The 115,343-nt window shown below is 41.3% G+C and carries 107 protein-coding genes; 41 read left to right on the forward strand and 66 right to left on the reverse strand.

Going from position 1 to position 115,343, the window contains the following annotated elements; genetic code table 11:
• Window positions 1-298: 298 nt before the first annotated feature.
• The 5 genes from HCZ11_RS13870 to HCZ11_RS13890 form a co-directional block, all read right to left on the reverse strand.
• Entirely contained in the window at window positions 299-1,120 is an 822-nt protein-coding gene (locus HCZ11_RS13870) for a hypothetical protein (protein WP_167658696.1), read from the reverse strand.
• Window positions 1,121-1,471: 351 nt separating this feature from the next.
• Window positions 1,472-1,819, reverse strand: coding sequence for a hypothetical protein (locus tag HCZ11_RS13875; RefSeq protein WP_055021399.1), 348 nt, complete (start codon window positions 1,817-1,819; stop codon window positions 1,472-1,474).
• Between the two features lie 198 nt (window positions 1,820-2,017).
• Entirely contained in the window at window positions 2,018-2,665 is a 648-nt protein-coding gene (locus HCZ11_RS13880; RefSeq protein ID WP_167658697.1) for a hypothetical protein, read from the reverse strand.
• Window positions 2,666-2,962: 297 nt separating this feature from the next.
• Complete coding sequence (locus HCZ11_RS13885; protein ID WP_167658698.1) at window positions 2,963-3,649, reverse strand: hypothetical protein; 687 nt, start codon at window positions 3,647-3,649, stop codon at window positions 2,963-2,965.
• 212 nt (window positions 3,650-3,861) lie between these two features.
• A complete protein-coding gene (locus tag HCZ11_RS13890; protein ID WP_167658699.1) occupies window positions 3,862-5,046 on the reverse strand; it encodes an NAD(P)/FAD-dependent oxidoreductase in 1,185 nt (394 codons plus the stop codon).
• 323 nt (window positions 5,047-5,369) lie between these two features.
• Between HCZ11_RS13890 and HCZ11_RS13895 the strand changes: the two genes are divergently transcribed.
• Window positions 5,370-7,505: a S8 family peptidase gene (locus tag HCZ11_RS13895; RefSeq protein WP_167658700.1), complete on the forward strand. Its 2,136-nt coding sequence runs from the start codon at window positions 5,370-5,372 to the stop codon at window positions 7,503-7,505.
• 88 nt (window positions 7,506-7,593) lie between these two features.
• On the opposite strand, the gene HCZ11_RS13900 is transcribed toward HCZ11_RS13895, so the two are convergent.
• The 5 genes from HCZ11_RS13900 to prlC all read right to left on the reverse strand — a co-directional run bounded on the left by HCZ11_RS13900 (window position 7,594) and on the right by prlC (window position 14,521).
• On the reverse strand, window positions 7,594-8,067 hold the full coding sequence (locus HCZ11_RS13900; RefSeq protein WP_167658701.1) for a peroxiredoxin: 474 nt from the start codon (window positions 8,065-8,067) through the stop codon (window positions 7,594-7,596).
• 106 nt (window positions 8,068-8,173) lie between these two features.
• Entirely contained in the window at window positions 8,174-10,099 is a 1,926-nt protein-coding gene (locus HCZ11_RS13905) for a methyl-accepting chemotaxis protein (protein ID WP_167658702.1), read from the reverse strand.
• A 283-nt stretch (window positions 10,100-10,382) separates the two neighbouring features.
• On the reverse strand, window positions 10,383-11,138 hold the full coding sequence (locus HCZ11_RS13910; protein WP_167658703.1) for a class I SAM-dependent methyltransferase: 756 nt from the start codon (window positions 11,136-11,138) through the stop codon (window positions 10,383-10,385).
• A gap of 43 nt (window positions 11,139-11,181) precedes the next feature.
• Window positions 11,182-12,360 carry a two-component system response regulator gene (locus HCZ11_RS13915; RefSeq protein WP_167658704.1) on the reverse strand — a complete coding sequence of 393 codons (1,179 nt, stop codon included), beginning with the start codon at window positions 12,358-12,360 and terminating at the stop codon, window positions 11,182-11,184.
• A gap of 109 nt (window positions 12,361-12,469) precedes the next feature.
• Window positions 12,470-14,521 carry an oligopeptidase A gene (gene prlC, locus HCZ11_RS13920; protein WP_167658705.1) on the reverse strand — a complete coding sequence of 684 codons (2,052 nt, stop codon included), beginning with the start codon at window positions 14,519-14,521 and terminating at the stop codon, window positions 12,470-12,472.
• Window positions 14,522-14,672: 151 nt separating this feature from the next.
• On the opposite strand from prlC, the gene gorA reads away from it, so the two are divergent.
• The 4 genes from gorA to HCZ11_RS13940 all read left to right on the forward strand — a co-directional run bounded on the left by gorA (window position 14,673) and on the right by HCZ11_RS13940 (window position 19,929).
• Window positions 14,673-16,034 carry a glutathione-disulfide reductase gene (gene gorA, locus HCZ11_RS13925; RefSeq protein ID WP_167658706.1) on the forward strand — a complete coding sequence of 454 codons (1,362 nt, stop codon included), beginning with the start codon at window positions 14,673-14,675 and terminating at the stop codon, window positions 16,032-16,034.
• 119 nt (window positions 16,035-16,153) lie between these two features.
• Entirely contained in the window at window positions 16,154-17,200 is a 1,047-nt protein-coding gene (locus tag HCZ11_RS13930; protein ID WP_167658707.1) for an AraC family transcriptional regulator, read from the forward strand.
• A gap of 198 nt (window positions 17,201-17,398) precedes the next feature.
• The gene (locus tag HCZ11_RS13935; protein WP_167658708.1) at window positions 17,399-19,072 is read left to right on the forward strand and encodes a hypothetical protein; all 1,674 of its coding nucleotides are present in this window, start codon (window positions 17,399-17,401) and stop codon (window positions 19,070-19,072) included.
• A gap of 125 nt (window positions 19,073-19,197) precedes the next feature.
• Window positions 19,198-19,929, forward strand: a complete 732-nt coding sequence (locus tag HCZ11_RS13940) for a glutaredoxin family protein (protein ID WP_167658709.1) — start codon at window positions 19,198-19,200, stop codon at window positions 19,927-19,929.
• Between the two features lie 54 nt (window positions 19,930-19,983).
• On the opposite strand, the gene tldD is transcribed toward HCZ11_RS13940, so the two are convergent.
• The 9 genes from tldD to HCZ11_RS13985 form a co-directional block, all read right to left on the reverse strand.
• Window positions 19,984-21,423, reverse strand: coding sequence for a metalloprotease TldD (tldD, locus tag HCZ11_RS13945; protein ID WP_167658710.1), 1,440 nt, complete (start codon window positions 21,421-21,423; stop codon window positions 19,984-19,986).
• A complete protein-coding gene (locus tag HCZ11_RS13950; RefSeq protein WP_130049771.1) occupies window positions 21,420-22,250 on the reverse strand; it encodes a carbon-nitrogen hydrolase family protein in 831 nt (276 codons plus the stop codon). The genes tldD and HCZ11_RS13950 overlap by 4 nt, the downstream gene beginning before the upstream one ends.
• The gene (locus HCZ11_RS13955; protein WP_167658711.1) at window positions 22,240-26,097 is read right to left on the reverse strand and encodes a YhdP family protein; all 3,858 of its coding nucleotides are present in this window, start codon (window positions 26,095-26,097) and stop codon (window positions 22,240-22,242) included. Before HCZ11_RS13955 ends, HCZ11_RS13950 begins: the two co-directional genes overlap by 11 nt.
• The gene (gene rng / locus HCZ11_RS13960) at window positions 26,097-27,569 is read right to left on the reverse strand and encodes a ribonuclease G (protein WP_130049773.1); all 1,473 of its coding nucleotides are present in this window, start codon (window positions 27,567-27,569) and stop codon (window positions 26,097-26,099) included. Before rng ends, HCZ11_RS13955 begins: the two co-directional genes overlap by 1 nt.
• Window position 27,570: 1 nt before the next feature.
• The gene (locus HCZ11_RS13965) at window positions 27,571-28,140 is read right to left on the reverse strand and encodes a nucleoside triphosphate pyrophosphatase (RefSeq protein ID WP_167658712.1); all 570 of its coding nucleotides are present in this window, start codon (window positions 28,138-28,140) and stop codon (window positions 27,571-27,573) included.
• Complete coding sequence (gene mreD / locus HCZ11_RS13970; protein WP_054552785.1) at window positions 28,140-28,619, reverse strand: rod shape-determining protein MreD; 480 nt, start codon at window positions 28,617-28,619, stop codon at window positions 28,140-28,142. The genes HCZ11_RS13965 and mreD overlap by 1 nt, the downstream gene beginning before the upstream one ends.
• On the reverse strand, window positions 28,612-29,454 hold the full coding sequence (gene mreC / locus HCZ11_RS13975; RefSeq protein WP_130049775.1) for a rod shape-determining protein MreC: 843 nt from the start codon (window positions 29,452-29,454) through the stop codon (window positions 28,612-28,614). Before mreC ends, mreD begins: the two co-directional genes overlap by 8 nt.
• Complete coding sequence (locus HCZ11_RS13980; RefSeq protein WP_054552787.1) at window positions 29,454-30,497, reverse strand: rod shape-determining protein; 1,044 nt, start codon at window positions 30,495-30,497, stop codon at window positions 29,454-29,456. The genes mreC and HCZ11_RS13980 overlap by 1 nt, the downstream gene beginning before the upstream one ends.
• A gap of 133 nt (window positions 30,498-30,630) precedes the next feature.
• Window positions 30,631-32,658: a formylglycine-generating enzyme family protein gene (locus HCZ11_RS13985; protein WP_167658713.1), complete on the reverse strand. Its 2,028-nt coding sequence runs from the start codon at window positions 32,656-32,658 to the stop codon at window positions 30,631-30,633.
• A 236-nt stretch (window positions 32,659-32,894) separates the two neighbouring features.
• Here HCZ11_RS13985 and HCZ11_RS13990 point away from each other — a divergent pair, with 236 nt between their 5' ends.
• Window positions 32,895-33,794 carry a 1-aminocyclopropane-1-carboxylate deaminase/D-cysteine desulfhydrase gene (locus HCZ11_RS13990; protein WP_233786783.1) on the forward strand — a complete coding sequence of 300 codons (900 nt, stop codon included), beginning with the start codon at window positions 32,895-32,897 and terminating at the stop codon, window positions 33,792-33,794.
• Here HCZ11_RS13990 and HCZ11_RS13995 read toward each other — a convergent pair.
• From HCZ11_RS13995 to HCZ11_RS14005, 3 genes are all read right to left on the reverse strand, one after another.
• Window positions 33,791-35,518 (reverse strand): EAL domain-containing protein, encoded by a 1,728-nt coding sequence (locus tag HCZ11_RS13995; RefSeq protein ID WP_130049779.1) that lies wholly within the window; start codon window positions 35,516-35,518, stop codon window positions 33,791-33,793. The genes HCZ11_RS13990 and HCZ11_RS13995 overlap by 4 nt on opposite strands.
• Before the next feature lie 253 nt (window positions 35,519-35,771).
• Complete coding sequence (gene ssb / locus HCZ11_RS14000; RefSeq protein ID WP_167658714.1) at window positions 35,772-36,479, reverse strand: single-stranded DNA-binding protein; 708 nt, start codon at window positions 36,477-36,479, stop codon at window positions 35,772-35,774.
• Between the two features lie 20 nt (window positions 36,480-36,499).
• On the reverse strand, window positions 36,500-37,867 hold the full coding sequence (locus tag HCZ11_RS14005; RefSeq protein ID WP_130049780.1) for an MFS transporter: 1,368 nt from the start codon (window positions 37,865-37,867) through the stop codon (window positions 36,500-36,502).
• A 163-nt stretch (window positions 37,868-38,030) separates the two neighbouring features.
• Between HCZ11_RS14005 and uvrA the strand changes: the two genes are divergently transcribed.
• Together uvrA and HCZ11_RS14015 are read left to right on the forward strand one after the other, a co-directional pair.
• Entirely contained in the window at window positions 38,031-40,850 is a 2,820-nt protein-coding gene (gene uvrA / locus HCZ11_RS14010; RefSeq protein ID WP_167658715.1) for an excinuclease ABC subunit UvrA, read from the forward strand.
• Between the two features lie 12 nt (window positions 40,851-40,862).
• Window positions 40,863-41,921 (forward strand): hypothetical protein, encoded by a 1,059-nt coding sequence (locus HCZ11_RS14015; protein WP_167658716.1) that lies wholly within the window; start codon window positions 40,863-40,865, stop codon window positions 41,919-41,921.
• A gap of 14 nt (window positions 41,922-41,935) precedes the next feature.
• Here the strand turns inward: HCZ11_RS14015 and HCZ11_RS14020 are convergent, their stop codons facing one another.
• Window positions 41,936-42,181, reverse strand: a complete 246-nt coding sequence (locus HCZ11_RS14020) for a hypothetical protein (protein WP_130049783.1) — start codon at window positions 42,179-42,181, stop codon at window positions 41,936-41,938.
• Between the two features lie 278 nt (window positions 42,182-42,459).
• On the opposite strand from HCZ11_RS14020, the gene HCZ11_RS14025 reads away from it, so the two are divergent.
• Together HCZ11_RS14025 and HCZ11_RS14030 are read left to right on the forward strand one after the other, a co-directional pair.
• Window positions 42,460-42,651 carry a hypothetical protein gene (locus HCZ11_RS14025; RefSeq protein WP_130049784.1) on the forward strand — a complete coding sequence of 64 codons (192 nt, stop codon included), beginning with the start codon at window positions 42,460-42,462 and terminating at the stop codon, window positions 42,649-42,651.
• Between the two features lie 55 nt (window positions 42,652-42,706).
• Window positions 42,707-43,600 (forward strand): TraB/GumN family protein, encoded by an 894-nt coding sequence (locus tag HCZ11_RS14030; protein WP_167658717.1) that lies wholly within the window; start codon window positions 42,707-42,709, stop codon window positions 43,598-43,600.
• 127 nt (window positions 43,601-43,727) lie between these two features.
• Here HCZ11_RS14030 and trpS read toward each other — a convergent pair whose 3' ends face one another.
• Genes trpS through rpe form a run of 3 tightly spaced genes read right to left on the reverse strand, consistent with a single transcriptional unit; the run spans window position 43,728 to window position 46,131 of the window.
• Window positions 43,728-44,732 (reverse strand): tryptophan--tRNA ligase, encoded by a 1,005-nt coding sequence (gene trpS, locus HCZ11_RS14035; protein ID WP_130049786.1) that lies wholly within the window; start codon window positions 44,730-44,732, stop codon window positions 43,728-43,730.
• 50 nt (window positions 44,733-44,782) lie between these two features.
• Complete coding sequence (locus tag HCZ11_RS14040; protein ID WP_130049787.1) at window positions 44,783-45,448, reverse strand: phosphoglycolate phosphatase; 666 nt, start codon at window positions 45,446-45,448, stop codon at window positions 44,783-44,785.
• A complete protein-coding gene (rpe, locus tag HCZ11_RS14045) occupies window positions 45,445-46,131 on the reverse strand; it encodes a ribulose-phosphate 3-epimerase (protein ID WP_167658718.1) in 687 nt (228 codons plus the stop codon). Before rpe ends, HCZ11_RS14040 begins: the two co-directional genes overlap by 4 nt.
• A 333-nt stretch (window positions 46,132-46,464) precedes the next feature.
• On the opposite strand from rpe, the gene HCZ11_RS14050 reads away from it, so the two are divergent.
• Window positions 46,465-46,761, forward strand: coding sequence for a hypothetical protein (locus HCZ11_RS14050; RefSeq protein ID WP_130049789.1), 297 nt, complete (start codon window positions 46,465-46,467; stop codon window positions 46,759-46,761).
• A 5-nt stretch (window positions 46,762-46,766) separates the two neighbouring features.
• The gene (locus HCZ11_RS14055) at window positions 46,767-46,952 is read left to right on the forward strand and encodes a DUF2970 domain-containing protein (RefSeq protein ID WP_130049790.1); all 186 of its coding nucleotides are present in this window, start codon (window positions 46,767-46,769) and stop codon (window positions 46,950-46,952) included.
• Here the strand turns inward: HCZ11_RS14055 and HCZ11_RS14060 are convergent.
• The 9 genes from HCZ11_RS14060 to HCZ11_RS14100 all read right to left on the reverse strand — a co-directional run bounded on the left by HCZ11_RS14060 (window position 46,924) and on the right by HCZ11_RS14100 (window position 55,881).
• Window positions 46,924-47,766: a Dam family site-specific DNA-(adenine-N6)-methyltransferase gene (locus HCZ11_RS14060; RefSeq protein WP_130049791.1), complete on the reverse strand. Its 843-nt coding sequence runs from the start codon at window positions 47,764-47,766 to the stop codon at window positions 46,924-46,926. The genes HCZ11_RS14055 and HCZ11_RS14060 overlap by 29 nt on opposite strands.
• A 53-nt stretch (window positions 47,767-47,819) precedes the next feature.
• On the reverse strand, window positions 47,820-49,238 hold the full coding sequence (locus tag HCZ11_RS14065; protein WP_167658719.1) for an AAA family ATPase: 1,419 nt from the start codon (window positions 49,236-49,238) through the stop codon (window positions 47,820-47,822).
• Window positions 49,238-50,308: a 3-dehydroquinate synthase gene (gene aroB, locus HCZ11_RS14070; protein WP_167658720.1), complete on the reverse strand. Its 1,071-nt coding sequence runs from the start codon at window positions 50,306-50,308 to the stop codon at window positions 49,238-49,240. The genes HCZ11_RS14065 and aroB overlap by 1 nt, the downstream gene beginning before the upstream one ends.
• 27 nt (window positions 50,309-50,335) lie before the next feature.
• Window positions 50,336-50,854, reverse strand: coding sequence for a shikimate kinase AroK (gene aroK, locus HCZ11_RS14075; protein WP_036973192.1), 519 nt, complete (start codon window positions 50,852-50,854; stop codon window positions 50,336-50,338).
• Between the two features lie 179 nt (window positions 50,855-51,033).
• The gene (locus tag HCZ11_RS14080; protein ID WP_233786782.1) at window positions 51,034-53,091 is read right to left on the reverse strand and encodes a type IV pilus secretin PilQ; all 2,058 of its coding nucleotides are present in this window, start codon (window positions 53,089-53,091) and stop codon (window positions 51,034-51,036) included.
• Between the two features lie 22 nt (window positions 53,092-53,113).
• Window positions 53,114-53,650 (reverse strand): pilus assembly protein PilP, encoded by a 537-nt coding sequence (locus HCZ11_RS14085; RefSeq protein WP_130049795.1) that lies wholly within the window; start codon window positions 53,648-53,650, stop codon window positions 53,114-53,116.
• Complete coding sequence (locus tag HCZ11_RS14090) at window positions 53,647-54,252, reverse strand: type 4a pilus biogenesis protein PilO (protein ID WP_130049796.1); 606 nt, start codon at window positions 54,250-54,252, stop codon at window positions 53,647-53,649. The genes HCZ11_RS14085 and HCZ11_RS14090 overlap by 4 nt, the downstream gene beginning before the upstream one ends.
• The gene (locus HCZ11_RS14095; protein WP_167658721.1) at window positions 54,242-54,814 is read right to left on the reverse strand and encodes a PilN domain-containing protein; all 573 of its coding nucleotides are present in this window, start codon (window positions 54,812-54,814) and stop codon (window positions 54,242-54,244) included. The genes HCZ11_RS14090 and HCZ11_RS14095 overlap by 11 nt, the downstream gene beginning before the upstream one ends.
• Window positions 54,802-55,881, reverse strand: coding sequence for a pilus assembly protein PilM (locus HCZ11_RS14100; RefSeq protein ID WP_167658722.1), 1,080 nt, complete (start codon window positions 55,879-55,881; stop codon window positions 54,802-54,804). The genes HCZ11_RS14095 and HCZ11_RS14100 overlap by 13 nt, the downstream gene beginning before the upstream one ends.
• 132 nt (window positions 55,882-56,013) lie before the next feature.
• On the opposite strand from HCZ11_RS14100, the gene HCZ11_RS14105 reads away from it, so the two are divergent.
• Window positions 56,014-58,524, forward strand: a complete 2,511-nt coding sequence (locus HCZ11_RS14105; protein ID WP_167658723.1) for a PBP1A family penicillin-binding protein — start codon at window positions 56,014-56,016, stop codon at window positions 58,522-58,524.
• Between the two features lie 83 nt (window positions 58,525-58,607).
• Here HCZ11_RS14105 and metL read toward each other — a convergent pair whose 3' ends face one another.
• Window positions 58,608-60,953 carry a bifunctional aspartate kinase/homoserine dehydrogenase II gene (gene metL / locus HCZ11_RS14110; RefSeq protein ID WP_167658724.1) on the reverse strand — a complete coding sequence of 782 codons (2,346 nt, stop codon included), beginning with the start codon at window positions 60,951-60,953 and terminating at the stop codon, window positions 58,608-58,610.
• 5 nt (window positions 60,954-60,958) lie between these two features.
• The gene (gene metB, locus HCZ11_RS14115; RefSeq protein WP_167658725.1) at window positions 60,959-62,218 is read right to left on the reverse strand and encodes a cystathionine gamma-synthase; all 1,260 of its coding nucleotides are present in this window, start codon (window positions 62,216-62,218) and stop codon (window positions 60,959-60,961) included.
• A 224-nt stretch (window positions 62,219-62,442) separates the two neighbouring features.
• On the opposite strand from metB, the gene metJ reads away from it, so the two are divergent.
• A complete protein-coding gene (gene metJ, locus HCZ11_RS14120; RefSeq protein WP_036973203.1) occupies window positions 62,443-62,763 on the forward strand; it encodes a met regulon transcriptional regulator MetJ in 321 nt (106 codons plus the stop codon).
• Between the two features lie 99 nt (window positions 62,764-62,862).
• Here metJ and HCZ11_RS14125 read toward each other — a convergent pair whose 3' ends face one another.
• Together HCZ11_RS14125 and rpmE are read right to left on the reverse strand one after the other, a co-directional pair.
• Window positions 62,863-64,104, reverse strand: a complete 1,242-nt coding sequence (locus HCZ11_RS14125) for a malic enzyme-like NAD(P)-binding protein (protein WP_130049802.1) — start codon at window positions 64,102-64,104, stop codon at window positions 62,863-62,865.
• A 572-nt stretch (window positions 64,105-64,676) separates the two neighbouring features.
• A complete protein-coding gene (gene rpmE, locus HCZ11_RS14130) occupies window positions 64,677-64,892 on the reverse strand; it encodes a 50S ribosomal protein L31 (protein ID WP_036973208.1) in 216 nt (71 codons plus the stop codon).
• A gap of 233 nt (window positions 64,893-65,125) precedes the next feature.
• On the opposite strand from rpmE, the gene priA reads away from it, so the two are divergent.
• From priA to HCZ11_RS14155, 5 genes are all read left to right on the forward strand, one after another.
• A complete protein-coding gene (gene priA, locus HCZ11_RS14135; RefSeq protein ID WP_167658726.1) occupies window positions 65,126-67,306 on the forward strand; it encodes a primosomal protein N' in 2,181 nt (726 codons plus the stop codon).
• A gap of 15 nt (window positions 67,307-67,321) precedes the next feature.
• On the forward strand, window positions 67,322-67,849 hold the full coding sequence (locus tag HCZ11_RS14140; protein WP_130049804.1) for an SPOR domain-containing protein: 528 nt from the start codon (window positions 67,322-67,324) through the stop codon (window positions 67,847-67,849).
• An 80-nt stretch (window positions 67,850-67,929) separates the two neighbouring features.
• A complete protein-coding gene (hslV, locus tag HCZ11_RS14145; RefSeq protein WP_054552816.1) occupies window positions 67,930-68,448 on the forward strand; it encodes an ATP-dependent protease subunit HslV in 519 nt (172 codons plus the stop codon).
• An 11-nt stretch (window positions 68,449-68,459) separates the two neighbouring features.
• Window positions 68,460-69,788, forward strand: a complete 1,329-nt coding sequence (gene hslU, locus HCZ11_RS14150; RefSeq protein WP_130049805.1) for an HslU--HslV peptidase ATPase subunit — start codon at window positions 68,460-68,462, stop codon at window positions 69,786-69,788.
• A gap of 76 nt (window positions 69,789-69,864) precedes the next feature.
• Window positions 69,865-70,239: a gamma-butyrobetaine hydroxylase-like domain-containing protein gene (locus HCZ11_RS14155; RefSeq protein ID WP_130049806.1), complete on the forward strand. Its 375-nt coding sequence runs from the start codon at window positions 69,865-69,867 to the stop codon at window positions 70,237-70,239.
• Window positions 70,240-70,558: 319 nt separating this feature from the next.
• On the opposite strand, the gene HCZ11_RS14160 is transcribed toward HCZ11_RS14155, so the two are convergent.
• From HCZ11_RS14160 to HCZ11_RS14170, 3 genes are all read right to left on the reverse strand, one after another.
• Entirely contained in the window at window positions 70,559-72,439 is a 1,881-nt protein-coding gene (locus tag HCZ11_RS14160; RefSeq protein WP_167658727.1) for a methyl-accepting chemotaxis protein, read from the reverse strand.
• Between the two features lie 105 nt (window positions 72,440-72,544).
• Entirely contained in the window at window positions 72,545-73,594 is a 1,050-nt protein-coding gene (locus tag HCZ11_RS14165) for an MJ1255/VC2487 family glycosyltransferase (protein ID WP_130049808.1), read from the reverse strand.
• Entirely contained in the window at window positions 73,591-74,127 is a 537-nt protein-coding gene (locus HCZ11_RS14170; protein ID WP_130049809.1) for a phosphatase PAP2 family protein, read from the reverse strand. The genes HCZ11_RS14165 and HCZ11_RS14170 overlap by 4 nt, the downstream gene beginning before the upstream one ends.
• Window positions 74,128-74,339: 212 nt before the next feature.
• On the opposite strand from HCZ11_RS14170, the gene rraA reads away from it, so the two are divergent.
• Window positions 74,340-74,837: a ribonuclease E activity regulator RraA gene (rraA, locus tag HCZ11_RS14175; RefSeq protein WP_054552822.1), complete on the forward strand. Its 498-nt coding sequence runs from the start codon at window positions 74,340-74,342 to the stop codon at window positions 74,835-74,837.
• A gap of 5 nt (window positions 74,838-74,842) precedes the next feature.
• A complete protein-coding gene (locus HCZ11_RS14180) occupies window positions 74,843-75,892 on the forward strand; it encodes a formimidoylglutamase (protein ID WP_167658728.1) in 1,050 nt (349 codons plus the stop codon).
• A 134-nt stretch (window positions 75,893-76,026) separates the two neighbouring features.
• On the opposite strand, the gene HCZ11_RS14185 is transcribed toward HCZ11_RS14180, so the two are convergent.
• Both HCZ11_RS14185 and hutI read right to left on the reverse strand, forming a co-directional pair.
• The gene (locus tag HCZ11_RS14185; RefSeq protein WP_167658742.1) at window positions 76,027-77,703 is read right to left on the reverse strand and encodes a GGDEF domain-containing phosphodiesterase; all 1,677 of its coding nucleotides are present in this window, start codon (window positions 77,701-77,703) and stop codon (window positions 76,027-76,029) included.
• 118 nt (window positions 77,704-77,821) lie between these two features.
• A complete protein-coding gene (hutI, locus tag HCZ11_RS14190; protein ID WP_167658729.1) occupies window positions 77,822-79,063 on the reverse strand; it encodes an imidazolonepropionase in 1,242 nt (413 codons plus the stop codon).
• Window positions 79,064-79,205: 142 nt separating this feature from the next.
• On the opposite strand from hutI, the gene hutC reads away from it, so the two are divergent.
• Window positions 79,206-79,913, forward strand: coding sequence for a histidine utilization repressor (hutC, locus tag HCZ11_RS14195; protein WP_167658730.1), 708 nt, complete (start codon window positions 79,206-79,208; stop codon window positions 79,911-79,913).
• Here hutC and HCZ11_RS14200 read toward each other — a convergent pair whose 3' ends face one another.
• A complete protein-coding gene (locus tag HCZ11_RS14200) occupies window positions 79,914-80,684 on the reverse strand; it encodes an NADP-binding protein (protein WP_167658731.1) in 771 nt (256 codons plus the stop codon).
• A 113-nt stretch (window positions 80,685-80,797) separates the two neighbouring features.
• On the opposite strand from HCZ11_RS14200, the gene HCZ11_RS14205 reads away from it, so the two are divergent.
• Window positions 80,798-82,825 (forward strand): methyl-accepting chemotaxis protein, encoded by a 2,028-nt coding sequence (locus HCZ11_RS14205; protein ID WP_130049814.1) that lies wholly within the window; start codon window positions 80,798-80,800, stop codon window positions 82,823-82,825.
• Here HCZ11_RS14205 and HCZ11_RS14210 read toward each other — a convergent pair.
• The 3 genes from HCZ11_RS14210 to HCZ11_RS14220 all read right to left on the reverse strand — a co-directional run bounded on the left by HCZ11_RS14210 (window position 82,810) and on the right by HCZ11_RS14220 (window position 84,053).
• A complete protein-coding gene (locus tag HCZ11_RS14210) occupies window positions 82,810-83,019 on the reverse strand; it encodes a hypothetical protein (protein ID WP_130049815.1) in 210 nt (69 codons plus the stop codon). The two genes, HCZ11_RS14205 and HCZ11_RS14210, sit on opposite strands and share 16 nt — an antisense overlap.
• A 253-nt stretch (window positions 83,020-83,272) precedes the next feature.
• Window positions 83,273-83,431, reverse strand: coding sequence for a YqaE/Pmp3 family membrane protein (locus HCZ11_RS14215; protein WP_064971745.1), 159 nt, complete (start codon window positions 83,429-83,431; stop codon window positions 83,273-83,275).
• 55 nt (window positions 83,432-83,486) lie between these two features.
• Window positions 83,487-84,053, reverse strand: a complete 567-nt coding sequence (locus tag HCZ11_RS14220; protein ID WP_167658732.1) for a BON domain-containing protein — start codon at window positions 84,051-84,053, stop codon at window positions 83,487-83,489.
• Between the two features lie 317 nt (window positions 84,054-84,370).
• Here HCZ11_RS14220 and HCZ11_RS14225 point away from each other — a divergent pair, with 317 nt between their 5' ends.
• Complete coding sequence (locus tag HCZ11_RS14225) at window positions 84,371-85,030, forward strand: LiaF domain-containing protein (protein WP_130049817.1); 660 nt, start codon at window positions 84,371-84,373, stop codon at window positions 85,028-85,030.
• A 134-nt stretch (window positions 85,031-85,164) separates the two neighbouring features.
• On the opposite strand, the gene rpsI is transcribed toward HCZ11_RS14225, so the two are convergent.
• From rpsI to zapE, 3 genes are all read right to left on the reverse strand, one after another.
• The gene (gene rpsI, locus HCZ11_RS14230) at window positions 85,165-85,557 is read right to left on the reverse strand and encodes a 30S ribosomal protein S9 (RefSeq protein ID WP_095209788.1); all 393 of its coding nucleotides are present in this window, start codon (window positions 85,555-85,557) and stop codon (window positions 85,165-85,167) included.
• Between the two features lie 8 nt (window positions 85,558-85,565).
• Window positions 85,566-85,994, reverse strand: coding sequence for a 50S ribosomal protein L13 (gene rplM / locus HCZ11_RS14235; protein ID WP_130049818.1), 429 nt, complete (start codon window positions 85,992-85,994; stop codon window positions 85,566-85,568).
• A gap of 327 nt (window positions 85,995-86,321) precedes the next feature.
• The gene (gene zapE, locus HCZ11_RS14240) at window positions 86,322-87,410 is read right to left on the reverse strand and encodes a cell division protein ZapE (RefSeq protein ID WP_130049819.1); all 1,089 of its coding nucleotides are present in this window, start codon (window positions 87,408-87,410) and stop codon (window positions 86,322-86,324) included.
• Between the two features lie 219 nt (window positions 87,411-87,629).
• Between zapE and HCZ11_RS14245 the strand changes: the two genes are divergently transcribed.
• The 3 genes from HCZ11_RS14245 to HCZ11_RS14255 all read left to right on the forward strand — a co-directional run bounded on the left by HCZ11_RS14245 (window position 87,630) and on the right by HCZ11_RS14255 (window position 90,730).
• The gene (locus tag HCZ11_RS14245; RefSeq protein WP_130049820.1) at window positions 87,630-88,073 is read left to right on the forward strand and encodes a YhcB family protein; all 444 of its coding nucleotides are present in this window, start codon (window positions 87,630-87,632) and stop codon (window positions 88,071-88,073) included.
• A 123-nt stretch (window positions 88,074-88,196) separates the two neighbouring features.
• Entirely contained in the window at window positions 88,197-89,549 is a 1,353-nt protein-coding gene (locus HCZ11_RS14250; RefSeq protein ID WP_130049821.1) for a DegQ family serine endoprotease, read from the forward strand.
• A 98-nt stretch (window positions 89,550-89,647) separates the two neighbouring features.
• Window positions 89,648-90,730, forward strand: coding sequence for a trypsin-like peptidase domain-containing protein (locus HCZ11_RS14255; RefSeq protein ID WP_167658733.1), 1,083 nt, complete (start codon window positions 89,648-89,650; stop codon window positions 90,728-90,730).
• 230 nt (window positions 90,731-90,960) lie between these two features.
• Here HCZ11_RS14255 and murA read toward each other — a convergent pair whose 3' ends face one another.
• The 7 genes from murA to HCZ11_RS14290 are packed head-to-tail and all read right to left on the reverse strand — an operon-like array spanning window position 90,961 to window position 95,617.
• A complete protein-coding gene (murA, locus tag HCZ11_RS14260; RefSeq protein ID WP_167658734.1) occupies window positions 90,961-92,220 on the reverse strand; it encodes a UDP-N-acetylglucosamine 1-carboxyvinyltransferase in 1,260 nt (419 codons plus the stop codon).
• Between the two features lie 15 nt (window positions 92,221-92,235).
• The gene (locus HCZ11_RS14265) at window positions 92,236-92,493 is read right to left on the reverse strand and encodes a BolA family protein (protein WP_054554171.1); all 258 of its coding nucleotides are present in this window, start codon (window positions 92,491-92,493) and stop codon (window positions 92,236-92,238) included.
• A 5-nt stretch (window positions 92,494-92,498) separates the two neighbouring features.
• On the reverse strand, window positions 92,499-92,792 hold the full coding sequence (locus HCZ11_RS14270) for a lipid asymmetry maintenance protein MlaB (protein WP_130049824.1): 294 nt from the start codon (window positions 92,790-92,792) through the stop codon (window positions 92,499-92,501).
• Complete coding sequence (locus tag HCZ11_RS14275) at window positions 92,785-93,462, reverse strand: phospholipid-binding protein MlaC (RefSeq protein ID WP_130049825.1); 678 nt, start codon at window positions 93,460-93,462, stop codon at window positions 92,785-92,787. Before HCZ11_RS14275 ends, HCZ11_RS14270 begins: the two co-directional genes overlap by 8 nt.
• Window positions 93,463-93,464: 2 nt before the next feature.
• A complete protein-coding gene (gene mlaD / locus HCZ11_RS14280) occupies window positions 93,465-94,013 on the reverse strand; it encodes an outer membrane lipid asymmetry maintenance protein MlaD (RefSeq protein ID WP_130049826.1) in 549 nt (182 codons plus the stop codon).
• A 13-nt stretch (window positions 94,014-94,026) separates the two neighbouring features.
• Complete coding sequence (mlaE, locus tag HCZ11_RS14285) at window positions 94,027-94,806, reverse strand: lipid asymmetry maintenance ABC transporter permease subunit MlaE (RefSeq protein ID WP_130049827.1); 780 nt, start codon at window positions 94,804-94,806, stop codon at window positions 94,027-94,029.
• Window positions 94,799-95,617, reverse strand: coding sequence for an ATP-binding cassette domain-containing protein (locus HCZ11_RS14290; RefSeq protein ID WP_167658743.1), 819 nt, complete (start codon window positions 95,615-95,617; stop codon window positions 94,799-94,801). Before HCZ11_RS14290 ends, mlaE begins: the two co-directional genes overlap by 8 nt.
• A gap of 248 nt (window positions 95,618-95,865) precedes the next feature.
• On the opposite strand from HCZ11_RS14290, the gene HCZ11_RS14295 reads away from it, so the two are divergent.
• The 12 genes from HCZ11_RS14295 (at window position 95,866) to mgtE (ending at window position 105,237) form a co-directional block, all read left to right on the forward strand.
• Window positions 95,866-96,834 (forward strand): calcium/sodium antiporter, encoded by a 969-nt coding sequence (locus HCZ11_RS14295; protein ID WP_130049828.1) that lies wholly within the window; start codon window positions 95,866-95,868, stop codon window positions 96,832-96,834.
• A 3-nt stretch (window positions 96,835-96,837) separates the two neighbouring features.
• The gene (locus HCZ11_RS14300) at window positions 96,838-97,809 is read left to right on the forward strand and encodes a KpsF/GutQ family sugar-phosphate isomerase (protein WP_130049829.1); all 972 of its coding nucleotides are present in this window, start codon (window positions 96,838-96,840) and stop codon (window positions 97,807-97,809) included.
• 3 nt (window positions 97,810-97,812) lie between these two features.
• Entirely contained in the window at window positions 97,813-98,364 is a 552-nt protein-coding gene (kdsC, locus tag HCZ11_RS14305; RefSeq protein WP_054561100.1) for a 3-deoxy-manno-octulosonate-8-phosphatase KdsC, read from the forward strand.
• On the forward strand, window positions 98,361-98,915 hold the full coding sequence (gene lptC / locus HCZ11_RS14310) for an LPS export ABC transporter periplasmic protein LptC (RefSeq protein ID WP_130049830.1): 555 nt from the start codon (window positions 98,361-98,363) through the stop codon (window positions 98,913-98,915). Before kdsC ends, lptC begins: the two co-directional genes overlap by 4 nt.
• The gene (gene lptA, locus HCZ11_RS14315; protein WP_130049831.1) at window positions 98,905-99,426 is read left to right on the forward strand and encodes a lipopolysaccharide transport periplasmic protein LptA; all 522 of its coding nucleotides are present in this window, start codon (window positions 98,905-98,907) and stop codon (window positions 99,424-99,426) included. Before lptC ends, lptA begins: the two co-directional genes overlap by 11 nt.
• Complete coding sequence (gene lptB, locus HCZ11_RS14320; protein ID WP_062566533.1) at window positions 99,423-100,148, forward strand: LPS export ABC transporter ATP-binding protein; 726 nt, start codon at window positions 99,423-99,425, stop codon at window positions 100,146-100,148. Before lptA ends, lptB begins: the two co-directional genes overlap by 4 nt.
• Window positions 100,149-100,265: 117 nt before the next feature.
• Complete coding sequence (locus HCZ11_RS14325; RefSeq protein ID WP_130049832.1) at window positions 100,266-101,762, forward strand: RNA polymerase factor sigma-54; 1,497 nt, start codon at window positions 100,266-100,268, stop codon at window positions 101,760-101,762.
• 27 nt (window positions 101,763-101,789) lie between these two features.
• Window positions 101,790-102,077 (forward strand): ribosome hibernation promoting factor, encoded by a 288-nt coding sequence (gene hpf, locus HCZ11_RS14330; protein ID WP_036971325.1) that lies wholly within the window; start codon window positions 101,790-101,792, stop codon window positions 102,075-102,077.
• A 3-nt stretch (window positions 102,078-102,080) separates the two neighbouring features.
• Entirely contained in the window at window positions 102,081-102,533 is a 453-nt protein-coding gene (gene ptsN, locus HCZ11_RS14335) for a PTS IIA-like nitrogen regulatory protein PtsN (protein WP_130049833.1), read from the forward strand.
• The gene (rapZ, locus tag HCZ11_RS14340; protein WP_130049834.1) at window positions 102,534-103,379 is read left to right on the forward strand and encodes an RNase adapter RapZ; all 846 of its coding nucleotides are present in this window, start codon (window positions 102,534-102,536) and stop codon (window positions 103,377-103,379) included.
• 15 nt (window positions 103,380-103,394) lie between these two features.
• Window positions 103,395-103,667, forward strand: a complete 273-nt coding sequence (locus HCZ11_RS14345) for an HPr family phosphocarrier protein (protein ID WP_167658735.1) — start codon at window positions 103,395-103,397, stop codon at window positions 103,665-103,667.
• Window positions 103,668-103,878: 211 nt separating this feature from the next.
• Window positions 103,879-105,237 carry a magnesium transporter gene (gene mgtE, locus HCZ11_RS14350; RefSeq protein ID WP_130049836.1) on the forward strand — a complete coding sequence of 453 codons (1,359 nt, stop codon included), beginning with the start codon at window positions 103,879-103,881 and terminating at the stop codon, window positions 105,235-105,237.
• A gap of 34 nt (window positions 105,238-105,271) precedes the next feature.
• Here the strand turns inward: mgtE and HCZ11_RS14355 are convergent, their stop codons facing one another.
• Together HCZ11_RS14355 and HCZ11_RS14360 are read right to left on the reverse strand one after the other, a co-directional pair.
• Window positions 105,272-107,452, reverse strand: a complete 2,181-nt coding sequence (locus tag HCZ11_RS14355; protein WP_167658736.1) for a YgiQ family radical SAM protein — start codon at window positions 107,450-107,452, stop codon at window positions 105,272-105,274.
• Between the two features lie 284 nt (window positions 107,453-107,736).
• Window positions 107,737-109,932 carry an EAL domain-containing protein gene (locus HCZ11_RS14360; RefSeq protein ID WP_167658737.1) on the reverse strand — a complete coding sequence of 732 codons (2,196 nt, stop codon included), beginning with the start codon at window positions 109,930-109,932 and terminating at the stop codon, window positions 107,737-107,739.
• A gap of 259 nt (window positions 109,933-110,191) precedes the next feature.
• Between HCZ11_RS14360 and HCZ11_RS14365 the strand changes: the two genes are divergently transcribed.
• Window positions 110,192-110,698: an SRPBCC family protein gene (locus HCZ11_RS14365; protein WP_167658738.1), complete on the forward strand. Its 507-nt coding sequence runs from the start codon at window positions 110,192-110,194 to the stop codon at window positions 110,696-110,698.
• Window positions 110,667-111,554 carry a TIGR03899 family protein gene (locus HCZ11_RS14370; protein WP_167658739.1) on the forward strand — a complete coding sequence of 296 codons (888 nt, stop codon included), beginning with the start codon at window positions 110,667-110,669 and terminating at the stop codon, window positions 111,552-111,554. Before HCZ11_RS14365 ends, HCZ11_RS14370 begins: the two co-directional genes overlap by 32 nt.
• A 33-nt stretch (window positions 111,555-111,587) precedes the next feature.
• Here HCZ11_RS14370 and HCZ11_RS14375 read toward each other — a convergent pair whose 3' ends face one another.
• The 6 genes from HCZ11_RS14375 to HCZ11_RS14400 form a co-directional block, all read right to left on the reverse strand.
• Complete coding sequence (locus HCZ11_RS14375; RefSeq protein WP_167658740.1) at window positions 111,588-112,355, reverse strand: TIGR04219 family outer membrane beta-barrel protein; 768 nt, start codon at window positions 112,353-112,355, stop codon at window positions 111,588-111,590.
• A 4-nt stretch (window positions 112,356-112,359) separates the two neighbouring features.
• Entirely contained in the window at window positions 112,360-113,346 is a 987-nt protein-coding gene (locus HCZ11_RS14380) for a DUF2333 family protein (protein ID WP_130049841.1), read from the reverse strand.
• 8 nt (window positions 113,347-113,354) lie between these two features.
• Window positions 113,355-113,861 carry a copper chaperone PCu(A)C gene (locus HCZ11_RS14385; RefSeq protein ID WP_130049842.1) on the reverse strand — a complete coding sequence of 169 codons (507 nt, stop codon included), beginning with the start codon at window positions 113,859-113,861 and terminating at the stop codon, window positions 113,355-113,357.
• Window positions 113,862-113,941: 80 nt separating this feature from the next.
• Entirely contained in the window at window positions 113,942-114,268 is a 327-nt protein-coding gene (locus HCZ11_RS14390) for a hypothetical protein (RefSeq protein ID WP_130049843.1), read from the reverse strand.
• Between the two features lie 9 nt (window positions 114,269-114,277).
• On the reverse strand, window positions 114,278-114,484 hold the full coding sequence (locus HCZ11_RS14395) for a PspC domain-containing protein (protein WP_054554145.1): 207 nt from the start codon (window positions 114,482-114,484) through the stop codon (window positions 114,278-114,280).
• Window positions 114,485-114,494: 10 nt separating this feature from the next.
• Complete coding sequence (locus HCZ11_RS14400) at window positions 114,495-115,169, reverse strand: PspA/IM30 family protein (protein ID WP_167658741.1); 675 nt, start codon at window positions 115,167-115,169, stop codon at window positions 114,495-114,497.
• Window positions 115,170-115,343 lie beyond the last annotated feature (174 nt).

Raw genomic sequence — 115,343 nt, forward strand, 5'->3', positions numbered from 1 at the left:
GCTATCAGCTATCAGCTATCAGCTATCAGCTATCAGCTATCAGCTATCAGCTATCAGCTATCAGCTATCAGCTATCAAAATTATGTAGGGCGTCATTTATGGCGGCAAGTATTGATTTTAGGTGCTAGGTGCTAGGTGCTAGGCGTAAATATAAGATATCGAGTTTCTTCATTGAGTCACTGTTTATTAAGAATAAACCCCCCTTTGGCTTCAAAAGCAGCCAAAAATAAAACACCTTGCTGATTGATTTGAAAGTATCAAAAAGCCCCACGAGTGCGAGGCGTTTTTATTGTTTTGTCTAGAAAGCATACTTTGTTATTTTAACATTTTTAATTACCGCTTCATCACCGTATTTCTGAAATAGATGATACATTGCGAAAACTGTGCGTTGATGGCCGTGATTAGAAAAGTAATAGTCGCCATATTTTACAAAGCTCCATTCACCATCAGATCTTGTTTTACGATCATTACCAATTCTTTCAACTGGCATTCCTTCATGCCCCCTATTTTCATCCTCAAAGTAGCCTAGTGACTCTTGGTTTAAGTTTCCTCCATGAAGATAATTAAAAAGAGTTCCTCTATATGTAGTATTTGGTTCAAACACTTCTTCCGAGCCCGTAGCCATATTATTTGTTGTGCAGGCACCTAAAATTCTTTTTATAGGAACATCGCCATACTCGTCAACACCCGTAACATTATTATATTGACTGTATTGTACTGGGCATTCGTACTTGTTATCTGATGAGAAGCCCCACTCAATTAATGTTTTATTTGAAAAAGGCGCTGGCCTTAGTTCTTCCATATTTCGAAGCTCTGCAATGACAGTGTTTTCAGGCTCATCTCCATAAGTTTTTCTCTTATGAGTTTCCAAGAACCTATGCTCATGGGGAATCAATTTACTCTGCCTTTCTCGCTCTTCGAGTTCAGCTTTTTTCATTTCTTGCAGGGCTATCATTTCAGACTTTACATTTTCACAAAGAGTTTCCCCTACCATAATGAGAACCAACGCTGCAACGACTAACACCCATTGTTCAATTGCTAAGAAATAATCTAGTGCAAGCCCCAGAACGAATAGGCCAATTAGCAGCGAGCCTTGATGCTGATATATAAATTTTTTCATAATCACCTTTTGATTGTAAAATAAACGACACCAGTGGTGTCTCAGTTTCTGCTGTTTGACAAAGTGAGGAATAAGAGCACGGAAATGGGTTCCTTAAAATTATGCGCTATAAACATCATTTATGATGATTATGCCGTAAGTAATCAGCTCATCAAAAAATTATGTGCTTTTGAAAATTTTTAAATGAATGATGAGTAGAAATTTGGACAATTAAAAATAAACAATAAAAAGCTCACAAGTTTGAGGCTAATGTTGGCCCCTTTGGCTTCAAAAGCAGCCAAAAATAAAGCCCATTTATGCCCGACAAGAAAAAGCCCCGCGAGTGTGAAGCTTAGAATTCAAACTATGTCGTCAAATATTTAATAAAGACTCATCAAACCAAACATCAACATAATCTCCTGCGATTAAAAACCTATAACCCGGAGGTAGCGCAAGATACTTTTTGATATCAGGACACCACTCACCTAAATGAGCAACATGAAGAGGAACGAAAAAATCAGGTTCTTCAGAAAACTCTTCTCCACCCCAAATGTACCAACCTGTTGTATCTCCTTCAGGGGAGTGTCTTAGTCCATTAATAGGAATAACCCCTTGCTTGACGTTACGAGAAATCCCAACTTTCATATCTTCGGGAGATGATACAAAGTCAGCATTAAATTCATTACATACCAATCTTTGAGTTTTTGTAATTTCAGTCATTATAAATCATGCTCCTTTTACTGCGCTTCAAACACATGGGAGCAGGTTTTGCTTTTTGTCACTACCTCACCCATGCCAGCAAGCGGTTCTTTCCATTGAGCAGCTAAGCCAGTCTTGAAAACAAAATCCAAGCCACCACAGCTAGAAAAAACAAGGCCCCGCCAGAGCGAAGCTTTAGATTTAAATTGAAATCACTGATCAATCTAATGAATCTAAAAGTTCATCATATTTAAATAGTACAGATCTAAAATCATTAGGATTTACAATTTTATCTAGCTTCTCTTTTATCACAGGGATATCCTCTTCTCGGATTCCCTCTGCTAATAAGTTTAAAATAGCACACCTATCTCGATAATCTCTGGAGTCAGAATAGCAAACTAATAGGTTCCCAATTGAGTATGTTGGATCAAGTTTATATAACGCATAGTGAATTCTTAAAACAGTTCCACTCTGAAGATTCCCACCTTTTAACTTACTAATCAAAAGCTTAATAACTTTTTCATTTTTAGAATTTAGCTCAGCTAGACTAATTACACATGAATTAACGACATAATGGCTAGGGTCATCTAATAATTCGCAAATCTTTTCTAAATTATCAAGTAAATCAAATTCAGCAAGAAATTCTATACAATCAGAGCGAATAAGTTCATCGCTATATAATAATCCTCTGTTAAAAATATTTTTAATTTCTTCGGTATACTCAAAGCATGCCAATTTAGAAAATGATCTTTCTCTTATTTCACTATCATCAGATAATACACCTTTTTTAAGCTTATCAAATGATTGTGCGGTTTCATCACTAATAACTTCTATATCATCCATATAAACGTTCAGCATATTAGTCATATCATTTTACTCCAGAACTCATAGTGTCAGGTCTTGCTTTTTGCCACTACCTCGCCCATGGCATCAGAAAATAATTTAGCTTAACTCCAATGATTTTATTTAACTACTTATCGCCAATCATATGCATGAAAAATAAATGGGTAACATTATAGTTGCTAGTTTTAGGTGCTAGGTGCTAGTTTTAGGTGCTAGGTGCTAGGTGCTAGGTGCTAGGTGCTAGGTGCTAGGTACTAGGTGCTAGGTGCTAGGTGCTAGGTGCTACCAGCATAGTTTGACTTTTTATGAATGCGATAGATTTTATTCAGCGCACTTATCATCACTGACTCGTATGAAACTAAGCTCTTCCTTAATCTGCTGCTTTAGAGAATCATTGGAGACTTTTTGTATATTAGTCCTAAGCATTTCTAGCGCGTAATCACCTTCAACAAGCAAAAGAGAGCTTAATGCAGAAGATCCAACAAAGGTATTTTGATTGTTAATCAATAGCTCAATCAACATATCAACATCTTCACGTTCGCCTAATAACCCGAGCCCACTGATTGCAGAATCCTTTAAAACATTCTCATCCGAGTTAATCATTTTAATGATGTACTTACGAGCACGGCTTTTATTCACGTTAGCATCAAAGCATCTATTCTTAAGGTTTAACCTCCACGTTAGAGAAGATAAGCGAATTAAGTTGTCATTTAGTAAGTGCTTTTGACTAGTATTATTCCAAATATCATTCAAAACCGTGTTGTATATTTCTGGATTAAACCCTCGACTAGACCAACCGATTGATATTAAGTTTGCAACAGAAAATACAGCAGCCCTATAACGTGTATCCCAGTAAGAACCAAGCTCTATATTTTGCACTGAGGTATCGGCTTTCAATATCGCTTTTTCCAAATCTGATTGCCACTGCCAACTAACATCATCAGCATGCGAATGAGATGTAATCACCAGTAGAAAAGAAAGTACTAAGTAAGCTTTAAAGCTGTTCATAGAATAATAAACTCGTTTCTGAGGTATCAATCGGAGTAATAAATTCATCTTCATATTCTGGATAAAATTTATATACTTTATTCATCTATTACTCCATTAATAACAGCCTCGCGCTAAAGCACGACCTACAAGCAAGTGCTAACCTAGCTCCTATGCCATAACCACTAATACCTTTCCCCTAGTAACTTGCAACTCGCAACTAGCAACTCAAATCAACAATACTGCCCTGCTGCAAAGCCGCAGCTCCAAGCATATTGGAAGTTGTAGCCGCCTAACCAGCCGGTGACATCGGTTACTTCGCCGATGAAATAAAGGCCCGGTGACTTTTTCGCTTCGAAGGTTTTTGAGCTTAACTCGTCGGTGTCTATACCGCCAAGCGTTACTTCGGCTGTTCTATAACCCTCTGTGCCGTTAGGTTTAATTTGCCAATTATGAACGTAGTCATGTAACGCGTCGATTTGCGCATGGCTTAGCTGGTTTACATTGCAATCTGGAATAGCCTTGGTGTCGTGCAGCATTTCAACAAAACGCTTTGGTAAAATTGTCGCAAGAGTATTTTTTAGTGACTTTTGCCCTTGGCTTTGACGCCACTGCTCAAGCTGCTGTTTTAAATCAAGCTCGGGTAACAAGTTGATGTACACAGTTTGCCCTGCACGCCAAAAAGAGCTGATTTGCAAAATCGCTGGGCCCGAAAGGCCACGGTGAGTAAACAGGATGTTCTCTTTGAACTGGGTGCCATCTTCACTGCTAACCAGACAAGGAATACTGATCCCCGATAAACCTTCAAAGCGATCTTTATCGTGCTGATGCAAAGTAAATGGCACTAATGCCGCCATGGTTGGTAACACTGTTAAACCAAATTGATCTGCAATTTTATAACCAATTGGTGATGCACCGAGCTTAGGCATGGTTAACCCACCGGATGCAACAACTAACGACTCGCATTGATAGCTGTCTTGCTCGGTAATAACTTCATAACCAGCATCTGTTTTGGTCACACTGAGTACTTCGTTACGCAGCGCTATGTTAACTCCCGCCCACTCGCACTCAGTTAAAAGAATATCGACGATATCTTGTGCGCTGTTATCGCAGAATAACTGGCCCAGCGTTTTATGGTGATAAGCCAAACCGTGACGGTCCACCAGCTCAATAAAGTCATGTTGGGTATAACGGCTTAAACACGATTTTACAAAGTGAGGATTTCCACACAAGTAATTGTCTGGGCTTGCGTTTTCATTGGTGAAGTTACAACGACCACCGCCGCTGATTAATATTTTACGGCCCGGCTTTTTGCCCATATCAAGCACAGTAACATTGCGACCACGGTAGCCTGCTTGTGCAGCACACATCAAACCTGCGGCACCGGCGCCAATCACAATTACGTCTACTTGGGTCATTACTCATACTCACTAAAAAAATTTAGCTGATTATAACAAGTTATTTTCGCTGCTGTGTTAACAGTACGGTGTTTTTACAAAAAAGATAAAACCAAAAAACGAAATAAAGTAAAAACTCAAAACTAAAAATTTATAACTTTATTATGAGAAAAGTATTAAAAAACACCATAAAAAGACTGATTTAGACGTCTATACATTCGGTTATAACCAAAATAGAGACAACCATAATAAAACGATATTTTAACTAAATTTACATTTATTTTACCTTTGTCCCCCTTCGCGAGAAATACCGTGAAGATTTACATAACAATCTAGGGATCATTATGACAACTAACAACAACTTGAAGAAGTGCGCAATTGCACTGAGCTTGACTGCGTTGTTTGGAACAACAGCAGCAATGGCTACTCCAAACCAACTTATGTCGCCATCTATGCAGGAAACTGCAGCAAAATTACAAGGTCAAGAAGGCTTTGGTACGCAATTCATCATCAAATATAAAAATAACAATGATGAAATGATGACTATGTCGGCAGCAGAACAATCGCCAACTATGATGAACAAAAAAGCAAAAGGCTTTGTTAAAAACTTCACCAGTAAGAAAGGTAAAGTAAAAGCACAATATGTTCGTGCAATGGCGATGAATAATCACCACGTAATGCGTGCTGATAAAAAACTTTCTGCTCAAGAAGCACAAGAGTTCATGCAAGAGGTGCTTGCAACAGGTAATGTTGAATACATCGAAATTGACCAAATGTTAAAGCCATTTGCAACGCCTAACGACCCTCGTTATGACGACCAATGGCACTACTACGAGCAAGCAGGTGGTTTAAACCTTCCTACAGCTTGGGATACAGCAACAGGTAGCGGTGTGGTAGTTGCGGTACTTGATACAGGTTACCGTCCTCATATTGATCTAAACGCAAACATCCTTCAGGGCTATGACATGATCTCTAACGTGTCTGTAGCAAACGATGGGGGCGGTCGTGATAGCGATGCTCGCGATCCAGGTGATGCAATCAGTGCTAACGAGTGTGGTTACACACACGGTGCTCAAGACTCTAGCTGGCACGGTACGCACGTTGCCGGTACAGTTGCAGCTGTTACTAACAACGGTGAAGGTGTTGCAGGTGTTGCTTATGATGCGAAAGTAGTTCCTGTTCGTGTACTTGGTAAATGTGGTGGTTTAACATCTGATATCGCTGACGGTATTATCTGGGCTTCAGGTGGTTCAGTTTCTGGTGTACCAGCAAATGCTAACCCTGCTGATGTTATTAACATGAGTTTAGGCGGTAGCGGCTCATGTAGCTCTACAACACAAAATGCAATTAACCAAGCCCGTAACAACGGCACTGTAGTCGTTATCGCAGCAGGTAATGACAACGATAACTCTGCAAACTACAACCCAGGTAACTGTAATGGCGTAGTAAACGTTGCATCAGTAGGTCGTAACGGTGGTCGTGCATACTACTCAAACTACGGTAGCAACATTGATGTTGCAGCACCGGGTGGCGCGCAAAGCTTTGCTAATGATTCTGAAGGTGTGTTATCAACTCACAACTCAGGCTCAACAGGCCCAAGCAGCGATTCATACCACTACTCGCAAGGTACATCGATGGCAGCACCACATGTTGCGGGTGTCGCTGCGCTAATCAAGCAAGCTAAACCTTCAGCAACGCCTGATGAAATCGAAAACATTTTAAAATCAACAACCCGTTCTTTCCCAGCAACATGTACTAGCTGTGGGACAGGTATTGTGGATGCGGCAGCAGCAGTTGCAGCGGCATCAGGTACAACTCCGCCACCACCAACGGGGAATGTGTTAGAAGATGGTCAAGCACTAACAGGTTTAAGTGGCTCTGCTAGCAGCCAAACTTTCTACACAATGGAAGTACCTAGTGGAGCTACTAACGTAACTTTCACTATGAGTGGCGGTACAGGTGATGCTGACCTTTACGTTCGTGCAGGTAGCGCACCAACAACGTCAACCTATGATTGTCGTCCATACAAAGGCGGTAACAATGAAGTATGTTCTATCGATAACCCAACAGCAGGTACTTACCATGTAATGCTGAATGGTTATTCTGCCTACTCAGGTGTTAGCTTAGTGGGTGATTTAACTGTATCAGGCGGAGGTTCAGGCTCAGGTTCACCACAAGCAGGTGGCGGCACAGTGACTGATATCTCGGCAAGTGCAGGTCAGTGGAAACATTACACATTAGAAGTACCAGCAGGTATGGCAAGTTTCACAGTAACGACTTCTGGTGGCTCGGGTGATGCTGACTTATTCGTTAAGTTTGGTAGCCAACCAACGTCATCAAGCTATGACTGTCGTCCGTACAAAAACGGTAACGCAGAAACATGTACATTCAGTAACCCACAAGCAGGTACTTGGCACTTAAGCTTAAATGCATACAAGACTTTCTCTGGTGTGACATTGGATGCACAGTATCAACCTTAATAGTTGATCTCCCCAGTTCCCCCCTGGGACTTTCAGCCGGACTTACGTCCGGCTTTTTTGTATTTACTTAATTAAGCACGAATTACTATTAAAGTTTTTCTAGCACAGCTTCAGCGCGGCTCACAACAAACTCTTTATCTTGTTCAACAAAAAGCCCTGTTACTATTTGGTTTTCAACGATCATCGCGTAACGCTTTGAGCGCACACCACCAAAACCTGCCGTATCTTTATCTAAACCAAGTGCTTTAGTAAAGCTGGCATCACCATCAGCCAACATACGAATGTGCTCAGCATTGTGCGCTTCACCCCATGCTTTCATTACAAATGCATCGTTTACCGATACACAGTAAATTGCATCAACGCCTTTGGCTGTAATTTTATCAGCTAAGGTGATAAATTCAGGTAAGTGAGCATTAGAACAGGTTGGTGTAAATGCGCCAGGCACGGCAAATAACACCACTTTTTTATCTGCAAATAATGCCTCTGTTGATAAGGTTTGCATACCTTCACTAGTTAATTCGCTAAGGGTTGCTGCAGGTAAAGTTTGGCCTTGTTCGATCATCGTGATTCCTTGAAAGAAAATAAGAGTACAGAGTATATACCCAAAAAATTGAATACCGCATGATTTAAGGGCAAACAATGCAAAACATTGTTCGCCCTTTGAAGTGTTATAAACCTAAGCTGGATTTAATAGTGTGCATTTGCTCTTGTAGGCGCAGCTGAATATCACTAACCAGTGAGTTCGACTCGCTTACTTGCCCCTTCATGCTTTGCATTGATTGGCTAAAGTTTTCTAGTAAAGCATTTTGCTGCTTAGCAAGCTCCATAGCATCAAACGCTACTTTATTGGCATCTTGCGCGTTGTCAGCTACGCCTTCTGAGTTACGTTTAAGCTCTTGGGCATTTTGTGTTTGCAGCTCGGCATCATTAGCCAAAGCACTAATTTGCTCTGATACCATGGTTGAATTTTCACTTAAGCGGTTTAGCTGACTATTAATATCATCAAGTGAACCTTGTGTTTGTCTGGCAAGTTTTCGGACTTCGTCCGCTACAACCGCAAAACCTCGACCATGTTCACCGGCACGAGCCGACTCAATCGCTGCATTCAGTGCCAATAGATTTGTTTGTTCAGCAATGTTTTTGATCACCTCAATAACTTGGCCAACGTCATCAACCCCTTTTAATAGCTCTTTTAAGCTATCAAGACCTTGCTCAACGCGCTCTTCAGTGCGAGAGCTTGCGGTTAACATGCTGTCGGCAAAGCCTAGGCTCTGCTCCATCGCACCAAAAGTTTGTTTGGCGTTATCAGCAACTTGACCATTAATATTATTGACCTGCTCACCAATGTGTTGAATATCAGAAAGTAAACCTTGGTTTTGTTCAACCTGAGAATGACTGGCATCTGTTTGCTGAGCAATGGTATGTAAGTGCTCGCTCATCTCTAGCATAAAGTCATTAATAACCTTCAGCATTTGTGCTCGTTCTTCTGCCTCACCACGCTGACGCTCAATCAGTTGATTAAAGTAATGGGCAATTTCACCTATTTCGGTTTTCGGGTTTTTACTCTCGATGTTTTTAAGCTCATTACTTTCAATTAAGAAAGCAAAACCATCACGTAATTGGCGCAATGGGTTAAGCACTTGGTTACGCTGTACAAAGTAAACCCCCCCCGCTAAAACCACCAGCATGCTAATGGCCACACAGAACACGATAAACACTTGTTGCTTAAGATTACTTTGTTCATCTTTTAACTGTTGCTCAGCACCAAGCACCGTCGCAGATAGGGCTTCAATCTGTTCTCGAAGTGCTTGCATGCCAGTTTGACGTTGCTCAGCTTGCTCAAGAGTGGATGCTAAATCACGTGGGAAACGTTTAGGCCAGCTACTTAGTTCAGCTTTAATATCACCGGCTAAGTCTTCAGCTTCTTCACCAAAAAACAAAGCGTCTTCATCCACTTCGCTCATAACACCTAGGTTTTCAAGTCTATCGATTTTAGCAGCAAGGTCATTTAGGTTTTCAACACTTTGATTGAGGCTATTTTTAGTGTCTTGATCATAGTTAAGCACTAACTTGTATGTATACAAAGCGAGTGATGTAACTTCGCTGTAGTAGTCAGCAGCAAGTTGATAATACTCAAGTGCAAGCACTGTTTGCGGCTCGGCTTTGCTTGCATAGCCAATTAACGATGAGGCCGAACCTGCCATTTGCCTTAACGAGTTATCGAGCAGCGCCATTTCGTTACCCGATAGCTTACCTAAAGCACGATACTTACCATTAATGTCTTTATCGAGCGCCGTCAGTTGGCTATTTAGTTGGCCCGCCAAGTCATTAGGTAGCTCAGTTAAATGCTGCTTTTTAACATCGCTTATTAGCGTTGAGGCTTTATTTAAGTGTTGGCTGTCACCTTGCTCTAAATAATCATCAAGGTAACTTTTTAAATCAATAATGATGGTGTTTTTAAGCTTATTATAAGCGTTATCTTGCTGCTCTAAACCGAGTAAAGTTTGACTAGCCCAGAACAGGGTTGCTGCCAGTAAAATACTAGCGAGAGTGAGTAAAACGGCCAATAGCCGAGTAAATGATGACACGCGCATAAACGATATTCCCAAGTAGCGTTACGCGCGTAGAATATTAACCTTTTATGACAATTTGATGTAAACCGTAAAAAATAACAGGTAAAAACGAATCAAACTAAGCTAAAAGGGTTACATAAATACCAATTCGCTTAATTAAGGGGTCTATTTTGAGGCAATAAAACCTCGTCGATAACAAGGCAAAAATTTCGTTATTAAGTTGCTCTTAATGAAAAATTTTTAACGCTGGTAGCGGTAGGTTTAATCCCTCAAAATGATTAAGTATTATTGCGGATTAATGGTATTAAACCATTGCTGCCTTCACATACACATCAAAGCGGTTCTTTTTAGTTTTGATTTGCATACTCGGGGTTTTATCATTTAGAAATGGGGCGTAATCTGGGCGCTTTACGACTACTCGTTTACTAGCAAGCGGATAAGCAAAATCAAGAAGATCATCGGCATCGTTATCTCCGCCCACAAGCTCTTGGAATACTCGCATTTCTTTTTTAACAAGGGCTGACTTTTCACGATGAGGAAACATAGGATCTAAGTACACAACATCTGGTGTATCGCTGCACTGCGCCAGTAAAGTATGGCTTGAGCCAAACACTAGGCTCATGTTTTCTTTCATCCAAGGACCAATTTCAGCATCGTTATAGGCGCGTTCTAGACCATCAAATAAAAGCGCAGCAACAACAGGGTGGCGTTCATGCAAAATCACCTTACAACCTAGCGATGCCAGTACAAAGCCGTCGCGGCCAAGCCCCGCAGTGGCGTCAAGCACCACTGGCGTGGCACCTTTGTTTAACCCTACAGCCTTTGCAATTGCTTGCCCTTTACCACCACCAAACTTACGGCGATGGGCGGCAGCACCGGTTACAAAATCAACATGGATAGCACCAAGTTTTGGCTCGTCCTTTTTCTTTAAGCTGAGACCCTGATCGTCATAATGAAGCGAAAAGCCAACATTCTGCTCAGCCCACTTAGCCAAACCAAAACGCTGTTCGATGGCATCTAAATAAGGACGCATTTCTTTAAAAGGACAATGAATTACCACGCAAAACTCCGAGCTAAATTATTCGGCGCCAGTATAGCATGGCTTAAAATAGCTCGATATCCGTTTGTGAAGTGACATCTTCGGTCTCACTCGGTTCAGCCATTTTTTGTAAGCTAGCTAAAAGTTCACTACGCGATTCGATAATATGCTTTAGCTGATACTTTATAAACGCTAAGTCTTCATTGAGCGAGGTAAACTGCAATTGAGTTTGTTTTAATTGTTGTAGGTGAAATGCGACTTCTTCACTACTTGATAAACCACTTTGTTCAATTGACTTATTTAGCTCATCTAGTTGGGCGGCAAACTTTTCAACAGCACGTTCGCGCGAGTCACTGTTTTGGTACATTTGATCAGATAACTCATTAAACGAGTTACCTATTTGCTGCGCTTGAGTCAGTGCCCGCTCGTTGTTTTCCATGTCTTGTACTTTAGCGTTAGTAACTTCAAGAATATGCGGAAATAAATCTTTATAACGGCCATAAAGCTGGGCATCATCAAGTGGCATGTTTTTGACCAGCATCGACACTTTAGGGTAATTAATAATTGTGCGATGGCTAAAGTCAACAAAGCGATTTGCATCACGGTGTTTTTCGAGTAGCTCTTGCTCTAGTGGACACACTCCGCCCTCAGCGCTACAAAATACGCCAATATCTTGATACCAAAACGCCAGCACTACATCGAGCTCCATCGGATTAAAAAACTCAAACATATGCTCAGATAACGCTTTGATATCGTGTGCATGATAGCTCTGCCCAACGTAGCGCATTATACGACCCATATCGCCTGAATCTGTCATCGCGATTTCGGCAGTGATTTGCGCTCGCTCTACATCACTTTTAAGCTTTTTAGAGTGCTGACGATATTGATATAACACGCGAATACGTGCCATGAGCTCTTCAGCATTAAATGGTTTTACAATGTAATCAGCTGCACCTGCGTTATAACCTTTTACACGGTCAGGTAAATCAGCTTTACCCGACAAAAACATCACAGGCGTATCTTTTGTTTGCGGGTTGGCTTTTAATTCGTTACATACCTCAAAGCCCGTTTTACCCGGCATTTCGATATCAAGTAAGATGATGTCAGGGCTGTACTTTAACGCCTGTCTTAATCCTTCGTCGCCATTTTTAGCATGGATCAGTGTGCAAAAGCCCGATAGCGATTCCTCAATCACATGATGGATGTATTTATCATCATCAATGGCTAATACCAGTTTTGACATGCTTAATTCCTATAAACTCTTTTTTAAGAAGAATAGTACGAGAGCGTAATTTTGCGAAGAAATATTAATAAAAAAAGCGCCTTACGGCGCTTTAAATCAACAAAAATTATTATGCAGCAATGCCGCTATGTCTCAGTAGTGCATCGACTTGCGGTTCGCGTCCTCGGAACTTTTTAAATAACTCCATAGGCTCTTCACTACCCCCTTTCTCTAAAATGTTCTTTAAGAAAGCTTCGCCCGTTGCAGGGTTAAAGATACCTTCTTCTTCAAACTTAGAAAACGCATCAGCCGAGAGCACTTCAGCCCACTTATAAGAGTAATAACCTGCGCTATAACCACCCGCAAAAATATGGCTAAAGCCATGCTGAAAACGGTTAAACGCTGGCGCTTTAACAACAGCAGTTTTACTGCGCACCTCGTCAAGTGTTGCTTGAATATTACATGGCTCACCCGCTTTGTAAGTATGGTGAATAGTAAAGTCAAACAACGAGAACTCTAGCTGACGCAGCATTTGCATACCTGATTGGAAGTTCTTCGCCGCAAGGAGTTTATCTAATAACTCTTTTGGTAATGGCTCACCTGTTTCATAGTGACCCGAAATAAAGCTCAGCGCTTCTTCTTCGTAACACCAGTTTTCAAGGAACTGACTTGGTAACTCAACCGCATCCCATGCAACACCGTTAATACCTGCAACCGGCGCAGCATCAACTTGCGTCAACATATGGTGAATACCATGACCAAACTCATGGAATAGAGTTGTCACTTCATTATGAGTAAACAAGGCAGGCTTATCACCCACTGCTTTATTAAAGTTACACACTAAGTAGGCAACAGGGGTTTGTAATTCGCCGTTAGCACGTACTTTACGACCCATGCAGTCATCCATCCACGCACCTCCGCGTTTGCGATCGCGGGCGTATAAATCAAGATAAAAGCGACCACGTAAGGTATTGCTGCTATCGTAAATTTCGAAGAAACGTACATCAGGGTGATAAGTATCAAACTCTGTTACTTCTTTAACACTAATGCCAAATAAACGATTTACTGTAGTGAATAAGCCACTTAATACTTTATTGGCTGGGAAATATGGGCGCAGTACTTCATCAGAAATCGCATACTTCTCTTGCTTAAGTTTTTCGCCATAATAAGCGTAGTCCCATGCAGCAAGTTCCGTCACACCGTGCTTGTCTTTTGCATAAGCTGTTAGCTCAGCAAGCTCTTGCTCAGCTTGCGGTTTAGACTTAGCAGCTAAATCTTCTAAGAATGAGAAAACTTGCTCAGGCGTTTCTGCCATTTTAGTTGCCAGTGACATGTCAGCGTAGCTGCTAAAGCCAAGTAACTCGGCAAGCTCATGACGCAGTGCAAGCTCTTCGCTCATAATGGCAGAGTTATCAAATTCACCAGCATTAGGGCCTTGATCAGAGGCACGGGTCACAAACGCAGTGTAAAACTCTTCACGTAACTCGCGGTTATCTGCGTAGGTCATAATAGGTAAGTAAGATGGAAAGTCTAAAGTAAACACCCAACCTTCTAGCTCTTTACTTTGTGCGGTATCAGCACCAAGTGCTAAAGCAGACTCAGGTAAGCCAGCCAGTTCACTTTCATCAGTAATGTGTTTTTGCCAAGCAAGTGTAGCATCCATAACATTGTTACCAAACTTAGAAGCCAGCTCCGATAAACGCGCACTGATTTCGCCATAACGTTTTTGTTGTTCAGGTTTTAAAGCAATCCCTGACAGCTCAAAATCACGTAATGCATTAGTAATGGTTTTTTGTTGGGCAATCGTTAATGATTTAAATTCATCGCTATTATGAAGTGTGTTGTAAGCATCGTACAAACCTTGGTGCTGACCAACAAACGTTGAATACTCAGATAACAATGGCAAACATTGCTCATAGGCTTCACGTAACTCATCACTGTTAACGACTGAGTTCATGTGTGATACCGGTGAAAATAGGCGTGATAACTTGTCATCAGCTTCCTCAAGCGGAAGTACTAAATCATTCCATGTGTATGATTTGGTTGCCAGTACCTCATCGATTTTAGCGCGGCACTCAGCAATTGCCGCTTTTACTGCTGGCACTACGTGTACAGGTTCAATTTTAGAAAACGGCGGAAGCCCTTCTAAACCAATGAGTGGGTTATTTTCTGCAATTGTCATTTTTGTTCTCAAATTTTATGCGAAGATGATTTTGAAGTTGGGGCGAATTGATGAAATACAAGGGGCTTAACCTTGGTCTTTATTATGCTATTATCAAGTTATTACTAAATCGATTAATTAATAAAAAATTATCTATTTTTGAGGACAAACTATGGCTCAGCATTTTGATTACATTGCAATTGGTGGTGGTAGTGGCGGTATTGCCTCTGCAAACCGTGCAGCAATGCGTGGCGCAAAAGTCGCTCTTATTGAAGCAAAACACATGGGTGGCACTTGTGTAAATGTCGGTTGTGTTCCAAAGAAAGTTATGTGGCACGGCGCACAAATCGCTGAAGCTATTAACGCATATGCACCTGATTACGGCTTTGATGTTGAGTTAAAAGGTTTTAGCTGGGCTAAATTAGTTGAAAGCCGCGAAGCTTACATTGGTCGTATTCACCAAGGTTACAACAAGTACTTATCTAGCAATGGTGTGACTGTGATCAATGGCTTTGCTAAGTTTGTTGATAACAAAACAGTTGAAGTTGACGGTGAACTTTACACCGCAGATCATATCCTTGTTGCTGTTGGTGGTCGTCCTACTATTCCTAACATCCCTGGCGCTGAGCTTGGTATTGATTCAAACGGCTTCTTCGAGCTAGACGCACAACCTAAACGTGTTGCTGTGGTTGGTGCAGGTTACATTGCCGTTGAAATCGCTGGTGTACTTCATAGCCTTGGCACAGAAACCCACCTGTTTGTTCGTAAAAACAAACCGCTACGTACTTTTGACCCGTACATTATTGATACGCTTGTCGATATTATGGCTAAAGAAGGCCCTACGCTTCACACTGATTGCACTCCAAAAGAAGTAGTTAAAGAAAGCGATGGTAGCTTAACAATTCACTTTGAAAATGGTCACAGCCAAAACGTTGATGAAGTTATTTGGGCAATTGGCCGTACACCAACAACTGACAAGATCAACCTTGCGGCAGCAGGTGTTGAAGTGAACGAAAGCGGTTACGTAAAAGTAGACGAATTCCAAAACACCACCGCTGAAAACGTCTATGCAGTAGGTGATATCATCGAAAACGGTATTGAACTTACGCCAGTAGCCGTTAAAGCAGGTCGTATTTTATCAGAGCGCTTATTTAATAAAGAATTACCTGATGATTTAAAAATGGACTACGAGCTAGTACCGACTGTGGTATTCAGCCACCCGCCTATTGGCACGATTGGTTTAACAGAACAAGAAGCGATTTCGCAATATGGTGCTGAAAACGTAAAGGTTTATAAATCAAGCTTTGCAGCAATGTACACAGCGGTTACTCAGCACCGCCAAGCTTGTAACATGATGCTGGTGTGTGCTGGAGAAGACGAAAAAGTTGTTGGCTTACACGGCATTGGCTTCACAGTTGATGAAATGATCCAAGGTTTTGCGGTTGCCATGAAAATGGGCGCAACAAAAGCAGACTTTGATGCTGTTGTGGCTATTCACCCAACAGGCTCAGAAGAGTTTGTGACGATGAGATAAGATTAGCTTTAAGCTAAATTAAAACCTTGTGGTACTGCCACAAGGTTTTTTTATGCCTATGATTACAAAGTGATGATGAGTTGTTAAACTCAGTTAAAAGAATAAGAACGTAAACTACTTTGCAATCAATCACTTTATTCCCTGTACACCTTGTACAGAGTATCTTTCTGTTCCAAATGTTATTTGGTGCATTATTAATTAATAGCCAAAAACAAAGTCGTTCCTTGGTGCTGCTATTTGTATTTCAAGGCTGTGTATGCGCCTTTAACCTGTTAGAAGGGTTAGGCCTTTCTGATTACTTAATCACACCGGCATTTACATTACTGTATGGGCCTATGATTTACTTTTTTACCTTGTCGATTACAGGTAAGCAGCCCTTTATAACATCACACTACGCGGTTCACTTAATTCCTGCGGCTATTTCCTTGGCCTTTACCCACTACACGCAGGAGATCATTTTACTCGGTTCGCTCAGTCAACTTGGCTACTTCTACTTTGCTTATGGCACTTTAAAGGGCTACCACAAACAACTTATGCATGCGCGCTCAGATGCTGAGAGCCTTAAATTAAAGTGGCTGATCAAAGCATTATTTATTTTTGCCATTATTGTCGTATTCGATTTGCTGCGTATGAATGTGCAACCAATCACGCCGCTCGATTTAAAGATGCACTGGTATTTATTAAACGAAATACTGTTACTGCTAATGTTTAGCTTTTTGTTGTTTCACACCATCAAAAATAGCTTTCAATTCGAGCCAGTCACATTGCCTGAAGAACCCGAAGCTGAACAAGCTGATTCGTCTGACGAGCAACTTGCGCAGCAAATTTTCTCAACTATTGATAGCTTGATTATTAACGAATCGCTTTATCGACAACCTAGGTTGTCATTAAACGACTTAGCAAATCAAACTGGGCTCGGTAGTAAAGAAATATCTTGGGCTATTAACAGCACAACGGGGAACAACTTTTGTGAGTACATCAACCAGCATAGAGTGAATGATGTTAAACGCGAAATAGAGCAAGACTCATCTCAAAAACTCAGCCTGATAGAGCTGGCATTTCAAGCTGGCTTTAATTCTAAATCGACTTTTAATGCGGTGTTTAAAAAAGAAACGGGATTAACGCCGAGTCAATTTAAGAAGCAAGCACTAAAAACCTGCTCATAAAACAGACAAAAAACGTCCTAAATCCTGTTTTAGGACGCTTTTTTACAGCCCTAACGCTAATTTAAACAAAAAACAGCTTTGAGACTCCAGATGTACAAGTCCTATTTTTTACTACTAGTATTGTGCCTATTAATAAACTTTTCGGGTTCTGCGTTAGCAACGAATCATTCTTTAGAGGTAACAAATCAAGCCTTAAAAGTGCAACCAAGTCGCGTTGGTGCAAGCGACCCAATCGCTTACTTTCAATCGAAAACAGCAGCAATAGAATTTGCTAAACAACAAAACTGGGCTCTGGTGAATAAACTCACAAAAAAGCTCATTAATGAATATCAAAATGATGGCGATAATTGGTACTTACTTGGCCTCAGTTACTTTCAATTGGCCGATTATCAAAATGCCAGCGATGCTTTGCAACGCGCACTTGCAATTGGGACTAGCTTAAAAGGCATTCCTAATGGGGCCAGTAACCCTAACGATTTAATGGTGAAAATTGCAGAGGCATATGCAGAGCTTAACAACCAACAGCAAGCAGAATATTGGCTTAAAAAAGCACTGGCAGCAAGATGGGATGACCGCCCAACACTTGCTGGCACCAGCTTATTTAAATCTGGTACTAATCCTCACTTTGAACGCTTTGCGCAATCAGCCAGTTACAAATCACTTGCAGGTAATGATTTAGATACTGAGCTCAATCGAGATCAAAAATGGCGCGCCGATTTAGCATTTTTAGTTGCAGAGATTAAACGTTTACACGTGGCAATGTATCAAAACATGAGCTCACAACAGTTTGCAGAAAAAGTAGCTGAGATTGATAAATCGATTCCTGATCTGACTGATCAGCAAATTGTTTTTCAGTTTATGGAGCTAATTGCGTTACTTGGCAATGGTCATAATCTATTGATCCCAGCATGGGGTGAAAAAGGCAACTTTCAGCAACTACCATTTCAGTTTTATCAATTTAGTGACGGCTTATACATCACCAAAGCAAGTAGCGATTACCAGCAATATGTTGGCCATAAAGTTGAGGCATTTGCCGATACACCAGCCCAGCAAGCTCTTGAGTTAACTAAACGTGTTAATGCTCGCGATAATGAAATGCAAACCCTTTGGCTGGGACCATATTATTTAAGTTTGCTTGATGTACTAAACGGGCTTGGCATTAGCAAAGGTAACGAGGTAACGCTCACGCTCAGCTCGCCAAAAGGCGCTCTCACCACAGTTACACCAGCGCTCAAGCCAATGCAATTTGCAGGTTTTCCTAAGTTACCAAAACTTGCTGAACACCCTACGCTTAGATACTTAGCGAAAAACAACAAACCGTTTTGGAGCGAACAAATAAAAGCGAATAAATTACTGTATGTACAATTCAATGATGTACGTAATAGCAAAGATCTCACCCTTGCTGAATTTGCTATGCAGCTACAAGCACAAATCAAACACGATGACATTGAGCATATGGTGATAGACCTTCGCCATAACAGTGGTGGTAATGGCTCGCTCACCCCACCTTTGGTAGCAACGGCCGCATTTTTTAAAGTATTAAAGCCACAAGGAAAGTTATTTATATTAATTGGCCGAAATACATTTTCGGCAGGCCATGATCTAGCAGTTAAGATTACCAATATAGTGCCAGCAATTTTTGTAGGTGAACCATCAGGCACCCGCCCTAACGTGGCAGGTGAAGCAGGCTGGTTTAACCTACCATACAGTAAACAAACAGGCCTTATTTCGAGCCAGTTCCACCAGCAAAGCCGAGCTGAAGACCATCGTATTTGGTTAGCGCCCGATATGCCAATTACGCTTTCTGCAAAAGACTACTTTGCAGGTGTAGACCCAGTAATGGATGCTATTTTAACCATAACCAAGCAATAAACAGTGCTGGCACAAACCTTGTAACTGTTAATAAAGTAACCAGTTATAGCAACAATTTGCCCTTGTTTACTGTGTAATTAAGCAACTTTTACGCAGTACTCAAGGCATTTTTACAAGGAGGCACTGTGTCTAAGTCTGCAATTTTATACCGCATGGTGACCGATGAGCATATTTGCCCGTTCGGTTTAAAATCAAAAGATTTATTAGAGCGACATGGTTACGATGTTGACGATCGTCACTTAACCAGCCGTGAGCAAACTGACGCATTCAAACAGCAGCATGATGTAAAAACCACACCACAAACCTTTATCAATGATAAACGCATTGGTGGTTACGATGATTTGCGCGACTTTTTTAATCTACCTAAGGCTGGCCAACAGGGCACCAGTTACACGCCTGTATTAGCCATTTTTGCGGTCGCTATGCTACTCAGCTGCGGTTTTACTTATGCCAGCGGTGAGGCTTTATTCTCTTTGCAAAACCTGATGCTGTTCGTTGCAGTATCAATGGCGGTATTAGCGATACAAAAGCTACAAGACTTATACAGCTTTTCTAACTCATTTATTACCTATGACTTACTAGCGATGCGTATTGTGCCCTACGCTTATGTATACCCGTTTATTGAGGCGTATGTAGCGATAGGTATGGTAGCTGAATTACCTGCCTTAGCTGTTGCCCCATTTTCATTATTTATTGGTAGTATAGGTGCAGTATCGGTTATTAAGGCTGTGTATATCGATAAACGAGATCTGAAATGCGCCTGTGTTGGTGGCGACAGTAATGTGCCGCTCGGCTTTATCTCACTGAGTGAGAACTTATTTATGATAGCCGCAGGTATATGGATGCTAGTAAGCTAATACAAAAACGCGAGGGATTACCCTCGCGTTCATTATAACTATAATGTGGGAATATTAAGCCGTACCACCCACCGTTAAGTTATCAATTTTAAGGCTTGGTTGACCTACCCCAACAGGTACGCTTTGGCCATCTTTACCGCACACGCCAACGCCTTTATCAAGTGCTAGATCGTTCCCTACCATTGAGATCTGCTGCATCACTTCTGGGCCATTACCAATTAGTGTGGCACCTTTGATAGGTTGCGTGATTTTACCGTTTTCAATTAAGTAGGCTTCAGAGGCGCTAAATACAAATTTACCTGACGTGATATCCACTTGGCCGCCACCAAAATTAGGCGCGAAGATACCCTTTTTCACCGAGCTGATAATATCGGCTTGGCTGTGCTCTCCACCTAACATATAAGTGTTGGTCATACGTGGCATAGGTAAATGAGCGTACGATTCACGGCGCGCATTACCGGTAGGGTTAACCCCCATCAAACGCGCATTTAGCTTATCTTGCATGTAGCCTTTTAGAATACCGTTTTCAATAAGCACGTTATACGCAGCAGGAGTGCCTTCGTCATCTACGTTCAATGAGCCTCGGCGATCAGTAATGGTGCCATCATCCACGACTGTACACAGCTCAGATGCAACCTTTTGACCTACCTTACCGCTAAAAGCTGATGCGCCTTTACGGTTAAAGTCACCTTCTAGGCCATGACCTACCGCTTCGTGTAGTAACACGCCCGGCCAACCTGCACCTAGTACTACTTCCATGCTACCTGCAGGTGCATCGATTGCTTCTAGGTTTACTTTCGCTTGGCGAACAGCTTCTTCCGCGTATTCCATCCAACGCGGTTTGCCATCGACTAACTCTTTAAAATAACCATAATCTAAACGAGCACCGCCCCCTGCACCACCGCGCTCACGACGACCATTTTTCTCAAGTAACACTGAACAATTTAAACGAATAAGCGGGCGAATATCGGTTGCAAAGGTGCCATCACTTGCAGCAATTAACACTTCTTCATAAACCGCCGACATTGAACTGATCACTTGCTCAGCATCAGGTGCTAATTGACGAATATAGCTTTCAAGCTCACGTAGCAGACTTACTTTGTCATCATTGCTCATGCTTTGAATAGGTTGATGCGGCGCATACTGCTCTTTAGCAGCAACATCACTGAATACCTGAATCGTTTTGTTTTCGCCTGCATTGGCAATACTACGCGCTGCGGTTGCGGCTTTATTTAACGCTTCAAGATTAATCGCATCTGAGTATGAAAAACCGGTTTTTTCACCACTAACAGCACGCACACCCACACCGCGTTCAACGTTGTAAGAACCTTCTTTCACTAAGCCATCTTCAAGCACCCAAGATTCGTGGTGACTAGATTGAAAATACAGGTCGGCATAATCAACTTGGTGTTGATGAATAAAAGCGAGCGTTTTTTCTAATTCTTCTCTCGTTAGTTGGCTGTCATGTAATAAATGCTGTTCAACCGTGTTCATAATAAATGCTCTCTAAATCGTTGCTGAGACTGCATAGGCATGTCTTGGCGAATTGTATTCAAGCGGTTTAAATCAAGCCAATGGCTGATAAACCCAGTACCAGAGGCAAGCTCACTGAGCGTTTCTCCCCATGGTGAAATAATAATGCTGTGGCCATAAGTGTGACGGCCATTCTCGTGCTCGCCCCACTGTGCTGCGGCAACCACATAACATTGTGTTTCGATTGCGCGCGCAGCTAATAAAATATGCCAATGAGCAGCGCCGGTGACTGTAGTAAAGGCACTTGGCACTAAAATGAGGTCAGCCCCTTGGCGCTGCATCGCGGTGAATAAGCCACTAAAACGTAGATCATAACATACTGCTAGGCCAATTTTACCAAATGGCGAATCAACCACCACAATATCCTCGCCCGCCTGCGTCGCATCAGACTCTCGGTAACTGCGCGTCGTGTCGGCAACATCTACATCAAATAAGTGAATTTTATTGTACTGTGCAACCACATCACCCTGGTTATTAAATAAAAACGAGGCAGCTAAATACTTACCATTTTGCTGCGAAACAGGGAGGGTACCAGCAGCTAACCAGATATCATGCTGCTTACATAAATCGGCAAGTTTCGCTTTATAAACCTCACTCTGTAGACCTAATTCATAGCTTGCTTGGCTGTGCTTACTAAAAATCAAAAAACTTTCAGGTAAACACACAAGCAATGGCCGAGTAGCAGGTAACTTGGTCAGTGTATCTGCTAGAAAAGCGAGGTTTTGCTCAGCATTCATGCTTGAGCACATTTGTACTGCGACAACCTGTGGTTGATGATTAGTCTTCATTGTTACCTAAACTCGCTGAAGATGCGGCATCTTTTAATTTTAATTGCGTCGACGACTGTGGCTGACTTTGCGCAGCTTGCGGTAACGTCACTTCACGACTCTTACGATCAAGCTCTTTCACTACAGGATCATTCATACTCCCTGTTACTTTAAAGTTGATCTCAGAGATCACTCGTGCCGAGTGAATTACTTTATCGATTGCCAGCGCTGCAAGACCACTTACGGGGTTGACCATCCATGCCACAATAACAGGAATACTTGAGGTTACCTGCGGTGCAACAGCCAGGTCGTAGTCAATTTCAAAGGTGTTTAAGTTAGTGTGGCCTTTAATCGTTAAATCGGCAGGTACACCATCAAGCTTGGTATCTTGAGTGTAAGCAATGCCCTTTTCTAGCTGCATCGTGCCTTGCATGCTGTTATAGAAAAAGCCTTTAGAGAATACATCTCTAAAATCGAGTTTCAGCTTACGCACTAACGAATCTAAACTCAGTAATGAGAATACCCGCGCACCACCATCACTAATTTCTGTAAGGTGACCTTCACCTAAACGCCAATCTAGCTCACCCGCTAAACTGGGTACGTCAAAGTTATAAGGTGCGCCTTGCCATGCAAGATCAAACTTAATATCGGCATCAGAATCTTTTACTGTTGTTGTGATATCAAATTCATCAAATAACTCACCGATATCGTCACTTTGTAAGTTACCAGTAAAGCGTGTTTGACCATCAGCAAATTGCCCCTTACCACGCAATACATGATCGCCTTTGTCAATAACAAGCTCAGTGAACAAGAGTTTACCTTGCTCTCCTACTAAGCTGCTTTTAATTTTATCGAGTTGATATTCTGCCACTTTACAATCTTCGCAGTTAAACTCGATTGCTGGAACACGAGTTAACCATCTTAAATCTTCAGGTTCAGAAACTTGATCTGCTTGCTCTGCTACTTCGTTGAAGTTAATACGCAGATAGTCAGTAAAAATTTGAATTGGTCTGCGCGTTTCACCGGTTGGAATAAGTGCGTCGGCACGTAATTCTTTAGCATTTAACCTTAACTCTAAGTCTGATTGTTTTGGTGCTAAGCGAAATTCAAAATCATTAAAGTCGATATTATGTAATGCCAGCTTATTAAATTTACCCGTTACGTTATTGAATGCAGGCATCACACTTGGCGCGTCAGACTTCACTTTGGTGAGCGCAATAATTTGATCAATTAAGCCAAACCAAGGCACTATTTTAGTTTCTGGCAAATCGATAGATACAGCAAAACCTTCACGATTAAGACCTAAATCTTGTGCGCCTAAAATTAAATGGGCATTACTAAATTTCTGTTTACCATTATCTAAAATCGCATTAAAGAAAAGCTGCTCATCGATATTAGCAGTAATCAGATTTGAGATGCGGTCGCCTTGTACCACCGCGGTTAATGGCCAACTTTGCTCTGAACTCTTGTTATAAGGTGCCGGCAACTGGCTAGTCACACCGATTAAGTCGCCACTCACATCTGCACGATAATTGAAATCATTCGGTAAAAAATTAAGTGAAACATTAATATCAACATCGCTTTGACCGCTTAAGTAACCTGCAAGCAAACCATGGGCTTGTTCAATTAAAGGCTCAGCTTCAAGCGCCAGTTTTATATCAATTTCTGCGAGGTAGTTATCAGCCACGCTTTCGCTGTTATAACTCGCAGTGAGTGGCATCCCCATCCAGTTTGCTTTAGCATTTTTTAGGTCGATTTTATCGTTATTAAACTTAACGATACCAGTCATGTTATTAAGTGTGATCCCCGGTTGTGCAAGGTAAACCGGAATATTTGCAAGTTCAACTTCACCAATCGCATCAACATGACCAGAACGTAAATTAACTAACAGCTCAATCTCGGCGGTTGCTTCACCTTGAGGTTGCACGACTTCAAAGACACTTGCTAAAGGCTTTGCAAGCGGAGTCTCAGTAAAGAAAGGATTAAGCTTATTGCCATGGGCGCGCTTGTTTATAGCAACTTTTAGTATCTCTGCATTCATTAAATCTGCAATACTGACGTGCACACTCTCTCCGAGAGATAAATTAACTAGCTTGCCTGACTTGCTATAGATATCCATGCGCTCATTTTCAAAATGTAAAATGACGTTAGCATTTTCAACTGTAGGCCAGCTCGGTGAGAATTTATATTTGGCACTCTCAACATTCGCTAAAACTTCAAATTGACCTTGCTGCTGTTTGAATGGAAAACCTTTAAATGGCCCAGAAAACAACACTTGAGCTTTGTTTACTTCACCGCCCTTAATTGCCCCATTGAGGTAATTAACCAACTTTTCGCTCATCACAGGTAATGGGAAATAATGCCCAGCTACGTTGGCATCAGGGGCATAGGCTTCAGCATATAAATCTAAACGCGGCTCATCAGTAAGACTAAGCATCATCTCAGCTGCAAGGGTAACTTCGTCGTTATCAAGCCAGATATTATCGCTACTAATACGCCAGCCATCGTCGTAACGATGAAGGTCTAGCTCAACATTTAATTGGTTATAAGCAATATCTTGGCTAAAGCTGCCGTTCGTGAGCAGTTGATTATTCTCGCCATATAACTGAATTCGACCAGCTGATTGATTAATTAAGCCATCAACACGAATAGCTTGCCCACCAGGAATACCTTGCAGCGATAGCCAATTAATTTGATCACCTTGAAACCAGAACTGCCACTTATCTTGCTGACCTAATTCTAAATAGGCATCACTTAATTGACCATTGGGTTGGCGTGCTAAAAATGGTGCTAGCACCTCAAAGTTACTTAACTGCGATAACTTGGCGAGTAATGCAAAATCAAATTGTTTAAGCCAGATTTGGCTTTTATCGCCAAGTTGAGCTTCAAATTGTAAGGTCGGCCATTCTTTTATGTCACTTTCAAACGTGAGTCCGGTGCTTTTTAAGCGCCAGCCATTTTGCTTTGGAAATAAATGAAAGCCACCTTCACTTAAGCTAATTTGATGTGCTTCTTGGTTTTGCTGCCAGTTGATAAAGCTAGGTAGCCACTGCACTTTTACATCGCTGATCAGGCCTTTCTCAAGGCTAAACCACGTCTTTAAGTTGATGTCTGAATTAAGCTGCTGTTTGTCAGTATTAATATATTGCGCCAACCACTTAGACACATCGACGTTCGCTGCTTGGACATAAATATCACCAGCCATGCTTTCGAGGGTTGAGCCATTAAGTGCCATACGGGCGTCAAAGCTACCAACAGAAATCCCCGGTAACGCTAATGTTCCCGAGCCTTGATGCTGCTCTGGGGTATTTTGCCAAACAATGTTTTCAAGGATCAGCTTACGCTCTTTGCCATCACTGAGGGTAAGGTTAAGGCTACTGTCTTGCACTGCAAAGTGGCCTGTTTCACCAAGGAATAAGCCTTCAATCAGTTCTTTTTGCTCAAAGTTGCCTGCTTGCTGGTTATTACCCAAATCAAGCATAGTGGGTAAATCAACATCAGCATGAAAGCCATTGATCACAAAGTAGCTCGATTTAAGCTGACGGCTTTTCACCGACTCCCATAAGTTTACTTCAAGGCTGGCTTTATCAATGGTTAGTGCGATGGGTGAGGTTTGGTTATCTTCAAACGAAATGTCTTCAATGACTAAGGCAGGACCTTTGCCCTGCCAACTAGCCGAGATAGAACCAATCGCTAAATTAACATCAAAACGTTCATACAAAAACGCTTCAATATCATCTTTATAGTCATTCGCATAAGGGAGTGAATACTTCACAACAGAGACAATAACGGCCAGCAGTACGAGAGTGATAGCAAATACTTGCCATAACTTACGTAAACAATAAAAGCAGACCGTTTTTGCCTTCATTACATCATTACCACATCAAACTGTTCTTGGTTGTATAAACTCTCTGTTTGAATACTGACTTGCTTACCGATAAATAGTTCCAGCTCTGCAAGATTGTGATACTCATCGTTGATCAGCGCTTCACTTACCGAAGGAGCGGCATAAACCATGAACTTATCAGCCGCATAAGCACGGTTTACCCTAACGATTTCACGTAAAATTTCGTAGCAAACTGTTTCTACCGTTTTTTGTGAACCACGACCGGAACACGCAGGACACACATCACAAAGGATATGCTCTAAGCTTTCGCGGGTACGCTTGCGGGTCATCTCTACTAAGCCTAGTGCAGATAGACCATTTATGTTGGCTTTTGCACGATCTTTTGCAAGAGCTGACTCAAGCGAGTGCAATACTCGGCGCTTGTGCTCATCACTGACCATATCGATAAAGTCGATGATAATGATGCCACCTAAGTTGCGTAACCGCAGTTGACGTGCAATCGCAGAGGTCGCTTCGATATTAGTATTAAAAATGGTTTCTTCTAAATTACGATGACCAACAAACGCACCAGTATTTACATCAACGGTTGTCATCGCTTCGGTTTGGTCAATAATTAAATAACCGCCCGATTTAAGCTCAACTTTACGGTGGAGTGCTTTTTGAATCTCGGTTTCAACATCGAATAAATCGAAAATAGGCCGCTCACCAGGATAATATTCAAGTGCTCCCGATAAGATAGGCACAAACTCTTCTGTAAACTCTTTAAGCTCCTGATAAGTGAGCTTTGAGTCAACACGAATACGCTCCATGTCTTCACCTACGTAGTCACGTAAAGTTCGAAAAGCGAGTGTTAAGTCTTCATGCAAGATGCTTTCTTTACTGATTTTTTTACGCTTAGTAACAATTTTTTGCCACAGTTTTTTTAAGAACTCAGCATCATGACGTAGCTCAGCTTCCGACGCACCTTCTGCTGCGGTACGAACAATAAAGCTGCCATCATCATCGCCATATTCAGCAACAATTTTCTTTAAGCGTAAACGTTCTTCTTCAGTTTCAATGCGCTGGCTCACACCAACATGAGTTGCATCTGGCATGAACACTAAGTAACGTGAAGGAATGGTGATATCAGTTGTTAAGCGTGCACCTTTGGTTCCAAGAGGGTCTTTAACCACTTGCACCATGATATATTGACCTTGGCGCACAAGCTCACGAATATCTTGTACTTTCTTTATTGGCTGCTCATCAACGCCTTCCACAATCGAGGCACTGTTTACAATGTCCGATGCATGTAAAAAGGCAGCTTTCTCTAAGCCAATATCCACAAACGCAGCTTGCATGCCTGGTAAAACACGGCTGATTTTACCTAGGTAAATGTTACCGACAATACCTAGGTTGCCAATTCGCTCTAGTTGAATCTCTTGCAGTACGCCATTTTCGATAAGCGCAACGCGACTTTCGCTCGGTGTAACGTTGATCAGTAATTCAGTGCTCATGTTACCCTCTTAAAAATTCGTTTAATAACTGCTCTGTCTCATATAAAGGTAAGCCGACAACTGCAAAATAGCTACCCGAAAGATGACTAACAAAGCGCCCACCTAAGCCTTGTATGCCATAACCACCAGCTTTATCTTGTGGCTCACCACTATGCCAATAGGCATCAATTTCAGCATCGCTGAGCACTTTAAATGTGACATCAGTCACAACAAGACAGCTTTTTACTTGCTCACTATCAGCAATTGCCACAGCCGTCATCACTTGATGGGTACGGCCAGATAAACGCTTCATCGTGGTAGTAAAATCTGCTTGGTCTAGCGGTTTACCGAGTGCGGTATCATCAATTACAACTACGGTATCGCTGCCAAGTACTGGACGGTCAATGTAACCCATAGCTACGCCTGATTGTGCCTTGAGTCTGGCAAGACGCTCTACATAGTCACGAGGGGCTTCGTTTGGGAACTGGCTTTCATCTGCATCAACGCTAAATTGAGAAAACTCAACGCCAAGTTGGCTGAGCAACTCTTTTCGGCGCGGTGATGCAGACGCCAAATAAATTGCGGTTTGCATTATCTAATCCTGAAATGACGGCGATATTTACGCAAAATTAAGAAAATCCACCACCAACAAAGCATGCCGGTTAGCACTGGCCACATATAATGGGGGCTAAAGTAAACGCCCATTAAAAAGTGGTTAAGCCAAAACTGCATGAGGTGATAAAGCGTTAAAAACAAAGCAATTAATATACTTTGCTGCCATAAAGAAAAGTTTCTAATTTTTTGGAAGTTACTAGCAGTGATAAATATACACACCGAATAAGTCAGTGAGTTCACACCTAATGGCGATCCTGATGCAAGGTCCATCAATAAACCAACCACCCAAGCTGTGCCAATATTTAAACGGTGTGGCACCGCTAATGACCAATACATTAATACCATTAACACCCAATCTGGACGATAGGGCTCAAACGAAATCGGTAACGGCATTAACGCCATAACCAATGCAAAGAAAATACTGATAGCAATCAGCAAAGAGTGACGACTATTCATTGCTCATGCTCTCCTGCTGATTACGCCACAGCACAACCAATAAGCGAATACGATCGAGTTGTGCAATGGGTTCAGCATAAACTTGTGCAAACGGACGCCCTTCATCGCGGTTAATTTCGGTCACCACTGCAACCGGATACCCCTCTGGGAACGTGCCCCCCAGACCTGAGGTAACCAGAATATCGCCAATGCGAACATCAAGGCTATGCGGAACGTGCGAAAGCTTTACTACGTTAATTTTGCCAATCCCTTCAACCACGGTTCGCACATCGTTACGTAGAATACGCACTGGTGTGGCATGGGTTGTATCTGTCATCAGTAGTACTCGAGAAGTAGTCGAGCCCACTTGAGTGATTTGCCCCACAACCCCCATTTCGTCAATGACGGCTTGACCTTCACTTAGACCATCAGTTGTACCACGGTTAATAACCACCTGATGGCTATACGGATTAGAGTGAACAGAGAGTACTTGTGCAATGATTTTACGATTTGATTGCTTAGCGGATGAACCCAATAACGCTCGTAACTTATCGTTTTCACGAGATAAAAATTGCAATTGTTGTAGTTGCTCGCTTTGTAGTAACTGCTTCTTTTTTAACGCTTCGTTTTCAGTTAATAGCTGTTCGCGGGTGTGCAGATTCTTCGCGCCAATACTAAATAACTCATAGGGTAAATTGGCAAGATAAATAAGTGGGCTAACCAGGGTATTTAAACTAGTGCGGATTGTTGTACCACCTTGAGTGTAGCGATCGCCCACGATCAACACGACACTCAAAAGCACTGCGACAAAAAGTCGCAGTTGCAAAGAGATGGTACGACCAAACAGTAACTTCATTAGTCGTAACTAAATACGTCACCACCGTGCATATCAATCATTTCTAGTGCCTTACCGCCGCCACGAGCAACACAGGTTAATGGGTCATCAGCAACCACAACTGGAATACCGGTTTCTTCCATTAATAAACGATCTAAGTCTTTTAATAATGCACCACCACCTGTTAATACCATACCATGTGCAGAGATATCAGACGCAAGCTCTGGCGGAGATTGCTCAAGCGCAACCATCACTGCACTTACAATACCCATTAATGGCTCTTGTAATGCTTCTAAGATTTCGTGTGAGTTCAGTGTGAATGAGCGCGGTACACCTTCAGCGAGGTTACGACCACGTACTTCAATTTCAATTGGCTCATCAGTTTTGAAGGCCGAACCAATTTGGTGTTTAATGTTTTCAGCCGTTGCTTCACCAATTAAACTACCAAAGTTACGGCGTACATAGTTGATAATCGCTTCATCAAACTTGTCACCACCGATGCGTACAGATGAAGAGTAAACCACACCATTTAGTGAAATAATGGCAACCTCAGTTGTACCACCACCGATATCAACAACCATCGAACCCGTTGCTTCAGATACAGGCAAACCTGCACCAATCGCCGCAGCCATTGGCTCTTCAATTAAATAAACTTCACGTGCACCAGCACCCATTGCTGATTCACGAATAGCACGTTTTTCAACTTGAGTTGCACCACAAGGCACACAAATAAGTACACGCGGGCTTGGACGCATAAAGTTGTTGTTATGCACTTGTTTAATAAAGTGTTGAAGCATTTTTTCTGTCACATAGAAGTCAGCAATAACGCCGTCTTTCATTGGACGAATCGCTTTAATGTTACCCGGAGTACGACCTAACATTTGCTTAGCTTCAGTACCTACAGATGCCACGCTCTTAGGGCCACCAGCACGCTCTTGACGAATAGCAACAACTGAAGGCTCGTTTAATACGATACCTTCTTCTTTTACATAAATTAGGGTATTGGCTGTACCCAAGTCGATCGATAGATCGTTTGAAAAAATACCACGGAGTTTTTTAAACATGAGGCTGGATGACCTTTGAAAAATTCATTCTTATACTAGCTGCTCTCACTCTATCATGCTAATCATGAGAAAGCGCAACTGCTTTATTTAAATTGCTAAAAAAGGAAGCATCCATTGCTTCCTTTTCAAATTCCTATCGTTCGCGTACTAAACGGAAACCGATATAGTTTGCACGGAAATCTGGCGCTAAGATTAAGCGCGTTGATACGCGTGCTAGGCTAGGGGCAAAATTCCATGCACCGCCTCGAACAGCCACATCAGACTGTCCTGACTTTTTGTTTGTCCATTCCCACACATTACCTACTGTATCGTATAGGCCAAATGCGTTAGGAGAAAACGATCCTGTTGGTGCAGCGCTCTTATTTGACCATTCGCTACCACACCAGCCACAGTTCGCTAGATTCTTTCCAATTTCGTTACCCCAAGGGTATTCAGTTTCTTTACCTGCGCGTGCAGCGTACTCCCACTCAACCTCATTGGGTAAACGAAATAACTGGCCTGTTTGACCCGATAACCAATCTGCATACGCTTTGGCATCATTGTAAGTTAAACAAACCGCCGGAAAATCACTTTCTTGATCAAAGCCTGGGTTACGCCAGTTTAGGGTTGCTTCCCACACAGGTTCACCATTTAAGTAATACGCACAGCCGCGATCTTTTTCTGCTTCTGTTTTGTAGCCCGTATTCGCAACGAATTGCTCATACTCGCCAACGCTTACTTCTTTGCTTTGCATTGCAAATGAATTAGCAATGGTTTTTTCTACCACTGGACGTTCATTCGCTAAACCGTTGCCGTTAATATCACCCATCTTAAATTTACCAGCGGGTATAACCACAATGCTGGCAGAGCTGGTTTTATTAACAATACTTGCCACGGGAGCTATTACTGGTTGAGTTGGTGCTGTAGTAACCTCAGCAACAACTGGTTCTGGTACTTTCACTAGATTTGCATTAATTGTTTGCGCTTTACGCAGATCAATTCGCGCTTTATAGCTTTTGTAGCCTCGTTTGCGAATTTCAATATCATGGAAACCTTTTGGTAATGATGTCGTTAACCTAGTTGCGCCATAGCTCACACCATCAATAAACACTTCGTCATCATAAACATTTGAACGCAGTGTTAACTCAACCATTTTAGATTTTTTTAGATCAGGTAATGGTTCAACCTTTATTGGCTTTTTTACAGAGTAATCGCTTACAGGTTGTTCACTCATACGTGAAACCGATACCACCTGCCCATTATCCTGAGGATCACTGAATGTTAACTGACTATCTGAATATGTGGTCCCGTAGCTTGGCTGAAAGTTTCCAGCTAAAGGTGTGCCATAGTCTGCACAAAAACGGTTGTCTAAATTAAGTAAGCTACATAAACGGCTACTATTTACATCACCGCGCATCGTCACGCTTAAGTTAACGTTGTAGTTACCTTGCCCACTAAAAGCGCTATTCACTACATGGCTACTTAAAATCTTAACTTGTGCACCAGCAAGGTTGCGTTTTGGTTCAACTAAACGCTCTTCAGTTAAGTTAGCAAAAATTTGGTCTACAAAACGTTTAGTGGCTTTTTGTAAGCCCATTTGCTGGCCGCGCTGTTCACATGCAGCAAGTGTTTCAGTGCGCTTACAGTTAATTGTGTGATTAACCTCTAATGTGCCTTCACGAGTGAATTCGTTACGTAAACGCTCAACACGTGCCGTTGCTAACTGCTCTTTTAAACTTTCTAAGGTGTTTAACTGTGTATGTTTTGATACACGAATTTGCTCAATGTCTTTTCTATGTGAAGCAATTGCCGCCAATTGCATCGAAATATCATCTTTGTTTTGTTTGTGATCAACAACCGCTTTTTGATAGCGCGACTGCGCATTGCTGATATCAAGGGTTGGGTCATCAATTAGTCGGCGGTACATCTCGTTCATTGCATCTAGCGCTTGATTCTTTTCTTTGTCTAGCTCAGTTGAGCGGGCGCGCAATAATTCGAGTTGTTTTTGTAACTGACTTTCTTCTTTTAGGTGTTTTTCGAGGATTAGGGTCGAGTTATCGTATTCGGCTTGTTTTTTACTGATCTCTGATTCAATGCCAGTTACCGTAGCAGTATCTTGTGCAAATGCACTAGTTGCTAGCAAACTAACTGAAATTAACAGAGATAAAGGAGCAATTCGCATATATTCCATTCCCAAAAAGCGGCAATTATTTGGTCATTATTATTTTTTTATAATTAAACTCTTATGCTATGTACTTGCAAAGCAAAACACAAGCTTTGTTCAATTATTATCTGAGTTTACATCTATTACCTTAGTTGATGCCAGTAAATAACAAAATCATTTTGGTTTAATTGACTAATTTCTATCTGTAAGACAACTTTGCTACAATTGGATGTGTTTTTTTACTGAATGATACCGTGTACACTTTCTTTGAATCACCAATACAAACTGTTAATCACCCATTACTAACTGCACGTAAAATTCACCTAAGTATCAAGCGTGATGATCTTATTCACCCACAAATTAGTGGCAATAAATGGCGTAAGTTAAAATTTAACTTAGATGCTATGAAACAACAGAGGAAATCTGAGTTACTCACTTTTGGTGGTGCGTTTTCAAATCATATCCATGCTACGGCCACTGCAGGCAAACTATTTGGTTTTAAAACCCATGGTATTATCCGCGGCCCCGAATTAGATGAAGCAAACCCAACACTAAATTACGCTAAACAATGTGGAATGAGCTTGCACCCTGTTAATCGTATTACTTACCGTTCAAGGCACGATCAAACTTATTTGGCAAAATTACAAAAGCAGTTTCCTAATGCGTACATATTACCCGAGGGTGGCACCAACGCAGCAGCGCTTTTAGGCTGCAAAGAATTAGCACAGAGCTTACCAAGTTGTGATGTGCTTGTTTGTCCAACAGGTAGTGGTGGCACATTAGCGGGCTTAATTGAAGGTATGCCAGAGCATACTCAGTTATTAGGTGTGGCAGTGTTAAAGCAAGCTCACTATTTAATTGAGGAAATAAAGCAGCTCAGCAATAAAGCAATGCTACAGCAAAACTGGCAGCTGCTTTGCGATTTCCATGATGGTGGCTACGGAAAGTTTAGCGATACTTTGTGGCAGTTTTGTCAAACGTTTACTAAGCAACACGCAATCCCACTTGAACCTATTTATAGCGGTAAAATGCTTTATGCCGTTTGGCAACTAATTGAACAAGGTTATTTTAGTGAAGGAACGCGCATTATTGCTGTCCATACTGGTGGGCTGCAAGGTTTAGATGGCCTTAAATATCGAAGGCTAATAGACTAACTATGAGGCGTAATATCAGCCAGCCTTTGCAATGGCTCTGCAAAGTAAAAACCTTGTGCAGCTACTACACCTAGGTTTTTCAAGGTAGCGAGTTCGTTTTGAGTTTCTACCCCAACCGCATACACTGGAAAGTTTAATTCTGTGCCTTTAGTAATTATTTGTTTAACCGTTTTTTGTTGCTGAGTATTAGTATCAATATTGTGAATAAGCTCAAACGCCAGCTTAATACTGCGTACACTTTTGATATTTTTTTTATAAGTTGCTAGATGCTCTGCACTGCGAACATTATCGATAACAATACCTGCCGACAGTGTTTCTAAACATTCAAATTGTGCACTAAGCTTTTTATGTTGTTTTAAATAATCATCTTCACTGAGTTCAAATTGCAATTTATCTGTACAATTAAAATCATCCATTTGCTGTTTAAACCAAACCCAAAACTCATCATTAAACCAATTCATTGCATGCAAATTGATGCTTACTATTAATGTGCCAGTTTCGTTCACCAGCATTTTCTTCACTTGCGAAACCACTGTTTTATCCAACAGCAAGACATCTTTTTTACTGCTCATGTGCGGAATAAAGTGCCGCGCAGCCAACAAACCTAAGTTTTTATGGCGTATGCGGATCAATGCCTCGTGCTGCAAAATGTCACCTGTTTGTAAGTCAAACAACGGCTGAAAAAACAACATAAAATGCTTTTTCTTTATATATTCAAAAAGGTGCTCTTTGCTATCAGCCAAAATACTTGACTGTGTATGACCAAAAGGCAAGCGGTGAATATGCTGCCAAGCACTTTGTTTCGCCAATGCTAATGCCGATTTCGTAAGCTGATATACAACGGCCTGATCGGCGCCTGTACGGTAATTACATACGCCAATTTTAATATCAGAGCGAGACAAGTCACTTCGGTAGTTTAAGCAAGCTTGATATATAACTTGATGTAATCGCTTAGTGTATTTGTCGACTTCAGTAGCAGGTACACTATTTAAGGTCACGGCAATACCACCAGATGGCAACAATTTAACAGAACGATTTACAAGCTCACCAAACCCTTTAGCTATTACTAATTTAAAGTAATTATCAACGTCGAGGTTGGCAGGAAATGGGTTCTTCCAAAAAAACAACGCAAACAAGTGATTATAATTTGTGGGTACACCATACAAAATATTCAAATCTTGATGGCCTAAAGGTTTTGGCGATGCTATTTTTTTTGTCGCCGACTGAATACTCGGCTTCTTAGTTGGATTAATTATTGGTTTATCTACGACAGCCAATTGCTTGAACATTTTTTTCCACCAGCGAAACCCCCAATACCCTGCTCCAAGCAAGATTAAATTTAAGAAAATAAATAAGTGGCTTTCGACCAGCCAAGAAGGCCAATGAAAAAGACGTAGATTAACCGTTTTATAGCTAAACACCTCTTGTTCAAGGTTAATAAAATTTGCAAAGTTAGAGGGTACGTCACTGACACTCACAGCAAAGCCTTGGCTCTTAGCTAATGAAGCAATAATATCTTGCGAGGCAACTGGGTCGAGATTTAACTCATAAACCTGTTTGGCAAGCTCAGTCCCTGTGCGATGCACTTTGTCGTGCAGCACATCACTTAAGAAAATATTAAAAACAACCAATAGCAAAAACGCGGCCATCATATAGATGACCACCGGTTGCTTGAATTGTGAAGTTAAATCTCGTTTCATTTCACAGGTTAGTTGCTTAAACATATACAAAGTGTTGTCCAAGAACCCTATAAATACAAGGCTGCAGGGCGATTTAAAGCAAGATCAGAAAAATCCTATAACCAGCGCTGTCAAAAGTTTTGTAATTTTAAACACCTAGCAATAATAGTTAATGAGAATTATTTTGTAACCAACACGACTCAATTAAAGAGTAGTGATACGGAGTGTTATGCAAATAAAAAACCCAGCTACTAGGCTGGGTTTAAAATATTGCAAACACTTAACGGTGTCTGGTCATTTAGAACGGGATATCGTCATCAAAGTCGATTGGTGGTTCCATTGGATTTGATGCGCCACCTTGTGGTGCATTTTGAGGCTTAGGAGCAAAACCACCTTGTTGAGGTGCGCTGCTTTGCTGCTGACCATAACCGCCACCATATTGGTTATTGCTTTGTTGTTGTGGTGCAGATTGTTGTTGTGGTGCAGATTGCTGTTGCGGACGCTGTTGCTGCTGTGCTGGCGCAGACTGTTGCTGTGGAGCATAACTATTATTGCTTTGTGATTGCTGAGCACCACCGCCGTATCCGCCACCTTGTTGCTGACCACCTTGGTAACCGCCTTGTGATTGACCACCTTGATAGCCACCACCTTGTTGCTCACCACGGCCGCCTAACATTTGCATTTGACCGCCCATGTCTACCACGATTTCTGTGGTGTATTTTTCTTGGCCTGATTGATCAGTCCATTTACGGGTTTGTAAACGACCTTCAATGTACACTTGTGAACCTTTGCGAAGATACTCACCAGCAACTTCTGCTAGTTTGCCAAATAACACGACACGGTGCCATTCAGTACGCTCTTGCATTTGCCCTGTGTTTTTATCTTTCCAGCTATCTGTCGTAGCAATGCTGATATTCGCTACGCCATTGCCATTAGGCATATAACGTACTTCTGGATCTTGGCCTAAATTACCAACCAAGATAACTTTGTTCACACCGCGTGCCATGGAACTTCTCCTATAAAACGTTAGATTAAACCAGCCACTTTGCGTGCTTGGTCTAGGTCAAATTCTTTATCATTAATCTTTAAATAGCTGCGATTTTCATCACAGACGACCGTTGCTTCAATTACGCCCGGTAAAGCAACAAGACGAGAAGCAAGCGCTTGTGCCTGCTGCTCTGAACTTAATTCAGTCATTAAGCTAATTATTTTACTTCTTGGTGGGACTTGCATATTCCAAGCAAGGATAAGCCATATTACCCCAACAAGTGCCGCCGCCGCAAACACTGCTTGCGCACTTAATGCTTGAGCAACGTAACCTCCTAATAAACCACCTAAAAAGGCACCAAAAAACTGCGTAGATGAAAATACCCCCATCGCAGAACCTTTCTGGTTTGCAGGGGCAATACGCGACACAAGTGCAGGCATGGTTGCCTCTAAAAAGTTAAAAGCAATAAAATAAACCAGCATACAAATGCCAATGCCAATCACCGAATCAACCCATAACGACATCGCTAACATACTTAAAACAAGTAGCGCGATTGAGCCAATAAAGGCTTGTTTTTCTTTTTCTTTACGAATCGCCACAATCATCATCGGTGCCATCAAGAAAAACGCTAAAAACAGCACAGGGATATATAAGTACCAATGGTGATCTGCAATTAAACCATCTTTTATAAGCTGCCCTGGTAAGGCTACAAATACGGTAGTTAATGTAAGGTGAAGTAGCATTACACCGAAATCAAGGCGCGCTAATTGTGGGTGTTTAATGAGTTGTTTAATGTCATCAACTGTCGCTAGCGTATCACCTCTTGGTGCCTTACTAACAGCATTTGGCACTAAAAATAACACGATTAAAATACCTAAAATGGCAAGTCCAGCAGTAAGCCAAAATACCCCAGCGACTCCCCAAGATGCAGCGACAATTGGCCCAAGTAACATGGCGACTGCAAAGCTCATACCGATACACATACCGATTACAGCCATCACTTTCGGGCGTTGTTCATCACGGCTTAAATCAGAAGCAAGCGCTAATAACGCACTGGCAATTGCCCCCATCCCCTGTAGTGCGCGCCCTAGCGTAACCATTTGCACAGACTCAGCCGTTGCCGCTATCACAGAGCCAAGAGCAAACACACAAAGGCCACCTATAATGACTTTTTTACGGCCAATTTTATCTGACAACCAACCCATTGGGATTTGCAAAACAGCTTGTGTTAAACCATAAGCACCAATAGCAAAGCCAATCCAAAGCGGTGAAAACCCTTCCAACTGCTGACCATAAATCGCCAATACTGGCATCAGCATAAATAGGCCAAGCATACGGAATGCAAATACGCTCGCCAACGAAACGGCAGCGCGTTTTTCTCGAGAGTTGAGTGAAGATGCTGTCATGAATTACTGATCTTGCTGTCTATTTAAAATTTGAGCGTGGATTCTACCACAAGCGAAAACTAAATAATCACCTGTAAGTGATGATTTTTTCTTTGATCAAGGATTAATCTTATCGCGTATTATGAGATACTGAAAAAATAATTAGGTAATAAAACGAGATAGCATGGAAAACATTGAAGTCCGAGGCGCCCGTACGCACAATTTAAAAGACATCAGCCTAACCATTCCCCGTGATAAGCTGATAGTTATCACTGGCCTATCTGGTTCAGGGAAATCGTCTTTAGCGTTTGATACTTTGTATGCAGAAGGGCAACGTCGTTATGTTGAATCACTGTCAGCGTATGCAAGACAGTTTTTATCGCTAATGGAAAAACCCGATGTGGATCACATTGAAGGTTTATCGCCTGCTATCTCTATTGAGCAGAAATCAACGTCGCATAACCCGCGTTCAACGGTTGGTACTATCACCGAGATTTACGATTACCTACGTTTATTATTTGCCCGTGTAGGTGAGCCACGCTGCCCTACTCACGACTTACCTCTTGCAGCACAAACCATCAGCCAAATGGTTGATACTGTTTTAGCCCTACCTGAAGGCAGTAAGCTAATGCTGTTAGCGCCGGTCGTCAAAGATCGCAAAGGTGAGCATGTTAAGTTGCTTGAACAACTAGCAAGCCAAGGCTTTATTCGCGCTCGTATCGATGGCGAAGTATGTGACTTATCTGATCCACCTACCCTTGAGCTTCATAAAAAGCACACCATCGAAGTGGTCGTTGACCGCTTTAAAGTAAAAGATGGCCAACAACAGCGTTTAGCTGAATCATTCGAAACCGCCCTTGAGCTATCGAGTGGTATTGCCCATGTAGCGGCAATGGACGACTCACTTAGCGAAGACATGCTGTTTTCAGCTAACTTTGCCTGCCCTACTTGTGGCTATGCCATGAGTGAGCTTGAGCCTCGCTTATTCTCGTTTAATAACCCAGCAGGTGCGTGTCAAAGTTGCGATGGTTTAGGTGTACGCCAGTACTTTGATCCAAACCGTGTTGTGCAAAATCCAGAGCTAAGCTTATCTGGCGGTGCAATTAAAGGCTGGGACAAACGCAGCTTTTATTATTTTCAAATGCTGCAAGCAGTCGCAGAGCATTATAAGTTTGACCTAGAAGTGCCTTTCCAAGAACTTAGTAAAGATGCGCAAAAAGTTATTCTTGAAGGCTCTGGCAAAACCAAAATTGCCTTTAACTACCGTAACGACCGTGGTGATTTAATTACTCGTAACCATGAGTTTGAAGGCGTTTTGAATAATATGAATCGCCGCTACCGTGAAACCGAATCAAACTCGGTTCGCGAAGAGCTCGCTAAATACCAAACAAGCCAAGCGTGCCCGAGCTGTCATGGCTCTCGATTACGTGAAGAAGCTCGCCACGTATTTATTGGCCAAACAAACCTACCAGCCATCACCACTATGAGCATTGGTGAAAGCATGGCATTTTTTGATGGTTTGAATTTAACTGGTCAACGCGCACAAATTGCCGATAAAATTCTCAAAGAAATTCGCGATCGTTTATCTTTCTTAATTAATGTGGGCCTTAATTATTTATCGCTTGAACGAAGTGCCGACACTCTGTCAGGTGGTGAAGCGCAGCGTATACGTTTAGCAAGCCAAATTGGTGCTGGCCTTGTTGGTGTTATGTACGTATTAGATGAACCATCAATTGGTTTGCACCAGCGCGATAACGATCGCCTGCTACAAACCCTTATTCACTTACGTGATTTAGGCAATACGGTGATCGTGGTTGAGCATGACGAAGATGCCATTCGCGCTGCGGATCATATTATCGATATTGGCCCAGGTGCGGGTGTTCATGGCGGCCATGTGATTGCACAAGGTACCCATGACGATATTTTAGCGAGCAAAGATTCAATCACAGGTCAGTATCTCTCTGGAGAGAAGAAAATTGAAGTGCCAGCGGCTCGCCATCAAACCAACGACAAATGGCTTGAGCTATTTGGTGCCACAGGTAACAACTTAAAGAACGTTGATTTACGTATTCCATTTGGCTTAATGACCTGTATCACAGGTGTATCAGGCTCAGGTAAATCGACGCTTATCAACGACACTTTATTTAAGCTGGCTCATACAGAGTTAAATGGCGCAACTACCGCAGAGGCGGCACCGTATAAGTCAATCAAGGGTCTAGATCATTTTGATAAAGTCATTGATATTGACCAAAGCCCAATTGGCCGTACTCCGCGCTCAAACCCTGCAACTTACACCGGTATATTTACCGGTATTCGTGAGCTATTTGCAGGTACTCAAGAAGCCCGCTCGCGAGGCTATAAAGTCGGTCGTTTTAGCTTTAACGTTAAAGGTGGTCGCTGTGAGGCTTGCCAAGGCGATGGCGTGATCAAGGTAGAAATGCACTTTTTACCTGATGTGTATGTTCCTTGTGATGTGTGTAAAGGTCAGCGCTACAACCGCGAAACGCTCGAAGTACAATACAAAGGTAAAAACATTCACCAAGTACTCGAAATGACTGTTGAAGATGCCCGTGAATATTTTGATAAAATTCCGGCTATTGCACGTAAACTGCAAACCTTAATGGATGTGGGCTTGTCGTATATTCGCTTAGGTCAAGCTGCAACAACCCTCTCTGGTGGTGAAGCGCAGCGTGTGAAACTGGCTCGTGAGCTTTCAAAACGCGATACCGGCAAAACCTTATATATCCTTGATGAACCAACTACTGGTTTACACTTTGCCGATATTCAGCAATTATTAGTAGTACTTCACCGCTTACGCGATCATGGTAATACCATTGTTGTTATTGAGCATAACCTTGACGTGATCAAAACTGCAGACTGGATTGTCGATTTAGGCCCAGAAGGTGGCTCAGGCGGTGGTGAAATTTTAATTTCAGGTACACCTGAAGATGTCGCCGATTGTGAGCGCTCACACACCGGAAGATATTTAAAACCACTACTTTAAAAAGGAAATTGCGTGCGTAGGTATTTAAAAATTGCAAAATGGCGCGCTAATAAACAGTTTCAACAACAGCAACGTAGCTGGCAGCCACATAGAACAAGGCTGGTTGAACGATTACAAGCTATTTGGTTTAACTTAAGTACCGCACAAAAGCTTTATCTTTTAGCATTAAGCAGCCTGATTGTTGTGCAATCGGGCTGGCTAAGTGCCTCTATCACAATTGTTGCGTTAGTTATTGAATTTTGGCCCAAGTTTAATCAGCTTTGGCATTCGCTTGCTGGTAAAGCACTGATTTTAATATTCTACGCCAGTGTCGCTAATTTTGTGTTAGCCAGTGCGAGCGGTATTGTAAATGATGTAACACATGTTTCTGCCAGTCATTTTAACTACACACATAACTTTGCCACCCTCTTATATTTACCCCCTTGGGCTATGGGCATTAGCTTAGTTACATTGTTGTTATTTCAACTTTTTTTACCTTTTTATATTTTTATTCTTTTGTTGATAAAACCGTTTGGTTCTGAGCGAATTAAGTTTATTAGCCAAAGTTACTCACCGCTGTTAACCGCTATATTGCGTTTTATATTAGCGTCAGTCGTATTTATTAATCTAATTTCGTTTATTGACGACAAGCCAGTTGAAGAAGTGGTAGACGATGTTGTCAGCAGTTTTGCAGATAGTAAAGCTATTGCAGAGGAGACACCTACTGATCAGCAAAAAGCAGTTGAAGAACTCAGTGAAAAAATAGAGCAGCAATTACCAGACAGCAGCAATTCTGTGCCGATTCTAAGGCGAGATGTAGATATTGAAGGTGATAGCGAAACTGCGCAAAATCTACGTCAGTTTTTAGACACTAAGGGTTACTTTGAAAGGAGTAAACGCTTAATTGCTATGTTTGCTTATAGCTTTGAGGCTGATAGCTATTCTCGCTGTTTAAAATCACAGAACAGTAAAACTGTTGAGCTGAATGATTATGAAATTGTGCAAGTAACCCCGGATCACAATGCCGAATACGGCTATCGATTTGAAGTCATTGCGTGTGACTCACCTGGTGTCACTCCAGTAGCAAAGTAACGCAGCAATCAATACTACTCGCTTGGCTTACTGCGTTTTTCTCTGATGAAATGAAATACCGAAAGCCCAATAAAGCCAAAGCAAACTAAGGCGATTACTAAATTGGGTATAAAAATAAGCAGCATGCTTGCGTCATAGCCGACCTTTGCGAAGGCTGCGCAAAGGCTACCAATAATAAGTTCAGTTAAAATTAGCTCCCATTCTAATGAGCTATTCGCAGCCACAGTTTTAGCCGCATAATGTTTTACTTTAAAGCCCATACCAAAACCTACTAGTTCCTATTTTAATACACCTACACTAGCATCAAAATGCACAGACTCAAAAATAATAGACAATAAAACCTTATTTAACCCCGTAAGGATCAGACATAAAACATTGAAATTAAAAAGATTAACTTTTTAGAACCTTATAAATAAATCGCTTAGATGTAGATAAGCGACTCTCACTATTTTCCTCGCTATTGTAGTTTCCATCAACGGGCTACCAACCAATTTTGCTTCGCTGATAAAACTAACCAACCAATTAAAGGAATTAAATTATGACCAGCTCAGTTTTAAAAATGATGTCACTTCTAACAGTAACGGTAATTGTTTTTACATCACCAAACACCTTATTAAATAGTCAAAATGCCCAAAAGCTAAATCAGCAATTAGAGACCTCTATCGAGGCTTCTATTGAACAAATGAACAATAAAATTGATCACCAAATTGAGCAACAGCTCAATAAGTAATATCTAGCTTGTCCAATATACTGGGCAAGCTTCATCTAATTAACAGGCTTAAGTAATGAAAACACTGACTCGACACTTACTCATCTCATCGATTGCAGTATCAGGCTTATTAATATGTGATTTTAGTATTGCTAAAAGTGCTGTTTGGCTGGTAAGTAAAGGTGATAAATATATTTACATTGCTGGCTCAATTCACGTTTTGCCTCCGAAAGAGATACCATTACCTGCAGAGTTTAATCAGGCTTATCATCTGGCAGATACCTTAGTACTTGAAGCTAATATGCCAGCACCAAGCAATAGCTCGGCACAACTGACAATGCTCAAAGCTCTCAGCTACCCAGCGGGTGAAACCTTAAGTGGCAAGCTGACAGCACACGTGAAGCAACGATTAGAAGAGCAACTAAACCGATATGACATGCAACTCAGCGAATTCGATAGCTTTCGCCCGTTTATGGTGGGTTTGTTGATGATGTCGTTGGAGCTGAAAAAGCAATCGCTTTTGGGTGAAGGTGTCGATAGCTACCTTACTAAATTAGCTAAAAAAGATAGCAAAAAATTAGCCTACCTTGAAAGCTTAGCTTATCAATTACATCTATTTAAGGAATTAGGCAGCCAAAACGAAAATGCCTTTATTGAATCACAGTTAACGCAAATTTCTCGCTATCAGCATGATTATATTGCCATGCTCGCTGCATGGCGAAACGGCAATATGCGGGCAATGAATGAGCTTATCATCATGCCATTGAAAGAACATGATCCCCACACTTATCAAATACTCATAAAGCAACGCAATTTGAATTGGCTTAATCATATTGAGCATTATTTAACTGATCAGCAAAAAGAGCTGGTAGTCGTTGGCGTAGCTCACTTGGCCGGAGAAGATAGCCTATTAGCCTTGTTAAAAAATAAAGGTTATGAAATTAAACAGTTGAATACAGATGAGGAATAAGAAAATGGAAAAAACCGACAAAACCGCCGCAGCACTTATCTGTTTGTTTACTGTTTTAATTGTGCTTAGCTTTTAATAAAAAATACCGCTTAAAAGCGGTATTTTTATATGTGACTTAAGTAATAGCTTACGGACGCGGGATAAAACCAACAGCGTCATATACTGCTTTTAATGTTTTTTCAGCGCGAATACTCGCCTTTTCAGCACCTGATTTCATAATACTATCAAGCAGTGACTGATCTTCGCGAATTTCTTTAAAACGTGTCTGGATCGGCTCAATCATACTAACAACAGCTGCTGCTGTGTCTTTTTTCAGGTGACCATACATTTTATCTTCGTACTCAGGTACTAAGTCTTCAATTGAGCGCTTAGTAGCCACAGATAATAAAGTTAGTAAGTTAGATACACCTGGCTTTTCTTCACGATCAAAGTAGATACGTGCTTGTTCGTCTGAATCGGTTACTGCTTTTTTCAGTTTCTTTTCAATCTTCTTCGGCTCATCTAATAACATAATGTAACCGTTTGGATTTTCATCAGACTTAGACATTTTCTTAAGCGGATCTTGTAAGCTCATTACACGTGCGCCAAACTCAGGAATGTACGGCTCAGGCAGTTTGAACACATCACCGTATAGGTTGTTAAAACGTGTTGCGATATCACGAGTTAACTCAAGGTGTTGCTTTTGATCTTCACCTACTGGTACTTGATCTGCTTGGTATAACAAAATATCAGCAGCTTGCAGTACAGGGTAAGAGAATAATCCCACGTTTACGTTATTAGCATGCTTAGATGATTTATCTTTAAACTGCGTCATACGATTAAGCTCACCCATTTGAGCATAACAGTTTAATACCCAGCTTAGCTGTGCATGTTCTGGCACTTGAGACTGTACGAATAACGCAGCTTTCTCTGGGTCGATACCGCATGCAGCATATAGCGCAATACCGTCAAGTACGCGCGAGCGTAGTTGCTCTGGATCTTGGCGAACCGTAATGGCGTGCAAATCTACTAACATAAAGAAACTTTCGTGGTCTTCCTGTAGCTTAAGCCACTGGTTAATAGCGCCAACATAGTTGCCTATTGTCATACCACCGGTTGGCTGAATGCCACTTAACACTACTGGTTTACTCATGATGTTCCTTTATATTTTTACTAAACTAAAAAGACGAATTTAAAATGCTCTTACCTTTGAGTAAGAACGGGTATTATATCTAAGAAATTCTCGCAGAGGTACTCTGGATTGAAATCAGCAAGGTTTTCACCTTGGTTATAGCCATAACCGAGCGCGACAACGTCAACATTAGCAGCTTTTGCTGCCAAAATATCACTTTTTGAGTCGCCTATCATAACCGCTTTGGCAGGGCTGACATCGAGTTGCTGACAAGCAAATTGTAAAGCCTCAGGTGATGGTTTCTTTGCCATATCATCACCACACACAATCAATTGAAAATGACTGGTCAGTGAGAGTTTATCAAGTAGCTTCTCGGTAAAACGACGTGCTTTATTGGTGATCACCACTTTAGGAATACCAGCAAGTGCAGCAAGCCCTGTTTCTACATGTTGATAAAGCGCACTATAGTCACCCACAACTTGGTCATAGTGCTGATAAAACAAATTAATAGCTCGCTCAGTAAGAGCTTCATCTAAATGCTCACTGACTTGCATATCGCCACTCAAACCGCGTTTAACGAGCGTTTCTATACCATTACCTACCCAGCTTTCAACTAGCTTCTGTGTAACAACCGGAAATGCTAGGTCAGTTAGAGTCAGGTTCATCGCAATGTATAAATCATAAACACTATCAACTAAGGTGCCATCTAAATCGAAAAAAGCCGCATCGTATTTCATGACTCAACCTTTGCAAGTTCACTACGCATTGCATCAATGACCGCTTTGTAATCTGGTTGATTGAAAATCGCAGAACCAGATACAAACATATCAGCTCCCGCTTCTGCTATTTTAGCAATGTTATCAACACCCACACCACCATCAACTTCTAAACGAATATTGCGACCTGAATCATCAATAATTTTACGCGCTTGGCGAAGCTTTTCGAGAGTATGTGGAATAAAACTTTGCCCGCCAAAACCTGGGTTAACCGACATTAATAACACCACATCTACTTTATCAAGCACATGTTCAAGGTAACTAAGACTCGTAGCTGGATTAAACACGAGTCCTGCTTGGCAGCCACTATCCTTTATTAGTTGTAAAGTACGGTCAATATGCTCACTCGCCTCTGGGTGGAAGCTAATAATAGATGCACCTGCATCAGCAAAATCGGGAATTAAGCGATCGACAGGCTTCACCATAAGGTGCACATCAATAGGAGCTGTGATGCCGTAATCGCGCAGTGCTTTACAAATCATTGGGCCAAAGGTTAAGTTTGGCACATAGTGGTTATCCATTACATCGAAATGTACAACGTCAGCCCCGCTTGCAATTACACGATCAACATCTTCACCTAAACGGGCGAAGTCAGCTGATAAAATAGAAGGGGCAATTAAATACTTTTGTAATGTTTCCAACATAAAAGATTCCATCATAATTTGCGACTGCAAGAAGAGCGCATAATGTAACCCAATCGACAGCTGATTAAAACACCACAGCTGACTGTTAAGAGGCTATTACTTAAGGCTAGTCCTTTTAGCTTATTGAATTAAAGAGAATTTAATCGAAAATTGAACAATAACTCTATTCAGCTACTTGCATTGACAACCCCAAATAAAACAAAAAATAAACATAAAATTTACTTTAAAGAACTAATTTTATTATATTTTTATTTAATTCAGCCTTAATTAAGTTTGTTATTTGAGCAATTATTATGTATGCTTGTCTAAATAACACAAACAAGGGTTATTCTCATGCGTGCTTTTAAAATAGGGATCTTAATCGCGTCCGCACTTACGGTTGCTACGTTTGTATCTTTTTCATCTGCCGATGAAGACGACTTTTTAGCAGCGGCGTCTAGTTGCTCATGCAATACACTAAGCGCATCGTCATCTTCTGCTCAATGTATGAAAGCAGAACAAGAAACAGGATGGTTTTCTTGGTTAACTGGTGATAGCCGCAGCGCTCAATTCCATTATCTTGATTTACTTGAGTTATTAACAAGTAGTGAAGAGTCAAAGAAAGTTAGCAGTTTAGGTTCTAAGTTCTAAATCGCATGAACAAATTCATTAGTGCATTGCAAAGTGTCTTCGCGGCATTTTTTGGTGTGCAATCAGAAGACAAACGTCAAGCTGACTTCAAAGAGCATTCACTCAGTACTATCATTATCATCGCGCTCATCTTATTTAGCCTGTTTGTAGCAGCGATTTATTTCACCGTTTCTTTGGTGCTAAATACATAGCCATTAACTCATTCACTTTATTACGTGAACCGCCCTTCGGACTAATAGTTCGCTTCACCTGAATTTCATCAAGTGAAGCTTGGCTATAGATTTTACGAGTCCATACTGTATCGTGATTAGATATGAGCACTGGTGTGTTATTTTCGAATGCAGTTTGCTCAGCCAAATTAGCCAAGTTAGCCTGATCATCTAAATTGAAGCCACCTTTAGCGTAAGAAGTAAATGATGCAGTTTTACTCAAAGGCACATATGGTGGATCGCAATACACAACTGCATTATTAGGAATAAGCTTAAATACCTCGTCATAACCTAAACAAGTAAAGGTTGCTTGCTGCGCTTTTTCAGCAAAAAAGTGCATTTCTTTTTCAGGAAAATAAGGGCGCTTATATTTACCAAAAGGGACATTAAAAATACCTTTAAGGTTGTAGCGACACAAACCGTTATAGCCATGGCGATTCATGTATAAAAATAAAATTGCACGCTCATACACATCACTGCTTTGATTAAACTGAACACGATACTCATAATAGGCTTCAGGGTGGTTATTAAGCTCTACAAACAACTTCTTTGCATCGCTAATAAATTCATCAGGTGTTCGCTTTAGCTCAGTGTAAAGGTTGATCAGATCCGCATTGATATCGTTTAAAATATAATGCTTAAAGTCCGTATTAAGGAATACAGAGCCAGCACCAACGAAAGGTTCAACTAAGGTGTCAGCATCCATACTCGCTTGCTTCAAGCGGGTACGAATATCTTCAACTAGGCTGTATTTTCCACCTGCCCATTTAAGGAAGGCTCTGGTCTTTTGCTGCATCTGCTCTTAACTTCAATTCTGTGTTGCGCGATTTTACACTAATCAGTTTTAATTTACTGATTAAGTGAAGCGATTTCTTGTTTAATTTTACTTATTTTTTTATAAAATGGCTGATTTTTACGCACATTATCAGAAAGTGTTGTTACACCTTTCTTAGCTTCATTCAGTGTGGCATAACTGCCATAAGTTACAATCCACCAAGGCTTACCACTGCGTAGACTTCGGTATGTATTAACCTGCCCTAGCAAATCATTTTCACTAATAAATTTATCGCTAATTTCTGGTTTAGTAACCGCAAGTAATTGGATGACATAATGCTCGTCTGGCTGAGTTAAATACCAAGCATTACCTTCAAGCGTTAGCTCAGATTCAGTAGTTTGCTCGAGCGCAGCTACTACCGGCTTAGTATTAGTATTTATCGCTGTCGCTATTTCCTCTGTGCTTTGCTGCTCGCTATCTTGTGCTGCATGTTGTTGCTCAGCAGGAAAAAGGCTATCGACAATCGCAGCAACATTATTGTCATGGATTTCGTTCTCATGACTTTCTTTTTCTGAAGTTTCTACTGGCGGTTGAACAACTGGGGTGGTATTTACAGCATGTTCAGTAATGGCTTGCTCTGGTTTTGTTAGCTTATCTAACGCTTGTTCTGATACTCGCTCGTCACTTTCTACTTGCCTATTGACTATCGTCTCTGCGGGCAGCGCTGTTGCCACAGCGCTCACTGTATCTTGCTGATAATGCGCTTTCCACCACTCGGTCATATCCGCTTTATACAAAAAGCCAATAATTAACAACATTGTTGTGAGTAACAACAAAATTATATAAAGCAATTTGTAGCTTTTTTCTGGTACTCGAATGTCTGCGCTTTGTTGCTCGGGCTGCCATGCAAGTAATAAAGCTGGATTACCATGAGCCTCTTGTAAAAAGGTGCGAAAAACAGGATCTTCTTCAACCGGCAGGTTATCGAAAAACCAACGCATAAGCTGTTTGCTTTCGCTCAAATTCAGCGCTTCTAGATGAATTTCAACAGCTTGACTAAATTGCCCTACCGACTGGGATGCTATTAAAATGTATAGTGTGCTCGGGCTTTGCTTTGCTAAAATTTCTAGTTGCTGGATTAACTCTTCAGATAAATGACGCCCTCCATCAATCACCCATAAGCAATCACCACAAGGCTGTTGTTTATAAAGTTGATAGAAGTTTTCAGACAAACTCAAAGAGTGGTCTATCAGTGGGTTACTAAAGCTTTGTTCAAGCAGTTCGGTCATAAACTGCTGGTCGGTCATTTTTCCCGACAATTGAACAAACGCCTTGTTAAAGTCGAGGTATTTATCTGTAATAAAGGTTTCTAGTAAATAACTTTTGCCTAGCCCCGATGGACCAAGTAAGCAAATTAGGTTTTGCCCATATTCAAACTGCAGAGCGATTCGATCAACTAGCGCAGCACGGCTAGGCAATATTTGTGATTGCATTAGCGCGCTATTAAATCACAAACCTGCTGATCAGTAACATCACTTACCAGCGCACATTGACCAAATTGGGTTGGAAGAATAAAGCGAATAGTACCTTTCTTATTTTTCTTATCTTTACGCATATGTGTTAAAAATTGCTCACCAGTCATATCTCTTGGAATATCAACAGGTAAATCATACTCAGCAATCAATTTAACAATGCGTTCAACTTCAATAGCAGTTAAATCACCACGGGTTTGCGCTAAACGAGCTGCGAGCACCATACCTGCCGCAACGGCTTCGCCGTGTAACCAATAGCCATAACCCATTTGTGCTTCAATCGCGTGCCCAAAGGTGTGTCCTAAGTTTAGCAGTGCACGTAAGCCAGCTTCTTTTTCATCTTGTGCAACAATCAAAGCTTTAATTTCACAACAACGGTAAATCACATGCTGCAAAGTTTGCTCGTCAAGTGATTTAAGGTTGTTAATATTTTGCTCTAGGTAAGCAAATAATTCAGTGTCGTAAATGAGGCCGTACTTAATAACCTCAGCCATACCTGCAGCAAATTCACGCTCAGGCAAAGTATGCAGCGATTGAGTATCGATGAATACAGCTTGTGGTTGGTAAAACGCGCCAATCATGTTTTTACCAAGAGGATGATTTACTGCCGTTTTACCACCTACAGACGAATCAACTTGCGAAAGCAAAGTAGTTGGCACCTGAATAAAAGGCACACCACGTTGATAACATGCAGCAACAAAGCCGGTTAAGTCGCCAACAACACCACCACCTAAGGCAATAAGACAAGTATCGCGACCACAGTTATGTTCAAGTAAGAACGCCGAAATCTTTTCAAACCACTCAAGTGATTTGTATTGTTCGCCATCAGGGATGGTAAAAGATAACGGGTTAAGATCAGCCAACGACGTCATTACATCATCAAGATATAAAGGTGCAATGGTGTCGTTGGTGATAATGATAGGTCGACAATCGCCGATGTGCTCGCGTAGCCGACCAGTCTCTTTAAGAGCAGATTGACCAATATAAATAGGATAACTTCGCTCGTCCAAATTAACTGTTAATTCAAGCATAGCTAGTTCCCTTTTTATTATTGGTTTTTAAAAATCTAATTTCTCGATGATTTGATTAGCAACAACTTTCGCGCTTTGCTCATCAGTGCGGACAACAAAATCAGCAACTTCTTTGTATAACGGTTCGCGTTCTTCAGCTAAGCGTTCTAATACATCACGCGGTGCTTCTTCTGTTTGCAATAATGGGCGACGCTTGTCGCGCTGCGTGCGTGCAACTTGCTTTTCGATTGGTGTCTCTAGGTATACAACGATACCGCGAGCAGATAGCTTGTTACGCACTTCTTTACTGATCACAGAACCACCACCAGTAGCAAGCACAATACCTTGCATCTCTGTTAGGTCTGAAATTACAGTTTCTTCACGAAGTCGAAAGCCCTCTTCACCCTCAAGATCGAACACCCAAGCAATATCTGCTCCAGTGCGACGCTCGATCTCTTGATCTGAATCGAAAAATTCAAGGTGTAATTGATCAGCAATGTGACGACCAATTGTGCTTTTGCCAGCCCCCATAGGGCCCACTAGAAATATATTACGTTTCTCAGCCATATCTTTTTAGTACAAACGAACTCTAAAATTTGAAATAAAACCCCGCCTAACGACCTGGCCCCAAAATTAAGGAGGGGATTATCTCAGTAATTGCTTGGGTATTTCAAGTCAATTAGCATAAAAAGCCAGATAACGAGCAATTAAACATGCTAATTGCTCGTTGCTTAAGAAAAAATCACTTATTCAATTTGGATTTTTGGTGTTACAAAGATTAACAGCTCTTTTTTCTCGTTAAATTCACTCGTACTTTTAAACAACGCACCAAGGTATGGAATATCACCTAACAGAGGTACTTTCTTAGTTGAGTTAACGATTTGCTGTTGGAAGATACCACCAAGCACCACAGTTTGGCCATTTTCTACTAATACCTGCGTTTGGATCTCTTGGGTATTAATTGCCACAGCAGAACCTGTTGGTGTTTGCACTGTATCACCGCGGGTATCTTGTGTAATAACTAGGTCCAAAATGACCTTATTGTCAGGCGTGATATGTGGCGTTACTTCTAAGCTCAACACCGCTTTTTTGAAAGTTACCGTAGTTGCACCACTTGATGCTGCTTCAACGTACGGGATCTCTGTACCTTGCTCAATGCGAGCTTTTTGTTGGTTCGCCGTAGTAATACGTGGACTTGCGATAATCTCACCACGGTTTTCTTCTTCAAGAGCACTTAGCTCTAAATCTAATATTGTACCGTTGGCTAACTTAGCTATTTGTACACCAATGCTACCGGCAGGACTTGAAACAGGTAAGTTAACATTTAAGCGGTCAGAAATACTTGGAATATTATCGTAAGAGCCAGCACCAAACATACCACCGGCACCATCTAATGTGCCAGAAATAGCGCCATCACTACCTACATCGCTGATCCCCCAACGAACACCTAAGTCCTCTTGGACATTATCATTCACTGTCACCATACGTGATTCAATTACCACTTGTTTAACAGGAATATCTAAGGTTTCCACCATACGGCGCACGCTTTCGATGCTTTTGGCTGTATCTTTGATGAGTAAAGTATTGGTACGTTTATCAACAGAAACACTGCCTCGTGAAGAGATTATGCTATTGGTGTCTGTTTTTAAAAGATCAGCAAATTCTTCAGCTTTTGCATAGTTAAGGCGAATATATTCACTGTAAAGCGGCTCCAAGTCTTCAACTTGCTGCTTAGCTTGAAGCTCCTTTGCTTCACGAGCGGCTAACTCCTCTGCAGGAGCCACCATCAAGATAGTGCCATCCATACGCTTATCTAAGCCTTTAATCTTCAGCACCACATCAAGTGCCTGATCCCAAGGAACACCGCTTAAACGTAAAGTGATATTGCCTGTTACAGAGTCACTTGTGACAAGGTTAAATTCGTTATAACCAGCAATAATCTGTAATACAGAACGAATAGGAATATCTTGAAAATTAAGACTCATAGGGCGGCCTTGATATTCAATTCCACCATCAAGGTATGCGCGCTGAGTATCGTCTTTTTCAACTGTGAGGGTAAAGATGTTTTCAATTTGTTGGTGCGTAAACTTAAATGCCGCATTTGGTTCAACCTCAATGCGTGTTATGTTGCCTTCTTTGAAGGTTTCAATGTTGCTTACGACCGTTCCAAAATCAATCACATCTAATTGATATAATAAATCGTCTAAAATATCTGTGTGGTGAAACTCAGCAATGATTTTGCCACCGCTTTCATACACATTAATTGCCGCTTGCGTATTTTGTAAAAAGACTAATAGACGCGCTTCACCTTTTTCACCACGACGAAAATCAATCGACTGTACTGTGTTAATATAGTTATTAGAAGCGGTTAATCCATCCTTTGAGTCATCTGTTGTAATCGGATTGTCTGAAACATGCAAAGTAACAATGTTGTCTTTCGCTGTTGTTTTATAAATTTTTAATTTATCTAAGCTAACAATTACTTTTAAACCATCTTCGGTCATAGTGCTGGTTACATGCTGAATACCTGCTTGATTAACTGGTACATCACGTACTTCATTATCTACACCTACATTACTAAAAAGCATTTCGATACGAGCTGGCGAGTTATATACCTGGATTTTAGGTTCAAACGTAAGAGCTTCATCAAACACAAGTTGTAATTGTGTTTCGCCTTGCATTAATGGGTTATAACGAACGTCGTACAATAAAGGGGCAGCGATTGCCGTCTGAGCCACAATTAAGGCTAACGCAGCTAACACGCATTTATTTATGTGCTTTAACCAAGCCATTCCTTTATGCATTTTCTTTTCACCTTTCATATGATTAACCTGCACCATTTGTACTTGCCTCTGACATTTCTAGCTTGGTCAGGCGCTCTTTCCAGCAACCAGCCCCATCTGGGATTAATTCTAATAATTCAATATAATTGTCGTGCACTTGTTTTATTTCACCGTGATACAAGCCAATATAATTACCCACTGTCACTCGATAAAGCGTGTCATCAGTCGCTTTGATCAGTGCCCAAGTATTGTCAGCACGACCGATAGTCCCTTGCATAACTAAATTATCCAATGGGTATTTCTCAAGTGGTTGACGAACCCTATTAGGGTCTGGATGTAAGCAATTTTTAACTTGTACTAAATTGTTTTGGATTATTTCTGGCTTAGGTGCCACAAACGGGCTGCGTAACTTACCAGCACTATATTCAAAATGCTCAAATTTTGTGATTTCAGGTATCGGTTCAACTTTAGGCGTCGTACTCGCTTTTACTTGATCAATAAACTCTTTTTGTTCAGAAGTATCATCATTACAAGCAGTAAGCACAATAGCCATTGCAATAACTAAGGGAAGCTTCTTCATTTTTTAGTCCCCCCTTCATAACGATAAGTCTTTGCAACAACACTAAAAGTTAATTCGCCATTACCGAGTGTTTGAATCGTAAAGTCATGTAAACTAACAATACGCGGTAACTGAGCAACTTTACCAACAAACTCACCAAATTCATGATACGTTCCTACCACTTCTATTTTAATTGGTAGTTCTGTATAAAACTCTTTTTCAATTTCTGGTAACCAGCCAATTTTCAAAAAAGTTAAGCCACTAGTTGTACCAACATAAGATAAATCATCTAGTAAACCAGGAGTCTCATTGGAGGTTGGTAAGCGTTTTAAGAGCTGCGAAAACTTATCTTCCATTTCAACCATTTGTTGACGATATATTTCCAAGTTACTCGCAATCGCATATTTTGCTTTGTATGTTTGGCGCAGTTCAGTTTCTTTAGCTACTGCACTGTGGTAGCTAGCAATTTCATCTGAAACTAATAAGCTATAGCTAAAATACAAAACAATTGCAGCCACAAACGCACAACATAGCGCTTTCACTGCTATGGGCCAATCGCCCATATTTTCAAGTTCTATTTCATTCCAATCTATTTCTGTTAACGCTTTGATATCAAGGTTCATTACGTGCCTCACCTATCTGATCAAAAGGCTTAACATAAAAATCCATATTAAAGTCACTCAACAATCGCGACGTTTGCTCACCAGCTACAATGCCTTGCATAATCGGTCGTTCTAATAAGTAAGAACCTTGCACTTGGCGCAACATAGTCGATAAGCGATTATTGGATTCACTGCGACCGATAACATGAATGCGATTATCATGTCGCTCTAGTTTAGTTAAATAAACACCGGCAGGGACTATATTGGCCACTTCATCCATAATTTGTGTTCCCAAATTACGGTTACTTTGTAACTCTTCAATTAAGCGCATACGTTGTTGTAAGTTCTCTTTTTTCTTATCTAGCTCATTAATTTCACGAATACGTTGGTTTAATAATGCTATTTCAGTATTTAAGAAGTTGTTCTTTACATTCTGCCCTTCACGTAAGCTGCTGTAAAAAGAGCTTAATAAATACATACTCAAGAAGCTAACAACAACAACGCCGAACAAAATTGTAATGAACTTGTTCTGGGAATCTTTTCTTTGTTGTTCGCGCCATGGCAATAGATTTATATGTGGCATGATGAAAAGCTCCTTAAAGCCAATCCTGTAGCTATCGCAAACTGAGTGCGATGACGCTGTAACATATTACGGTCAACCTTCGGCGAAATTTCAAGATTTGCAAATGGTTCAGCAACAATGGTGTGGATTCCTAACTCTTCAATTAGCAACCTATCTAAGCCTTCAATCATGGCGGTTCCGCCAGTCAGCACAATGTAATCGACTTGATCTTTACCACTAGTAGTTAAGAACATTTGTACCGCACGCCTTACTTGTTGCAATAACGATGTCTGGAATGGCGCAAGAACTTCAAACGTGTAATTTGGTGGTAAGTCACCTGTTGTTTTACCTATTTCAGCTTCATCAAAGCTCTTGTTGTAATAAGCAACAATACTATTGGTATATTGGTCGCCACCGAAAACTTGGTCACGAGTGTAAATTGTTTCACCTTCCTGTACTACGCTGACAAGCATCAATACAGCACCAATATCAACCACGGCAACACACTTGTTGAAAGCATCACTAGGTAGTTGTTGGTAGTAAATATCCATTGTTCTACTTAGTGCATAACTTTCAACATCAACAACCGCAGCCTTTAAGTTTGCAGCTTCAAGTGCACCGACTCGCGCTTGCACACTTTCAGTACGAGCTGCAGAAAGAAGAACATTTACTTTACTTGGATCTGCTTCGTTGATTGCCAGCTTTTCGAAATCGATATTTACTTCATCAAGTGGATATGGAATTAAGCTATCAGCTTCAATGGCAATTTGTGACTCTAATTCAGCATCTGTTAATGATACATCCATAAAAATCACTTTCGTTATTACAGTTTGACCAGAAACAGCGACTGCTGCAGTTTGAACTGATTTAGGAATTTTTCTTTTTAATTTAGCGATAACATTGCCTATCGCTTCTATGTCTTGAATAGAACGCTCAGACATAGCGCCTTTTGGCATAGGTTCAATAGCTAACGCTTCAAGCCGCATACCTGCGTCTGTTTCTTGCAGCAACACTGCTTTTATACAGTGCGATCCGATGTCAATTCCTACCATCATAGATGAAGGCTTTTTAAATAGCTGACTTAGCATGTTTGCAACTTTGCCTTTGTTTTAATAATAAACAAGTTATAATTTTTATCTGAAAAAATATTATTCATTTTTTAATCAATATATACTAGCAGTCTCCGATTCTAATTGGGAGTCCATTTAGGGAAAATATAAGTGATTTTATTAAAGCGAACTTTACAATTTATTATCATTTGCTCATTCTTAGGGCTAATCACTTTAGTTGGTCTATACTATTACGTTAAACCTGACATTCCTAGCGTTCAGGTACTAAAAGACGTTCAATTACAAACACCTATGCAAGTATTCTCACGCGATGGTTTATTGATTAACCAATTCGGTGAAAAACGACGCATTCCCGTTACGATAGATCAAATCCCTCAACCATTAATCGATGCTATTTTAGCAACAGAGGATAATCGCTTTTACGAGCATATCGGTATCGATCCAATTGGTATTGTTCGTTCTGCCATTGTACTCATATCCACAGGTGAAAAGAAACAAGGCGCAAGTACGATAACTATGCAGCTTGCCCGTAACTTCTTCTTAACCCGAGAAAAAGCATACATCCGTAAAGTCAAAGAGATCTTCATCGCTTTACATATCGAAAGTATATTAACTAAAGACGAAATCCTCGAATTATATTTAAATAAAATTGAACTTGGTAACCGTGCTTTTGGTATTGGTGCTGCAGCACAAGTTTATTACGGTAAGGAATTAAATGAACTTACCTTGGCGCAAATGGCAATGATTGCAGGTTTACCTAAAGCACCTTCAGCACTAAATCCTATACGTAACCCTACCCGTGCTAAAAGCCGTCGTAATGTTGTTTTAGGACGTATGTTAACCGAAAAGTACATTACGCAGAGTGAATACGCAGAAGCCACTAAGGCGCCTATTACTGCAAAATTCCACGGCGCAGAAATTGAAGTTTATGCACCATATATCTCTGAGATGGTGCGTGCTGATATGGTTGAACGTTATGGCCATGAGCGCGCTTATAATTCTGGTTTTAAGGTCTACGCTAGCGTTGACTCAAATATTCAGCAAGCAGCACAAGATGCCATTGTTGATAACCTACATGCTTACGACATGCGTCATGGCTACCGTGGTGCTACGGCACAGTTATGGGACAGTGAAAACGAGAGCCCACTTAGCCAAGAAGAAATCTTAAATAAACTAAAAGATGTTAAAGAATTTGGCCCGTTATTGGCTGGTGTTGTAACAAATGTCGCAGAACAGTCAATCGATGTGCTTTTAAAAAGCGGCGAACAAGTTACTATTGAGTGGGATGGCTTAAAATGGGCACGTAAATATATTACGCGATACCGTCAAAGCTTCGCACCAAAAACCGCTGGTGAAATCCTAACGGCTGGAGCGCAAATTTGGCTGCGTAAAAATGCAGATGACAGCTATATATTAAGCCAAGTGCCCGAAGCTTCGAGCGCATTGGTTTCACTAGATCCACAAGATGGTCGTATTAAAGCGATTGTTGGTGGTTATAGTTTTGAGCAAAGCCAATACAATCGTGCAGTCCAAGCAAAACGTCAAGTAGGTTCAAACATTAAGCCGTTTATTTATTCAGCGGCACTTGAAAATGGATATACACTCGCTTCTATTCTGAATGATGCACCAATTAATCAGTGGGATAAAAGTCAAGGTGTCGCATGGCGCCCGAAAAACAGTCCTGCGGTTTATAATGGACCTATCCGTATTCGTAGAGCACTTGCCCAGTCGAAAAACGTAATTTCGGTACGCTTATTACGTGGTGTTGGTCTTGAGCGCACAGCCGATCATTTGCTTAAGTTTGGTTTTTTAAACAGTGATATTAACCGTAGTGAATCGCTGGCACTTGGCAGCGCCTCTATCACTCCTCTTGAACTTGCGAGGGGGATGAGTACTTTTGCTAATGGTGGGCACTTAATTACTCCATACTTTATTTCAGAAATTCAAGACTCTGCCGGAAATGTGTTATTTAAAACAGAGCCTGAACTTGCCTGTGATGAACCACAACAAGCCATTACCCCTGAATTTGCATCTCTGGATGATACTCAGATAAATATTCCAAATACTCAGGTTACTAGCACCCCACGTTGTGCACCACGAATCATTTCAAAGCAAAATGCTTTCTTAATTTCACAAGCTATGCACAGTGCTATTTGGGGTGGCGGTAGCTGGACTCATAAAACGGGTTGGAGTGGTACAGGCTGGCGTGCACAAGCCCTTGGTCGTCGTGACCTAGCCGGTAAAACAGGTACCACCAATGACTCTGTTGATACTTGGTTCAGCGGCTTTAACCGCAATGTGATGACTTCGGTATGGGTTGGTTTTGATAACCCAGGTAAGGCCCTTGGCCGTTCGACCTATAATAATAACCTCGATAAATCGCAAATATCTGGTGCAGAATCAGGCGCTAAAACAGCGCAACCGGCATGGGTCGACTTTATGCGTGCAGCCCTTGATGGTATGCCAGAAGCACCTATTGAACTTCCTGAGGGGCTAGTATCGGTTCGTATCGACTTAGCGACGGGCCTTTTAAGCCATAAAAACGATTACACTAGTCGCTTTGAGTACTTTATTAAAGGCACTGCGCCAACCAAGTATGTACTTGATCAACCTACTGATGTGTTTGAAGAAAAGCTCAGCACAGAAGAAGAGCTGTTTTAAGCAATTTGTATAAGTAGTTGTGATAATAAAAAAGCGCCCAAAGGGCGCTTTTTGCTTAGCCATTTAAACTAAGATCAGCAAAATTATTTTAGGTTATTCATTAACCAATAAAGATCTGAGTGAATCCCCGCTGCGGTGACCTCTTTGCCCGCTCCAGGGCCTTGGATCACCAATGCATTATCTAAATACCACTGTGAATTAATTACAAAGATATTATCGCCCGGTTTAAGACCTGCTAGTACATCATCTTTGCCAACATTGACTAAGCCAACTTGTGCTTTGACCTTACCATCTACTAATGTAATAGCACCGGTATAGCGCACAACTTTATCTTCAGCTGCAGCCAAGTTTGCTTTTTCAGTCATAAAATCATCGAGTAGCTGCTTATTTGCAAGAAAATCTTGCCAGCTACCTATTGCTAACGCTTCAGGCATGAGTGGAGTTAAAGCAATGTCATCAAGCTCTAAATCAAGACCGAGATCTCGCGCTAAAATTAGCAGTTTACGCTGCATATCGCGGCCAGATAAATCTTCACGAGGATCTGGCTCTGTATAGCCCATATGCTGAGCTTGAAGCACTAAATCTGAAAACGGCACACTGCCATCATAGCTGCTGCATAACCATGACAAGGTACCTGAAAATACCCCTTCAATACGGTTAATTCTGTCACCACTATTTTGTAAATCAGCTAAAGCAAAATTAATTGGTAAACCTGCCCCCACACTGGTGTTATAGCGCCACAATAAATTTCGCTCGGCTAAATTATTACGTAATGTTTGATACCAACTACTGGCGGCGGTGCCAGCATATTTGTTTGCACTGATCAAATGGCAGTTAAGTTCTATAAAATCAGGATAAAACTGACTAAAGGCCTCACTGGCTGTAATATCAATCACTACTTTGTGTTCATAATCAAGCTCATTGATACGTGCTAATAACTCAGCTTTGTTGTAGCTTTGCGCTTCGTTGTGCCATTGCTCTTGCCATGTTTCAGTATTTAAACCACTGGCACTAAAAAGCATTTGCTTTGAGCGTAAAAGAGCAACAACTTTTACTTTATACTGAGCAGATAAACGAGCAAACTGAGCTTGTAGTTGCGATAAGAACACCTCACCCACATTACCAAGACCAGCAACGATAATGGCCAGCTCTTGGCCTTTGTTGACTAATTTGTCATGTAGAAGAGTTAAAACATCACTATCAATTGCCTGGTCATTTAAGATCAACACATAGTTATCATCTTGTTGTACAAAACGAGGATGAATGCTTTGCTCTTTTAAAAGCGCTGTCGCTTGATCTGTAAGCGTAATTACATCAGTTGTTGGTGCAACCACTGCACAACCACTTAAATTAGACTCAACAATATTGGCGCGACCCGCTAAGTGGCCTACAACCTGATGAGTGCTTTGGCCTGGCACTAATAAGTAAGTATCGCCATCTTTAGTAAAGTGGTGCAGGCTGTGCTGGATTAACTGGCTTAGTTCACCTACTTCACCACTACTAAGTTTATCAACCCGTAATAAATCGATGTTATCTAAGGTAGTAATAAAACGTTTTGCTTTGCTATAGCCTTCTTTTACTACTTCGGTTGGCGTTGCATCGCAATCAAAGCTACTTCTAACAACTAGCTTGATCTCGGTGCCTTTTAACGGCGATAACGTCTTAGCATGCAGTACAGGATTACCTAAACGTGCTAATAAGTTAGCTTGCTCGCGACAAACCTTGGCATATTTAAGCGCATTTTTAACTTTACGAGGATCTGTACTAAACACGCCTTGTGTATCGGTCCATATAGACACTTGTTTCGCAAAAGTATAACTGGCCAGTAACGTCGCACTGTAATCACTGCCGTTGCGCCCTAATGTAACCGTATTGCCTTGGCAATCCACAGCTATAAAGCCCGTTACTACGTTTATGTGTGACTTACTAATTATACTTGTGCATTGCTGCTGATTTTTTTGATGTAATAGTTGCCCGTCATTTAAAGTAAATAACTGCCTTGCATCAACATCTTGCGCAGCGACACCGAGCTGATTTAGGTAAGCGGCCAACAAGCGCGCCGACCATACTTCACCATGGGCAAGTAAAGGCGCCTCAAGTAACTGCTGTTGACTAATTAATTCATTTAAAACCGCAAGCTCATCATTTAGCTGCGCCAACGCCTGTTGTTTATTCTGGCCTGTAAGTAATTGCTCAATTAAGGCTCGTTGATTGTTATCAATAAGCAATAAAATATCGTTAACAGCTTGCCTATCTTGCTGCTGGTAACTTTGCCAAAGTTTTACTAGAGTATCGGTTGTTTTACCTGATGCCGACACAACCACACAGTCACCCTGCTCTGTATTCGCTAGAACGATGTTAGCTACCGCATGATAACGATCTGCAGAGCTTAAGCTTGAGCCACCAAATTTATGAACAATATTTACCATCTCTTCTACCACAATGCCGTATGCGCAGGCGTTAACTTAAATGACGCGTTTTGTTGTGTATCTTGCTGTGTTTGTTTTACTTCAGCTTTAGCAGCTTGCTGGCCTTGACCTGGTTTTACTAAATTGAAAACACGGTCTAAATCTGCGATAAGATCTTTTACATCTTCAATGCCTACAGAAATACGGATCAAAGTATCGCCCACACCGGCTTCAAGGCGCGCTTTAGGCTCCATGCCTGCGTGGGTCATTGTTGCAGGGTGACAAATCAAGCTTTCTACCCCACCTAACGACTCTGCAAGGCTAAAGTCTTTAAGACTGGTTAAAAACGCTGCAGCATCGTTAATGTCGCCTTTAATATCAAAGCTCACCATGCCACCAAAACCACGTTGCTGTGCTTTAGCAAGCTCATGTTGTGGGTGAGAAGCAAGGCCTGGATAATAAACTTGGCTTACAAAAGGAGAGTTTTCTAAATACTCCGCAATCGCAAAAGCATTTTCTTGATGCTGCTTTAAACGCACATTTAAAGTACGTAAACCACGAAGCGTTAAGTAACTGTCAAATGGTGCACCAGTAATACCGATATTATTTGCCCACCAAGCAAGCTCATCACCTAGCTCTTGCGTAGCAGCAATCACCGCACCGCCAACCACATCAGAGTGACCATTAATATATTTAGTAGTTGAGTGAACAACAATATCAACACCAAACTCAATTGGGTTTTGCAGCGCAGGTGATAAGAAGGTGTTATCAGCCGCAACTAAAGCATCACACTGCTTAGCAATACTAGTGATTGCTTTAATATCTGTTAAACGCAAGATTGGATTACTTGGCGTTTCTATCCAAATCAACTTAGGTTTAATCGATAAAATTTCTTGGAGATTTTCAGATTTCGTTAAATCCAAAACTTTTAGTTTTAACAGGCCACGCTTTTCAAGCGAAGTGAATAAACGATAACTACCACCATAGCAGTCATGTGGGATCACTAAGGTGTCGTCACTGTTTAATAGCTGAGTCGCTAAATGCACTGCTGACATACCTGTTGCAGTAATAATACCTCTAGCGCCACCTTCAAGTTCAGCTAAGGTTTCAGCTAAGATATCGCGATTCGGGTTACCGCTGCGGCCATAGTCATACTGGCGCTTAGTATCAAAATCAGCAAATGAATAGGTGGTTGATAAGTAAATTGGCGGTACAACCGCGCCATGATGTTTATCGGCTTCGATGCCGTGACGAACAGTAATCGTCGCTTTATTTTTATCGCTCATTTCATCACCTATTCCTGAACTGGATGTTTAGACGTCTAAAAGGTTAGATGATCAAATATGAGAAGTCAAAGCATTTATCGCTCACACATAGAAGTTTATACATTTACACCACTAGATGGCTAAATAACTAGTATTTGACTATCTTTTTTAAAGAGATAGAATTTCCGCATCTTGCGCTGTGAATAAGGCGTAAATCACTGACAACCGAGGCAACGAAACAACTTATGGCTAAATGGAACGGTGAATACATTCACCCATATGCAGAACACGGTAAAAAATCAGAACAAGTAAAAAAGATTACCGTATCAATCCCACTTAACGTATTAAAAGTATTAACTGACGAGCGTACACGCCGCCAGATCAATAACCTGCGTCATGCGACGAACAGCGAGTTATTGTGTGAAGCTTTCTTACATGCTTTTACAGGTCAACCATTACCAAATGATGACGACCTTCGTAAAGACAACCCTGAAAAGGTACCTGAAGAAGTTAAAAGAATTATGCAAGAAATGGGGTTAGATATCCCAGTGCTTGATTCAGAATAAGTATTTCGGCCATCGGATCACCGCCGATAATCGCAGATATAAAAAAACTCAGCCAAGGCTGAGTTTTTTATTAGCGTTATACAATTTGAGTAATTAAGTTTAACGCATGTAATCTTCTGGCATCTCGATTTGCGCTACACCTGACTCCACTGCAGCTTCAGCAACAGCACGTGCAATACGAGGTAATAAACGCGGGTCCATTGGCTTAGGAATGATGTACTCAGCACCAAACTCTAGTGACTCAACACCAGCCGCTTTCAGTACTTCATTTGGTACAGACTCTTTAGCGATACCACGAATAGCGTGTACTGCCGCAATTTTCATTTCATCATTAATTGCCGTTGCACGCACATCAAGCGCACCGCGGAAAATAAACGGGAAGCAAAGCACGTTATTTACTTGATTAGGGAAGTCTGAACGACCCGTAGCCATAATTAAATCGTTACGTGCACTGTGCGCAACTTCTGGTGCAATCTCAGGATCTGGGTTTGAACACGCAAACACGACTGGTTTATCAGCCATTAGCTTAAGATCATCTGCAGTTAATAGGTTAGGACCTGATACACCAACGAATACATCAGCATCAGCAATAACATCTTGTAATGTACGCTTATCAGTATTATTAGCGAATAGTTGCTTATACTCGTTTAAGTCATCACGACGAGTATGGATCACACCTTTACGGTCAAGCATATAGATGTGCTCACGTAGTGCGCCACATTTAATTAAAAGCTCCATACAAGCAACTGCGGCAGCACCGGCACCTAAACATACAATAATGGCATCTTCGATATCTTTACCTTGTACTTCAAGGGCATTAAGCATACCGGCAGCAGTAACAATAGCTGTACCATGCTGGTCATCATGGAAAACGGGAATATCACAGCGTTCAATAAGCGCTTTTTCGATTTCAAAACATTCTGGTGCTTTAATATCTTCTAAGTTGATACCACCAAAGGTATCAGCAATATTAGCAACCGTATTGATGAAATCTTCTGTTGTGCGGTGTTTTACTTCAATATCAATTGAATCAAGGCCAGCAAAACGTTTGAATAATAAGGCTTTACCTTCCATTACAGGTTTTGATGCAAGCGGACCTAAGTTACCTAAACCTAAAATTGCGGTACCGTTTGAAATAACCGCAACCATGTTACCTTTACCTGTGTACTTATAGGCATTTGCTGGATCAGCAGCAATTTCGCGGACCGGTTCAGCCACACCTGGGCTATAAGCTAAAGCGAGATCGTTAACCGTTTCGGCTGGCTTGGTTAGTTCAACACTAATTTTACCTGGAACGGGGTGAGCGTGGTAATGTAATGCTTGTTCACGAAAATCTGACATAACGCGATAGTATCCTGCAAAAAGTTAAAAAGTGAGAGAGCTTGCATCAGTACGATACCTGTAATGTATAAAAATTCCAAGTATTATCAGGTCTATCCTGTTATAAGCTATATCGCTTAATTTTAAAGGATTTCCCCACAATTTCTGTGCATAGTTGCGATTAATTAGACATAAAAATTCACCTATTTATGGCCTTTTAAGCACGTGTTTTTGTATTTTGTATGCACGAACACTGCAAATAGCCGAAATTAACCTAAAACCGCCATTTCAACGAAGTTCACAGCATTTAATTACGAAATTATTTAAAATTATTATTTTTAATAACTTTTAGATACCAATACGCTTAATTAAGTATTATTGCGGATTGGTATGCATTTATACAAAAAAGAATATAGTCAAGGGTTTACACTTTGTCTGCACAATTAGCGACATAGTGGGCATAACACTCAGAAATAGTTATGCAAAAGAAATAAGTGAAGATGGTAAGTTAGTGATGAGTTCAAAGTATACTTAATGAATTTTAGGTATAAAAAAAGCACCCTAAGGTGCTTCTTTTAACTAAACAGCAGAAATTACTTCTTGCTGCTAAGTGCACCGAAGCGCTTGTTGAAACGATCAACACGGCCGCCAGTGTCTAGAATCTTTTGCTTACCAGTGTAAAACGGGTGACACTCAGAACATACGTCTAAGTGGATGTCTTTACAAAGAGTTGAGCTAGTTTCGAATTTGTTACCACATGAACAAGTTGCAGTGATAGCTTCGTACTTAGGGTGAATACCTTCTTTCATAGGGAACCTCTAGTTAAGGCCGTATCGCTCTCCAAACCCGAAGTCTGGCACCATACGCAGTTAATACAATTAATAGGCCGCGTATTTTATAGCTCAAGTGACCTTGCGACAAGCTTTAAATGCATCTTTCGCTAAAAAAATAATCAAGTGGCCTGTTGTTCAGTATTTGTTGGTAGGTTTTTAACAGTAATTTTAGTACATTATCCTTCTATCTTTGTTTCAGTTGAGTTGTTATGCACTTTGTAGAAGTTGCCATAAAAGTCCCTTTACAGCGTACCTTCGATTATAAAGTTGAACAGCTGCTGCATAGCCCTGACTTAAAGCCAGGTATGCGAGTTCGTGTGCCATTTGGCAGTCAAAAAAAGGTCGCTGTGGTACTCGCTATAAAAACATCAACAGAAGTTCCTGCAGACAAAATTAAAGCTATTATTGATGTAATAGACGACACACCAGTTTTATCAGAGCAGCATCTAGCCTTGCTAAAATTTACTGCCCGCTACTACTGTTACCCATTGGGTGAAACCATTCATACGGCACTTCCGGCTGCTTTAAGACAAGGCGAATGTCCAGATAAAACCAGTATTAATATGGTTGAGCTGACCGATAAAGGCGCAAAGCTTCCATCACTAAAAGCAAAAACCCAGTTGAGTTTATTAAAGCAGCTAGCCGAATCGGGCAAATCATCTGTTACTGAATTAAAAGCACTCGGATTTACAAAAAAAACCATCGACGGCCTACTCGATAAAGAATTGATCACTCAGTTTATCGAACATGATAACCAATGGCAGCAACGCGTGCCGACCGTTGGAAACAAACCAATTCTTAATAAAGAGCAAGCCGTTGCCTGTACAAGCATTAATCAAGCTTGCGGCTTTACTAGCTTTTTACTTGAAGGGGTTACCGGAAGTGGTAAAACTGAAGTGTATTTGCAATGCCTAGAAGAAGTACTTAAAAAAGGTCAACAAGCCTTAGTATTAGTGCCCGAAATTGGCTTAACACCTCAAACCGTTAACCGTTTTCGTCGCCGATTTCCTGATACACCAATAATGCTATGGCATTCAGCACTAACAGACAATGAACGCTTACAAACCTGGCGTTTCTGTGAAAAAGGCAGTTGTGCCATAGTGATCGGTACACGTTCGAGTATTTTCTTACCCTTTTTATCGCTTGGGATGATCATTGTTGATGAAGAGCACGACAGCTCGTTTAAACAGCAAGACACGTTACGTTATCATGCCAGAGATTTAGCCGCTTATAGAGCATACCAGCATAATATTCCACTGGTTTTAGGTAGCGCCACACCGGCACTTGAAACCTTACACAAAGCAATTAATAACAAATATCAGTTATTGAGTCTTACTGAACGCGCCCAAACCAGCACTGATAATCAGTTCCAATTAATCGATATGAAAGGCCAACCAGAACAAGCTGGTATTGCCCATGCCAGCCTTGCCTATATGCGTCAACATTTAGAGCGAGGCAAGCAAGTGATGGTGTTTTTAAACCGCCGAGGTTTTTCACCTACCCTCATATGTCATGAGTGTGGTTGGCTAAGTGAGTGCTCACGTTGTAGCACTAGCGCAACCTTTCATAAAGCCATTGGCCAAATGATTTGTCACCACTGTGGTGAGCAACATCAGGTGCCCCATCAGTGTCCAGATTGTGGCAGCACGCAGATTTTTCCAAATGGTAAAGGCACTGAGCAAATTGAAGAGTTTTTAACACAAACCTTCGCTGATATTCCGATTAGTCGTATTGACCGCGACTCAACCCGTCGTAAAGGCAGCTTAGAGAAAGCACTTGATGATATTAATCAAGGTGGTGCTCGTATCTTAGTCGGTACGCAAATGTTGGCAAAAGGCCACCACTTTGCCGATGTGAGTCTCGTTTTAATCTTAGATGTCGATAGTGGTTTATATTCCTGTGACTTTCGCGCGACAGAGCATTTAGCACAGCTAGTTACACAAGTGGCAGGCCGTGCTGGGCGAAGTGGTGAGCCAGGGCAAGTATTACTGCAAACTCACTTTCCTGAGCATCCACTACTACAAGACCTAGTAAATAATGGTTACCAAGATTTTGCCCGCTATGCACTCACAGAGCGAGAAGATGCGCAGCTTCCACCTGTCACTAATATGGCCATGGTTCGTGCAGAAGGGCATAACATTAATCAAGTGGTCGATTTTTTAACTGATTTGGTTCCTGTCCAGAACGTATCTGGTATACAATTGCTTGGTCCGATACCTGCGCCACTGGAACGTGTAGCAGGTAAATATCGCTTTCAATTACATATTCAGGCGCAGGAACGCTCTCACTTACACCAATATTTAGCGCAGATGGTTGACTATATAAGTACTAGTAAATTAGCGCAAAAGGTGCGTTGGAGCCTAGATGTTGATCCTATAGATATGATTTAAGGCCAATTAAGAATCATGGCACAACACGATTACATAAATAAAAAACCAGCAAATCGAAATAATAAAAAACAAGCCCCGGCAAAAAAGCCCTTCCCAATTTTTCTTGTTTTAATTGCGCTTATCTTAGTAGGCGGGTTTGGTTACGGCTTGTGGTATATCAAACATAATGCCGATCCTGAGTTAGTAGAGCAGCAAGCAAACCCAGTTAAAAAAGAAGAAGCTATCATTCCGCCTCCTAAAACGCCTGAGTTCATTAAGGAGATTAAAGAGCATGAAGTTCAAGTCGAGGTCAAAGAGATTGAACAAAAAGGCCCTTATGTAATGCAATGCGGCTCTTTTAGAACCATGGCACAAGCACAAACATTAAAAGCAAAAATCGCTTTTGCAGGCTTAGTTGCCGAGGTAAAGAAAACACAAGGCAGTAATGGTATTTGGTATAAAGTGCGCTTAGGCCCTTACGAAACCAAACGTTTAGCCGAAAGTGACAAGAATAAACTTAAACGCATCAAAATAATGGGCTGCGGAATTTGGCTTTGGACTTGATTTTAGTTCATTCACCCATATAAACACCTCATCAATCGCTTTTTACGAGCGGCTTCGCCGCTCGATGATGAGGAATAATCATGACCACTATTGTAAGTGTACGCCGCGACGACAAGGTCGTTATTGGTGGCGACGGCCAAGTTTCACTTGGTAATACCGTAATGAAGGGCAACGCCCGCAAAGTTCGACGTCTTTATAATGGCAAAGTAATCGCTGGTTTCGCTGGCGGTACTGCTGATGCCTTCACCCTTTTCGAACGATTTGAAAGCAAACTAGAAATGCACCAAGGTAACCTGACTAAGGCTGCCGTAGAAATGGCCAAAGATTGGCGTAGTGATCGCGCACTTAGAAAGCTCGAAGCACTATTAGCAGTCGCAGACGAAACTGCTTCATTAATTATCACAGGTAACGGTGATGTTGTGCAGCCAGAAAACGACCTAATTGCGATTGGCAGTGGTGGTAACTTCGCACAATCAGCAGCCACAGCGCTACTAGAAAATACCGACCTAAGTGCACGTGACATTGTAGAGAAAAGCCTAACAATTGCAGGCAATATCTGTGTATTCACGAATAATTTCCAAACTATTGAAGAATTGTAATAGGAACTGCCATGTCTGAGATGACGCCAAGAGAAATCGTTCACGAGCTTGATCAACATATTATTGGCCAAGCTAAAGCTAAAAAAGCAGTTTCAATCGCGCTACGTAATCGCTGGCGCCGTATGCAACTGAGCGACGATTTACGCGCTGAAGTAACACCAAAAAATATTTTAATGATTGGTCCTACTGGTGTGGGTAAAACTGAGATTGCTCGCCGCTTAGCCAAACTTGCTAATGCCCCTTTCATTAAAGTTGAAGCAACCAAGTTCACTGAAGTGGGCTATGTTGGTAAAGAAGTTGAAACGATCATCCGTGATTTAGTTGATATTTCAATTAAAATGACACGTGAACAACAAACTAAAAAATTTAAACACCGCGCTGAAGAGGCGGCAGAAGAACGCATTTTAGATGCTCTTTTACCACCAGCACGCGATACATTTGGTGAGTCAAAAACAGAAGAGAACTCTTCTACTCGTCAATCTTTCCGTAAGAAATTACGTGAAGGCCAATTAGACGACAAAGAAATTGATATCGATGTTGCACAAGCACAACCAAATGTTGAGATCATGGCTCCTCCTGGTATGGAAGAAATGACCAACCAGCTACAAAGCATGTTCCAAAATATGGGTGGTGATAAGCGCAGCAAGCGTAAGCTGAAGATCAAAGAAGCATTCAAACTATTAGTTGAAGAAGAAGCCGCAAAACTTGTTAATCCTGAAGAGTTAAAAGAGCAAGCTATCTTCGCGGTAGAGCAAAACGGTATCGTTTTTATCGATGAAATCGATAAAATCTGTAAACGTGGTGAAGCTTCTGGCCCAGATGTTAGCCGTGAAGGTGTACAACGCGATTTACTACCATTAATCGAAGGCTCAACGGTAAGCACTAAACACGGCATGGTTAAAACAGACCACATGTTGTTTATCGCATCAGGCGCATTCCAAATGGCTAAACCATCAGACATGATCCCAGAGCTGCAAGGTCGTTTACCAATTCGTGTTGAGCTTGAAGCGCTTAGTGCTGATGACTTTAAACGTATCTTAACTGAGCCTCACGCTTCATTGACAGAGCAACAACGTGAGCTGTTAAAAACAGAACAAGTTGAGGTTGAGTTTACAGATGATGCCATTGAACGCATTGCGAAAGCGGCTTGGCAAGTAAATGAAAAAACCGAAAACATCGGTGCACGTCGCTTACACACAGTGATGGAAAAACTAATGGAAGAAATTTCATTTGATGCCTCAGAAAAAGCAGGTTCAACACTGACAATTGATGCCAACTACGTTGAGCAGCATTTAGGTGCACTTGTTGAAGATGAAGATTTGAGTCGCTTCATTCTTTAATCAACAATTTAGCGTTATAATCAAAAGCCTCCAGTTGGAGGCTTTTTAGTTTATAAATCGTACATACGAGGCTCACATGAAAGAAGTCACTAAAGTGCATTATCACAGCGTTAGCAAAGTATTAGATGTTCATTTTGATGATCAGACTATTGCTCAATTTAGTGCTGAATTTTTGCGTGTTCACTCACCTTCAGCTGAAGTACAAGGACATGGTAATGAGCCGATGAAACTAGTGCTTGATAAGCAGCAAGTAGGAATTAGCAAGATTGAGCCTGTTGGTCATTATGCAATTCGACTGGTATTTAGCGACAATCATAATAGCGGTTTATTTAGCTGGCACTATCTTAGCGAGCTACATGCTAACCATGACGAGCTTTGGCAGCAATACCAAGCTAGAGTCACCGAGCACGAAGCAAATAAGGACAGTGTGCCTATTAAGTTCGTGCCTTAATATTTGTAAAACAAAAAAGCGCGATGACGACACCGTCACCGCGCTTTTTTTATATACCCAAACCACCTCAAGATGCGAGTTTCAGTTGGAATTAAAAGCGATTTAGGCAAGGCATTGATTGCAAGTAATAGTTGTTCTATTGTTCAAATCAATAACGCAGTATAAATCGCTTTTAAACCAACCCGTTGGGCGCTTCACAGGAACTTACTCTCATCCTTGTTACTTCTTAAAAGGGACTGACTCTTGCAAAGTAACGCCTTGATATTAATCACCTGTGAAACGCTGAACTCTGCATCTTGGGGTGGCTTGGGTATACTCATTAAACTTTAAACTTATCTATTGCCTGATAAAGTACACGCGCTTGCTCAGACACTTCTTCGCTAGTTTGTGCGTTAGTTGCCGCATGGCCTGATGCCTCTTGAGCGATATCACGAATACGTACCACGTTTTTGTTCACCTCAGAAGCCACTTGGCTTTGCTCATCAATTGCTGTAGCGATATGAGTACTCATATCCATAATGGTTTGAACATCTTCGGTGATTGAGCGCAGTAACTCACCGGCTTTAGTTGCCTGTGCTGCACTTTCGCCACCTTGTGTACGACATTGCTGCATAATGCTCACCACTTCTTGAGTGCGCCCTTGTAAGGTTGAAATGATACTCTCGATCTCTTGAGTTGAGTCTTGAGTACGCTGCGCAAGTGAACGTACTTCATCAGCAACCACCGCAAAGCCTCGACCTTGCTCGCCAGCACGTGCTGCTTCAATTGCCGCATTGAGTGCCAGTAAATTTGTTTGCTCAGCAATGCCACGAATAACATCAAGTACAGAGCCTATTGTTTCGGCGTCTTTTTCTAACTGTGAAACCACACTTGAGGCATTACCAAGTGAATCGGATAAGTGATTAATTTGCACCACTGTTGATTCAACTTCTGAACGGCCTTGCTGCGCACTTAAGTTAGTTGACTCAGCTTTTTTCGCTGCAGCTTCAGTGTTGTGCGAGATATCTTGAATCGTCGCCTGCATTTCAGTCGCCGCTGTGGCAACCATATCGGCTTCATGAAGTTGTTCTTGCATACCTGAACTGGTTGCTGCTGTCGTTTCAGATAAATGCTCTGTAGCCACATTAAGGGTACTTAGCGCTGTATTTACCTCATAAATAAGCTTTTTGAAATCACTAATCAAACTATTAAAGTCGATCGTCATAGTGGTGATTTCATCTTTACCTGATTGAGTAATCGACATGCTTAAGTCGTTATTACGACGAATCTCGTTAATCGTGTGGTACACACGTTCAATAGGCTGAATAATTGAGCGGCTAGTAAAGTAAACTAATACCATCACTAAAATGCTCGCAATAATAAATACAATGAGTGCAATTAGCTGCGCAGTGGCTGCACTTGATTCGACGAAGGCCTTTGTTTGATCTGTCAGCTCTGTAACAATAGCATCACTGAGTCCAACACTGTGTTTCATCTCACCGAGTGCACCTGAATCTAAATCCAGACCTAAGGCAACTTGTGCATCAACTAAAGCCTTAAATTTACTTTGATAAGTCGCAAGCAAATTAATTAATTGATTTTCGTAATTTGCATCGAATCCAGCATTTTTAATTTCTGATTGGAAGTTTGTGACTAAATCGTTAAATTTACTCAGATATTTTAAGTCAAAGCGCAACATAAAGTCTTTTTCTGCGCGGCGAAGCTGTAGCATTAAAGCTAGTAATTTATAGTTTTCGCGCTCACTTAATAATGTTTCTACTTGATGCACCGCACCACGTAAATCACCATAAAGTGCATCTTTAGGGTGTAAGCCAATTTTCTTTTGTAGTTCCACAACTTCATTGAAGTCATCGTAATAAGTTTTCGCAAGACGTCTAAATTCATTTAGATTAGATGAGTCCATCGACAAATCTTTCACTAACTCGTCTAGTCTCGCCATTTTAATTTTTAGCTGCGAATACTCTTTCTCAAAAAGCTCAAGGCTATCGACATCTTTGTAAAACAAAAAGTTTTTTTCATGCTTACGCATCGCAAGTTCATGAATGTCGAGCTCCTCCGCATTTTGAATTGTTTCGTTGAGCTTAAGCATCATGCGCGACTCAAAGATGATTACACACAGCATCACAATCATTGCAAGACCAACAACGAGCGCGTTTAACTGTAAACGACGCTTAATAGTTAAGTTTTGTAATACATTCATTCAAAGTGCCTTATAGAAACATGCATTTAAAGTATAGCTAAACTATTTAAAGCAGCTAATAAAAAGTGGTTAAATTTGCCGTGCATTTTCCAGTATAAGGTACCTTTAAACAATCAGCTTTTCTTCTAAATCAACCTTTTGCCATAGGTTTTTATGTAATTGTTCCAGTTTTCCCCATTGTTTTTTTTGCAACCAATCAACCAAGGGCGCTGGATCGCTGGGAAAATTGAGTTTTTTGTTCTGTGGAGATTGCAACCAATCATCCATCGCATTAGGGTTTAAATAGCTCATTACATGTGCAGCTCCCATCGACAATAAAGTCTGCGCATTAATCCCCTGCTCAAATTGCTTACCAAGCGGTTTTAACAATAACTTTTTACCAAGCTGCAATGCTTCACTTGCAAGTTCAAACCCGGCGTTACCAATTACACCACCAGCATTGGCTAGGTCATTTAAAAACCCAACGCGTGAGGGAGCCCGCAAATGAATATTCCCGATTGAACAATCTTGCGCATCAGGGTGATAACAATAAAACTCACGTTCAGGAAAGTCTTTTAAGTACTCAACTACACTGTCTAGATTCTCAAAAGGCAGGTAAACCAATACCTTATTTTCGACCATAACCGGGTTATCATGATGATGATTGGCAATAAATGGCGGAATTATGTTCTCTGCATAGGGTTGCCAATGGACACCTAAATAAACACTGGCTGGCGCATAGTTACGGATCAGCGCACGGCGAAAGAAGGCACGGCCAAACATCGGTACTTTATCAGATAAAAATGCAGCTTGGTGGCTCATACCAATAACAGGGATACCTTGCTGTTTAGCAGCCCACGCGGTGATTGGTTCAAAGTCATTAAAAACTAAATCATAGTGACGCAAATCAAGGTTTTTTATATCTCTTATAAGCTGAAGTGGGCGCGCATTTTTTAATGTTTTAAAGCTATCAACTTGCCCCGATTTGCTGGTAAACGACAAGCCGCGAAAAGCTCGATAATCAGCAAACTCGTCCATATCAAAGTAGTCTTGTTCTTTACGGCCCGAGAACACATAGTCAACATCGACTCCCAACGCTTTAAAAGTTGTTGCCATCACTCGAGCTCGAGTAATATGTCCATTACCCGTACCTTGAATACCGTACAAAATTCTCATATAGATTCCACCACCATCACTGCTAATACTGCACAACTTGATCCCATCACTGCACCAATCACTACATCAGCGGGGTAATGCACACCAATAATCACCCTTGATGCCGCCACCCCTGATGCCCACATCAACCACAGCACAGCAAATTCAGGAAAATACATAGTCAAAATAGTCGCCACCACAAATGCCCCTGCACTATGTCCTGACGGTAAGCTAAACTGATCACTTGGTACTAAATAAGCGCCTTGCACTAAGCAATCGCAAGGCCTTACCCGCGCAATCCGCTTTTTAGCTAAAAAGTAAATAGGCCGCTCAATTGCAAAGCCCACCAATATACTCATCGCAAGTTGCTGAAAATGCAGCTGCTCGGTAAACCACCAAAAACCAAAAAACAACATTACGTAAAGTCCGCCATCGCCACTTTTCGAAAACCCGAGCGCTGATCTTCTGAGCCAAATTGGCGAAGCATCGTTAAACACACTTAAAAACAGCTGTTCATCCACTTTTGCCAATTTAGTAAGTATGTTGTTTGCCATGGTGAGCTCCTTATCATACTTTGCGTCTAATTTTTATACTCATCTCAGCTTAGGCGCTAAAAATAACAATTAGGTGACGCTTTTGAGACACTAATGTTGCGATAACGAGATTCCTTTGATTTAAACTAATAAACCACTATTAAGTCGTTGTTATTGAGTTGTATCAGGGTATACTGAGTACTAAACAGACAGTCTCTTTAGAGGATGAAAAAATGGATTACAGCACTTCTGATTTATGCGACCACTTTGCAGATGTGGTTGATGTGCTCGAACCAATGTTTATCAATTTTGGTGGACGCCCAAGCTTTAGTGGTCGAGTCAAAACCGTTAAATGCTTTGAAAATAACGAGCTGATCCGCGAGATTTTATCAACCGATGGTACCGACAGCGTGTTATTGATTGATGGTGGTGGCTCAACCCGACGCGCCCTTATTGATATAGAGCTGGCTGAAATCGCATTAGAAAACAACTGGCAAGGCATTATCGTTTACGGTGCAATTCGCCATGTTGATGAACTTGAAGAGCTAGACCTAGGCATTCAAGCAATTGCGTCTATTCCTGTTGCTGCAGATAGTGAAGGTGCAGGTGAAGATGGCATTGGCGTTAACTTCGCAGGCGTATCTTTCTTTGATGACGACTTTGTTTACGCTGATAGCACCGGTATTATATTATCTGCTGAAGAATTAGAGTTAGAAATAATAGAAGACTAATCTCGGTGACAAATTACCTTAAAATTTATGATGAAGCGGCGGTGAGGCACTTATGTGCTCGCCGCGCTAACGAACTTAAAGCTTGGCAAGCCCTTGCCCTTCTCGACACTCAAGTTAATGCCCCACAAGCCCTCATCGATGCAAAACAATTCGGTATTCGCTATGTTTTAGTTGGCGTATGTGAAGATATTGGACCTCGAGCTAACTTAGGCAATGGTGGCTCTGGGCAAGCATGGCAGGCTTTTTTAAAACGCTTTTTAAACCAAACGCATAATCAGTTTTTAAATCATGAACGTGTGCTGCTACTTGGCGAAGTTGACCTTGACGATTTAAACCAACAGGCTATTAACCTTGATAATAAAAACGAAGCAGACTTAGCCAAACTTCGTGAACTGTGCGGCGATATCGACACTCGCGTTGAGCAAGTACTTGCAATGATTTTTGCAGCAGGCCTTGAACCAATTGTAATTGGCGGCGGCCATAACAACTGCCTGGGCATATTACGTGCCCTTAGTAAGCAACATGGCAAACCAGTGAACGCTATTAACTTAGACCCTCATGCTGATTTCAGAGAGTGTGAAGGCCGTCATAGCGGCAATGGCTTTAGATATGCGTACAGCGAAAACCACCTTGCTGATTATCATGTCATGGGTTTACACGAATTTAAAAATAACCAAGCGATTATGGATGCCCTGACTCACGCGAACTTCACGTTTGATAGTTATCAAGACATTCAGGTCCGTCGCAAAGTCGATTTATCTTCAGCATGTAAACATGCTTTAGCTCAGTTTGATAATGCACCGCTTGGAGTAGAATTAGACCTAGACAGCATCTCATTAATGCCTGTAAGTGCTTATACTAACTGTGGTTTCAGTGTTAGTGATGCAGAACATTTTGTGCATTTAGCTGCCAGTCAAACAACCGCTCACTACTTACATTTATGTGAAGGCGCACCATCGCAACACCCAGTAGGTTTAGAAGCTGGAATGAACGATGCCGGCCAAATCATCACAGCCTTGGTGAATGCGTATTTGCAGGCGAGAGAGGCAAGTTAGAAAGAAGCTATGTAACGGCTGATTTTTGGGGAGGTCGGGTCGAACGAAGCGATACTCAACACATAGAAGCGGTCAGACGCGCGAAACAACTCACTAACTTTCAACCTGATAACTGACGGCTGACGGCTCTAACTTCATCCCTGATGCTCTAACCGCCACTGTTTTAACCATGACATCATACCTACGCTGCTAAGCGGGTAATTAAAGTAATAGCCCTGTGCGGCGTAGGTGTTCAGCGACTTAACAAATTTAAGCTGTTCTATGGTTTCTACCCCTTCACAAATTACTTTCGCATTGTTTTGACTGTGCATATCCACCATGCCAGAAACCAGACTGCGAACTTGGCTTTGATGGGCAAAGTCAGCGGTTAGTGATGCAGCCACTTTAATATACTCAACATTGAGGTTAGGTAATTTAGCAAGCCAAATAGGTGTGTCACCAAATCCATCAATACACAATTTGATGCCAATACTACTTAGCCTTGCAACCATAGCTTTACCCTGCTCATCTAAGTTCATAAATAAATCGAGCGGGCATTCAATGATTAAATCACCCGGTTCTAAGTGGTGCTCAGCCATAATGCGATCAACAAACTCGATAAACTCTTCATGCAGCATTTCAGGGCCAAACACATTGATACTAAGAGGTAATTCAATACCTTCCATACGCAGCGCCATAGCTAGTTCGGCAGCGCGCTCAATAACATATGCAGCAACGGGGTAGCTAAGCCCAGCGACACGAATATCATCAATAAATTTATTCGCTGAAAGAATGCCTTGTTTAGGGTGTTGCCAACGCAACAGCAATTCTAAAAATTCAATTTGCTCGTCGCTATTGCGGATAACCGGCTGAAAATACAATTCAAGTTCGCTGGCAAAATCTAGATGTGCTAACTCGCGCAATCGTGCTTGTTGTTCTAATTGCTCGATCATCATTTGCGGGTGATAAGGCACAATTGCTCGCTCAGGGTTTGAGTCAAGGGCAAGGTTGGCAAATGAAATTAGATTTTCGAAGCTATAGTCTGGCTCGTCGCAGTTCACATAACTAGCACGCACTTTCACTTCAATGGTGCAATTAGCAACGTTAAATGGTTTTAGTGTGACTTGCCTAATTTGGCTGATCAACTGCTCGTGAAGATGTTTTTGTTCTTCAAGTGAGCAAATAAACGCAAAATTTAACCCCCCTAAATGCGCCAACTTTTCAGCACTACCTGTATTACTTGCCACACTAAGAACAGCATTAGCATTGAGTTGTTGTTTAATTCGTGTAGCCGATTGTGCTAATAACAAATCACCAAAGTCACGACCAATATGCTGGTTAACATCGTTAAAACCTTCAAGGCGGATCATCACTAGTGCGCAGTTCGCTGAGTGCTCTTCAGTCCATGCAACAAAGCTATTTCTAAGTGCATTACGATCAGGTAAGCCTGTGAGTGGGGTCGCATCTAACTCATCGTGATACAAGGGCTCAACCTCAACCAGCTCTTCATCTTCGGGCTCTTCGTAATTAAAAAAGCCCGAGATAGATAAAATGACAACCGAGAAAACAAGCCAATATAAAGCTATATCGAGTAATAGGTGGGCTGAATATAAAACAGCAAATAAAATAGCACTAGCCACACTCAAAATTATGGCAAGCCAATTTGTGGTACGAAATGCTTGCCATAAATGAAAACATAAACTTAAAGCAAGCAATATAACCAGCCAAGGTAATCCTAAACTTAGGATAGCTAAAGCTAGAACGCCATTAACGACTAGGCTAAGTCTCAAAATAGGATTATGGGTTACGCATAAGGCACAAATCATTGCCATAAAGACACTACCAGCTAAAAACACTGGCACAACATCACTTGTTAAATTTACGAGTTGAGTACTACTCGCTAAACTAAAAATCAATGACATGTAATCCAAACTGCGTAATAAAACTTATCTAACTAAGTCTACCCAAAATCCACAGATTTAACAGTTTATTTACGCCAAACTGGTAACTTAATTGTGCTGGATGGGATATTTGCCAGTGGGCAATATCAGCCCGAGCACCTACTTTTAACACTCCACGGTCATCAAGACCTAAAGCACCTGCGGCGTTGCGCGTTACCCCTGCTAATGCTTGTTCAGGCGTCATGCGGAAAATAGTACATGCCATATTCATCATTAAGTGCAATGAACATAATGGTGAAGTCCCTGGGTTAAAGTCAGTTGAAATAGCGATAGGAACTTGATACTGCTGGAGTAGTTCAATTGGCGGATACTTTGTTTCGCGTAAAAAGTAAAATGCACCAGGCAACAATACCGCAGCAGTGCCTGCTTTGGCCATTGCTTGAATGCCTGCTTCATCTAAGTGTTCAATATGATCAGCAGATAAGCCATTAAATTCTGCAACAAGCTCTGCACCATGTTGATTAGATAGCTGCTCAGCGTGCAACTTAACCGGTAAGTTGTGCTTTTTAGCCGCTTCAAACACACGGCGAGTTTGCTCGTTACTAAAGCCAACGTTTTCACAAAATGCATCAACCGCATCAGCTAAATCAGCCTCAACAACACGGTCAAGCATCTCACCGCACACCAAGTCAATATACTCATCGCTACGGCCTTTATATTCAGGCGGTAACGCGTGAGCACCTAAAAAGGTGGTTTTAACATCAACCGGGTGATTTTCACCGAGTAAACGAGCCACTTCAAGTAGTTTAATTTCGTTTTCGCAATCAAGGCCATAACCCGATTTAATCTCTACCGTAGTCACGCCTTCTGCGTATAACGCATTTAAACGCTCTTTTGCACTAACAAATAAGGTTTCGTGGTCGGCTTCTCGGGTTGCACGTACCGTACTTGCAATACCGCCCCCCTTTGCAGCGATTTGTTCATAGCTTACACCTTGTAAACGCTGCTCAAATTCTTCTGCGCGGCTACCAGCAAATACTAAGTGAGTGTGACAATCAATCAATCCAGGTGTTAACCACTGCCCTTTTGCAGACACAGTTGGCGTGGCTAGTGCGTCAAACTCAGGTAAATCAGTTTGTGCACCTAACCATGCAATTTTGCCATCTTTAACAGCAATAGCTGCATTTTCAATGGCGCCGTATGGTGCATCAACATCAGGATCCATTGTGGCGATATTGGTATCTGTGATCACTAAATCCCAGAGCGCTTGATCATTGTTGGTTATGTGCATTTTTCACCTATCTTGATGCTTGCTAAAGGCTCAGTGTGAGCCTAAATTTAAATTTGTTTAAAGTTTATCAACTCATCTTGTATATACAAGGAAATTATGTCACCTTGTAACATACTGTTAACCCACCTATAAACTTTTCATAATGAACGTTCCTAAGTTTGCGCAAATAAAAGAATTCATTCTGGAAAATATTCAATCGGGAGAATGGCAAGAAAACGATCGTGTCCCGTCTGAAAACGAACTAACTAGTCAATTTCGAGTTAGCCGCATGACAGCTAGGCGCGCACTCTGTGAATTAACCGATGCCGGTATTTTAACGCGCAGCCAAGGCCAAGGTACTTTTGTTGCCAACTTCAAATCACAATCATCACTACTTGAAATCAAAAACATTGCCGATGAAGTTAAAGCACGAAACAGCAACTACAGTTGTACTATTTTAGTGATGGAATCAATTAGCGCTATAGCGCCAATTGCGATTGCTCTGGGTGTCGAGGTCGACAGCCATGTTTATCGAAGTGTGATTGTGCACAATGAAAACGAGCAACCTTTGCAAGTTGAGGAGCGTTTTGTGAACCCAGCTCTTGCTAAAGACTACTTACAGCAAGACTTTCACAGCCTAACACCCCACGAATATTTATCGCAGAATGCTCCACTAACCGAAGCACGTCACACGGTTGAAGCAATTATGCCAAATCCAGAAATGTGTGAATGGCTCAATCTTTATAACGAAGAGCCATGCTTACAAGTGATCCGCCGAACCTGGTCATCACAAGGTATTGTAAGCTTTGCACGCTTAGTCTCACCGGGTAGTAAATACCGGCTAGGCGGTCACCTTACTTTTAAAAAGTAGCTAAATAGGCGTTTGATAAAGAAAATTCAGTGTCTCTATCGCTGAACCATCAATGATTCGTTCGCCTTTATCATGGCTTGTGAAAGTGGGTGGTTGATTGCCTTGCTCAGAACATTTTTGCTGGTAGTAATCCACTTTTGTTGGATGCGCCGGATTGACAACATTATAAATGCTGCTCGCGTTAGACCAATTTTCAAGTACAGCCAAAATCGCCGCTATCACGTCTTGCTGTTGTACCATGTTCACTACCTGCTGACTTGAGCTAGAAAGCTCTTTACCAGCAACAAACTTACCCGGATCGCGCCCAGGGCCAACTAGTCCTGCCAAACGCAATACTTTACCACCGGCATTTAACACTAACTGCTCGGCATCAAATAGCAGTTGTTGGCGCGCTGATTGACAATTAATTTCTGTAGTTTCGTCGTATTGACCATTGTCAGTTGGGTAGACACCTGTCGAGGAGCATAAAATAAAGCCTTTACAATTTAGTTGCTTGGCCAGATCAAGCCCTGCTTGCAAAGTGGCTAGATAATTACTTTTTGAACTGCGGCTACGTGGTGGGATTGCACACACCCACCATGCATTTTCAAGTGAAACATCGTGTTTAAGCACTGTGTCTTCAAGTGCAAACTGACGCTGAAAGTCATATTCATGTTCGCTACTACGGTGTGTTCCCTGCACATGCCATGCTAATTCTTTTGCCTTAATACAAAGTGCTTGGCCTAGCCAACCAGCACCTAAAACTACCAATTTATTCTTTTCAATACTCATTTATACAATAAGTCCTTAGCATTTATTATTAACCTTCACTTAACAGTGTAGCGATTTGGGTGCAAATATGATTAGATAGATAACTCTACCCGATAATAAAAACACGTGCACCTATGTTAAATAACCTCTCTTTACGAAAAAAAATATTACTACTCATCGGCGGGACGATAAGTGTATTACTGATCATCGCCTCTAGTTTTTTTGTTAACCATATTGCTGAGCTATCACGCCAAGCTATTCAACGAGAAGCAGATAGCTATTTACAGAGTGAGCGACTCTCAATGCAAGGTTACTTTGCCAAATACGGTAAAGTTGTACAAACTTTCGTGACAAATCCGCACTTAGTTAATTGGTTCGACAACTGGACTGAACGTGATCAAAGCCTTGATAACCAACCTGGATATGACAGTGTTAACCAAGATTTTGTCCGCATCAGTGGTAACGACGACAACATCTTATCTGCCTTTTTTGCATCTGCAACAACAGGTGAGTATTTTAAAGAAAATGAGCGCACCTCTCATTATAACGGCCAGCCTTATTACGCGTACAAACGAGGTTGGTGGCAAGACGCTTTAAAAATCAACAAACTCTATGTTGGTCCTATTTCTGTAGATCTGACCACCGGGAATGCTTCAGCAGTTGTACAGCAGCCTGTTTATAATAAACAAAATAAACTTGTAGGCTTTGGTGGTGTTGATTTACAGCTTAATAATATTAACGACATGGTTGAAGGCATTCGTTTTAATGGCCAAGGTTTTGGCTTCCTACTAGATGGCAATCAAAAGGTTGTACACTTATCGAAACGCACTGGTCATAAGCTGTCTGTAACTGATGAAGGACCGAATGGTAAAGAAGGCTTAGATGCCCTCGAAAAACAATTTAGCGACACTTCAGGCTTTAGCGAATTAAACCGCGCGATGAAAAGCCAAAAAGATGGTAGCAGCTTTGTTACATTCAAAGGTGAGCAATATTATGTTGTATACAACCGACTTGAGTTAGAAACTCCTTACCTAGATTGGTATGTCGGTATTTTAATACCGACCAGCATGATTGAAGAGCCGGTAAACGATGCGGTGATGACAACGACCACATCTGTGATCATCATTCTCGCGATTATCATTGCGATGATCTTTTGGGCGACGCAAATGATCACCAAGCCTCTAACAAAACTAACTTACATCATGCGTGATATTGCCTCAGGTGATGGCGATTTAACACAAAAAATCGAGATAAAAAGTAATGACGAAGTGGGTCAACTTGCCCATCACATGAATACTTTCATCGATAAGCTACGTGCAATGATGCTTAATACTGCTGCACAAGCAGAGCAGCTAAGCCAAGCTGCTAGCCAGCTGAAAACAGTTTCGCAAAAAACCAACGATGAAATTCAGCAAGAGAAGCAACAAGTAGACAGTGTGAGTGCTGCAGTAACAGAAATGGCAACTACGGTGATGGAGATTTCACGTAACGCTCAGCACACCAATAATGCGGCTGAAGAAGTGCAAACTATTACCGCAGATGGCACTAAGCGCTCGACTCAAGCACAATCAGTGATGACCGCTCTTGCAAGCCACATTGGTGAAGCATCTAAAGTGGTTGCGGGTCTTGAGCAAGAAAGTGGCAATATTGGCGCGGTAGTTGATGTTATCAACTCAATTGCAGAGCAAACTAACTTACTAGCACTGAACGCGGCAATTGAAGCAGCCCGTGCTGGCGAGCAAGGTCGAGGCTTTGCGGTTGTTGCTGACGAAGTTCGTTCACTGGCAAGCCGAACGCAAGAATCAACAGATGATATTCGCAATATGATCAGCCGTTTACAGCAAATTGCTCAACAAGCATCAACCATGATGCAACAAGGTCAAGAGCGTGCTGAGGGTTCAGTTGAGCAAACACAAATTGTATTGCAAGCTCTACAAGATATCGCGCAATCTGTGACAAATGTGCAAGATCAAAGTCATCAAATTGCGACTTCGACAGAGCAACAAACTGTGGTTGCAGAAGATATCAACAATAGCTTGGCAGCGATTAATCACTTAGTGAATAGCACTGCGGATCATGCTCATGAATTGGCGGATGAAGCACGTGATTTGAATGAATTAGCAGCCGCTTTAAATAAGACGGTGAATCAATTTAAGTTATAAAGATAAATTGCTGAAGTAGTTAAAAACCCGATGTCACCTGAAGATGACATCGGGTTTTTATCGTCAGCCTTCCCTGTTATTCGTGGCGCAACCGCTTTCGCGTGTTCCATAAATTCGTGCCACTGTTGCTTGTTCCATAAAGCAACTCCTTTGTCGGTCAATCCTTGTGTTGGTTGCGTTTGTACTTTTTCCATATAGTCTCCTCCTTACGCTAGCTTCATCCTTTTTGGCTCCTGCCTAAGCTTATTCCTTGCTGTCATCTCCATTCACTTTATCCATAAAGCGTTGCCATTGTGCGCTACTCCATAACGCCTTGTTACTTCCTTGTTGTCCTTTGAGCGTAGTTACATTATCCATACTGTAAACTCCTTGCGGTTTATAATCCGTTACTCCTACAGCCTTTCCTTGCTGTGCTCCATTACTCATCCTTGCAGATCAATGCAGTAATTATCGCTTAGCGATGATATACACGGCATGAATCAAACCAGGAATGTATCCTAATAAGGTTAAAAGAATATTAATCCAGAATTGCGCACCTAAACCTACCTGTAAAAATACGCCTAAGGGTGGAATTAAAACTGATAAAATAATACGTATTAAATCCATAACTCACTCCTTGAATTAAATCAGCCCAGCTAAAGCTGGGCTAAAGGGCTTGCTATTATTCAGCAATAATCTTCAATTTATCGATTACTTTATGAACGTCTTCAGCGTTTTCAGCAATGCTTACCGCTAATTGCTTTTCTGCATCAGATTCAACAGTACCATTAAGTGTTACTACACCGTTGTCAGTATCCACATCAATGTCTGTACCACCTACTTCTGAGTTAAATAAATAACGTGTTGTGATTACAGTAGTGATCTTTGCATCGGTTAAGTCGCTTTCTGCTGAATCAGCTTTGTCTGATTTCATGTGCTTAGCTTTCATGTTTTTAACAACAGTTAATTTGTTATCAACAGAGCTAACACCGTCTAGGCTAAGAACCAGCTCTTCAGCAAGTTCTTTATCTAATTCGCTATCAACCTTACCTGTAAGTACAACCTTGCCATTCGTTACATCAGTGTTGATGTCAAAGTTGTTAAGGTTTGTGTTCATAAGAAGCACAGTTTCTGCCTTACCATCAATCCAAGCATCTTTACTTTCATTTTCCCAGCTGCTTGCCTGAGCTGACATGCTAGTTGCACCAATTACTAAAGCGGCAATCATAGATTTGTTAAAAGTGTTCATAATCTTTCTCCTTTTGATTAAAGACAGATTAAGTAATGCGACTATGATGCCAACTATTTATATCTTAATTTTCAATTAGTTAAACATTGATTCAGCGACTGTTTATATTTATTTCGGTAAAGATTTACAAGCTGATCGGTAATAAGTTCACGATGTTGCAAAAATAGCTACTTAGTTGCGAATTTTATTAATCTGTGGTTAATTTAACGAAATTGATTATTAGCCATAAAATTAACCTGTTGATTTATATGGAAATAAAATTTGGCCTAAGCCTTGCTTCATGAATAATAACTATAAAATCACAACAGGGAACTACCATGGCCGTTAAACTTGAAGACCGCCCAATTGATCAAGTAAGAGAAGAAGTAATCGATCAACTCATTTATAACTATAGTCATGCTGTTATTTCAGCTGAAGCATTTGAACGCCGACTAGATCAAGCAATGGCGGCCACCAGCAACGAAGTTCTGGTAGAGCTTGTTGCTGACTTAGAACTAAAAGCTGACATTGACTACAAATCGCATAAGCATGCTCAATTTAAGCCTCATTATAGTCACAGCAGCGATAACGAAAGCCTACACCTTCGTAGTATTCTTGGTTCAAATGAGCGCAGCGGCCAATGGGTGGTACCAAAAGAAATTCACCTGACAAACTGTTTAGGCTCTATCGAACTCGACTTTAGCGAAGCGATCTTCCAGCATCAGCATGTCACTATATATGTAAACTGTATTTTAGGTAACGACGAAATCTACGTACCAGAACATGTCAATGTGGTATCCAAACTGTTTAGTGTAATAGGCAGTGTTGAGAACAAGTCAGTCGCTCTAAACAAAGGTCAAGGTCCAACCATCACCATTGAAGGTAACGTATGGCTAGGCTCAGTCGAGATTTCAGTTAAACGTACTATGAAAGAAAAGTTCATTAGCTTTGCTAACAGCCTAAAAGCCAGTTGGAAAGAAATGAATAAGATGCAATAAAAAAGTCTACTCTTATAAAGCTATTATGTGTGGTAAGGGGTTTGTTCATTTAAACAATACTGACGTCTGAGAGAGCTATAAATACAAAAAACCCAGCCGAAGCTGGGTTTTTGGTATTCTGATAAACGTAAATATTAACGTTTTGAGAATTGTGGACGCTTACGTGCTTTCTTAAGACCCACTTTCTTACGCTCAACTTTACGTGCATCACGTGTAACGAAACCTGCTTTACGAAGTGTAGGACGTAGAGACTCGTCAAACTCCATAAGTGCACGAGTGATACCGTGACGGATAGCACCAGCTTGACCAGTAGTACCACCACCTGAAACAGTGATGTGTAGGTCAAACTTTTCAGTCATTTCTACGTGCTCTAATGCTTGACGAACAACCATGCGAGCAGTCTCACGACCGAAGTACTCTTCTAGAGAGCGCTTGTTGATTACGATGTTACCAGTGCCTGGGCGTAAGAATACGCGAGCACTTGAACTTTTACGACGACCTGTACCGTAGTATTGATTTGCCATGATAGTGCTCCTTAAATGTCTAGAACCTGAGGCTGTTGTGCAGCATGGTTGTGCTCAGTACCCGCGTAAACTTTAAGTTTACGGTACATAGCGCGGCCTAAAGGACCACGTGGCAACATGCCTTTAACAGCTTTTTCGATAATCATTTCAGGCTTTGCAGCTTGAAGCTTGTCGAAAGTAGTAGACTTAAGACCACCTGGGAAACCAGTATGAGCGTAGTACATTTTGTCTTTTGCTTTATTACCAGTAACAGTAACTTTCTCTGCGTTGATAACGATGATGTAATCACCAGTATCTACGTGAGGAGTGTACTCAGCTTTATGCTTACCGCGTAGGCGATGAGCGATTTCAGTAGCGATGCGACCTAAAGTTTTACCTTCAGCGTCAACTACGTACCAGTCACGTTTTACTGTTTCTGGCTTAGCAACAAACGTTTTCATTTATTAAAATCCAATGTTTTTTAATTAAAACCACAGGTAATTATTATTAATTACCGCTCTAAGTTGAATGCTTTAACCCCTTCGAGTTGAAGACTTTAAACCAAAAATTAGAGGCTAAACTAATAATTGGTAATAGAACGCAACGTGGCAGACGCGGGAGTATACCAGCACTCAAACCACATTGCTAGATGATGGTTGTTTTTTATTCGAGAAAATCAGCTAATAAGTGCGCGCGAAATAAATTTCACGCCTACATCAATCGTAGGCGTCACGCTTGCTTGACGCGCCTTACATTCAACACCGTTCGGCTAAAGACTGACGGCTCTTCTAAGCTAAGTGTTCTTTTGCTAAATACTCTAGCGATTGCATTTCTTGTAATCGACTAATACAACGCTTAAATTCAAAGTTTAAGTTACCTTCACTATATAGCTCAGTAATTGGCTTTTCTGCAGAGATAATCAAGGTGACATGACGTTCGTAGAATTCATCCACTAATGCGATAAAACGACGTGCCGCATCATCATTAGCTTGACCTAGCGATTTTACATTAGACAAAATCACCGTGTTATAGAGTCGACTGATTTCCATGTAATCAACTTGACTACGAGCTGTTTCGCACAGCTCGCTAAAATCAAACATGGCAATACAGTCTGATACTTTACGGGTTTTGATCATGCGCCCTTCAATTTCAATTGCCTTGTCGAGCACCCCCGGCTCAGGTGACAACTTATCGAAGTATTCAAATAAATTATCGTCAGCTTGTTTATCAAGCGGGCTATGGAAAATCTCAGCCTGTTCAAGTGTACGCAATCGATAATCAACACCCGAATCAACATTAACGATTTCTGTATTAGCTTTTACCAGCTCAATTGCAGGTAAGAAACGTGCGCGCTGTAAACCGTTACGATACAGCTCATCTGGCACTATATTAGATGTAGCAACGAGCACAATGCCACGTTCAAATAATGCTTCCATCAAGCCACCAAGCAGCATTGCGTCAGTGATGTCTTGAACAAAAAATTCATCAAAACAGATAATGTCTGTTTCTGATTTAAAAATATCAGCTACAACATTTAATGGGTTGCTGGTGTTCTTTAATTTTTTAAGCTCATCATGTACTCGATGCATAAAACGATGAAAGTGCACACGCATTTTACGATCAGTAGGTAAAGCTTCATAGAAAGTATCAACTAAATAGGTCTTACCTCTACCAACTCCCCCCCAAAAATAAAGCCCTTTTATACTCGGCGTGCTATCTTTAGAGAATAGTTTGGCAAACCATCCCTTCGCGGCGGGTTTGTCTGCCGTAAGGTCATCATAGAGTCTTTGTAAGTGACGCACTGCATTTTCTTGTGCTGCATCATGTACAAAGTCTTCACGTTGTAAATCTTGTTGGTATTTCTGCCATGGAGTCATAGGTCGTTACAATAAAACACTGTTAAATTTGCGTAGTATATTAACACGCATCGTATCTCAGGGTATATTAGCCCGCAGTATGATTTCACAATCAAATTAAGCATATTTTAATAATGATTGGACTATAAATGCTTTTAATACCAACGCGCTTAATTAAGAATTATTGCAAATTGGTATGATGCATCTGTTTTTGTTATTTTTTCCCAAAGGGGTAGATTTATGGGCACAATTACCTGGATTGGTATTCTAATCATCGTTGCAATTTCAGCATTTTTCATTGGTGCTTTTGTAACTAAAAAACAATTTAAGCAAGACGAACTAGAACAACAAGTTGAGCAAGCTAACAATGCCCTTGAGCAATACCGCCAAGATGTGGCTGATCACCTAGCTAGCACTGGTAAGCTAGTTTCTAAAATGAAAGATAACTACGACCAGCTGCTAAACCATGTAGAAGAAACAAATAACTTGTTACTGGCTGATAAAAAACAGCATCCAAATGAGCCGTTCTTTTCTAAAGAAACCACGGAGCAATTACAAAACTCATTACAAGACCGCAGAGGCGATCGCTCAAGTGCTGAAGCTCAGCCAGCTGACTATGTTGTTGGTGAAACAGGCTTGTTCACTGGTTCAGAGAAAGTTTCAGAACATTCTAAAGCCTCTTGATGAACTTTTTTTTGACCCCATAGTCTTTAGATATAACAGCTTTATATCTAAACCAAGAAAAGGGCTGCTTATGCAGCCCTTTTTAGTTTTTGCTTTATCTCTGAAGTGGAGTAAACCCGGACTATGAAAATGAAATTATCTGTTATCAGTGCTGCTATTTTATCTTCTAGCTTATTATTAAGCCCTACTATTTCAATGGCAAAGCTTCCTGTTGCTGTAGATGGACAACAATTGCCAACCCTAGCACCTATGCTTGAGCAAATCACACCTGGCGTAGTCAGTATTCAAGTGTCAGGTTCAAAAGAAGTCCGCCGCCGTGCGACACCATTTGATGATTTTTTTGGTGTACCTCGTGGCGGCAGTCAAAAGCGTGAGTTTAGTGGCCTAGGCTCAGGTGTGATCATTGATGCAAAAGAAGGTTACGTGGTAACCAATAACCATGTTATCGAAGATGCCGAAAAAATGGTGGTGACCTTAGAAGATGGCCGCGAATATGAAGCAACTAAAATCGGTAGTGACAAAGAATCAGATATTGCCTTATTGCAAATTGATGCAGAGGATTTAACAGCACTTAAGATTGCTGATTCAGATAAGTTACGTGTAGGTGATTTTGCAGTTGCCATTGGTAACCCATTTGGTTTAAGTCACACAGTAACATCAGGTATCGTCAGTGCCCTTGGCCGTAGCGGTTTAAATATAGAAGGTTATGAAGACTTTATTCAAACCGATGCTGCTATCAACCAAGGTAACTCTGGCGGCGCGTTAGTTAACCTCAATGGTGAGCTGATTGGTATCAACACCGCTATCTTAGGCGCATCTGGCGGTAATGTGGGGATTGGTTTTGCGATTCCATCGACCATGATGAAAAACCTTGTTGACCAAATTATCGAGCACGGCGAAGTGCGTCGTGGCTCATTAGGTATTTCGGGTCGCCCACTTGATGCTGGCCTTGCTAAAGCACAACAACTCGACGTCAAACAAGGCGCCTACGTTATGCAAGTAATGGATGATACCGCAGCAAGTAAAGCTGGTATCAAAGCCGGTGATGTAATTATTAGCGTTGATGGGACTGAAATTAGCGGTTTCCATGAACTACGCAGTAAAATAGCCACTCTTGGTGAAGGCAAAAAAGTTAAGCTTGGCATTTACCGAGATGGCAAAGTCAAAACGGTTAATGTCACCCTAGATGGTGCATCAGCGATCACAGCCGCTGGCGAAGAAACACATCCAGCATTCCAAGGGGCAACTTTAGAAAATACCCAGAAGAGTGATGGTAAAGGTGTTGAAGTTACAGGCGTACAAGCACGCTCTCCTGCGGCACGTGTCGGCCTTGAAGAAGGTGACGTAATTATGCAAGTTAACCGTCAACGCGTAGAAACAATCCGTGACATGAATAAAATCATCGAAAATACCAAAGGTAACATCGTACTAGGTGTTAAACGAGGTAGAGAGCTTATTTTCGTATTAATTCAGTAAACCTAGTTGATAAATCATGAAAAAATAACAGCGGTGCTTGCCGCTGTTATTTTTTTTGTGCCATCATTAAGGGATTGCTCACTGATAATAAGAATACTGTGCTAAAACTTTTTAAATTTATCCTTCCCCCGCTTTTCACTGGTTTAGGCATTGCCTTTTTAGTGGTGTTATTTAGCCCAAGTCTTCGTAGCACGTTGTTACCTGACATGAATTTACCAGTAGCAATGTCATCAGAACACATGAGCTTTGCTGATGCGGTACAAAAAGCAGCTCCATCTGTGGTCACTATTTTTTCAGAAAGTATTTCGAATCAACCTCGCTATAAACGACAAAATACAGTTCAAGCTCTAGGCTCTGGCGTGATCATGACCCAAGATGGCTATATTTTGACTAACTACCATGTAATAAAAAATGCCGACCTAATTATAGTCACACTCTCTGATGGCCGTCGTTTTTATGATGTACAAGTGATTGGCTTTGATACGCAAACAGATTTAGCACTGTTAAAAATCAGCGCCGATCACTTACCGAAAATCCCGGTGAACGATAAATTTAAACCGCGTGTTGGTGATGTAGTATTAGCGATTGGTAACCCGCTTAATTTAGGCCAAACGATTACCCAAGGTATTATAAGTGCCACAGGCAAACAGAACTTAATCGATAGCCCTTACAGTAGTCTATTACAGATGGATGCAGCGATTAACGTAGGCAACTCAGGTGGCGCGTTAGTCAACTCACGGGGTGATTTAGTAGGTATCACGTCGGCGCAGTTTAAAACTCACGAGAACCTCGATATTCAAGGTATTTTCTTTGCAGTACCTTACTCTATTGCCAAAGATGTCATGGATAAGCTGATCAAACATGGTCGTGTAGTACGTGGTTATTTAGGATTTAGTGGCACAGGTATCGATAGTACAGGTAAGGATGTAAGCGACAATTTTACACCCGTTGCGGGGATGCGCATTTCTCAACTTGATCCATTTGGCCCAGCTTGGAAAGCAGGCATTAGAGAAACGGATATTGTTATTAAAATTGGTGGTATTCCTGTAGCAAATCCACAACAAGTACTTGAGAAACTTGCCAACACAGAACCTGGTAAAGAGCTTGAATTTGAAATTTACCGCGATGGTAAAATTTTAAAAGTAATGGTGACCGTAGCAGAGCTCGAAGACGAGCAATAATACCAATTCGCTTAATTAAGTGGTCTATTTTGAGGCAATAAAACCTCGTTGATAACAAGGCAAAAATTTCGTTATTTAGTTGTTCTAAATCAGAAATTTTTAACGCAGGTAGCGACAGGTTTAATCCCTCAAAATGATTAAGTATTATTGCGGATTGGTATAATTACAGAGACATACAGATATAAAAAAGGCCTAACATTTGTTAGGCCTTTTTTATAAGTATTTAGCGATTAGCTAGAACGACGTTTAATGTTTGCACCCAGTGCACTCAACTTGTCTTCGATACGCTGATAGCCACGATCTACGTGATAAATACGGTCAACAATGGTCTCACCTTGAGCAACGATACCGGTAAGGATGAGACTTGCAGAAGCTCGTAAATCAGTTGCCATTACTTGCGCGCCAGATAGGCTTTCGGTATCACCACAAATTGCCGTATTACCTTCCAAGCGGATATTTGCGCCCATACGCTGTAATTCAGGCACGTGCATAAAACGGTTTTCGAAAATCGTTTCTGTGATTGTTGCACTGCCCTTAGCCACCACATTCAAGGCTGTAAATTGCGCTTGCATATCGGTAGGGAAACCAGGGTGTGGCATGGTCTTAATGTTCACCGCTTTTAATTCACGGCCACGCATATCAAGATAAATGCTGTTATCAGTCACTTCAACCAAGGCATTGGTAGCACGCAGCTTTTCAATCACAGGATCAAGGCTATGGTGATCAGTGTTTTTACAAAGCACTTCACCGCCAGCCATTGCCGCCGCGACCAAAAAGGTGCCTGTTTCAATGCGATCGGGAAGAATGCTGTATTCACAGCCCGATAGTGATTCGACACCTTCAATTTCGATGCGGCTTGTGCCTGCCCCGTTGATCTTCGCCCCCATCGCAATTAAGCAATTTGCCAGATCAGTTATTTCAGGTTCACGGGCTGCATTTTCAAGTACAGTTTTACCATCAGCCAGCGTAGCTGCCATTAGTAAGTTCTCTGTTGCGCCAACACTGACCATCTCCATAAAGATTTCAGCACCTTTTAAGCGTCCATCCACCTTGGCATTAATGTAGCCATTTTCGACCTTAATGATAGCGCCCATGCGTTCAAGGCCTTGAATATGGATATCAACCGGACGGGCACCAATCGCACAGCCACCAGGCAGTGAAACCTGCGCTTCACCAAAACGAGCAACCAAAGGGCCTAATGCTAACACTGAAGCACGCATTTGCTTAACCAGCTCATACGGAGCAAGGGTTTTATCAACCGTCGCGCCATCAATGATTAGCTTATCTTGTTGCCACTCAACATTGGCGCCCAGCGTTTTTAATAAGGCTTCTGTGGTGCCGATATCGCGTAAACGAGGAACATTACTAAAAGTACTTTGACCCTGTCCTAAAAGTGCAGCAAAAAGAATTGGAAGAGCGGCGTTTTTCGCGCCCGAAATAGTGACTTCACCTGCCAGCGAGGTGCCACCTTGAATAACAAATTGATCCATGAGGAGGCCCTGCGACTATTGAGGTAAAATGAATTTTTGTTCGCGTTTCCATTCAGTCGGTGTAAACGCTTTGATAGATACAGCGTGGATTGTACCGTCTGAGATTGTTGACATTAACGGAGCATAAACCAACTGCTGCTTCTTCACGCGAGATAAGCCATCAAAACACTCACCAACAGCAATCACTTCGTAGTGGCTACCATTTGCTTTAACAATCACTTCATCTAGTTTTAGTTCGTCGCGTAATAACGTTTCGACTTGGCTTGTTTCCATAAATCTCACTCAAATAGGTTTGTGACCTGACCCAACTGCATCAAGTTTTGCAATTGTTCAGGGCTATTTTGCAGTTCAAGGTGAATACCTTGCTGCTTTAATTCTGCGAAAGAGTGAATTAACCAAGCTAAGCCCGCCGTGTCAACCCTAGATAACCCAGAAAGGTCAAAATACCATGTTTTATGGCTAGAATCTGGCTTGACGTTCAGAAGGCGTTCACGGCCAATTGAATTTCGAGTCAGTTCACCACTGACTCGAAACTGGTTATCTTCAAGTTGAGTAATCTCGACTTTACTCATCGCCACCATTACCTCTAAATTGCACTGGCAGTTGGCTCTTCTGCTCAAGTAAGTCACTAACATAATCTAGACCATGTTGGCGTAAAATACCTTGTAATTCACTTTGTTTAGCATCAAGCAAACTAATACCTTCTGCAATCATATCGTACGCGCCCCAGTCACCACTGCGGTCTTCACGTACTTTAAAGTCGATTCTGATATCAGGTTTACCGGCTTCAACAATTTTGGTTTTAACGACCACCACGTCTTTACCCTTAAATGGTTGTGCCGGAGCAAACTCAACACTTTGGTTAGTGTATTGAGTAAACACGCCAGCGTAGGTGGCAATTAAATACTTTTGGAAAACGTCGATAAAGCGTTGTAGTTCCTTAATCGCTTTCGCTTTTTCATCTTTATCTTCGATTGCACGCACCTTCGACACATGATTACCAAGCACACGTAGTGCAGCATATTTATAATCAATGTAAGGCATCAACTCTTCTTCAACGATAACACGTAAATGCTCTTTGTTTTTTGCAATAATCGGTTGATCTTTAGTAATACGTGCAAAGGTATTATCTGACACCGTACGTACCATTTTATACGGGTCTTTTAAATCAACCGCAGGCTCAGCAGCATGTGTGTTAAGTGAAAACAACACACCAATACATAATAAAAACTTCTTAAACATAATTACTCACCACCTTGGTTGAATAAGAACTGACCAATTAACTCTTCTAAAACAAGCGCTGATTTTGTATCAGTAATGTAATCACCATCTGAAAGCGCTTTGCTTTCAACACCAAATAAATCATCTAAATCTGAATCATGCTCACTTGCAGTTACATCCTCACCCATACAGCGTTGCTCAGCAGACTCAGCTGCAATAACAGGATTAATGCCTAAGTACTGCTCACCTAAAATACCTGATGTTAAAATTGAGATAGATGTTGTGTCTGAAAATTTACATAAATAATTTGCATCAATCGCCATGTTAACGACTGGCACAAACTCTTTCGGGTGAATGAAAATAGACTCAACTCGACCAACAACAACACCACCTACTTTAATAGGTGCTCTGGCCTTTAAAGAGCCAATGTTTTCAAACTTTGCATTTAGTTGGTAAGTTTCACCGCTACCACTAATACCAGCATTGGCAACTTTCAATGCTAGTAATGCAAATGCAGCGATACCAAGGGCTACAAAAAAGCCAACTAAAATTTCTAATTTCCGTGAATTCATCTTTATACCCTAATTAGCTGGTAAACATTACCGCGGTTAAAATAAAGTCAAAACCTAATACTGCCAGTGACGAGTGCACTACGGTCTCTGTTGTCGCTTTACTGATACCTTCAGAAGTCGGAACACAGTCATAGCCTTTGTAAAGAGCGATCCAAGTCACAATCATGGCGAATACAAAACTTTTAATTATGCCGTTAACAATATCTTGTTGGAACGACACTTGTGCTTGCATAATTGACCAGAAGCTACCCGAGTCAACACCTAGCCAATCAACACCAACTAAGTGAGCACCAATAATAGCAACTGCCGAAAAAATCAGCGCAAGCAATGGCATACTAATAAAACCGGCCCAAAAACGCGGCGCAATAATACGCTTAAGTGGGTCGATTGCCATCATTTCTAGACTTGATAATTGCTCAGTGGCTTTCATTAAACCTATTTCAGCAGTAAGCGCACTACCCGCCCGCCCTGCAAACAGTAACGCTGTTACTACGGGACCTAATTCGCGTAACAAACTTAATGCGACTAAAGGCCCTAAGCTATCTTCTGCACCATAACCTACTAGAACGGTATAACCCTGCAGAGCGAGCACCATCCCGATGAATAGGCCTGATACCATGATGATTAAAAGAGATTGCGAGCCCACCATATATAATTGGCGAACAAGTAAAGGCGTGCCTTTTTTGAAGTTAGGCATATTCACTAATGCGCCAAACAGCATTTGTGTTGAACGACCAAGAGCAGCAAACCGGCCTAGCGTCTTGTGACCTAACTTCTGAAATAGATCAAGCATTGTGCACTCCCAATAACTCTTTATCATAAGCAGGAGCTGGATAATGGAACGGCACAGGCCCATCAGACAAGCCGTTTAAAAACTGCTGCACTAGCTCAGATTGATGATTTTGCATTTGTTCAGGTGAACCTTCCCCTATCACCCCCTGATCAGCGATGATGATAACGTGATCAGCAATGCTCAAAACCTCAGTCACATCATGAGTTACTATAAGTGATGATAAACCTAACACCTCATTAAGTGATTTAATTAGCTTTACTAACACCCCCATTGAGATAGGGTCTTGGCCAGCAAAAGGTTCATCGTACATAATCAGTTCAGGGTCCAGAGCAATAGAACGCGCAAGGGCTGCACGGCGAGCCATACCACCAGAAAGCTCAGACGGCATTAAATCTTGTGCACCACGTAAACCGACGGCTTGTAATTTCATTAAAACGACAAGACGAATTAAATCTTCGCTAAGTTGAGTATGTTCGCGCAAAGGAAAGGCGATATTGTCAAACACTGACATATCGGTAAATAAGGCACCGCTTTGGAACAGCATACTCATTTTGGTACGGGCAGCATAAAGTTCCTTGCGAGTCATGCCAGGAATACTGTTGCCTTCAAATAAAATGTCACCAGAATCAGGCTTAAGCTGACCGCCAATTAAGCGTAACATGGTGGTTTTACCAATGCCGCTCGGTCCCATGATAGCGGTTATCTTGCCTTTCGGAATGTTAAAACTCATATTTTTATATATGATTCTATCGCCCCGTGAAAAGGTTACATCCTTGATTTCTACTATTGATTGCGACAAGTCGCTCTCCATAACTTTTTTCACTAGTTTTGCCATTTTAAGGGTTTTTTAGTCAATATGGAAAAAACAAATCGTAAAATTTTGTAATATTTCCTATCAATAAATTCTAAAGCTAGCTGCAAAGAACTTAATCACACCTGAAATTTAGATTCCTCGCCCAGCACGCTTTATGCTTGCCAGCTCATTCTTTTACTTATACTTTCAGTTTCGCTTTTGTTACTATTTGCAGTCATCTGTATAAGTAATGTTGGCGTATCACAATGGTGACTTCTTTTGTCATTTTAATTATTGGTTTTGCTGCACTCGTTTGGAGTGCCGATCGGTTTGTTTATGGGGCGGCTGCACTCGCAAAAAACATGGGGATCCCCACCCTAATCATTGGTTTAACCGTAGTAGCTATGGGCTCATCTGCGCCTGAAATGATGGTATCAGCATCAGCAGCTCTAGCTGATAAAACAGATACTGCAGTAGGTAATGCGGTTGGTTCTAACATCACCAATATCTTACTTGTACTTGGTGTTACTGCTTTATTGCGTCCTCTTTCAGTATCATCTTTGACGCTTAAACGCGAAATGCCACTCGTACTGTTAATCTCTGTAGCAGCTTGGTATGTGTTTTCAGATAACTATTTTTCATTCACTGAGGGCATTGCATTGATGGTTGCCTTTGCTGTATTCATTGGTGGCTTAGTGATCGTCTCACTGCGCGCGAAAAACCAAGATGATCCTTTTGTCAGTGAAGCATGTGAAGATGTCCCGAACGACGTGAGCACAAAATCAGCCGTATTTTGGTTAGTCATCGGCATGATTTTATTACCTATTAGCTCGCATTTTTTAGTTGGGTCGGCGGTTGATATTGCAAAATATTTTGGTTTATCTGATCTCGTTATTGGCTTAACCATCATTGCCATTGGTACCAGCTTACCTGAGCTAGCAGCCTGTATTGCTGGGGTTCTAAAAAACGAAGACGATTTAGCACTGGGTAATATCGTTGGCTCAAATATCTTCAATTTACTCGCTGTATTACCACTTGCGGGCATTATCAACCCTTCAATTATTGACCCTTCTGCGGCAAACCGCGATGCACTTATTATGATTGCAGCAACCGTTGTATTGATGGCCATGTCATTGAACTTTAAAGGTGCTCGTCGTATCAATAGAGTAGAAGGTGGCTTCTTGTTAGTCGCATTTATTGCATATCAGGGCTATATTTTTAGCCAAATAGGATAATCAATGACACAACAAAGCTTTATCGCGCAAGGTAAGCGCGTACTCGAAATTGAAGCACAAGCCTTACAAGAAATTGAGCAATATATAAATCAAGATTTCGATAAGGCTTGTCAATTAATGTTCCAGTGTACAGGCCGTATCATTGTTATCGGTATGGGCAAGTCAGGCCACGTTGGTAATAAAATTGCGGCGACCCTTGCAAGTACTGGTACACCCGCATTTTTTGTTCACCCTGGTGAAGCAAGCCACGGTGATTTAGGCATGATCACTCATGATGATGTAGTGATGTGTATTTCTAACTCTGGTGAGACCAGCGAAGTACTAAGCATAATTCCTGTTATTAAGCGCATTGGCGCAAAGATGATTTCACTAACAGGTAATCCAGATTCAACCATGGCAAAGTTATCTGATGTCCATGTTTGCATTAAAGTAAGTAAAGAAGCATGCCCGTTAGGCCTAGCACCAACTGCTAGTACAACAGCAACATTAGTTATGGGCGATGCAATAGCCGTTGCGTTACTTGAAACGCGTGGTTTTACAGCTGACGATTTTGCACTTTCGCATCCTGGTGGCAGTCTAGGTAAACGTTTATTACTAACATTAGATGATGTTATGCACGCAGGCGATGCCACCCCAATCGTTAACGAAACGCAAAGCATTAAAGATGCGTTAATTGAAATGTCAGCCAAGGGCCTTGGTATGACTGCGGTAATAGGTGCAGACAAAAAGTTAGCCGGATTATTCACCGATGGTGATTTACGCCGTATTTTAGAGCAGCGCATTGATATCCATAGTACTGCTATTAGTCAAGTGATGACTCGTTCATGTACTACTGCGCGCCCTGACATGCTTGCAGCTGAGGCATTGAACATTATGGAACGTAAACGTATCAATGGTTTAATTGTGGTAGATCATAGTAATACGCCTATTGGTGCCCTTAATATGCAAGACCTATTAAAAGCAGGAGTTCTTTAAGCAATGACATTCGCCGAGCTTTACCAGCCTCTTAGCCCTGATGTGAGTCAGCGCGCACAAAAAGTAAAATTGCTAATCTGCGATATTGATGGTGTTTTTTCTGATGGCCGAATTTATTTAGGCAATGATGGCGAAGAACTTAAAGCATTCAATACAAAAGATGGCTTTGGTATTAAAGCGCTCATAAATAGTGGTTTTGAAGTGGCAGTCATTACTGGCCGCCATTCACAAATAGTTCAGCAGCGAATGACTAGCCTAACAGTTCAGCACATTTATCAGGGACAAGAAGATAAGCTAATTGCTTATCAAGAGTTAAAGGATAAACTGGGGCTAACTGATGAGCAAATTGCCTATATTGGTGATGATGGTCCAGACTTACCAGTAATGGAAAAAGTAGGGTTTGCTGTTGCTGTTAACGACGCACACCCACTAATTAAAAAGCTGGCTCATTACACCACATTATTACCAGGTGGCTTTGGAGCCGTGCGTGAATTAACTGATTTACTGATGTTAGAAAACGGTAAGCCGTTAACTAGCGATGGAACCAGCGCATGAATATAGCCCGTATTTTACTGAGTGTTGTTTTTGTTTGTTGCATGGTGTGGTTGTGGTATCCGTACTTTAATCAATCAGCAGACACAATAACTAGTGAAGACGAGATCATTGCAACGCCTGATTACACTGCGGTGGCGTTAAAGCAAACTGCTTATGACGAGCAAGGAAAAATCAGTCATAAAGTAGCTGCGGCTAAAATGGAGTTGTATCAACAATTAGGGTTTACCTTTTTTGAGCAACCTGTATTTACTATTTATGGCGACCAGCAGGTTTGGCAAGTAAAAGCCAAAGAAGCCACTTTATACGAAAATGATCAGCTGATTTTTGAAGGGGATGTAGTTGCTAAAAACTTAACCCATAACGGTATGATCGAAGATATAAAAGCAGAAAACATTAATGTCGACATTAATAAAATGACCATGTTTTCAAAGCAACCTGTAACACTAACAGGACCGAATTTAAAGATTACCGGTAAAGGCTTAAAAGCCGATTTAAAAACCGAAATTGTTGAGTTAACTAACCATACACGAACCATATACTATGACCAATAAACTGAAGAAATTACTCCTGATCCCAAGCTTATTGATTGCGTTTTCCGGCACCGCTGCCGAGCAAACTGGCGCACAAATTAGCATTAGCTCAGATCGCCAAGTTGGTAAACTAAAGGATGGCGTTGGCATATTTGAAGGTAACGTAGAGATCGTGCATGGTAATCGTCGTATTACAGCAGAACGTCTTGAAGCACACGGCGGTGATACCGAAGGTACAGTAGAGCTAATTATTGCAACAGGCAAACCAGCTTACTTCGAAGAAAAACAAACGGATGGTTCCGTAATGAGCGCCAGTGCTGAAGAAGTTCGTTATGATGTTGCGAAACGCTTCTTAACCTTAAACGGTGAAGCTGAAGTTACCCAAGCTGGTCAAAAAGTAACAGCGAAAAGCATTACCTATGATATGGCTCAGCAGCTTATCAGTGCTGAAAAAGACGAAAACTCATCAGATCGTGTACACACTATTTTAGTACCTGTTGAAAATAAAAAAGACAATAAAGGCCAACCATGAGCACATTAAAAGCAGAGCTTTTAGCTAAGAGCTACAAAGGCCGCCAAGTGGTTAAAAATGTCGGTCTGGAAGTTGAAGCTGGCAGTATTGTTGGCTTGCTTGGCCCAAATGGTGCTGGTAAAACCACGACTTTTTACATGATTGTAGGCCTAGTTCCGAGCGACAAAGGTAAAATTAGCATCGATGATAACGATATTACCCTTTTGCCAATGCACAGCCGTGCGAGGTTGGGTATTGGTTATCTACCGCAAGAATCTTCGATTTTTCGAAAGTTAACAGTTTACCAAAACTTGATGGCTATTTTAGAGACTCGTAAAGATCTAAATAAAACCACGCGGGAAGAAACTCTAAATAGCTTATTAGATGAATTTAGCATCCAACACATCCGTGATAGTCAAGGTATGGCGCTATCTGGTGGTGAACGTCGCCGCGTTGAAATTGCTCGCGCATTAGCCGCTAATCCTAAATTTATCCTTTTAGATGAGCCTTTTGCTGGTGTTGATCCAATTTCAGTGTTAGATATAAAGAAAATTATTGAGCACCTAAAAAATCGTGGTATTGGTGTACTAATTACTGACCATAATGTTCGAGAAACCCTTGATGTTTGTGAAAAAGCCTACATTGTTTCTCATGGGGAGCTAATTGCATCAGGCACACCTGAGCACGTATTAGCTGACCAAACTGTACGCGATGTTTATCTAGGCGAGCAATTTAGGCTGTAACCATTACGCCACCGACTAGAGCATCTGCTAGACTTATAACAATGACAATAAATCGATAATAACTTAACTGTCTTTGCACAGTTATCGATAACTTAAAAAAAGGATTGTTAGGGATACATGAGGCAATCATTACAGCTGCGCATGGGCCAGCAACTTACAATGACTCCACAACTGCAACAAGCTATTCGTTTGTTGCAGCTCAGTACATTGGATCTCCAACAAGAAATTCAAGAGGCGCTAGATAGTAACCCTTTACTTGAAGTGGAAGAAGCGGATTACAACGAAGAAAGCATCGGCAAAAATGAACAAAAAGCTGAATCTGACGATGTGCAAGTCAGCGCTTCTGCAGACGAAGCACCTAGCGAATATGAACAAGAAAGCAGTGATGCTCTAAATAAAGACACTGTAAGTGACGATTTAGCCATGGATGTTACATGGGATGAGTACATGAGTGCCGCTCCATCAACATCATCAGGGCCAATGCCAGAAGATGAATCTATTTATCAAGGTGCATCGACCGAAACCCTTCACGAATACCTTATGTGGCAATTACAGCTAACTCCCTTTAGTCCGACTGATGAAGCGATTGCTGTGGCAATTGTTGAGGCTATCGATGACTCTGGTATTTTAACGGTAAGCTGTGAAGATATCGTCGAGAGCTTTAATCAAAATAGTGATGAAGAAGAAATCGAACTTGATGAAGTCGAAGCGGTCCTAAAGAGAATTCAATTGTTTGATCCTGTCGGTATTGGGGCGCGTAGTTTACAGGAATGCCTGTGTATTCAACTTCGCCAATTCGATGCAAACACGCCATATTTAGCTGAAACTAAAATGGTTTTATCTGAGCATATCGAATTATTAGCGAGTCGCGACTATCGAACTTTGATGAAAAAGACTAAGCTTAAAGAAAATGAGCTTAAAGAAGTAATGACGCTAATTCACAGCTTAAACCCTAAGCCTGCGGATAGCATAGTACGCGAAGAGTCTGAGTACGTCATACCTGATGTATCAGTGAAAAAAGTAAAAGGTCGCTGGGTGGTTGAGTTAAACCCAGATAGTATGCCAAAGATTAGAGTGAACAGCCAATATGCGGCTATGTCTCGCTCTGTTAAATCAAGTAGCGACAGCCAATTTATTCGCTCTCACTTACAAGAAGCAAAGTGGTTTATTAAGAGCTTAGAAAGCCGTAACGATACACTATTAAAAGTGACCAACTGTATCGTTCAACAACAACAAGCTTTCTTTGAGCATGGCCCAGAAGCAATGAAGCCGATGGTGCTAAATGATGTTGCTGAAATGGTCGAAATGCATGAATCGACGATTTCACGAGTAACAACGCAAAAATATATGCATACCCCCAGGGGTATTTTTGAGTTGAAATATTTCTTCTCAAGCCATGTCAGCACTGAAAATGGTGGTGAGTGTTCTTCAACAGCAATACGCGCTTTAATCAAGAAGTTAGTCGCTGCAGAAAACTCGGCTAAACCATTGAGTGATAGCAAAATTGCAGATATATTGGCTGAGCAAGGAATTAAAGTAGCTAGACGTACAATTGCAAAATATCGTGAGTCTCTAGCAATACCTCCGTCTAATCAGCGTAAGAGTTTGATTTAGACGTTTTACATAGAAGGAAAAATGCTTATGCAACTAAATTTAACTGGTCGTCATGTAGAAATCACTGATTCATTAAGAGACTATGTAAACACCAAGTTTGCGAAACTAGAAAGGCATTTTGACCATATTAATAATGTTCATGTCATTCTAGATGTAGAAAAATTAAGCCAAAAAGCAGAAGCAACTTTACATGTAAACGGAGGCGAATTGTTCGCTTCTACAGAACATCAAGATATGTACGCAGCCATTGACTCGTTGATCGATAAGCTTGATCGCCAAGTCATTAAACACAAAGAGAAATTAGCTCGACATTAAATTATGAAACTAAGTTCACTTACTAATCAGGACTGCAGCAAAGCTGCGGTCCTTTTTAATAGCAAAAAAAGAATTCTTGAATATATCAGCGAACTGGCTCACCAGCAGCTTCCTCATTTATCTCAACAAGATATCCTAAATGCTTTACTCAACCGAGAGAAGTTAGGTAGCACTGGTATTGGCCGAGGTATTGCTATTCCACATGGCCGAATGAGTGGCGCCGATGAACCTCAGGCGTTTGTCATAGTGAGTGAATCCCCAATCAATTTTGATGCAATTGATAATCGCCCTGTTGACATTTTCGTAGCACTCATCGTACCAGATGGTGACTCTCAGCTTCATCTAAAGACCTTATCAACAATTGCTGATAGACTTAAAGATAAAGAGTTTTGTAAACAGCTGCGTAGTGCTACTACCGATCAGCAACTGTTTCAGGTTATATCAGCAGAGGCATAAATGGAATTAATCATTATCAGCGGTCGCTCAGGCTCAGGTAAATCGGTCGCTTTACGAGTACTTGAAGACTTAGGTTATTATTGCGTTGATAATATTCCAGTCAATTTACTGCCTTCGCTCGTGCGTAGCGTATCAGATAACTACGATAAAATAGCGGTCAGTATTGATGTGCGTAACCTTCCAAAAGAGCAGCAAGAATTTAATGATATTCTTGAGTACCTTCCTGGTTTCGCAAATCCAACACTTTTTTACTTAGACAGTGATGACCAAACCCTGATAAAACGCTTTTCAGAGACTCGTCGTTTACACCCATTATCCATTGATTCTTTGCCACTTGATCTGGCTATTAAACAAGAAAAAGTCTTACTCGATGTGTTGATCACTCGTGCTGATTTTATGATTGATACCACAGATCTCAGTGTTCATCAGTTAGCAGAATCAATTCGCGAAAAGATTTTGGGTAAAAAGGATAAAAAACTGATTATCACTTTTATGTCTTTCGGCTTTAAACATGGTATTCCAAAAGAAGCTGATTACGTATTTGATGCACGTTTTTTACCTAACCCACACTGGGAACCTGATTTGAAGCCGCTAACGGGTCTAGATCAACCAGTAAAAGATTATTTAGCTAGCCACAGCATAGTGCAAAAGTTCACATGGCAAATTCAAACATTTGTGCAAACATGGCTACCACATTTAGAGCGTAACAACCGAAGTTACCTTACCATTGCCATTGGTTGTACTGGTGGCCAACATCGCTCTGTTTACTTAGCGCAAACAATTGGTGAGAGTTTTGCTAAAAGCCATGACAATGTAAAAATTCGCCACCGTGAACAAGACATTTAATTAGGCACTATTATAATGCGCGCTGAAGATACCTTTTTAATTCAAAACAAACTCGGCTTACATGCTCGCGCAGCCACTGTTTTAGCCCAATTAGCACTACAATTTGATGCTAAAATTACGCTTTATCAAGACGATAAAGAAGCTGAAGGTGACAGCGTATTGGCGTTAATGCTACTTGAAAGCAGTCAAGGTAAAGAAGTTAGAGTCGTTTGTGAAGGCCCTGATGCTGATGCAGCATTAACTGCAATCGGTGAATTAATCGCACAGCGCTTTCACGAGCAAGAATAGCATTTGCTAAGCCTTCAAGATTTACGGTAAACTTAATTAGGATATTTGAAATTCCCTTTAAATATCCTACTTTTATATCGCTCGCTTTTCTAAGTTGCAAAACTCTTAATAAATTTATCACAGTGCGACGATATCTCTGCAAATACACCACAAAGCAACTATGCTGTATTTGCTCAGCCTATATAAACTTTTTTCAGTTGTAAGGACGCCAATGCCAGAAGCCTTTGAACAAGATTACCCACTACAACAACTCAAACAAGTGACCAAGTCACTCAATAGTGGTCAATTTGTTCAAGTGCGCGGTATGTTAGCCAAAACGGCGCCTTGTGATACAGCCCTTTTACTTGAGTCTTCTCCCCATAAAATTCGTCGTATGCTTTGGCAGCTGGTTGATCCAGATGTGCGTGGTGATGTTCTAGAAGAACTGTCTGAAGATGTACGTCTTGGTATTATTGCGCAGATGGAACCTGAGCACATTGCTGCCGCCACCGAGGACATGGACGACGATGACTTAGGTGAGGTTTTACGTAGCCTTCCTGATACCGTATATCAAGACGTAGTTAGTGCAATGGACTCGCAAGATAGAGAAAGGGCTACTCAGGCACTTTCTTATCAAGAGCGCTCTGCCGGTGCCTTGATGAACAGCGATACGGTAACAATTCGCCCAGATGTTACTTTAGATGTAGTGCTACGCTATTTACGCCTACGAGGTGAGCTACCAGAAGGCACTGATGACTTATACGTTGTTGATAAGCATAACTGCTTCCTAGGAGCACTTTCGTTAACTACACTGCTGACAAGCCCATCTGATAAAATTGTTCGCGATTTAATGGATGAAGATTGTGAGTCTATACTTATTTCAATGGATGAAAGTGATGTAGCACAACTTTTCGAACGTCATAACTGGATTTCAGCCCCGGTTGTTGATGACAACGCACACTTGCTAGGTCGTATTACCATCGATGATATCGTTGACGTAATCCGCGAAGATGCTGAACATAGCATGCTAAGCCTCGCTGGTCTTGATGACGAAGAAGATACCTTTGCGCCAGTGCTAAAAAGTTCGCAACGTCGCTCTATTTGGCTTGGAGTTAACTTATTAACCGCATTGCTAGCAGCAATTGTGGCAAGCTTTTTTGAAAATACCTTAGCAATTTTGCCTATTTTGGCAGTACTCAATGGTATCGTACCTTCAATGGGTGGCGTTGCAGGCAGTCAAACTTTAACACTGGTTATTCGTGGTATAGCCGTTGGCCATATTAATCAAACTAACCAACGCTTCTTATTACTCAAGGAATTAGCGATTGGCGCACTGAATGGCGTTATTTGGTCGATATTAATTGCCGGTGTTGTTGCCCTATGGCAATGGGACTTTAAGCTCGGTGCAGTATTAGCCTTTGCAATGTTTATGAACCTGGTTGCTGCAGGTATTGCGGGTGCAAGCATTCCATTAATTCTCAAGAAAATGAAAATTGACCCTGCCCTCGCTGGCAGTGTGGTACTCACAACCGTTACCGATATTGTCGGTATCTTTGCCTTCTTAGGTACTGCAACGTGGTTATTAATCTAATCTGAAAACGGCCCTTTAAGGGCCGTATTTATTTCTATTTACTTGCACGCTGCTTATTTTTACCAACTCTTGGTTTAGTATTGGCCTTTTTAAACTGGCTAAAACCGGTATGACGAGTCAGTGCCGCGCGGCCTTTACCGCCCTTCCCTTTAGCTGCTTTCTCGTTGCGACCTTCTTCAGGTACCAAACAGTTTGGCCCCTTACCGATTAGATTCGCTTTGCCCATTTTTCTTAGCGCTTCACGGATCATCGGCCAACCAGCAGGATCATGGTAACGTAAAATCGCTTTGTGTAAACGACGCTGGCGGGCGCCTTTTGGTACAGGCACTTGCTCAGTGTTATTTTTAATATTGCGTAACGAGTTCATCTCAGTATGATAAATCGTCGTTGCGTTGGCCATTGGCGACGGATAAAAGTTTTGTACTTGATCAAGCTTAAAGTCATTACTCTTTAACCAAAGCGCCATATTAACCATGTCTTCATCTTTAGTTCCTGGGTGAGCAGAAATAAAGTACGGGATCAGATACTGCTTTTTACCTGCTTCTTTTGAGTATTTATCAAATAGCTCTTTAAACTTATCATAAGCACCCATACCCGGCTTCATCATCTTAGATAATGGGCCATCTTCGGTATGCTCAGGGGCAATTTTTAAATACCCGCCTACGTGATGGGTAACCAGCTCTTTTACATAGCGTGGATCTTCAACTGCTAAGTCATAGCGTACGCCTGAAGCAATTAAGATTTTCTTCACACCCTTCACATCTCGGGCTTTTTTATAAAGCTCAATGGTTGGCGTGTGATCCGTGTCCATATGCTTACAAATATCAGGATAAACGCATGATAAACGACGGCAAGTACTCTCTGCTTTTTTACTCTTACAGCGCAACTTATACATATTCGCAGTCGGTCCACCTAAGTCAGAAATAACCCCTGTAAAGCCCGGTACCTTGTCACGAATTTGTTCAATTTCATCAATAATTGATTGCTCTGAACGACTTTGAATAATACGCCCTTCGTGCTCTGTGATCGAACAGAAAGAACAACCACCAAAGCAGCCACGCATAATGTTCACTGAGGTTTTAATCATTTCATACGCAGGGATTTTGTCATCACCATAACTTGGGTGCGGAATACGTTGGTATGGCAAACCAAATACACCATCCATTTCTTCTGTTTCTAGTGGAAATGCTGGCGGATTTACCCAAATAGAACGGTCGCCATGACGTTGAAATAACGCACGTGCACAGCCTGGATTTGTTTCTTGGTGCAAAATACGCGACGCATGGGCATAAAGCGGCTTATTCACACTCACTTGCTCAAACGCTGGCAGTTTAACGTAGGTCTTTTCCCATGGTTTAGGACGTGCAGGCTGAACAGTTATTGGTTTGGCTGCTTCAGCACTTAGATCAATACCCGCTTTTTTAAACTCAGATTTACTACAACCCACATCATCTGCGCCATACGGGTTTGGAATTGGATCAATCTTACCGATTTTATCGATAGCTGTAGAGTCACTACCACGCCAACCCGGCAATGGTTCCTTACGAATTACCGCGGTACCACGTATATCTTGAATTGTCTCGACCGACTCACCTGCGGCAATACGGTGAGCCACTTCAACAAGTGGACGCTCAGCATTACCGTAAATTAAAATGTCGGCTTTGGCATCAAACAGAACACTTCGGCGTACTTTTTCTTGCCAGTAATCATAATGAGCAATACGACGTAAACTCGCCTCAATACCACCGATGATCAGCGGCACATCTTTATAAGCTTCGCGACAACGTTGGCTATATACAACCACCGCACGGTCAGGGCGTTTACCACCTATGTTACCTGGCGTGTATGCATCATCATGACGCATACGCTTTTCAGCGGTATAACGGTTGATCATCGAGTCCATATTACCCGCCGTAACACCAAAGAATAAGTTAGGCTTGCCTAACGCCATAAAGGCATCTTTCGAGTTCCAGTCAGGCTGCGCAATAATACCAACGCGAAAACCCTGCGATTCAAGCATGCGGCCAATCACAGCCATACCGAAACTAGGGTGATCAACATATGCATCACCACTGACAATGATCACGTCACAGCTATCCCAGCCTAACGCGTCCATTTCTGCACGAGTGGTCGGTAAGAATGGCGCCGTGCCATAGCATTCAGCCCAATACTTAGGGTAAGAAAACAGGCCTCGCTCGGCTTTTAATGCGCTCATAAAGTGTACTCTGCTAACAAAAGGGGCGAATTATACCAATTCGCTTAATTAAGTGGTCTATTTTGAGGCAATAAAACCTCGTTGATAACAAGGCAAAAATTTCGTTATTTAGTTGTTCTAAATCAGAAATTTTTAACGCAGGTAGCGACAGGTTTAATCTCTCAAAATGACTAAGTATTATCGCGGGTTGGTATTATACCTCACTCTTATGGATTATTATAGAAAACAAAACGCCCTTCACATGGGAGGGCGCTGTTTAATTAGTATGCACATACTGGAACTGGCTATTGCCTAGCTTGCAGGTAGGTAATTAACTCTTTTTCTGGCATAGGCTTAGCGTACATGAAGCCTTGCACTTCATCACAGCCAAGCTGGGCTAAATAATCTGCTTGCGCTTGTGTTTCGACCCCTTCTGCAATAGTTTTTAAGCCTAACCTTGCACCAAGAGAAATAATTAACGCTGCAATCGCCTGACAATCTTGACCTGGTAAATCTTTAATAAAAGCACGATCAATTTTAAGTCTATCAAGCGGCAATTTTTGCAAATAACTCAACGACGAGAACCCTGTACCAAAGTCATCAATCGCAATCTCAATGCCAAACTCTTTAAGCTCTTTTAATGTCGTGATCACATTAGCTAGTTCATCCATAACCACACTTTCGGTTACTTCAAGTTCGATAAACTGCGGCTCTACATTGTATTTTGTTAAAGTGTCTTTAACTTGCTGTGCATAGCCTTTAACTTTAAATTGTGGCACCGACACATTCACAGCAATACTTATTGAAAAGCCTAATGCTTCTAAGCGCTTTTGCTGCAAACATGCTTGCTCTAGCACCCACTGGCCTATATCAACAATTAAGCCTGCATCTTCAGCCATAGGAACGAAAATCGCCGGTGAAATATACTGACCATTACCCGAAGGCCAACGAAGCAGCGCTTCGCAGCCAATAATCTCAAGGGTATTTAAATCAAGTTGCGGCTGAAACCAAACCTCTAATTTACGTTGTTCGAAATCTTGGCGAAGTTGTCTGATGATACCTAAACGCCACGCCATTTTCTCTTCCATATCTGGGGTATAAGTCACCACCATTTCAGAAGATTGTTTTTTAGCTTGGTTAAGAGCAATGTATCCCAGTTTTAATGTCTCAATTCCCGCTTTTTGAAAGTCACCTTGATAACATAAACCGATGTTAAAATTGATTGGCAAAATGTGTTCGCCCGCATTAAAAGGCAAACTTAAATGCTCGCGAAGTAGCTCAACATCACACTCATTAACAGGTAACAATAGACCGAACACATCTGCACCAATACGTGAGAGCAACTCAGCATTAGGGTACTCTTGTTGTAACCTATCGACAATTGCGTTCAGTAATAAGTTACCGATCTCTTGACCTAAGCCGTTATTAATATCAGAGAATTGCGCAACATCAATTAATAAAAATACAAAATCACTTTTACCCGGTTGATAGTAACGCTCAACTTTATTCATGAAATCATTACGATTCGATAAGCCAGTTAAAATATCTTTATATGCAGCATCACGTAAACGGTTGAACAATCTAACATTATCAAGACCAACACTGACATTAGTCAGGAATATCTCGGCAAATTGTAATTGCGAAGGACTTGGCGTGTGCTCGGTTTCTAAGTAAATAGCTGCTTGGCGATTTTTACTTTTGAGTAAGTATGTACTGTCAATATCCGTATGTTGATGTTCACCTTGCGCCAAGCAATTATTCACTTGCATGATGATACGACCATCATCAAGTTGCTCAACACCTTGACCTATAAAATCATTGTATTGAGCGCAACCGCCTAAAACATAAACCTGATTATCATCTTCGATTGAACCACACAGTAAGCCTTGCGGTTCACAATCCAAAATAATTGAAAGCTGTTTGATAACCGCCATCGAAAAAGCTTTGATATCGGTAAAACCAAGAATAGCTTTTGATGCATACAAAATATTATTTAAAGCGCGGCTTTGAAATTCTAGCTGACAAACTTGCTCATATGAGCGAATAGCAGTAACAAGTGCAGTAATAAGCTTACTGCGTGTTAGTTCTGTTTTGGTTTTATAGTCGTTTATATCGTATTCGCGGATAACCTTTTCTTCAGGTGCATAACCTGGTTGTCCGGTTCGTAAAATAATTCGCACGTTGTGATTTTTGAGGCATTCTCTAACTTGCTTTACAACTTTTAAGCCAGCATCATCTGACTCCATGACTACATCAAGTAAAATCACCGAAATCGAATGGTCATTTTTAAGTAATTCGAGTGCTTCTGCACCTGAATAGGCATGGTGGAACCGCAAGCCTTTGTCCCAGAACTCAACCCCTGAAAGAGCCAGCTTAGTCACTGAATGTATTTCTGGATCATCATCGACAATTAATACGTCCCAAAAATCAGAGACAGTTTCATCCACTAACTGTTCGTCATCTTGGTCACTAAACAAAAAGTCGTTACTCTCTGATGCCATTAATAATTCCTTAGAGTGATGCCCATAATACTGTAACCATGGTTCCACTCCATTTTACAGCGACGCTCAAAATTCTATCACTTATTTAACTATGATACATTAGTGATAGCTTATATAGTATCAAACAGATTATAGTCTATGTTACGTATAATGTTATGAAAGTTATAAAACAATTGCCTGAGGTGAGACTATTAAAATACTCATTTTTACCCTAAAAGCGATTTTTATCGGCATTCTGATCTCACTTGTCATTGGACTGATGCTTTCACCGCAATATACAGTTCACAAGTCAATTAAAGTGAACGCAAGCAGCGCCGAGATTGCGAGTCTTGTTGGCGACTTTAGTCAATGGCCAAAGTGGCAACCATGGCAGGCAGTGGACCCGAGCATTAAATTTATCATTGCTGAGCCAAGTCAGGGCGTTGGTGCACATCAATTTTGGCAAAGTCGCTTTGGCGAAGGCGAAATGACCATCACCCAACTCGACAATACTCAGCTTTCATTTAATATATTATTTAATAAAGAACACATTACCCAAGGCACTATCCGCTATTTACCTGAAGGCGATAACGTTAATATTGAGTGTTCACTAAATGGTGAGGTTAATACCCCAATTATTGGTGGCTACCTTGCTTTATTAAGCCAGTATATTCTCAATAACACAGTAAAGCTGGCGCTCAATAACATCAAAACCCATGCGCAGTTAGCAACAAAAGACAAGGCGATTGCTACCGATGACAGTGAAAGCAGCTCAAGCGAGAGTTAATCTTGCTAATATCATAGAAAATCAGCTCGGCTATCCAATTCATAAAGCCTCATCTGCTAGGATTAACCATGCTGATAATGACAGCTACTCAGCACAAGGTCAGCAACAGCTAGCTTATCAAATAAGAGCTCAAGCCAGCCTTTTAGAGCGCGCCCAAACTCGCCAAGAAATTCAATTTATAAAGCGCCAAGAAAATATCGAAACCATTATGTCGATGGCCATGGCTTTTTGCCCGGATGTTACTGGTCAACAACAGCCCGATTTTGATTGGATAGAGCGTTTTATTAGTTTATGTGAAGACACAGCGAACTCATCAATGCAGAAACTGTGGGCGAAAATACTAGCTGGTGAAACAGTCTCACCGGGTACCTTTTCAATTAAAAGCCTGCAAACACTTAAACACATGACTCAGCGAGAAGCTGATGCCCTTCAACGCTGTACATCACTGTGTGGCTTTAATGAAAAAGACAACAGCCACTTAATTTTACTCGGCTTTTATAAAAAACCATCGCTGTTTGATTTGCTCAGAAAGGGTAACAAAGTGTCATTTAACTTAGGAAAAACTCCCGTTAGCTTTCCTGATATTCTTACCTTAATGGATATTAACTTACTATACCGAAAAGAAATCGAATCAGCCGTTTTAAAAGCTGGCCAAGAACTAGTACTGAGCTTTATGAATCAACGCTTGGTTCTAATAGCGAAAAGTAATGACTTGGTACTCAGTTATTATAAGTTTACTCAAACGGGTGATGAGTTACGAAAGCTAATTGCATCGCCAATAAACAAAGCTTATAAGCAAATATTATCAACAGCATTAGAAGATGAATTTGAAGTAAGCTGGCAAGCTTTAAAATAAAGCAGCCAGCTTAGTATAAATCGAATGGCTCGATTAGAAGTGGATTTGAATACCCGCAAATGGGCCTGATGCATCTAAGTCTGTGTAGATATCATCAATATCATCAAGCTCTAATGTCATTGAGCGGTAGCCGGCTTTAATATCCATATCAATTGCTAAGTTATCAAGTAAAGCGTATGCAATGCCCGCCTGATAGTCTTGAATTTTGCTATCGTCAATAGCAAGTAAACTACCTTCAAAGAATACGCTTAAACCCGTTAATGGTAAGCCAACTTCAGAACGGCCATAAACTAAAGGTACGAAACCAGAGAAATCAACTCGCTCAGTCGTGTTTTGGCCACCATCTTGCGATGTACCCGTTACCGTAATTTCACCGTCGAATTGTTTCGCATTCACACCTAAATCAATAGAAACTAAATCATTATCAAAGATTTCGTAATAGAGAATATAGTCGATGTGTGATAAATCGCTGACAGTGCCTACTTGCGTACCTACAACGTAATCTGAACCACCAAAGCTAAAGGTTTCATCTAGGGTGGTATCACCATTTAACTCAAGCTCAGTGTATTTTAGTTTAATGTTTGGTACTAACGGCACTGGGTGCTCAAGCGCTGCGTAGTAGCTCGTAAACGTTTCATCATCAAATTTAAAGCTTTGTAAGTTTCCGTCTTGAGCAAAGCTACCGCTATTATCTGATTGCCAGCCATCAACACCTAAGTATAAACCTAATAATGTATCAGCTTGCGCTGTTGGGGCTAAACAAGCCATTGAAAGGGCTGCTGCTAAACAGTACTTTTTCATCATTTTATCCTTGCGCTAAAAGTTCGCTAAGTTCAATTAGAGCCGCATTGGCTCGAGAAATATAATTCGCCATGACCAATGAGTGGTTAGCTACAAAACCAAAGCCACTGCCATTTAAAATCATTGGGCTCCACACTGTTTCTTGTGTGGCCTCTAATTCACGAATAATTTGTTGCAGACTAACACGAGCATTTTTCTTTTCTAATACATCAGCAAAATCATATTCAACCGCTTGTAAAAAGTGCAGTAATGCCCACGTTGCACCACGAGATTCATAAAACACATCATCAATTTGCCACCAAGATGTTTTCACTTGGTTTTGCAAAGGTGTATAAGTTGCTTGATGAGCTGCAGTGTCGCCAGCTAAATCTGTATTCAAACGGTCTTGACCAACACTCGCGCTTAATCGCTGACTTAAGCTGCCAAGTCGCTTTTCAGCTTCTTTTAACCAGCTGCGTAAATTATCAGCACGGGCATAAAACTGGCTATCACGATCGTTCTGATCCGCTATTTGAGTACGGTACACTACCAATAAATCAATGCCCTTTTGATACTCTGTTTCAGCACTCGGCCATGCCCATGCAACAGAGCTAATGTTAAACTGTGGCTGGGCTTTTTTTAGAGCTTCATGCTCAGTAGATTGCGATTGTGAACGGCTGAAGTCTTTACGCATAGACAACACTAAATCACGGGTCATCTCAAGTGCGCCGTATTCCCAGGCAGGCATATTATCCATCATCACACTAGGTGGCATCATATCATTTGATAAATAACCACCAGGCTTATTTAACAATGTACTTGCAACATCAATCAGTGTTGACGTTGTTGTGTAGCCAGTGACAAACTTTTCGCCACGCAGTTGCGCTTCTTGTTTTGCCTTGCTAACAACATCCATGCGATCCGGCTCACTACTCCAGTAAACAGCAATCGCGTAAAAAATAATTAATACAATAAGTAATGCACTGGCTATTTTTCCTTTATGCTCAGACATAATACCTCCTAGTGATGTGAGTGCTCTTTACTTTTTTGTGCTGCCTGTTCAGACATTTCTTGTAAAGACACAACTTTGGCTTGGGTGAAAACTCGATTGCCATCATTAAAATATAGCGTGAGTTTACGCTCTTGCCCTGCTTTTAGTTGATCTTCAGGTTCAAACACCATTAAGTGATAACCACCTGGTTTAAACTCAACACTGCTATGACCATCGATCTTTAATGATAAAACCTGCTCCATTTTCATCATGCCATCAACATGGGTATGCTGATGGATTTCAACACGTCCTAAACCATCCAGTTCCGCTTTAGTTAGTACTGTTGCATGCTCACTTGGGTTGGTAATAGTTAAATAAGCAACACTTGCTTTACTGGCTGGTAAAAACTCACGTACCTGCGCGTTGCTTACGGTTACTTCAGCAACATCGTTATGGTCATGGCCACTATGGGCAAATGAAAAGGTACTCGTGATTAAACTTGCGGTAAGAAAAGAGAGTGCGGGCCATAGTTTCATTATGTTTTAATCCTTGTTAAGACATTAACTTACCCGCTAAATTTAGCATATTTTATGTATTAAGGCAGTTTAATAGTACCTTAAGCTGGTGATTTTTTGTTATCGGCGATCAACCAACACAATGCTGCGATCAATAAAAGAGGCCATGCAATCATTACTGAGCCAAATAAAAACGCAAGCACAACACCAATCAGAGCAACAACACCTGCGCCAAGTAGACCAATAGTGAATAGCGCAACACCAGCAACGACAGCAATCACAGCTACAATTGCTCCGATGACCTCAAGGCCAGCCCAACTCATATCAGCAATTGATAAGGGCAACTGCCATGAGTCAAACGATACAAATGAAACTACATCAGTGCATAGTAGTAACATTGCTAGAACGATGATAGCTAACGTTTTCATGATCGACTCCTAGTAGCCTTTTACTGGTAAAGTGCAATGAGCCACTAAGTAACCCACGCCAATTAACAGCGGCATTTGAATAAGTAGTATGATCATTACCAAACGGGTTGACCACACAGGGAAGCCTAAGCGTGCAGCGAGTCCGCTACACACACCCGAGATCTTTTTGTTACTCAGATCACGGTACCAACGTGTCGATGTGTGATAAGTATTCATCATAAACCTCCTAAGCCGACTGCTTCATCGTTGCTTTTAAATCAGCAAGCTGTTTATCGATTGCTTCATCTTTCTCAAGGGCAGCAATTTGCGCTGCTGTTGAATTTGCGGCATCACTTTGCGTAAGTTCATACGCTTCAACTTGTGACTCAATGTTTTCAACGCGCTGCTCTAAGTAGTCAAAACGTGCTAATGCATCTTCAACTTTACTGCTATGCAGCTGCTCTTTAACCTTTAAACGTGCTGTAACAACGCGTTCTTTTTGCATGTAAGTCAGCTGTTTGGCTTTTGCATCCGCAAGCTTGTTTTGTAAACGCTGGCAGTCTTCTGTCAATTTTGCGAGTGACTCAGCAACTTTATCCATTTCAGCTTGTTGCGCTTCGATTTCTGTCGTTAAACGCTGCTTTTCAACTAACGCAGCTTTGGCAAGATCATCACGATCTTTACTTAGTGCTTTTTCTGCTTTAGCTTGCCAGTCAGCTACTTTCGCTTGTTTAGCTGCGATTTCGCGCTTCATTTGCTTTTCTTGTGTTAAAAATGTCGCAGCGGTTGCACGGCATTCAGTCAGTGCATCCTGCATTTCTTGCACGAGTAGATTAAGTAACTTTTCAGGATCTTCAGCTTTATCTAATGCTGCAGAAAGGTTTGCCTGAATAATGTCATTTACGCGATTTAATACACCCATGTGACTCTCCTGTTGATTATTGGGTTAATACAGCTAGGAGATTCCAATTCTTGTGCCAACTAACGAATAAACAAAATTTATTATTTAAATACAATCAGTTGAAGTGGATTTGTTGAGATTTTGGCTGACTAGTGACTGAATGAAAAATAACTAATTTGACTAAAAAATTAACTT

This window comes from Pseudoalteromonas sp. HF66 (assembly GCF_011806445.1).
Classification (GTDB): Bacteria; Pseudomonadota; Gammaproteobacteria; order Enterobacterales; family Alteromonadaceae; genus Pseudoalteromonas; species Pseudoalteromonas apostichopi.

Bases quoted from the DNA above. Each gene is read 5' to 3' on its own strand.
- HCZ11_RS14170 (WP_130049809.1), bottom strand. From the start codon at position 74,127: ATGGCAAACAACATACTTACTAAATTGGCAAAAGTGGATGAACAGCTG.
- HCZ11_RS14265 (WP_054554171.1), bottom strand. From the start codon at position 92,493: ATGGAAACAAGCCAAGTCGAAACGTTATTACGCGACGAACTAAAACTA.
- ptsN (WP_130049833.1), top strand. From the start codon at position 102,081: ATGAAACTAAGTTCACTTACTAATCAGGACTGCAGCAAAGCTGCGGTC.
- hutC (WP_167658730.1), top strand. From the start codon at position 79,206: ATGAACGTTCCTAAGTTTGCGCAAATAAAAGAATTCATTCTGGAAAAT.
- HCZ11_RS14205 (WP_130049814.1), top strand. From the start codon at position 80,798: ATGTTAAATAACCTCTCTTTACGAAAAAAAATATTACTACTCATCGGC.
- HCZ11_RS14200 (WP_167658731.1), bottom strand. From the start codon at position 80,684: ATGAGTATTGAAAAGAATAAATTGGTAGTTTTAGGTGCTGGTTGGCTA.
- HCZ11_RS14030 (WP_167658717.1), top strand. From the start codon at position 42,707: ATGAAAACACTGACTCGACACTTACTCATCTCATCGATTGCAGTATCA.
- HCZ11_RS14390 (WP_130049843.1), bottom strand. From the start codon at position 114,268: ATGAAAACGTTAGCTATCATCGTTCTAGCAATGTTACTACTATGCACT.
- gorA (WP_167658706.1), top strand. From the start codon at position 14,673: ATGGCTCAGCATTTTGATTACATTGCAATTGGTGGTGGTAGTGGCGGT.
- HCZ11_RS14210 (WP_130049815.1), bottom strand. From the start codon at position 83,019: ATGGAAAAAGTACAAACGCAACCAACACAAGGATTGACCGACAAAGGA.
- rraA (WP_054552822.1), top strand. From the start codon at position 74,340: ATGGATTACAGCACTTCTGATTTATGCGACCACTTTGCAGATGTGGTT.
- HCZ11_RS14020 (WP_130049783.1), bottom strand. From the start codon at position 42,181: ATGGGCTTTAAAGTAAAACATTATGCGGCTAAAACTGTGGCTGCGAAT.
- HCZ11_RS14345 (WP_167658735.1), top strand. From the start codon at position 103,395: ATGCGCGCTGAAGATACCTTTTTAATTCAAAACAAACTCGGCTTACAT.
- HCZ11_RS13890 (WP_167658699.1), bottom strand. From the start codon at position 5,046: ATGACCCAAGTAGACGTAATTGTGATTGGCGCCGGTGCCGCAGGTTTG.
- HCZ11_RS13900 (WP_167658701.1), bottom strand. From the start codon at position 8,067: ATGATCGAACAAGGCCAAACTTTACCTGCAGCAACCCTTAGCGAATTA.
- hslU (WP_130049805.1), top strand. From the start codon at position 68,460: ATGTCTGAGATGACGCCAAGAGAAATCGTTCACGAGCTTGATCAACAT.
- HCZ11_RS14325 (WP_130049832.1), top strand. From the start codon at position 100,266: ATGAGGCAATCATTACAGCTGCGCATGGGCCAGCAACTTACAATGACT.
- HCZ11_RS14400 (WP_167658741.1), bottom strand. From the start codon at position 115,169: ATGGGTGTATTAAATCGCGTAAATGACATTATTCAGGCAAACCTTTCT.
- HCZ11_RS14065 (WP_167658719.1), bottom strand. From the start codon at position 49,238: ATGCAATCACAAATATTGCCTAGCCGTGCTGCGCTAGTTGATCGAATC.
- HCZ11_RS13995 (WP_130049779.1), bottom strand. From the start codon at position 35,518: ATGTTTAAGCAACTAACCTGTGAAATGAAACGAGATTTAACTTCACAA.
- HCZ11_RS14085 (WP_130049795.1), bottom strand. From the start codon at position 53,650: ATGAAGAAGCTTCCCTTAGTTATTGCAATGGCTATTGTGCTTACTGCT.
- tldD (WP_167658710.1), bottom strand. From the start codon at position 21,423: ATGAACACGGTTGAACAGCATTTATTACATGACAGCCAACTAACGAGA.
- HCZ11_RS14360 (WP_167658737.1), bottom strand. From the start codon at position 109,932: ATGGCATCAGAGAGTAACGACTTTTTGTTTAGTGACCAAGATGACGAA.
- rpmE (WP_036973208.1), bottom strand. From the start codon at position 64,892: ATGAAAGAAGGTATTCACCCTAAGTACGAAGCTATCACTGCAACTTGT.
- metL (WP_167658724.1), bottom strand. From the start codon at position 60,953: ATGGTAAATATTGTTCATAAATTTGGTGGCTCAAGCTTAAGCTCTGCA.
- murA (WP_167658734.1), bottom strand. From the start codon at position 92,220: ATGGATCAATTTGTTATTCAAGGTGGCACCTCGCTGGCAGGTGAAGTC.
- HCZ11_RS13955 (WP_167658711.1), bottom strand. From the start codon at position 26,097: ATGAAGGCAAAAACGGTCTGCTTTTATTGTTTACGTAAGTTATGGCAA.
- HCZ11_RS14140 (WP_130049804.1), top strand. From the start codon at position 67,322: ATGGCACAACACGATTACATAAATAAAAAACCAGCAAATCGAAATAAT.
- rpe (WP_167658718.1), bottom strand. From the start codon at position 46,131: ATGTTGGAAACATTACAAAAGTATTTAATTGCCCCTTCTATTTTATCA.
- hslV (WP_054552816.1), top strand. From the start codon at position 67,930: ATGACCACTATTGTAAGTGTACGCCGCGACGACAAGGTCGTTATTGGT.
- HCZ11_RS14380 (WP_130049841.1), bottom strand. From the start codon at position 113,346: ATGTCTGAGCATAAAGGAAAAATAGCCAGTGCATTACTTATTGTATTA.
- HCZ11_RS14155 (WP_130049806.1), top strand. From the start codon at position 69,865: ATGAAAGAAGTCACTAAAGTGCATTATCACAGCGTTAGCAAAGTATTA.
- HCZ11_RS14295 (WP_130049828.1), top strand. From the start codon at position 95,866: ATGGTGACTTCTTTTGTCATTTTAATTATTGGTTTTGCTGCACTCGTT.
- HCZ11_RS14275 (WP_130049825.1), bottom strand. From the start codon at position 93,462: ATGTTTAAGAAGTTTTTATTATGTATTGGTGTGTTGTTTTCACTTAAC.
- uvrA (WP_167658715.1), top strand. From the start codon at position 38,031: ATGGAAAACATTGAAGTCCGAGGCGCCCGTACGCACAATTTAAAAGAC.
- mreC (WP_130049775.1), bottom strand. From the start codon at position 29,454: ATGAAGTTACTGTTTGGTCGTACCATCTCTTTGCAACTGCGACTTTTT.
- HCZ11_RS14005 (WP_130049780.1), bottom strand. From the start codon at position 37,867: ATGACAGCATCTTCACTCAACTCTCGAGAAAAACGCGCTGCCGTTTCG.
- mlaE (WP_130049827.1), bottom strand. From the start codon at position 94,806: ATGCTTGATCTATTTCAGAAGTTAGGTCACAAGACGCTAGGCCGGTTT.
- HCZ11_RS14365 (WP_167658738.1), top strand. From the start codon at position 110,192: ATGCTTTCACCGCAATATACAGTTCACAAGTCAATTAAAGTGAACGCA.
- HCZ11_RS13965 (WP_167658712.1), bottom strand. From the start codon at position 28,140: ATGCAAACCGCAATTTATTTGGCGTCTGCATCACCGCGCCGAAAAGAG.
- HCZ11_RS14040 (WP_130049787.1), bottom strand. From the start codon at position 45,448: ATGAAATACGATGCGGCTTTTTTCGATTTAGATGGCACCTTAGTTGAT.
- HCZ11_RS13895 (WP_167658700.1), top strand. From the start codon at position 5,370: ATGACAACTAACAACAACTTGAAGAAGTGCGCAATTGCACTGAGCTTG.
- HCZ11_RS14160 (WP_167658727.1), bottom strand. From the start codon at position 72,439: ATGAATGTATTACAAAACTTAACTATTAAGCGTCGTTTACAGTTAAAC.
- kdsC (WP_054561100.1), top strand. From the start codon at position 97,813: ATGACATTCGCCGAGCTTTACCAGCCTCTTAGCCCTGATGTGAGTCAG.
- HCZ11_RS14095 (WP_167658721.1), bottom strand. From the start codon at position 54,814: ATGCCACATATAAATCTATTGCCATGGCGCGAACAACAAAGAAAAGAT.
- hpf (WP_036971325.1), top strand. From the start codon at position 101,790: ATGCAACTAAATTTAACTGGTCGTCATGTAGAAATCACTGATTCATTA.
- ssb (WP_167658714.1), bottom strand. From the start codon at position 36,479: ATGGCACGCGGTGTGAACAAAGTTATCTTGGTTGGTAATTTAGGCCAA.
- hutI (WP_167658729.1), bottom strand. From the start codon at position 79,063: ATGCACATAACCAACAATGATCAAGCGCTCTGGGATTTAGTGATCACA.
- HCZ11_RS14225 (WP_130049817.1), top strand. From the start codon at position 84,371: ATGGCCGTTAAACTTGAAGACCGCCCAATTGATCAAGTAAGAGAAGAA.
- HCZ11_RS13875 (WP_055021399.1), bottom strand. From the start codon at position 1,819: ATGACTGAAATTACAAAAACTCAAAGATTGGTATGTAATGAATTTAAT.
- HCZ11_RS14250 (WP_130049821.1), top strand. From the start codon at position 88,197: ATGAAAATGAAATTATCTGTTATCAGTGCTGCTATTTTATCTTCTAGC.
- HCZ11_RS14090 (WP_130049796.1), bottom strand. From the start codon at position 54,252: ATGAACCTTGATATCAAAGCGTTAACAGAAATAGATTGGAATGAAATA.
- mgtE (WP_130049836.1), top strand. From the start codon at position 103,879: ATGCCAGAAGCCTTTGAACAAGATTACCCACTACAACAACTCAAACAA.
- HCZ11_RS13915 (WP_167658704.1), bottom strand. From the start codon at position 12,360: ATGTCAAAACTGGTATTAGCCATTGATGATGATAAATACATCCATCAT.
- lptA (WP_130049831.1), top strand. From the start codon at position 98,905: ATGACCAATAAACTGAAGAAATTACTCCTGATCCCAAGCTTATTGATT.
- prlC (WP_167658705.1), bottom strand. From the start codon at position 14,521: ATGACAATTGCAGAAAATAACCCACTCATTGGTTTAGAAGGGCTTCCG.
- HCZ11_RS14220 (WP_167658732.1), bottom strand. From the start codon at position 84,053: ATGAACACTTTTAACAAATCTATGATTGCCGCTTTAGTAATTGGTGCA.
- HCZ11_RS14270 (WP_130049824.1), bottom strand. From the start codon at position 92,792: ATGAGTAAAGTCGAGATTACTCAACTTGAAGATAACCAGTTTCGAGTC.
- HCZ11_RS14100 (WP_167658722.1), bottom strand. From the start codon at position 55,881: ATGCTAAGTCAGCTATTTAAAAAGCCTTCATCTATGATGGTAGGAATT.
- HCZ11_RS14375 (WP_167658740.1), bottom strand. From the start codon at position 112,355: ATGAAAAAGTACTGTTTAGCAGCAGCCCTTTCAATGGCTTGTTTAGCC.
- HCZ11_RS14370 (WP_167658739.1), top strand. From the start codon at position 110,667: ATGACAGTGAAAGCAGCTCAAGCGAGAGTTAATCTTGCTAATATCATA.
- trpS (WP_130049786.1), bottom strand. From the start codon at position 44,732: ATGAGTAAACCAGTAGTGTTAAGTGGCATTCAGCCAACCGGTGGTATG.
- HCZ11_RS14080 (WP_233786782.1), bottom strand. From the start codon at position 53,091: ATGCATAAAGGAATGGCTTGGTTAAAGCACATAAATAAATGCGTGTTA.
- HCZ11_RS14060 (WP_130049791.1), bottom strand. From the start codon at position 47,766: ATGCAGCAAAAGACCAGAGCCTTCCTTAAATGGGCAGGTGGAAAATAC.
- priA (WP_167658726.1), top strand. From the start codon at position 65,126: ATGCACTTTGTAGAAGTTGCCATAAAAGTCCCTTTACAGCGTACCTTC.
- metJ (WP_036973203.1), top strand. From the start codon at position 62,443: ATGGCTAAATGGAACGGTGAATACATTCACCCATATGCAGAACACGGT.
- HCZ11_RS13885 (WP_167658698.1), bottom strand. From the start codon at position 3,649: ATGAACAGCTTTAAAGCTTACTTAGTACTTTCTTTTCTACTGGTGATT.
- HCZ11_RS14050 (WP_130049789.1), top strand. From the start codon at position 46,465: ATGCGTGCTTTTAAAATAGGGATCTTAATCGCGTCCGCACTTACGGTT.
- HCZ11_RS14025 (WP_130049784.1), top strand. From the start codon at position 42,460: ATGACCAGCTCAGTTTTAAAAATGATGTCACTTCTAACAGTAACGGTA.
- HCZ11_RS13880 (WP_167658697.1), bottom strand. From the start codon at position 2,665: ATGACTAATATGCTGAACGTTTATATGGATGATATAGAAGTTATTAGT.
- HCZ11_RS14165 (WP_130049808.1), bottom strand. From the start codon at position 73,594: ATGAGAATTTTGTACGGTATTCAAGGTACGGGTAATGGACATATTACT.
- rng (WP_130049773.1), bottom strand. From the start codon at position 27,569: ATGAGCACTGAATTACTGATCAACGTTACACCGAGCGAAAGTCGCGTT.
- HCZ11_RS14300 (WP_130049829.1), top strand. From the start codon at position 96,838: ATGACACAACAAAGCTTTATCGCGCAAGGTAAGCGCGTACTCGAAATT.
- metB (WP_167658725.1), bottom strand. From the start codon at position 62,218: ATGAGCGATAAAAATAAAGCGACGATTACTGTTCGTCACGGCATCGAA.
- aroB (WP_167658720.1), bottom strand. From the start codon at position 50,308: ATGCTTGAATTAACAGTTAATTTGGACGAGCGAAGTTATCCTATTTAT.
- rapZ (WP_130049834.1), top strand. From the start codon at position 102,534: ATGGAATTAATCATTATCAGCGGTCGCTCAGGCTCAGGTAAATCGGTC.
- HCZ11_RS14245 (WP_130049820.1), top strand. From the start codon at position 87,630: ATGGGCACAATTACCTGGATTGGTATTCTAATCATCGTTGCAATTTCA.
- lptB (WP_062566533.1), top strand. From the start codon at position 99,423: ATGAGCACATTAAAAGCAGAGCTTTTAGCTAAGAGCTACAAAGGCCGC.
- HCZ11_RS14355 (WP_167658736.1), bottom strand. From the start codon at position 107,452: ATGAGCGCATTAAAAGCCGAGCGAGGCCTGTTTTCTTACCCTAAGTAT.
- HCZ11_RS14215 (WP_064971745.1), bottom strand. From the start codon at position 83,431: ATGGATTTAATACGTATTATTTTATCAGTTTTAATTCCACCCTTAGGC.
- HCZ11_RS14290 (WP_167658743.1), bottom strand. From the start codon at position 95,617: ATGGAGAGCGACTTGTCGCAATCAATAGTAGAAATCAAGGATGTAACC.
- HCZ11_RS14055 (WP_130049790.1), top strand. From the start codon at position 46,767: ATGAACAAATTCATTAGTGCATTGCAAAGTGTCTTCGCGGCATTTTTT.
- mlaD (WP_130049826.1), bottom strand. From the start codon at position 94,013: ATGAATTCACGGAAATTAGAAATTTTAGTTGGCTTTTTTGTAGCCCTT.
- HCZ11_RS13950 (WP_130049771.1), bottom strand. From the start codon at position 22,250: ATGAAGACTAATCATCAACCACAGGTTGTCGCAGTACAAATGTGCTCA.
- HCZ11_RS14385 (WP_130049842.1), bottom strand. From the start codon at position 113,861: ATGAAACTATGGCCCGCACTCTCTTTTCTTACCGCAAGTTTAATCACG.
- HCZ11_RS14125 (WP_130049802.1), bottom strand. From the start codon at position 64,104: ATGTCAGATTTTCGTGAACAAGCATTACATTACCACGCTCACCCCGTT.
- HCZ11_RS13905 (WP_167658702.1), bottom strand. From the start codon at position 10,099: ATGCGCGTGTCATCATTTACTCGGCTATTGGCCGTTTTACTCACTCTC.
- zapE (WP_130049819.1), bottom strand. From the start codon at position 87,410: ATGACTCCATGGCAGAAATACCAACAAGATTTACAACGTGAAGACTTT.
- HCZ11_RS13980 (WP_054552787.1), bottom strand. From the start codon at position 30,497: ATGTTTAAAAAACTCCGTGGTATTTTTTCAAACGATCTATCGATCGAC.
- rplM (WP_130049818.1), bottom strand. From the start codon at position 85,994: ATGAAAACGTTTGTTGCTAAGCCAGAAACAGTAAAACGTGACTGGTAC.
- HCZ11_RS14185 (WP_167658742.1), bottom strand. From the start codon at position 77,703: ATGGCAATGATTTGTGCCTTATGCGTAACCCATAATCCTATTTTGAGA.
- lptC (WP_130049830.1), top strand. From the start codon at position 98,361: ATGAATATAGCCCGTATTTTACTGAGTGTTGTTTTTGTTTGTTGCATG.
- HCZ11_RS13985 (WP_167658713.1), bottom strand. From the start codon at position 32,658: ATGCGAATTGCTCCTTTATCTCTGTTAATTTCAGTTAGTTTGCTAGCA.
- HCZ11_RS13870 (WP_167658696.1), bottom strand. From the start codon at position 1,120: ATGAAAAAATTTATATATCAGCATCAAGGCTCGCTGCTAATTGGCCTA.
- HCZ11_RS14395 (WP_054554145.1), bottom strand. From the start codon at position 114,484: ATGAATACTTATCACACATCGACACGTTGGTACCGTGATCTGAGTAAC.
- aroK (WP_036973192.1), bottom strand. From the start codon at position 50,854: ATGGCTGAGAAACGTAATATATTTCTAGTGGGCCCTATGGGGGCTGGC.
- mreD (WP_054552785.1), bottom strand. From the start codon at position 28,619: ATGAATAGTCGTCACTCTTTGCTGATTGCTATCAGTATTTTCTTTGCA.